General features: G+C 61.6%; 108 protein-coding genes, 1 other RNA gene and 1 riboswitch (2 of these 110 cut by a window edge). Of the genes, 73 read left to right on the plus strand and 36 right to left on the minus strand.

Annotated features, from left to right (window positions below; genetic code table 11):
• The 13 genes from VV088_RS21795 to VV088_RS21855 all read left to right on the plus strand — a co-directional run.
• Window positions 1-73, plus strand: the 3' portion of a protein-coding gene (locus VV088_RS21795) for a hypothetical protein (RefSeq protein WP_334602751.1). 89 nt of this gene lie to the left of the window's left edge; the window shows 73 of its 162 coding nt (coding positions 90-162); its start codon lies beyond the left edge, outside the window; the stop codon is at window positions 71-73.
• Window positions 74-263: 190 nt separating this feature from the next.
• Window positions 264-1151 carry a MurR/RpiR family transcriptional regulator gene (locus tag VV088_RS21800; protein ID WP_334602752.1) on the plus strand — a complete coding sequence of 296 codons (888 nt, stop codon included), beginning with the start codon at window positions 264-266 and terminating at the stop codon, window positions 1149-1151.
• Between the two features lie 191 nt (window positions 1152-1342).
• The gene (locus VV088_RS21805) at window positions 1343-2914 is read left to right on the plus strand and encodes an HAL/PAL/TAL family ammonia-lyase (RefSeq protein ID WP_334602753.1); all 1572 of its coding nucleotides are present in this window, start codon (window positions 1343-1345) and stop codon (window positions 2912-2914) included.
• Between the two features lie 43 nt (window positions 2915-2957).
• Window positions 2958-3971, plus strand: a complete 1014-nt coding sequence (locus tag VV088_RS21810) for an ornithine cyclodeaminase family protein (protein ID WP_334602754.1) — start codon at window positions 2958-2960, stop codon at window positions 3969-3971.
• A 65-nt stretch (window positions 3972-4036) separates the two neighbouring features.
• A complete protein-coding gene (locus tag VV088_RS21815; RefSeq protein ID WP_334602755.1) occupies window positions 4037-5446 on the plus strand; it encodes a sodium:solute symporter family protein in 1410 nt (469 codons plus the stop codon).
• Window positions 5447-5557: 111 nt separating this feature from the next.
• Window positions 5558-6640 (plus strand): NAD/NADP-dependent octopine/nopaline dehydrogenase family protein, encoded by a 1083-nt coding sequence (locus VV088_RS21820; RefSeq protein WP_334602756.1) that lies wholly within the window; start codon window positions 5558-5560, stop codon window positions 6638-6640.
• 92 nt (window positions 6641-6732) lie between these two features.
• A complete protein-coding gene (locus VV088_RS21825) occupies window positions 6733-7428 on the plus strand; it encodes a trimeric intracellular cation channel family protein (RefSeq protein WP_334602757.1) in 696 nt (231 codons plus the stop codon).
• The gene (locus VV088_RS21830; RefSeq protein ID WP_334602758.1) at window positions 7428-7580 is read left to right on the plus strand and encodes a hypothetical protein; all 153 of its coding nucleotides are present in this window, start codon (window positions 7428-7430) and stop codon (window positions 7578-7580) included. The genes VV088_RS21825 and VV088_RS21830 overlap by 1 nt, the downstream gene beginning before the upstream one ends.
• A gap of 766 nt (window positions 7581-8346) precedes the next feature.
• Entirely contained in the window at window positions 8347-9744 is a 1398-nt protein-coding gene (locus VV088_RS21835) for a sodium-dependent transporter (RefSeq protein ID WP_334602759.1), read from the plus strand.
• Between the two features lie 213 nt (window positions 9745-9957).
• On the plus strand, window positions 9958-11337 hold the full coding sequence (locus VV088_RS21840) for an ROK family protein (protein WP_334602760.1): 1380 nt from the start codon (window positions 9958-9960) through the stop codon (window positions 11335-11337).
• 15 nt (window positions 11338-11352) lie between these two features.
• Complete coding sequence (locus tag VV088_RS21845) at window positions 11353-12558, plus strand: AGE family epimerase/isomerase (RefSeq protein WP_334602761.1); 1206 nt, start codon at window positions 11353-11355, stop codon at window positions 12556-12558.
• Between the two features lie 24 nt (window positions 12559-12582).
• Window positions 12583-13437 (plus strand): MurR/RpiR family transcriptional regulator, encoded by an 855-nt coding sequence (locus VV088_RS21850; protein ID WP_334602762.1) that lies wholly within the window; start codon window positions 12583-12585, stop codon window positions 13435-13437.
• 9 nt (window positions 13438-13446) lie between these two features.
• Window positions 13447-14091, plus strand: coding sequence for a YesL family protein (locus VV088_RS21855; RefSeq protein ID WP_334602763.1), 645 nt, complete (start codon window positions 13447-13449; stop codon window positions 14089-14091).
• A 36-nt stretch (window positions 14092-14127) separates the two neighbouring features.
• Here the strand turns inward: VV088_RS21855 and VV088_RS21860 are convergent, their stop codons facing one another.
• Both VV088_RS21860 and VV088_RS21865 read right to left on the minus strand, forming a co-directional pair.
• Window positions 14128-14970, minus strand: a complete 843-nt coding sequence (locus VV088_RS21860; RefSeq protein ID WP_334602764.1) for a hypothetical protein — start codon at window positions 14968-14970, stop codon at window positions 14128-14130.
• 12 nt (window positions 14971-14982) lie between these two features.
• Window positions 14983-15624 (minus strand): GDSL-type esterase/lipase family protein, encoded by a 642-nt coding sequence (locus tag VV088_RS21865; protein ID WP_334602765.1) that lies wholly within the window; start codon window positions 15622-15624, stop codon window positions 14983-14985.
• 288 nt (window positions 15625-15912) lie between these two features.
• Between VV088_RS21865 and VV088_RS21870 the strand changes: the two genes are divergently transcribed.
• From VV088_RS21870 to VV088_RS21925, 12 genes are all read left to right on the plus strand, one after another.
• Window positions 15913-17283, plus strand: coding sequence for an ABC transporter substrate-binding protein (locus tag VV088_RS21870; protein WP_334602766.1), 1371 nt, complete (start codon window positions 15913-15915; stop codon window positions 17281-17283).
• A 119-nt stretch (window positions 17284-17402) separates the two neighbouring features.
• Entirely contained in the window at window positions 17403-18302 is a 900-nt protein-coding gene (locus VV088_RS21875) for a carbohydrate ABC transporter permease (RefSeq protein ID WP_334602874.1), read from the plus strand.
• Between the two features lie 12 nt (window positions 18303-18314).
• Window positions 18315-19244 carry a carbohydrate ABC transporter permease gene (locus tag VV088_RS21880; RefSeq protein WP_334602767.1) on the plus strand — a complete coding sequence of 310 codons (930 nt, stop codon included), beginning with the start codon at window positions 18315-18317 and terminating at the stop codon, window positions 19242-19244.
• Window positions 19245-19247: 3 nt separating this feature from the next.
• A complete protein-coding gene (locus tag VV088_RS21885) occupies window positions 19248-19706 on the plus strand; it encodes a YhcH/YjgK/YiaL family protein (RefSeq protein ID WP_334602768.1) in 459 nt (152 codons plus the stop codon).
• A gap of 11 nt (window positions 19707-19717) precedes the next feature.
• Window positions 19718-20626 (plus strand): dihydrodipicolinate synthase family protein, encoded by a 909-nt coding sequence (locus VV088_RS21890; RefSeq protein WP_334602769.1) that lies wholly within the window; start codon window positions 19718-19720, stop codon window positions 20624-20626.
• A 178-nt stretch (window positions 20627-20804) separates the two neighbouring features.
• Window positions 20805-21572 (plus strand): LamB/YcsF family protein, encoded by a 768-nt coding sequence (locus VV088_RS21895; RefSeq protein WP_334602770.1) that lies wholly within the window; start codon window positions 20805-20807, stop codon window positions 21570-21572.
• A 135-nt stretch (window positions 21573-21707) separates the two neighbouring features.
• The gene (locus VV088_RS21900; RefSeq protein ID WP_334602771.1) at window positions 21708-22973 is read left to right on the plus strand and encodes an NRAMP family divalent metal transporter; all 1266 of its coding nucleotides are present in this window, start codon (window positions 21708-21710) and stop codon (window positions 22971-22973) included.
• A gap of 71 nt (window positions 22974-23044) precedes the next feature.
• Complete coding sequence (gene pxpB / locus VV088_RS21905) at window positions 23045-23785, plus strand: 5-oxoprolinase subunit PxpB (protein ID WP_334602772.1); 741 nt, start codon at window positions 23045-23047, stop codon at window positions 23783-23785.
• Window positions 23782-24723, plus strand: coding sequence for a biotin-dependent carboxyltransferase family protein (locus VV088_RS21910; protein WP_334602773.1), 942 nt, complete (start codon window positions 23782-23784; stop codon window positions 24721-24723). The genes pxpB and VV088_RS21910 overlap by 4 nt, the downstream gene beginning before the upstream one ends.
• A gap of 13 nt (window positions 24724-24736) precedes the next feature.
• Window positions 24737-25558, plus strand: a complete 822-nt coding sequence (locus tag VV088_RS21915) for a putative hydro-lyase (protein ID WP_334602774.1) — start codon at window positions 24737-24739, stop codon at window positions 25556-25558.
• 199 nt (window positions 25559-25757) lie between these two features.
• Entirely contained in the window at window positions 25758-26951 is a 1194-nt protein-coding gene (locus tag VV088_RS21920; protein WP_334602775.1) for a hypothetical protein, read from the plus strand.
• Window positions 26866-27537: a hypothetical protein gene (locus VV088_RS21925; protein ID WP_334602776.1), complete on the plus strand. Its 672-nt coding sequence runs from the start codon at window positions 26866-26868 to the stop codon at window positions 27535-27537. The genes VV088_RS21920 and VV088_RS21925 overlap by 86 nt, the downstream gene beginning before the upstream one ends.
• 384 nt (window positions 27538-27921) lie before the next feature.
• Here VV088_RS21925 and VV088_RS21930 read toward each other — a convergent pair whose 3' ends face one another.
• A complete protein-coding gene (locus VV088_RS21930; protein WP_334602777.1) occupies window positions 27922-30024 on the minus strand; it encodes a PAS domain-containing protein in 2103 nt (700 codons plus the stop codon).
• A gap of 776 nt (window positions 30025-30800) precedes the next feature.
• Here VV088_RS21930 and VV088_RS21935 point away from each other — a divergent pair.
• From VV088_RS21935 to VV088_RS21955, 5 genes are all read left to right on the plus strand, one after another.
• Entirely contained in the window at window positions 30801-31025 is a 225-nt protein-coding gene (locus VV088_RS21935; RefSeq protein WP_334602778.1) for a helix-turn-helix domain-containing protein, read from the plus strand.
• Window positions 31026-31046: 21 nt separating this feature from the next.
• Window positions 31047-31427: a sporulation initiation factor Spo0A C-terminal domain-containing protein gene (locus VV088_RS21940; RefSeq protein ID WP_334602779.1), complete on the plus strand. Its 381-nt coding sequence runs from the start codon at window positions 31047-31049 to the stop codon at window positions 31425-31427.
• 618 nt (window positions 31428-32045) lie between these two features.
• On the plus strand, window positions 32046-32216 hold the full coding sequence (locus tag VV088_RS21945) for a hypothetical protein (protein ID WP_334602781.1): 171 nt from the start codon (window positions 32046-32048) through the stop codon (window positions 32214-32216).
• A gap of 103 nt (window positions 32217-32319) precedes the next feature.
• Entirely contained in the window at window positions 32320-34233 is a 1914-nt protein-coding gene (locus VV088_RS21950) for an acyl-CoA dehydrogenase family protein (RefSeq protein WP_334602782.1), read from the plus strand.
• Window positions 34234-34266: 33 nt separating this feature from the next.
• Window positions 34267-35484 (plus strand): FprA family A-type flavoprotein, encoded by a 1218-nt coding sequence (locus tag VV088_RS21955; protein WP_334602783.1) that lies wholly within the window; start codon window positions 34267-34269, stop codon window positions 35482-35484.
• A 77-nt stretch (window positions 35485-35561) separates the two neighbouring features.
• Here VV088_RS21955 and VV088_RS21960 read toward each other — a convergent pair whose 3' ends face one another.
• A complete protein-coding gene (locus VV088_RS21960) occupies window positions 35562-36392 on the minus strand; it encodes a helix-turn-helix transcriptional regulator (RefSeq protein ID WP_334602784.1) in 831 nt (276 codons plus the stop codon).
• A 359-nt stretch (window positions 36393-36751) separates the two neighbouring features.
• Here VV088_RS21960 and VV088_RS21965 point away from each other — a divergent pair, with 359 nt between their 5' ends.
• The 7 genes from VV088_RS21965 to VV088_RS21995 all read left to right on the plus strand — a co-directional run bounded on the left by VV088_RS21965 (window position 36752) and on the right by VV088_RS21995 (window position 46492).
• Window positions 36752-38134, plus strand: a complete 1383-nt coding sequence (locus VV088_RS21965) for a carbohydrate ABC transporter substrate-binding protein (protein ID WP_334602785.1) — start codon at window positions 36752-36754, stop codon at window positions 38132-38134.
• Window positions 38135-38231: 97 nt separating this feature from the next.
• A complete protein-coding gene (locus VV088_RS21970; protein ID WP_334602786.1) occupies window positions 38232-39104 on the plus strand; it encodes a carbohydrate ABC transporter permease in 873 nt (290 codons plus the stop codon).
• Between the two features lie 12 nt (window positions 39105-39116).
• A complete protein-coding gene (locus VV088_RS21975) occupies window positions 39117-40001 on the plus strand; it encodes a carbohydrate ABC transporter permease (RefSeq protein WP_334602787.1) in 885 nt (294 codons plus the stop codon).
• Window positions 40002-40010: 9 nt separating this feature from the next.
• Window positions 40011-40214 carry a DUF6903 family protein gene (locus VV088_RS21980; protein ID WP_334602788.1) on the plus strand — a complete coding sequence of 68 codons (204 nt, stop codon included), beginning with the start codon at window positions 40011-40013 and terminating at the stop codon, window positions 40212-40214.
• A gap of 12 nt (window positions 40215-40226) precedes the next feature.
• Window positions 40227-42389, plus strand: a complete 2163-nt coding sequence (gnpA, locus tag VV088_RS21985) for a 1,3-beta-galactosyl-N-acetylhexosamine phosphorylase (protein ID WP_334602789.1) — start codon at window positions 40227-40229, stop codon at window positions 42387-42389.
• Between the two features lie 186 nt (window positions 42390-42575).
• Window positions 42576-43454, plus strand: coding sequence for an MBL fold metallo-hydrolase (locus tag VV088_RS21990; protein ID WP_334602790.1), 879 nt, complete (start codon window positions 42576-42578; stop codon window positions 43452-43454).
• A 14-nt stretch (window positions 43455-43468) separates the two neighbouring features.
• Window positions 43469-46492, plus strand: coding sequence for a glycoside hydrolase family 2 TIM barrel-domain containing protein (locus tag VV088_RS21995; RefSeq protein ID WP_334602791.1), 3024 nt, complete (start codon window positions 43469-43471; stop codon window positions 46490-46492).
• Window positions 46493-46544: 52 nt separating this feature from the next.
• Here VV088_RS21995 and VV088_RS22000 read toward each other — a convergent pair whose 3' ends face one another.
• The 3 genes from VV088_RS22000 to VV088_RS22010 are packed head-to-tail and all read right to left on the minus strand — an operon-like array spanning window position 46545 to window position 50137.
• Window positions 46545-47981: a TrkH family potassium uptake protein gene (locus VV088_RS22000; RefSeq protein ID WP_334602792.1), complete on the minus strand. Its 1437-nt coding sequence runs from the start codon at window positions 47979-47981 to the stop codon at window positions 46545-46547.
• A complete protein-coding gene (gene trkA / locus VV088_RS22005; protein ID WP_334602793.1) occupies window positions 47978-49366 on the minus strand; it encodes a Trk system potassium transporter TrkA in 1389 nt (462 codons plus the stop codon). Before trkA ends, VV088_RS22000 begins: the two co-directional genes overlap by 4 nt.
• A gap of 57 nt (window positions 49367-49423) precedes the next feature.
• A complete protein-coding gene (locus VV088_RS22010) occupies window positions 49424-50137 on the minus strand; it encodes a hypothetical protein (protein ID WP_334602794.1) in 714 nt (237 codons plus the stop codon).
• A gap of 279 nt (window positions 50138-50416) precedes the next feature.
• On the opposite strand from VV088_RS22010, the gene udp reads away from it, so the two are divergent.
• Window positions 50417-51190: a uridine phosphorylase gene (gene udp, locus VV088_RS22015; protein WP_334602795.1), complete on the plus strand. Its 774-nt coding sequence runs from the start codon at window positions 50417-50419 to the stop codon at window positions 51188-51190.
• 48 nt (window positions 51191-51238) lie between these two features.
• Here the strand turns inward: udp and VV088_RS22020 are convergent, their stop codons facing one another.
• Window positions 51239-52162 (minus strand): hypothetical protein, encoded by a 924-nt coding sequence (locus tag VV088_RS22020; protein ID WP_334602796.1) that lies wholly within the window; start codon window positions 52160-52162, stop codon window positions 51239-51241.
• 194 nt (window positions 52163-52356) lie between these two features.
• Between VV088_RS22020 and VV088_RS22025 the strand changes: the two genes are divergently transcribed.
• The 13 genes from VV088_RS22025 (at window position 52357) to VV088_RS22085 (ending at window position 66183) form a co-directional block, all read left to right on the plus strand.
• Complete coding sequence (locus VV088_RS22025) at window positions 52357-53601, plus strand: adenosylhomocysteinase (RefSeq protein WP_334602797.1); 1245 nt, start codon at window positions 52357-52359, stop codon at window positions 53599-53601.
• A 1-nt stretch (window position 53602) separates the two neighbouring features.
• Window positions 53603-54106 (plus strand): GreA/GreB family elongation factor, encoded by a 504-nt coding sequence (locus VV088_RS22030; RefSeq protein ID WP_334602798.1) that lies wholly within the window; start codon window positions 53603-53605, stop codon window positions 54104-54106.
• A 199-nt stretch (window positions 54107-54305) separates the two neighbouring features.
• Window positions 54306-55211: a 3-hydroxyacyl-CoA dehydrogenase family protein gene (locus tag VV088_RS22035; protein ID WP_334602799.1), complete on the plus strand. Its 906-nt coding sequence runs from the start codon at window positions 54306-54308 to the stop codon at window positions 55209-55211.
• Between the two features lie 180 nt (window positions 55212-55391).
• The gene (gene galE, locus VV088_RS22040; RefSeq protein WP_334602800.1) at window positions 55392-56411 is read left to right on the plus strand and encodes a UDP-glucose 4-epimerase GalE; all 1020 of its coding nucleotides are present in this window, start codon (window positions 55392-55394) and stop codon (window positions 56409-56411) included.
• Window positions 56412-56426: 15 nt separating this feature from the next.
• Window positions 56427-57350 carry a nucleotidyltransferase family protein gene (locus tag VV088_RS22045; protein ID WP_334602801.1) on the plus strand — a complete coding sequence of 308 codons (924 nt, stop codon included), beginning with the start codon at window positions 56427-56429 and terminating at the stop codon, window positions 57348-57350.
• Complete coding sequence (locus VV088_RS22050) at window positions 57350-58465, plus strand: phosphotransferase enzyme family protein (RefSeq protein WP_334602802.1); 1116 nt, start codon at window positions 57350-57352, stop codon at window positions 58463-58465. Before VV088_RS22045 ends, VV088_RS22050 begins: the two co-directional genes overlap by 1 nt.
• Window positions 58466-58482: 17 nt before the next feature.
• A complete protein-coding gene (locus VV088_RS22055) occupies window positions 58483-59322 on the plus strand; it encodes a PocR ligand-binding domain-containing protein (RefSeq protein ID WP_334602803.1) in 840 nt (279 codons plus the stop codon).
• Window positions 59323-59522: 200 nt separating this feature from the next.
• The gene (locus VV088_RS22060) at window positions 59523-60806 is read left to right on the plus strand and encodes an ABC transporter substrate-binding protein (protein ID WP_334602804.1); all 1284 of its coding nucleotides are present in this window, start codon (window positions 59523-59525) and stop codon (window positions 60804-60806) included.
• A 146-nt stretch (window positions 60807-60952) separates the two neighbouring features.
• A complete protein-coding gene (locus tag VV088_RS22065; protein ID WP_334602805.1) occupies window positions 60953-61915 on the plus strand; it encodes a carbohydrate ABC transporter permease in 963 nt (320 codons plus the stop codon).
• Window positions 61912-62772, plus strand: coding sequence for a carbohydrate ABC transporter permease (locus tag VV088_RS22070; RefSeq protein ID WP_334602806.1), 861 nt, complete (start codon window positions 61912-61914; stop codon window positions 62770-62772). Before VV088_RS22065 ends, VV088_RS22070 begins: the two co-directional genes overlap by 4 nt.
• Before the next feature lie 66 nt (window positions 62773-62838).
• The gene (gene nagB, locus VV088_RS22075) at window positions 62839-63585 is read left to right on the plus strand and encodes a glucosamine-6-phosphate deaminase (protein ID WP_334602807.1); all 747 of its coding nucleotides are present in this window, start codon (window positions 62839-62841) and stop codon (window positions 63583-63585) included.
• Window positions 63582-64709 carry an N-acetylglucosamine-6-phosphate deacetylase gene (gene nagA, locus VV088_RS22080; protein ID WP_334602808.1) on the plus strand — a complete coding sequence of 376 codons (1128 nt, stop codon included), beginning with the start codon at window positions 63582-63584 and terminating at the stop codon, window positions 64707-64709. The genes nagB and nagA overlap by 4 nt, the downstream gene beginning before the upstream one ends.
• 283 nt (window positions 64710-64992) lie before the next feature.
• Window positions 64993-66183 carry an ABC transporter ATP-binding protein gene (locus tag VV088_RS22085; protein ID WP_334602875.1) on the plus strand — a complete coding sequence of 397 codons (1191 nt, stop codon included), beginning with the start codon at window positions 64993-64995 and terminating at the stop codon, window positions 66181-66183.
• 93 nt (window positions 66184-66276) lie between these two features.
• Here the strand turns inward: VV088_RS22085 and VV088_RS22090 are convergent, their stop codons facing one another.
• From VV088_RS22090 to VV088_RS22110, 5 genes are all read right to left on the minus strand, one after another.
• Complete coding sequence (locus VV088_RS22090; protein WP_334602809.1) at window positions 66277-68280, minus strand: extracellular solute-binding protein; 2004 nt, start codon at window positions 68278-68280, stop codon at window positions 66277-66279.
• Complete coding sequence (locus tag VV088_RS22095) at window positions 68277-69113, minus strand: ABC transporter permease (protein WP_334602810.1); 837 nt, start codon at window positions 69111-69113, stop codon at window positions 68277-68279. The genes VV088_RS22090 and VV088_RS22095 overlap by 4 nt, the downstream gene beginning before the upstream one ends.
• Window positions 69103-70272, minus strand: a complete 1170-nt coding sequence (locus VV088_RS22100; RefSeq protein WP_334602811.1) for an ABC transporter ATP-binding protein — start codon at window positions 70270-70272, stop codon at window positions 69103-69105. Before VV088_RS22100 ends, VV088_RS22095 begins: the two co-directional genes overlap by 11 nt.
• A gap of 269 nt (window positions 70273-70541) precedes the next feature.
• Window positions 70542-71417: an aldose 1-epimerase family protein gene (locus tag VV088_RS22105; protein WP_334602812.1), complete on the minus strand. Its 876-nt coding sequence runs from the start codon at window positions 71415-71417 to the stop codon at window positions 70542-70544.
• A gap of 16 nt (window positions 71418-71433) precedes the next feature.
• Complete coding sequence (locus VV088_RS22110; protein WP_334602813.1) at window positions 71434-72765, minus strand: sodium-dependent transporter; 1332 nt, start codon at window positions 72763-72765, stop codon at window positions 71434-71436.
• A gap of 197 nt (window positions 72766-72962) precedes the next feature.
• Window positions 72963-73061: riboswitch (SAM riboswitch) on the plus strand.
• Between the two features lie 76 nt (window positions 73062-73137).
• Between VV088_RS22110 and metK the strand changes: the two genes are divergently transcribed.
• Together metK and deoC are read left to right on the plus strand one after the other, a co-directional pair.
• On the plus strand, window positions 73138-74322 hold the full coding sequence (gene metK, locus VV088_RS22115; protein ID WP_334602814.1) for a methionine adenosyltransferase: 1185 nt from the start codon (window positions 73138-73140) through the stop codon (window positions 74320-74322).
• Between the two features lie 159 nt (window positions 74323-74481).
• On the plus strand, window positions 74482-75126 hold the full coding sequence (gene deoC / locus VV088_RS22120; protein ID WP_334602815.1) for a deoxyribose-phosphate aldolase: 645 nt from the start codon (window positions 74482-74484) through the stop codon (window positions 75124-75126).
• A gap of 58 nt (window positions 75127-75184) precedes the next feature.
• Here deoC and VV088_RS22125 read toward each other — a convergent pair whose 3' ends face one another.
• The 3 genes from VV088_RS22125 to VV088_RS22135 form a co-directional block, all read right to left on the minus strand.
• Window positions 75185-76702, minus strand: coding sequence for a peptidylprolyl isomerase (locus VV088_RS22125; protein ID WP_334602816.1), 1518 nt, complete (start codon window positions 76700-76702; stop codon window positions 75185-75187).
• 181 nt (window positions 76703-76883) lie between these two features.
• Window positions 76884-77084, minus strand: a non-coding RNA gene (gene ssrS / locus VV088_RS22130) — 6S RNA.
• Window positions 77085-77128: 44 nt separating this feature from the next.
• Window positions 77129-77446, minus strand: a complete 318-nt coding sequence (locus tag VV088_RS22135; protein ID WP_334602817.1) for a DUF1292 domain-containing protein — start codon at window positions 77444-77446, stop codon at window positions 77129-77131.
• Window positions 77447-77716: 270 nt separating this feature from the next.
• Between VV088_RS22135 and VV088_RS22140 the strand changes: the two genes are divergently transcribed.
• The 6 genes from VV088_RS22140 (at window position 77717) to VV088_RS22165 (ending at window position 85320) form a co-directional block, all read left to right on the plus strand.
• Window positions 77717-80410, plus strand: a complete 2694-nt coding sequence (locus tag VV088_RS22140; RefSeq protein ID WP_334602818.1) for a transglycosylase domain-containing protein — start codon at window positions 77717-77719, stop codon at window positions 80408-80410.
• 224 nt (window positions 80411-80634) lie between these two features.
• Window positions 80635-81075, plus strand: coding sequence for an ACT domain-containing protein (locus VV088_RS22145; protein ID WP_334602819.1), 441 nt, complete (start codon window positions 80635-80637; stop codon window positions 81073-81075).
• 140 nt (window positions 81076-81215) lie between these two features.
• Window positions 81216-82427, plus strand: a complete 1212-nt coding sequence (locus VV088_RS22150; protein ID WP_334602820.1) for a homoserine dehydrogenase — start codon at window positions 81216-81218, stop codon at window positions 82425-82427.
• Between the two features lie 85 nt (window positions 82428-82512).
• Window positions 82513-83736: an aspartate kinase gene (locus tag VV088_RS22155; protein ID WP_334602821.1), complete on the plus strand. Its 1224-nt coding sequence runs from the start codon at window positions 82513-82515 to the stop codon at window positions 83734-83736.
• A gap of 187 nt (window positions 83737-83923) precedes the next feature.
• Window positions 83924-84703 carry a TatD family hydrolase gene (locus VV088_RS22160; protein WP_334602822.1) on the plus strand — a complete coding sequence of 260 codons (780 nt, stop codon included), beginning with the start codon at window positions 83924-83926 and terminating at the stop codon, window positions 84701-84703.
• Window positions 84700-85320, plus strand: a complete 621-nt coding sequence (locus VV088_RS22165; RefSeq protein WP_334602823.1) for a TatD family nuclease-associated radical SAM protein — start codon at window positions 84700-84702, stop codon at window positions 85318-85320. The genes VV088_RS22160 and VV088_RS22165 overlap by 4 nt, the downstream gene beginning before the upstream one ends.
• A gap of 32 nt (window positions 85321-85352) precedes the next feature.
• Here VV088_RS22165 and VV088_RS22170 read toward each other — a convergent pair whose 3' ends face one another.
• From VV088_RS22170 to VV088_RS22200, 7 genes are all read right to left on the minus strand, one after another.
• Entirely contained in the window at window positions 85353-86144 is a 792-nt protein-coding gene (locus VV088_RS22170; protein ID WP_334602824.1) for a peptidoglycan recognition protein family protein, read from the minus strand.
• Between the two features lie 48 nt (window positions 86145-86192).
• Window positions 86193-87404, minus strand: coding sequence for an ion transporter (locus tag VV088_RS22175; protein WP_334602825.1), 1212 nt, complete (start codon window positions 87402-87404; stop codon window positions 86193-86195).
• A gap of 106 nt (window positions 87405-87510) precedes the next feature.
• Window positions 87511-88224 carry an ABC transporter ATP-binding protein gene (locus tag VV088_RS22180; RefSeq protein ID WP_334602826.1) on the minus strand — a complete coding sequence of 238 codons (714 nt, stop codon included), beginning with the start codon at window positions 88222-88224 and terminating at the stop codon, window positions 87511-87513.
• Window positions 88217-89059, minus strand: coding sequence for an ABC transporter ATP-binding protein (locus tag VV088_RS22185; protein ID WP_334602827.1), 843 nt, complete (start codon window positions 89057-89059; stop codon window positions 88217-88219). The genes VV088_RS22180 and VV088_RS22185 overlap by 8 nt, the downstream gene beginning before the upstream one ends.
• Window positions 89056-90261 (minus strand): branched-chain amino acid ABC transporter permease, encoded by a 1206-nt coding sequence (locus VV088_RS22190; protein WP_334602828.1) that lies wholly within the window; start codon window positions 90259-90261, stop codon window positions 89056-89058. The genes VV088_RS22185 and VV088_RS22190 overlap by 4 nt, the downstream gene beginning before the upstream one ends.
• A gap of 14 nt (window positions 90262-90275) precedes the next feature.
• Window positions 90276-91151, minus strand: coding sequence for a branched-chain amino acid ABC transporter permease (locus tag VV088_RS22195; protein ID WP_334602829.1), 876 nt, complete (start codon window positions 91149-91151; stop codon window positions 90276-90278).
• A 162-nt stretch (window positions 91152-91313) separates the two neighbouring features.
• On the minus strand, window positions 91314-92522 hold the full coding sequence (locus tag VV088_RS22200; RefSeq protein ID WP_334602830.1) for an ABC transporter substrate-binding protein: 1209 nt from the start codon (window positions 92520-92522) through the stop codon (window positions 91314-91316).
• A gap of 572 nt (window positions 92523-93094) precedes the next feature.
• Between VV088_RS22200 and VV088_RS22205 the strand changes: the two genes are divergently transcribed.
• The 11 genes from VV088_RS22205 to VV088_RS22255 all read left to right on the plus strand — a co-directional run bounded on the left by VV088_RS22205 (window position 93095) and on the right by VV088_RS22255 (window position 101407).
• A complete protein-coding gene (locus tag VV088_RS22205; protein ID WP_334602831.1) occupies window positions 93095-93250 on the plus strand; it encodes a hypothetical protein in 156 nt (51 codons plus the stop codon).
• A complete protein-coding gene (locus VV088_RS22210) occupies window positions 93247-93672 on the plus strand; it encodes a DUF3887 domain-containing protein (RefSeq protein ID WP_334602832.1) in 426 nt (141 codons plus the stop codon). Before VV088_RS22205 ends, VV088_RS22210 begins: the two co-directional genes overlap by 4 nt.
• Window positions 93673-93685: 13 nt before the next feature.
• Window positions 93686-94096, plus strand: coding sequence for a hypothetical protein (locus tag VV088_RS22215; RefSeq protein ID WP_334602833.1), 411 nt, complete (start codon window positions 93686-93688; stop codon window positions 94094-94096).
• Window positions 94097-94127: 31 nt separating this feature from the next.
• Window positions 94128-96812 carry an alanine--tRNA ligase gene (gene alaS, locus VV088_RS22220; protein WP_334602834.1) on the plus strand — a complete coding sequence of 895 codons (2685 nt, stop codon included), beginning with the start codon at window positions 94128-94130 and terminating at the stop codon, window positions 96810-96812.
• Window positions 96813-96815: 3 nt separating this feature from the next.
• Window positions 96816-97355 (plus strand): hypothetical protein, encoded by a 540-nt coding sequence (locus tag VV088_RS22225; protein ID WP_334602835.1) that lies wholly within the window; start codon window positions 96816-96818, stop codon window positions 97353-97355.
• A 12-nt stretch (window positions 97356-97367) separates the two neighbouring features.
• Window positions 97368-97892, plus strand: a complete 525-nt coding sequence (locus tag VV088_RS22230) for a CbrC family protein (RefSeq protein ID WP_334602836.1) — start codon at window positions 97368-97370, stop codon at window positions 97890-97892.
• 16 nt (window positions 97893-97908) lie between these two features.
• The gene (locus VV088_RS22235) at window positions 97909-98082 is read left to right on the plus strand and encodes a DUF4250 domain-containing protein (RefSeq protein ID WP_334602837.1); all 174 of its coding nucleotides are present in this window, start codon (window positions 97909-97911) and stop codon (window positions 98080-98082) included.
• A 117-nt stretch (window positions 98083-98199) separates the two neighbouring features.
• Window positions 98200-98691: an RNA polymerase sigma factor gene (locus VV088_RS22240; RefSeq protein WP_334602838.1), complete on the plus strand. Its 492-nt coding sequence runs from the start codon at window positions 98200-98202 to the stop codon at window positions 98689-98691.
• Complete coding sequence (locus VV088_RS22245; RefSeq protein WP_334602839.1) at window positions 98678-99766, plus strand: hypothetical protein; 1089 nt, start codon at window positions 98678-98680, stop codon at window positions 99764-99766. Before VV088_RS22240 ends, VV088_RS22245 begins: the two co-directional genes overlap by 14 nt.
• A gap of 362 nt (window positions 99767-100128) precedes the next feature.
• Window positions 100129-100467: a histidine triad nucleotide-binding protein gene (locus tag VV088_RS22250; RefSeq protein WP_334602840.1), complete on the plus strand. Its 339-nt coding sequence runs from the start codon at window positions 100129-100131 to the stop codon at window positions 100465-100467.
• A gap of 7 nt (window positions 100468-100474) precedes the next feature.
• Window positions 100475-101407 carry a LysR family transcriptional regulator gene (locus VV088_RS22255; RefSeq protein ID WP_334602842.1) on the plus strand — a complete coding sequence of 311 codons (933 nt, stop codon included), beginning with the start codon at window positions 100475-100477 and terminating at the stop codon, window positions 101405-101407.
• 28 nt (window positions 101408-101435) lie between these two features.
• Here the strand turns inward: VV088_RS22255 and VV088_RS22260 are convergent, their stop codons facing one another.
• On the minus strand, window positions 101436-101801 hold the full coding sequence (locus VV088_RS22260) for a hypothetical protein (protein WP_334602843.1): 366 nt from the start codon (window positions 101799-101801) through the stop codon (window positions 101436-101438).
• Window positions 101798-102505 carry a helix-turn-helix domain-containing protein gene (locus tag VV088_RS22265; RefSeq protein WP_334602844.1) on the minus strand — a complete coding sequence of 236 codons (708 nt, stop codon included), beginning with the start codon at window positions 102503-102505 and terminating at the stop codon, window positions 101798-101800. The genes VV088_RS22260 and VV088_RS22265 overlap by 4 nt, the downstream gene beginning before the upstream one ends.
• A gap of 393 nt (window positions 102506-102898) precedes the next feature.
• On the opposite strand from VV088_RS22265, the gene cysE reads away from it, so the two are divergent.
• Complete coding sequence (gene cysE, locus VV088_RS22270; protein ID WP_334602845.1) at window positions 102899-103576, plus strand: serine O-acetyltransferase; 678 nt, start codon at window positions 102899-102901, stop codon at window positions 103574-103576.
• Here cysE and VV088_RS22275 read toward each other — a convergent pair whose 3' ends face one another.
• Entirely contained in the window at window positions 103577-103834 is a 258-nt protein-coding gene (locus tag VV088_RS22275) for a hypothetical protein (protein ID WP_334602846.1), read from the minus strand.
• 91 nt (window positions 103835-103925) lie between these two features.
• On the opposite strand from VV088_RS22275, the gene VV088_RS22280 reads away from it, so the two are divergent.
• Together VV088_RS22280 and cysS are read left to right on the plus strand one after the other, a co-directional pair.
• Window positions 103926-104135 (plus strand): helix-turn-helix domain-containing protein, encoded by a 210-nt coding sequence (locus VV088_RS22280; RefSeq protein ID WP_334602847.1) that lies wholly within the window; start codon window positions 103926-103928, stop codon window positions 104133-104135.
• 18 nt (window positions 104136-104153) lie between these two features.
• The gene (gene cysS, locus VV088_RS22285) at window positions 104154-105602 is read left to right on the plus strand and encodes a cysteine--tRNA ligase (RefSeq protein WP_334602848.1); all 1449 of its coding nucleotides are present in this window, start codon (window positions 104154-104156) and stop codon (window positions 105600-105602) included.
• 627 nt (window positions 105603-106229) lie between these two features.
• Here the strand turns inward: cysS and VV088_RS22290 are convergent.
• The 10 genes from VV088_RS22290 to VV088_RS22335 all read right to left on the minus strand — a co-directional run.
• Window positions 106230-106505, minus strand: coding sequence for a hypothetical protein (locus VV088_RS22290; protein ID WP_334602849.1), 276 nt, complete (start codon window positions 106503-106505; stop codon window positions 106230-106232).
• Window positions 106506-106598: 93 nt separating this feature from the next.
• On the minus strand, window positions 106599-107618 hold the full coding sequence (locus VV088_RS22295) for a dipeptidase (protein ID WP_334602850.1): 1020 nt from the start codon (window positions 107616-107618) through the stop codon (window positions 106599-106601).
• A 43-nt stretch (window positions 107619-107661) separates the two neighbouring features.
• A complete protein-coding gene (locus VV088_RS22300) occupies window positions 107662-109812 on the minus strand; it encodes a Tex family protein (protein ID WP_334602851.1) in 2151 nt (716 codons plus the stop codon).
• 191 nt (window positions 109813-110003) lie between these two features.
• Complete coding sequence (locus tag VV088_RS22305) at window positions 110004-111059, minus strand: IS30 family transposase (RefSeq protein WP_334600432.1); 1056 nt, start codon at window positions 111057-111059, stop codon at window positions 110004-110006.
• A 59-nt stretch (window positions 111060-111118) separates the two neighbouring features.
• A complete protein-coding gene (locus VV088_RS22310) occupies window positions 111119-111331 on the minus strand; it encodes a helix-turn-helix domain-containing protein (RefSeq protein ID WP_304965975.1) in 213 nt (70 codons plus the stop codon).
• Between the two features lie 105 nt (window positions 111332-111436).
• On the minus strand, window positions 111437-111679 hold the full coding sequence (locus VV088_RS22315; RefSeq protein ID WP_304965974.1) for a helix-turn-helix domain-containing protein: 243 nt from the start codon (window positions 111677-111679) through the stop codon (window positions 111437-111439).
• Window positions 111680-111834: 155 nt separating this feature from the next.
• Complete coding sequence (locus VV088_RS22320; RefSeq protein WP_334600433.1) at window positions 111835-113193, minus strand: phage tail tip lysozyme; 1359 nt, start codon at window positions 113191-113193, stop codon at window positions 111835-111837.
• A complete protein-coding gene (locus VV088_RS22325; protein ID WP_334600435.1) occupies window positions 113190-113639 on the minus strand; it encodes a phage holin family protein in 450 nt (149 codons plus the stop codon). The genes VV088_RS22320 and VV088_RS22325 overlap by 4 nt, the downstream gene beginning before the upstream one ends.
• A gap of 19 nt (window positions 113640-113658) precedes the next feature.
• The gene (locus tag VV088_RS22330; protein WP_334600436.1) at window positions 113659-114492 is read right to left on the minus strand and encodes a Rho termination factor N-terminal domain-containing protein; all 834 of its coding nucleotides are present in this window, start codon (window positions 114490-114492) and stop codon (window positions 113659-113661) included.
• On the minus strand, window positions 114468-115077 hold the 3' portion of the coding sequence (locus VV088_RS22335) for an RNA-directed DNA polymerase (RefSeq protein WP_334600437.1). Its footprint extends 455 nt past the window's final position; only the last 610 of its 1065 coding nucleotides appear in the window; the start codon falls outside the window, past its right edge; its stop codon occupies window positions 114468-114470. The genes VV088_RS22330 and VV088_RS22335 overlap by 25 nt, the downstream gene beginning before the upstream one ends.

The raw sequence follows: 115077 nt of genomic DNA on the forward strand, positions 1-115077 counted from the left end.
GGCCACCAACGCCCAGGACCCCATGGCCGATCCGCTGGAGATGCGGATGAAGCGGGAGGGGCACGACATGTAGCCAGCCCGGAGGGCCGGCCCGGCGGCAGTCTGCGGCTGGGCCGGCCCTTTTGAGCACGCTTGGCAGAGAGAATCTGGAGGCCCCGTTGGAAACAATCCGTTGAACCGAAGGTTTGAGTCGATTTATCCTTGACAGACTTCAAAATTTTGGATAAGCTTAAAAAAACGACTCAATTGGAGGATTCAGCTGGATGAAGAATTATCTACCTATGAACTATGATGCCGCAGATATGGAAGTTCTGCGGGCTAAAATGCGGACAGCAGCGTCCACAACTCCCAGCTTTGAGCAGCTGGCTTACTACATTGACCAAAATCTCTCTCAAATTGTGTTTATGACTGCCAACGAGGTGGCGGCAGAGGTGGGGATCAGTCAGGGAAGCGTTTCCAGATTCTGCACCGCGCTGGGGTTTCGTGGGTACAGCGACTTTCAGCATACCCTGCGCTCCTTTGTGCGAAAGGAGCCTGCAGCGGCACAGACCAGCGAGTATCTGTCCAAGGTGGAGAATATTGATGAGATCATTCACGGCGCTCAGAAGGGGCTTGACCGTTTGAAGCAGGTGTTTGCCAATCCGGCCTATTTAGTGATGCTGGAGCAGTTGTCTGCCATCGATCGAATCATCCTGATCAGCTCCCGCGTGTCCGGTACATTACTGCCCTATTTTTCGTATCAGTTGAAGCGGATCGGGAAGGATGTCAGCATTGTGGCGGAAAGCGACCTGAGCTGGGAGGGAATGGAGGCTGGGACCTTTCGGAATGCAGCCTTTTTCACCATCATGTTTCCGCAGTATTCCCACAGCCTGATCTTTAAGCTGGAGCGGCTGAAGGACAAGGAAATCCCAGTGATGGGGATCACGGACAGCAGTCTCTCCCCCTTGGCTACCTTGGCGGAGCCGGTGCTCTGTCTGCCGCTGGTCAGCAATGTGCCCTTTGGAGCCTACAGTGCTCCAGTCCTGTTTTTGAGCATCTTGACCCAGGACCTGGCGGCCAGAAGCGAAGACAGCCGCAATTTTATGAGCAGGCTGGACGTTGTGGAGGAGGACTCCTACGTTTTTCACCGCTGCTATCGAACCCACCTATGATCCGATTTCTTCCAGATATGAACGCGGAGCCAACAGGCTCCGTGTTCTTTTTTTGTTCAAGACAGAGAATTCTGAACCAATTCACTTTTTGATATTGACACGATCATCAATTCATGCTATAAAAATAATGATGATATCATCAATCGTAAATCAGGATTAATGACAAAAATATTTTTGGAAGGGAGAGCACCATGGATTTGATACACGCATCCTGTGATCCGCGCAAGATAAAAACAGTTGTGATGGATGAGGACGACTTTACCATCGAAGAGGTGGTCGCCGTCGCACGGTACCATGCTGCAGTGGAATTTTCCCCCGCATTTATTGAGCGGGTCAACAGGTCCCGGGCCATTATTGACCGCTTTGTGGAGGAGGACCGCCCTGTTTACGGCGTGACCACGGGCTTTGGCGACAACGTGACCAAACGGGTCACCCCCGAGGACGCGGCCATGCTGCAGTTGAATATCACCCGCTCCCATGCCGTGTCTGTGGGGGAGCCGCTGAAGGAGGAACAGGTGCGGGCCATTCAGATTGCCCAGATCAACAACAGCGGAAGAGGGGTTTCTGGCGTATCCATTCAACTGCTGGAGCAGATCCGGGACCTGCTGAACCACAACGTTACGCCCTTTGTACCCGGCGAGGGGGTGGTGGGGGCTCTGGCTACAGAGGGACAGACCACCCTTCCCCTCATTGGGGAGGGCATGGCCTATTATCAGGGCCAGCTGATGAGCGGCGCGGAGGCCCTAAAGGCGGCGGGCCTGAAGCCCTATACCCTCAAATCCAAGGAGGGTCTCTCCCTGCTGAATGGCACACCGGGCGCTACCGGCCTGGCCTGTCTGGCTACCTACGACGCGATGGAGGCGGCGAAGGCCTCGGAGATCATGGCCGCCTTCTCCTATGAGACCAACAAGGGAAATATCAAGCACCTGGACCCTAGGCTGCACAGTGTAAAAAGCCACTCTGAGCAGCAGGAGAGCGCCGAAAACATTCTGCGTTTGCTGGCGGGCAGCGAGATCGCGGAAAAGTATGAGGGTTACCGCATGCAGGACGCCTATTCCCTCCGCTGTGTGGCACAGATGATGGGCGGGACCAAGCGGGCGGTCAAGGAGGCCTATATCTCGGTAACCGAGGAGCTGAACTCCTGCTCCGACAATCCGGTGATCTATCCCACAGGGGACGGCGACGGAACAGCTCTGATGGGTGGAAACTTTGACCGGGCCTATCTCTGCATCCACATGGACGCCCTGTGTATCGCCATGACCCACCTTGGCAAGCTGGTGGAGCGCCGCACCGACCGGTTGACCAATCGCCATTTCAGCGACTATCCCCCTTTCCTGGTGAAAAATCCCGGTTTGAACAGCGGCTTTATGATCACTCAATACACCTCTGCCGGCCTGGTGGCCGAAATGAAGGTTCTGTCGCATCCGGTATCGGTGGATTCGATCCCCACCTCGGCCAATCAGGAGGACCCTGTTTCCTTCGGCTTTTATGCCAGCCGCAAGGCCTGCCAGGTGGCCAAAAAGCTGGAGTATCTAAACGCGATTGAGCTGATGACTCAGGTCCAGGCTATGGACTTTATGGAGGAGGGGGAGCTGAAGCACTCCCCGGTGATCCAGGCGGTATACGATCTGGTCCGTAGCAAGGTCCCCACAGTGGACAAGGACCGCCATTTCTACCCCGATATCATGGAGATCTGCGCGCTGCTGACCTCCGGCGAGGTAAAAGCCTGTGCCGAGAAGCTGGTGGGAGAATTAAAGTTTTAAAGCGCCGCCGGATTTGATGGAACAAGGTGCAGAAGGAGAACCTATGAAATCAGGACAAATTCGTGTATTAAATGAACAGGACGTGCTCACTCTGCTGGATATGCCCACTGTGCTGAAGGATGTGGAAACTGCGCTGAAGGAGCATGCCCAGGGCAGCTGCGTCAATCCCATGAAGCTTCATCTCTCTCTCCGGCCCGAGATTGAGGGGTATATGAACTCCATGCCCGCCTATCTGAAGGAGCATGAGGTGATGGGTGCCAAGCTGGTCAGCGTCTATAAGCATAACGTGAATCAGTTTGGACTGCCCGTGACAATGGGCACCATTGTATTGCAGCGACCCCAGTCGGGACTGCCTTTCGCGGTGGTTGCCGGTACCCGCCTGACGTCGCTGCGCACTGGTGCGGCGGCTGGGATTGGAGCCAAGTATCTGGCTAAGGAGGGGACACATGTGGCCCTGCAGATCGGTGCAGGGGCTCAGGGATATATGGGGTCCAGAGCGATCCTGACCGCCGTCCCGGCGGTGGATCAGCTCCGGGTGGCCGATCCGAATGGGGAGACCCTGCAGGAATTCGCGGCCTCCATCCGTGCAGAATTTCCCCATGTGACGGTGACCCCGTTCACCGATTACCGGGGAGCCATCCCTGGGGCGGAGATCATCTGCGCCTCCACCACTGCTCCGATGCCGTTGCTCCGGGGACAGACCCTGGATAAGGGGACGACCGTGCTGATGATCGCGGAGCTGGCGGACAACGGAGACCTGAAGGGATACGACCGCTGTGTGTTGGATTTTCCGGAGTGTTTTTGCGATCGAATCAACGACGATTTGGACCGGTGGTCCAAGCGGACAGGGCTGCCCTATGAGCCAATTGAGGAGTCGGTCTGCAGCGCGTCGCTGGGAGAGGTGATCGCCGGCCTGAAGCCGGGGCGCCAAAGCCAGGATGACATCATTGCCGCCGGCTTTGTGGGCATGGGCATTGAGGATGTGATGGTGGCGAAAACCGCCTTTGACCGCGCGGAACGGAGCGATTCCGGGGTTGTGCTGGACTTCTTCTGTTAAGCGCCCTGGAACAGGCTGCAATTGGAGCGAATGAACTAGAAACTATATTATCAGGAGGCGTTTTTATGGGAAAAACTACGATTATCATGTTAAGTACCGGGTTGATCCTTGGGCTGACGTTGCTCATTACCAATCTGCTGCAGAAGCGGAAGCGGACAAGCATGTCGGATTGGGAAGTTGCTGACCGTGACCTCCCCTATTACGTCGTCATTGGCACTCAGCTGGCCACCGCAATGGGCGGCGGCGTGCTGGTGGGCCATGTAGGAAACGCCTATAATTTTGGCCTGTCTATTTTGTGTTACGGCCTGTTTAGCTCCTCCACCCTGCTGTTTATCGCCTTTATCGCCAAATGGCTGCGGCGGAACAACTTTTCTACGGTTCCCGACGTGGTGCAGTCCTTCCGGGGACGCAACAAGGCAATCAGCATCATTGCCGCAATCATGTCCGCTGTGATCCCCTTTGGCTGGTGCATTTCCAATCTGAGCGCCTTCGCCAAGCTCTATACCCAGATGACCGGGATTCCTGTCAATGTGCTGATCATCGTCCTGGCGGTCGTTGCCATCCTGTTCGTCATGCCTGCCGGGCTGAAGACGGTGGCATGGACTGATTTCATCTTTGCCATTGCCATTACAGTGGGCGGCGTGTTTGTTACTTTGAAGGCGCTCAATATGGCCGGCGGTTTCTCCCAGGTCACTGCTGCTGTTCCGGAGGAGATCATTTCCTTCCCCAAGGGACTGATGGCGGCCGGCGGCTTTACCATCCTCAGCTGGTTCCTGTCTCTGGTCCCAGGCGGGATCACCAACCAGATGTACATGCAGCGGGTGTTTGCCATCCGGGATGAAAAGAGGCTGACCCCCACCCTGCTGATCTCCGTTGTCCTGGTGTTCCTAACTGACGTCTGGGCCTTCTTTATGGGCACTTCCATCCGGGCAATCAACCCCAACATGGCCGGCGAGCTGGCGACTGGCTGGTTCCTGGATCAGCTGCCCATCTGGTTCCTGGTTGTCTTTGCAGGTATGATCACCTGTACCATCCTGTCTACCATCTCCTCCGGCATTCAGAGCACGGTCGTCAACATCACCCGCGACTGCTACGGCGTGATCAATCCCGAGGCCGCGAAGGATGATGCGGGAATGCTGAAGGTCTCCCGGATGCTGACGGTGATCCTGCTGCTGTTTGCTGCAGTCAGCGCAATGTATATCCCCAGCGTGCTGAATACCCTTGTCTATTCGTACTCCTATTCTGCCGCTGCTATGCTGATGCCTGTTTATGGCGCTTATATCTTCCGCAAAAAGGAGTTCTGCACCAACGAGGGCATCCTGGCCTCGATGGTGGGCGGGATTGTGGTCTGCATCATCTTCCAGGTGATCGGGACATCCATCCCCTTTGTGGCCTATGGATTGGCGGCCTCCATTGTCCTCTTCTTTGCGGTAGGGTTTGCCACGCGCAAGCCGGTGCCCGACCACGTGAATTAAGCGTTTCCCTCTTTTCCTCTTCTTTGGTTCGGGATGGGGCAATTGGCTTGCTCCATCCCGAACCGGTTGGCCGGAGAGGAGAGACTGCATTGAGAAAAGGAGCGATATACGATGAGCAGAAAACGCTGGGCTGTTCTTGGCGCCGGGAACGGCGGCCAGGCATTTGCCGCCTATCTCGCCCTGCAGGGGCTTGATATTACCATTTTTGACGTCTTTTCGGAGACAGCTGCCCGATTGAACGAGCAGGGCGGCATATACATAGAGGGCCGTAGCAAGGTGACCGGCTTCGGCAGGATTTTGTTTGCCAGCTGTGACATCGAAAAGACCATTGAGGGCGCGGAGGTTATCCTGATCGTTCTTCCCTCCATGTATCACAAATCCATCGCGGAACAGATAGCTCCCTTCCTGAAGAGTGGTCAGATTGTGATTGGAAATCCCATCACTCCAATGGGCAGCATGGAATTTTCCAACGCCCTGAAGGCGGCTGGCTGTCAGGCGGACATCGTGCTTGCGGGAACGGACACCCTTTTGTTTGCCTGCCGCCTGCAGGAGCCCGGCCGTGTCCTGGTCAGCGGGCAGAAGCACGATATCACCATGGCGGCCTATCCCGCCACAGGCAACGACGCGCTGGCGCAGGCCGTCCGGGATGTTCTGCCGGAGTACCGCCTGGTTCCGGACCTGCTCCAGGTCACCTTCGATAACCTGAACTTCGAGTTTCATCCTGGTCCCACCCTGCTCTATACCGCCATGATCGAGCATGAGACGCTTCAATTTGAGTATTACCATGACTTCGTTCCAAGCCAGATTCGGCTGATTATGGCCATTGACCAGGAACGTCTTGCGCTGTGCGAGCGGTATGGGGTGGAGGCCCGGGATGTTGCCACCACCTTCCGGGATGAGTATGGATATGAGGGCGACCTCTATCAAATGGTCAAGCACGCAGACTGCTACAATGGCATCATGGGGCCAAAGACTATGAACAACCGGTTTTTGATGGAGGATATCCCTTATTCCCTCCGTGCGATTCAGTCGCTGGCGCAGATTGCGCACATTGCCACGCCGGCGATTGATACGGTGGTCAATTTGGCCTACATTCTGCTGGGGGAACAGCTGGACGAGGGGCGGACGCTGCAAAGCCTTGGCCTGTCGGCGCACACGACTGTGGAGGATGTGATCCGCATGTGCCGGGGATAACAGCTGATACGTTCTGCAGAATGGGCAGGAAGCCGGTGATTCCTGCTCATTCCGCAGTCCAAAACGCAGGTTAATGCATAGGGGATGGGGTTATGTCAGTCATTTTTGCGGCTGCAGAGCTGATTGGTACTGTGGCATTTGCGGTTTCCGGTGCGCTGACCGCCATTCAGAAGCGGATGGATATACTGGGAGTGGTCGTTTTAAGTATTGTGACGGCCATGGGCGGCGGTGCGCTCTGCGATGTTCTGATGGGCTGTACGCCGCCCCGTATGTTCTACCGCTGGCAGTACATCCTGAGCGCCGCGGGAGCGGCGGCGGCGCTGTTCCTGTTCTTCAAATATCAGCGTCGTGGCTCCCAGTGCCTCAGGGTGTATATCCAGCCAGTCTTCGTGTTCTGTGACGCCCTTGGACTGGGGATTTTTTCCGTTACCGGCACTGATATGGGGATCGCCTCCGGCTATGGAGAACATCTGGTTTTATGCGTCTGTTTGGGGACTCTGACCGGGGTGGGCGGCGGCATTTTGCGAGACATCATGTGCGCAGATATTCCAGCCATTCTGTGCAGGAATATCTATGCGGCCGCCGCTCTGCTGGGAAGCAGCATTTTTTATCTGCTGGTCTGTGTGGGAGCCAGCCGCACTGGCGCCGGGTGCGCTGCGGTGTTTTGCACCGTGGCGCTGCGGCTGCTGGCCTGGCACTGCCATTGGAATCTGCCCAGGGCGGCAAAGGACCAGCCTTCCTCGCCAGAGCAGAGGAAGGAAGAGACTGCAGTTGGGAGGGAAACTTGATGGCCTACCGGATTGAGGGGGTAAAATGTCCATTCTGTGGTGAGATTACGCCGCTGGACGCCGTCGTCGATGAACACAATACCCTGGTCGTGACGCCGTCCCAATGGAATTGCGTCCACTGCGGAAAACCGCTCCCCATCCTGTGGGGCTGACAGAACGCACATGTTACAGGGCAACCCAATTTATCCTGAAAAGGGTAAAAACATTTATCCTCACTTCCTTAAAGCTGGACAAAAGTTATTTCTTCTGAAAACAAAAAAGTCCTTCCATAAGTTGTCGATAAGCTCATGGAAGGACTAATTTGTACCATTTATTTTGATGTTGATTGATATTTATTTTAAGCTGGTACATTGATGGAACTTATGAGGTAAGGATATATCAGTTTGCCCTTTGGAGAATAAATGAGGTTGTCCCTTGACACCGGCGGCAGTCTGCGGCTGGGCCGGCCGTTATTTACACATTCTTCATAGAAAGTTCCAACTCTGGTGAAGATTGACGGGGGAGGGTGTGGTATCCTGTGAGCAGATCAAGGGATTGATCTGATTTCCTCCCGGGATGGCAGCCGCCGTCCCACGGTCCAGCCGGACGCGCGAACCGCTGGACATATTTTCCCAACCTCCCGGCGCGAGGCAAGCGCCCCTTCACTGCCGCCCTGTGGGCGTCCGCTCCGGCGCGGCAGACCAAAGATCCCCGTCTCGGACGGTTCACATATCATAAAAAACGCCCGCCGGAGCTGCTCCGGCGGGCGTTTTACTGGAGAATGGTTGGTCAAAATGGGGAGCGGACCGGCCGGAACGGGGACAACCCTGGCAATTTTGCAATAATTTCCACGGTCGGAGTATTTCTTTGTTGTATCAAGGGGGATTTTCCTTTATAATAAAGCTTCAATCTGGGATTACAGAGGGAGTATCGATCAACATGGAACACAAGAACGTGCGAAGCAGCTTTTCCACCTCCGTCGGCTTTATCATGGCGGCGGCGGGCAGCGCCGTGGGACTGGGCAACATCTGGCGCTTTCCCTATCTGGCCGCCAAGGACGGCGGCGGGGTGTTTATCCTGTGCTACATCGTTCTGGCCCTGACCTTTGGCTTTGCCCTGCTCACCACCGAGATCGCCATCGGCCGGAAGACCGCCCAGAGCCCCCTGACGGCCTACGGCAGGCTCCACAAGAACTGGGGCTTTCTGGGGGCGCTGGCCTGCCTGGTGCCCACCCTGATCCTGCCTTACTACTGCTCCATCGGCGGCTGGGTGTTCAAATACCTGTTCCTGTTCTGCACCGGGAACGGCTTCTCCGCCGCGGAGGACGGGTACTTCACCGGCTACATCACCGAGGTGGGGCAGCCCATTTTCTGGATGCTGCTGTTCTTTGCGGCCACCGCCTTTGTGGTGTACAGCGGCGTGAACAAGGGGATCGAGAAGTACAACCGGATCCTGATGCCGGTGCTCGTTGCGCTGGTGGTGGGTATCGCCTGCTTCTCTCTGACGCTGGCCAACACCGGCGAGGACGGCGTGACCCGCACCGGCCTGCAGGGGCTGGCGGTCTATCTGGTGCCCGACTTCTCCGGAATGACCTTCTCCCGCTTTCTGACCATCATCATGGACGCCATGGGGCAGATGTTCTTCTCGATCAGCGTGTCCATGGGGATTATGGTGGCCTACGGCTCCTACGCTACCAAGGAGACCAACCTGATGCGCTCCATCAACCAGATCGAGATCTTCGACACGGTGGTGGCCCTGCTGGCGGGGATGATGATCATCCCCGCGGTGTACACCTTCATGGGGGCGGAGGGGATGTCCGCCGGGCCGGGGCTGATGTTCGTCTCCCTGCCCAGAGTCTTCGCCGCTATGGGGGGCGCGGGCCACCTCATCGGAGCGGCCTTCTTCCTGATGACCGCCTTTGCGGCGGTGACCTCCGCCGTGTCGGTGATGGAGGCCATCACCTCCAGCCTGATGGACGCCTTCCACGTCTCCCGGAGAAGGGCGGCCACCTTTGTCTCGGCCTACGCCATGGCGGGCGGGATCATCGTCTGCCTGGGCTACAACCTGCTCTACTTTGAGGCGGCGCTGCCCAACGGGACGGTGGGCCAGATCCTGGACCTGCTGGACTACGCCAGCAACAACTGCATCATGCCCCTGATCGCCCTGCTGACCTGCGTGCTCATCGGCTGGGTGGTGAAACCCCAGGTCATCATCGACGAGGTGACCCAGGGCCGCTACGCCTTCCCCCGCAAAAGGCTGTACGTGGTGATGATCAAGGCAGTGGCTCCGGTACTGCTGTTTATCCTGCTGCTGCAGTCGGTGGGGGTGTTCGCCTGACGCCCTTGGCCGGAGCCTCTTGGAGGCTCCGGCCGGTATGTCCTCCCGAACGCCTGAATTTTCTTCCGCACATTTATAAAAAACGTACGTATTTGACCCGGATTCTCCAGGCAGGGATTGCACGTTGCACAAATCTGTGATACAATCTTATGCTGCAAGGCCGCAGCGATCACCTCCCTACTATAAATTCGACCGGATCAAAGGAGAATCATTATGAATCGATTTGGCATCCACGTGGAGCTGAAGCATGTCCCAGCTCTGGACCCGGAGTTTATTCCCCTGATGCGCTTTAACCGCGCCTTCCTGGCGGAGGCGAGCAAGCCGGTGGGCATCGCTGTGGAGCGGGCCGACGGCCAGATGGCTGCCTGTCACACCTTTATCCACGGCACCCCCGAGATGGCAGAGGCCGACCACTACTATATCGAGCGAATCGTGAAGACCATCCTGTGGATGAAGGGCGGCTTCAAGGTGTATGTCAGCGGCGACGAGGGGGTGTGCGACTACCTGAAGTCGGTCTACTGCGCCAAGGGCCGGCAGGAGTTCGACTGGGACTACATGGCCAGCGTCTTCGAGCACCCCTTCGAGGTGGTGCTGGTGGACCAGATCCCCGCCGCCAAGGACGCCCCCAAGGCCATCGGCGGCCATCTGGGGGGCTGCCGCATCGGCTTCGACGCCGGCGGCTCCGACCGGAAGGTGTCCGCCGTCATCGATGGGGAGACCGTCTACTCCGAGGAGGTGGTCTGGTTCCCGAAAATCAACTCCGACCCCGACTACCACTACGACGGCATCGTGGCCGCCCTCAAGTCCGCCGCCGGGCACATGCCCCGGGTGGACGCGGTGGGGGTGTCCTCCGCCGGAGTGTTTATCAACAACCGGACCATGAACGCCTCCCTGTTTCTGCAGGTCCCCAAGGAGATTTACGACGAAAAGGTGAAGGATATCTATATCCGCGCCATCCGCGACACCTTTGGCGACGTGCCCTACTGCGTCATCAACGACGGGGACGTCTCCGCCCTGGCCGGGTCCATGAGCCTGAACGACAACAGCGTGCTGGGCATCGCCATGGGCACCAGCGAGGCGGTGGGCTACGTGGACGAGGAGGGCCGCATCACCGGCTGGCTCAACGAGCTGGCCTTCGTCCCCGTGGACGCCAACCCCGACGCCATGCGGGACGAGTGGTCCGGCGACATCGGCTGCGGCGTGAAGTATTTCTCCCAGGACGGCGTCATCAAGCTGGCCCCCCGGGCGGGCATCCAGCTGGACGAGAACGCCTCCCCCGCCGAGAAGCTGAAGGCCGTCCAGGCCCTGATGGCCCAGGACGACCCCCGGGCCGCTCAGGTCTATGAGTCCATCGGCGTCTACCTGGGGCACACCCTGGCCTATTACCACGAGCTCTACGGCTGCCGCCACGTGCTGCTGCTGGGCCGGGTGATGAGCGGCAAGGGGGGCGACCTGATCCTGGACACCGCCAAAAAGGTGCTGGCCGACGAGTACCCCGAGGTGCTGGAACGCATGGTCCCGGAGCTGCCCGACGAGAAATTCCGCCGGGTGGGCCAGTCCATGGCGGCGGCCAGCCTGCCGGAAATCAAATAAGAAAAGAGGGACACCATGGACCGTCAAACATTGCGGGACACCCAGTCCTGGATCAAGGAGGAGCTGGACCGCTCCGCCCGCTTCTGGCTGGAGCACGGCATGGACAAGGAGCACGGCGGGGTGTACACCTGCCTGGACCGGAAGGGTGAGATCTACTCCACCGACAAGAGCGTGTGGATGCAGGGCCGGTGCGGCTGGATCTTCGCCTTTCTGTGCCACAGCTACGGCGTGAAGCAGGAGTGGCTGGACGCGTCGAAGAGCTGCCTGGACTTTATGGAGGCCCACTGCTTCAACCACGCCTGCGGCGACCGGATGTACTTCACCGTCACCGCCGGGGGCGAGCCTCTGCGCCAGCGGCGGTACTACTTCTCCGAAGCCTTCTGCGCCATCGCCAACGCGGAGTATTACGGCGTCACCGGGGACAAGGCCCGGCTGGACCGGGCCCGCCAGTGCTACGACCTGTACTGGGACCTGAGCCAGGGCCGGCCCGACCCGGTGGGCCTGGGCCCCAAGACCATTCCGGAGACCCGGTCCGGCCGGGCCTTCGGCACCCCTATGATCATCCTCAACGTCACCGGCGTGATGCTGCGCACCGACCCGGAGCGGAGGGCCCTCTATGAGGAGCGGGCCCAGCAGTGCGTGGACGACATATTTCAGTACCATGTGAAGCCCGAGCTGAAGTGTACCCTGGAAAACGTGGACGTGGACGGAACCCCCCGGCTGTACTACACCGAGGGGCGCACCGTCAACCCCGGCCACGACATCGAGGGGGTGTGGTTCCTGCTGGAGCACGCCCGGCGCACCGGGGATCAGCAGCTGGTCAGGAAGGCGGCCCAGATGTTCGACTGGGCCATCGAAGCCGGCTGGGACAAGGAGTACGGCGGGCTGCTCTACTTCACCGACTGCCTGGGCAAGCCTCCGGAGGCCTACGAGCACGACATGAAGCTGTGGTGGCCCCACAACGAGATCCTCATCGCCTCCATGATGCTCTACCGGGACACCGGAGAGGAGAAATATCTGGACTGGTTTTACAAGACGGTGGACTACTGCAAAGCCCACTTCGCTGATCCGGAGTACGGCGAGTGGTACGGCTACCTCCGCCGGGACGGCCAGCCCACCATGCCCTCCACCAAGGGGAGCACCTTCAAGGGCCCCTTCCACATGCCCCGGAGCATGATCCTGGTGGACGGCATGATCGACGAGATTTTGGCGCGGCCCTGAGCGGGCCCTGACTGGAGGTGCGATGTGGAGAAAAACATCCTGGCCCAGATGCTGCAGGAGTATGACAGCTTTACCCGGTCGGAGCGGAAGATCGTGGACTATGTGCTGGAACACCAGAAGGAGACCCAGTACATCAGCATCACCGACCTGAGCGCGGAGTGTGAGGTGGCGGTGTCCACGGTGTCCCTGTTCTGCCGGAAGCTGAAGCTGGCCGGTTTCAACGACTTCAAGCTGGAGCTGGCCCGGGCGGCCCTGTCCGCCGGGGACAGCAAAGACCGGCTGTCGGGGGAGATCCTTCCGGAGGACACCCCCGGCCTGGTTATGGGCAAGGTGCTCCACACGGTGCAGGAGGAGCTGAACAACGCCTACCACATGCTGGCGGAGAAGGCGGTCACCCGTGCGGTGGACCTGCTGCGGGGGGCGGGCCAGGTGCTCTGCCTGGGCCAGGGCAACCACTCGGTGGTGGCCCTGGCGGCCTGGGCCCAGTTCTCCACCACCTCCCCCAAGTTCAAGACCATCCAGGACTCCCATATGCAGACGGTGGCGCTGTCCACCCTGGGCCGGGAGGATGTGGTCCTCTACTTCTCCTACTCCGGGGCCACCCACGAGGTGCTGGAGGCGGCGGAGGTGATCTGCAGCCGGGGCGCCAGGCTGATCCTGGTGACCCGCTACCTCAACTCCCCGGCCAGCGCCTACGCCGACACGGTCCTGCTGTGCGGACCCAACGAGCAGCCCTTCCAGTTCGGCTCCTCGGCGGCCCTCATCGCCCAGCTGTATGTGGTGGAGGTGCTGCTCAGCGAGTTTGTCCGCCGGGACCCGGAGCAGGCGGAGCGCAACCGCCAGTCGGTGGGCAAGGCGCTGACCCAGAAATGCGTGTGAGGTGGGGCTGTGGGCGAGTTTTTTAACCCGGAAAAGGGAATATGGGCCTGGCTGAGCACTCTGGTGGACGTGGTGGGGCTGTCGGTGCTGTGGATCGCCCTGTGTCTGCCGGTGGTGACCATCGGCCCGGCCACGGCGGCGCTGTATTACGCCATGGTCCGGTACGTCCGGCGGCGGGAGAGCGGCGCATTCGGGGGGTATCTGCGCTCCTTCCGGGCCAATTTCGCCGTGGGACTGAGGGCGACGCTGACCGTCATCCCCCTGTTTCTGCTGCTGCTGGGGGGCTACCGGATCGTCTGCTGGTACGGGACCCGTCTGGGGGGGATGGCTTACATCCTGTATGTGGCCTACTACTTCGCCCTGGTCCTCCCGGCGGGGGTGGTGTGCTGGCTGTTCCCCCTGCTGGGACGGTTTGAGTACGGGGTGCGGGACCTGTTCCGCACCGCCTTTCAGCTGACCGCCGCCCATCTGCCCAGCACGGTGATCCTGGTGCTGCTGACCGGCCAGAGCGCGGTTTTCTGCCTGAACCGGTGGTGGCCGGTGGTGTTTCTGCCCTCGGTGGGGATGCTGCTGGCCTCCCTGTTCACCGAACGGATCTTTTGCAAGTATTCTCCGGAGCTGGCCGCAGAGGAGCGGGAGGAGCCGGAGGAATAAAAAAACAAGTCTGCCGCTGGCAGACTTGTTTTTTTGTCAGACGCCGCCGCCCACGATGAACAGCGCGCCGTTCAGCTCCTTGAAGACGGAGGGGTCGCCGGGGGTGAAGGCGATGGTGTCCATATTCTGGTACAGCTCCCGCCCGGTGATCTGGAAGATGGACATGAGGTACAGCTTTTCGTGGAGCTCCGGCCAGGGGGACTTGGCCCCCAGAAACCACAGCTCCAGAAAGCCGAACTGCTTCAGCCCCCAGGTGCCCGTCAGGGGCTGGTCCCCCTTCTGGCCGCTGCGGATGGCGATCCACAGAGGGGCGGGGAAATACTCCGGGTCCTCCCAGTTCCGCTCCAGGATGGCGGCGTGCTGAAGGTAGAGGCGGCGGCTGATCAGCAGCTCGGCCTCCGCCAGGAAGAGGCCCGCCGCCCCGTCCAGCTCCAGCAGAGTCCCGGCCAGCCGGGTGAACAGGCGGCAGATGCTCCGCTTCTCCGCCAGCGAGGTCCCGCCGCCCTGCTGGGCCAGCACCAGGAAGCACTTGTGGGCCAGCAGCTCCTGCCGCTCCTCGGGGGTAAACAGCCCCTCCGGGAGGGAGGCGAGGTCATAGACCTGGGGCGGGTGGGGCATTGCCAGATAGCTGCAGAAGAAGTCCACCCCATCCAGCCGGACCGTCACAGCGGGGGCGTTGGGGGCGCTGGGGTCGGAGGCGGCCAGCGCCTGGGGGCCGAACCGCTCCGCCACCGCCTGGGACACGGCGTCCAGGCCGATGTCCCTCCCCAGCAGGATGACCGCCTTGGTGTCCGCCTCCGGGGCGAGGCCGGGGACGGCCCCCTCCGGCTGCCGGGGGGCGGGTTCCGGCTTGCGCCTGAACCGGTCAAAGAGTCCCAAACCAATCCCTCCTTACGCCAGCAGGCCGGGGACGGCCTGGGCCAGCAGCTGGGCCAGCTGGGCGTGGCCCCTCCGGGTCAGGTGCATGTGGTCGATCTGGTTGAACTCGCACTGGGCGGCGTCGATGAAATGGGCCCCCACCAGTTCGGCAGTTTTCCGGTAGTATGGGGACAGCTCCCGGGCCTTCACGTCGCAGCCCCGGCCCATGGCGGGGTCGCTCATCTCCGGGTGGATGGGGGGCGGGCAGACGATGAGAATGTTGGGGGCGCGGCCGCCCCAGCAGTCCACGCTCTGGGCCTTGCGCACCAGCCGCTCCATGCCGATGGCGATGCAGGCGGCGTTGACCCCCAGCCGCTCCTTGGTGTCGTTGGTGCCCAGCATGATGATGAGCAGGTCGATGACCTCGTGGCTCTTCAGCAGGGAGTAGAGGACAGTGAGGGCGTCCATGGTCTCGTGGAGGGGGTCGGGGAAGACGGTGGTCCGGCCGGACAGGCCCTCTTCGGTGACCAGGACCTCCTCTCCCAGGGCCTTCTGGAGCAGGCAGGTCCACCGCTCCTCCTCGTTGAAGCGGATGCCGCCGTCGGCGCAGTCGGAGGGGTCGGCGCAGTAGCCGTGGGTATTGGAATCGCCCAGGCAGAGGATGTGTTTTTTCATGGTCCGTCGCGTCCTTTCGATGTTTGAGTGGCGGGGGGAAGGAGTGTGATCCTCTCTTAAGAGTAACAGGAATTTCTTGTTTGTCAAGGCAAAAGAGCGTGATTTTTTTCTATTTTCCTAAGCGAAGTGCACAAAAATCGAAATTATTTTTGTGCGATCCACTAAAATTCCCGTATTTTAAAAAATTATTTCGATTTCGATTGACAGACCGCTCTCGCTCTTGTATAATTTACACATTGACCCCGGCCTTGCAACTCATTTTTTTGTGAAATTGAAGGAGGAACTGCAATGAAAATGAAGAAACTTGCCGCAGCTGTTCTGGCCATGGCCATGGCCCTGTCTCTGGCCGCCTGCGGCGGCCAGAACAGCACGTCGAGCACCCCGTCCGGCAGCGGAAGCGGCAGCCAGGCCCCTGCCCAGAGCACCCCCGCCCCCTCCGGCGCCGCCACCGAGATCACTGCCTGGATTTACCCCGTGGGCGGCTGGCAGACGGAGAGCAACGTCAAGCCCCTGATCGACCAGTTTACCGCCGATACCGGCATCAAGGTCAACCTGGAGTGGCTGGCCTACGCCGACGGTGACGACAAGGTGAACACCGCCATCTCCGCCAAGAACGCCCCCGACCTGATCATGGAGGGTCCCGAGCGTCTGGTGGCCAACTGGGGCGCCAACGGCTACATGGTGGACCTGTCCGACATGATCGACGACACCGACCGCAACGAGATCAACGCCGCCGCTCTGGCCGCCTGCACCAGCCCCGACGGCAAGATCTATCAGTACCCCATGTTCATCACCGCCCACTGCATGGCGGTTAACCTGGACGCCTTTAAGGCGGCCGGCGCCGACCAGTATCTGAACCTGGACACCCACACCTGGACCACCGACGGCTTCATCAAGGCAGTAGAGGCCCTCTACGCCAAGAAGAACGACACCGTGGCCGCAGTTTACTGCAAGGGCCAGGGCGGCGACCAGGGTACCCGGGCGCTGGTCAACAACCTGTACGGCGGCACCTTCACCAACGCGGAACACACCCAGTACACCTGGGACGACCCCAACAACATCAAGGCTCTGGAGCAGCTGAAGAGCATGAAGGGCATCGCCTTTGACGCCTCCCTGGAGGGCGGCGACGAGCTGAAGCTGATGTATCAGGAGATTCTGGACATGGCCTTCTGCTGGAACATCGCCCAGCAGCTGGACCCCGCCGCCGCCGGCGGCGAGCCTGGCAAGACCATCAACGGCCAGGAGATCGTGTGCATGAACTTCCCCTCCCCTGACGGCACTCCCGTTCTCCAGGGCGGCATCTGGGGCCTGGGCATCTTCAACAACGGCGATCAGGCCAAGATCGACGCGGCCAAGGAGTTTGTCAAGTACATGTGCGACTCGGAGCACACCGGCGAGGCGGCCAAGATCTCCAACTTCTTCTCCGCCCGCACCTCTGCTGAGGGCACCGATCTGACCAACATCTTTGCCGACAATGCCATCATGACCGACTACAACAAGGTGATCCTCCCCAACCTGGGCGACTACTATCAGATTACCACCGGCTGGGCCGGCGCCCGCACTGAGTGGTGGGAGATGCTCCAGAAGGTGGGCAAGGGCGACGATATCGCCGCCTCTGTAGCCGAACACGTGGCCAACGCCAACGCTGCCGCAGGCTGAGTCCCTGTCATATCAGAACTCAAAGAGATAAGGGTTTGTGCGCCCCTCTCCCGTGAAGGGCGGGAGAGGGGCGCTTATTTGGTTGTAAAGGAGTGTTGAGCTTGGCAAAGCAACCCACTATGAGCCGGGCGCTGCAGCGCCGGGAGAACATTGCCGGCTATCTGTTCATGCTGCCCAGCCTGATCTTCTTCCTTGGCTTTGTGGTCATCCCCATGATCATCTGCATCCTCCTCAGCCTGACCGACGCCAATATGCACACCGAGGGCATGTTCGGCAATTTCATCGGTCTGGGCAACTTTGTCCGCCTGTGGGCTGACAAGGACTTCCTGGCCGCGCTGAAGAACACCTTTGTCATCGTGATCGTCAGCGTGCCTGCGGTGTGCGCCTTCTCTCTGTGGGTGTCCTCCGCCATCTACCGGATGAAGGGCCCCATCCTGTCCGCCTTCCGGTGCATCTTCTACCTGCCGGTGGTCACCGGCTCGGTGGCGGTCACCGTGGTGTGGGCTTGGATGTATCACAACTACTACGGCGTGTTCAACTACATCCTGGGTCCCCAGGGCCTGGGCCTGATCGAGGGCCGGATCAACTGGCTGGGGGACGAGCGGTTCGCCCTGGGCTGTATCATCCTGATCCTGTTCACCACCTCGGTGGGCCAGCCCATCGTCCTGTATGTCTCTGCCCTGGGCAACGTGGACCAGACCCTCATCGAGGCCGCTGAGGTGGACGGAGCCACCGAGTTCCAGGTGTTCTGGAAGGTGAAGTGGGCCCAGATGCTGCCCACCACCCTGTACATCCTGGTCATCACCACCATCAACTCCTTCCAGTGCTTCGCTCTGATCCAGCTGCTGACCAAGGGCGGCGCGGGCACCGACACTGTAATGTACCGCATCTACTGGACCGCCTTCAAGCTCACCGAGCAGGCGGGTCACTTCGGCTACGCCAACGCCATGGGCGTGGTGCTGGCCATCTTCATTGGTCTGCTGTCCGCCGTCCAGTTCAAGCTGGCGAAAGAGAAATAAGGGGGTGCTGGTATGAAAATTCAAAGCGGCCGCAGCCGGGCCTATCGGATTGCGTCCCTCATTATCCTGGTCATTTTGGCCTTTCTGTTCACCTTCCCGCTGTACTGGATCATCACCGGCGCGTTCAAGCCCAGTGCGGACATCAACTCTGTCGAGCCGGTCTGGTGGCCCAGCGAGTGGGTGACCAACAACTTCAAGGCGCTGTTTGACAAGCGCAGCGCCCCCCTGTGGGAGATCTTCATGCCCTTCGGCAGCTTCACCAACGCGGAGAAGAAGCGGGTGGTCCTGTTCGCCGGTCCCACCACCCCCGCCGCCTTCCGGTGGCTGATCAACGCGGTGTTTATGGCGGTGGCCGCCATGATCATCACCTGCTGCACCGCCGCCATGGCGGGCTACGCCCTGGCCAAAAAGCGGTTCAACGGCCGGGCCCTGCTGTTCTCCCTCATTGTGTGCGCCATGGCCCTGCCCAAGCAGGTCCTCCTGATCCCCCTGCTCCAGGAGATGTCCAAGCTGCGGCTGTACGGCAGCCTGTGGGCGGTCATCTTCCCCACCGTAGGCTGGCCCTTCGGCGTGTTCCTGATGAAGCAGTTCTCGGAGGGCATTCCCGGAGAGATTCTGGAGGCCGCCCGCATCGATGGCGCCAGCGAGCTGAAGACCTTCTCCACCGTGGTCATGCCCATGATCAAGCCGGGCATCGGCGCGCTGGCCATCTTCACCTTCATCAACTGCTGGAACGACTACTTCATGCAGCTGGTCATGCTGGACGCCAACAACGTGTACACCATCTCCATGGGTATCTCCACCCTCCAGGCGGAGACCTCCACCGATACGGGACTGCTGATGGCGGGCGCGGCCATGGCCTCGGTGCCCATCATCATCGTGTTCCTGATCTTCCAGAAATATTTCACCCAGGGGATTGCCATGGGTGCGGTAAAGGGGTAAGCTATGATTTATGCCGGAAATACCGATGCCCGGACCTACCGGGGCATCCACCCCAACCTGGATCTGGCCCTGGAGCACATCACACCGGAGTTTTTGGCCCAGGTGGGCGGAGAGCCCACCGAGCTGAAGGGCCGGGACGTGTATGTGACCCGCTTCACCTACGAGACGGTCCCGGAAACGGAGAGCTTTTTCGAGGCCCACAAAAAGTACCTGGACATCCACATCATGACCGATGGCTCCGAGGGGGTGGAGCTGGCCCCGCCGGGGGAGCTGGAGGAGTTCGACCGGGTGGAGGCCAACGACTTCTACGCCTACCGGGGTCCGGCCCGCTTCAGGCTGGCCCTGTCCCCGGGGAGCTTCCTGGTGGTCTTCCCCAACGACGCCCACCGCATCAAAATGCAGCTGGACGCCCCCAGAACGGTGACCAAGGTGGTGTTCAAGGTACGGATTATTGACGATTAAGGAGTGATGTTATGAAGGATCTTTCCAAATATCAGGGGATTTTCCCCGCTTTCTACGCCTGCTATGACAAGGAGGGCAGGGTGGACGGCGCAGCCGTCCGGGCGCTGGCCAAGTACCTGCTGGACAAGGGGGTCAAGGGCCTGTACGTGGGCGGCTCCTCCGGGGAGTGCATCTACCAGAGCACGGCCGAGCGGAAGGAGACCCTGGAGCAGGTTATGGCCGAGGTGGGAGGCAAGCTGACCATCATCGCCCATGTGGCCTGCAACAACACCGCAGACAGCCGGGAGCTGGCCGCCCACGCCGAGAGCCTGGGGGTGGACGCCATCGCCGCCATCCCGCCCATCTACTTCCACCTGCCCCCCAAGGGCATCGCCAAGTACTGGAACGACATCTCCGCCGCCGCCCCCAACACCGATTTCATCATCTACAACATCCCCCAGCTGGCGGGGGTGGCCCTCACCGTGCCCCTGCTCCAGGAGATGCTGAACAATCCCCGGGTGATCGGGGTGAAGAACTCCTCCATGCCCGTCCAGGACATCCAGATGTGGCGGGATGAGGGCGCGGTGGTCTTCAACGGCCCGGACGAGCAGCTGCTGTCCGGTCTGGCCGCCGGGGCCATCGGCGGCATCGGCGGGACCTACGCCGCCATGCCCGAGCTGTATTTGGAGATCCTCCGCTGCTTCCAGGCCGGAGAGCTGGAGAAGGGGCGGGAGGTCCAGAACGAGTGCTGCCGTATCATCTACAAGATGTGCTCCGCCCAGGGGAACATGTACGCGGTGATCAAGGAGGTCATCCGCCTCCAGGGCGGCCCCGACGTGGGGAGCGTCCGCGCCCCCCTGCTGGAGCTGGAGGAGAGCGACCGGGCGGTTACCGCAGAGGTCCACAAGCTGATCCAGGCCGCCATCGCCAAATACTGCTGACCCGCATCGATGCGTCCAGACGGACCGTCCTCTCCGGGCGGTCCGTCTTTTGTGGGTTCCTGACAAGTTTCTGTTGCGTTAAAACGAAAAATATGGTAATATAGATGCATGCGATCCAGATTGCGCACAGCATAGCAGGAGAGAGTTCCCAAGTTAAGTTAAGAAGGAGGAATCCCCTATGTACAAAGTAGATCTGAACAGCGACCTGGGTGAGAGCTTCGGCGCCTATACTATCGGTATGGACGAGGCGGTCATCGCCCATGTCTCCTCCGCCAACGTGGCCTGCGGCTATCACGCCGGCGACCCGCTGGTGATGGACAAGACGGTTGCCGCCTGCAAGGCCGCCGGTGTGGCTGTGGGCGCGCACCCCGGCTTCCCCGATCTGATGGGCTTCGGCCGCCGGAACATGGTCTGTTCCCCCAAGGAGGCCAAGGCCTACATCCAGTATCAGATGGGCGCGCTCCTGGCCTTCACCGCCGCTCACGGCGTGAAGCTCCAGCACGTCAAGCCCCACGGGGCCCTGTACAACATGGCCGGTAAGGACATGGACCTGGCTCTGGCCATCGCTGAGGGCATCGCCAGCGTGGACAAGGACGTGATCCTGCTGGGTCTGGCGGGCAGCAAGATGCTGGAGGCCGGCAAGCAGGTGGGCCTGAAGACCGCCAGCGAGGTCTTCGCCGACCGGGCCTATCAGGCGGACGGCTCCCTGGTGCCCCGCTCCAAGCCCGGCGCGGTGATCCACGACAAGGACGAGGCCATCGCCCGCACCATCCGCATGGTCACTGAGGGCAAGGTCACCGCCGTCACCGGCGAGGAGGTCTCCATCGACGCCCACTCCATCTGCGTCCACGGCGACAACCCCTCCGCGGTGGAGTTCGTCAAGAACATCCGGGCCCGCCTGGAGGCCGAGGGGGTCACTATCGCCCCCATTGCTGACATTGTGTGATTTTTTAGAAGGTTTTTGGTTGGAAAAGGAAAGAGAAAACAGTCTCCTTTGACAAAGGAGACGTCATTTGCAAGGCAAATGACAGCGGTTCGTTTTGCAAGAGAGAGGAAAACTGACTATTTTGGAGGTACTTAAATGAGTAATAATCTCGCAAACAGCGGCGCAAAGCCCAGCCGTTCTGTACTGTTCGGCGCGGCCTTCCTGATGGCTACATCTGCCATCGGCCCCGGCTTCCTGACCCAAACTTCCACCTTCACCGCCCAGCACGGCGCGGCCCTGGCTCTGGTTATCGTGCTGGTCATTCTGATGGATATCACCGCCCAGATGAACATCTGGTCTGTGGTCTCCGTATCCGGCATGCGGGCTCAGGATGTGGCCAACAAGCTGCTGCCCGGACTGGGCGTGGTCATCGCCATTCTGGTGGCAATCGGCGGCCTGGCCTTCAACGTGGGCAATGTGGGCGGCGTGGCCCTGGGCTTCAACGCCATGCTGGGCCTGGACCAGAAGATCGGTGCGATTATCGCCGGCTGTCTGGGCATCATTATCTTTGTGAACAAGAACGCCAAGACCATCATGGACAAGGTGGCCACCGTGCTGGCCGCCGTCATCCTCCTCACCGTGCTGGTGGTGGCCGTCAAGTCCCAGCCCCCCATGGGCGAGGTCGTCAAGGGCCTGGGCAGCTTTGACAAGCTGCTGAATACCGAGACCGGCATGTTCACCGCCCTGACCACCATCTTAGGCGGCTCCTGCGGCGGCTACATCGCCTTCTCCGGCGCTCACCGCCTGCTGGACGCCGGTATCTCCGGCCCCGAGAACGTAGGCCATGTCCGCCGCAGTGTGGTTCAGGGGTGCGGCACCTCCGGCCTGGTGCGTATCCTGCTGTTCCTGGCCGTGCTGGGCACCTGCACCGTGGGCACCACCTGGGTGGCCGAGAACGCTCAGATCATTACCGACGCCGCCAAGGGCGGCAACCCCGCCGCCGAGGCCTTCCGTCTGGCTGCCGGCGACCTGGGCTACCGGCTGTTCGGCCTGTGCCTGTTCTCCGCGGGCGTCTCTTCCGTGGTGGGCGCGGCCTTCACCTCCGTCTCCTTCCTGAAGACCCTCCACCCCATGATTGCCAAGTATGAGCGCCAGTGCGTCATCGGCTTTATCGCTTTCTCCACTCTGATGATGGTCATCGTGGGCAACGCCGCCCAGCTGCTCATCGTCGCCGGCGCTTTCAACGGACTGATTCTGCCCATCACCCTGGGCGTCATGCTCATCGCCAGCCGCAGCAAGCGGATTGTGGGCGAGAACTACAACCACCCCATATGGATGATTATCCCGGGCATTGTTGTGGTGGCCATTGCCCTCTACTCCGGCGTACAGTCCGTTCCCAACATTGTGAATCTCTTCAAATAAATAAAAACTCCCCTTCAGGGCAGGGCCAGGTCTTCCCGGGCCTGCCCTGAATATGCGAAAGGAGATTTTCTATGGCAGACGTCAGATTTCTGCTGACGGGCGATACCTCGGTGTGCGTGGAGTTCGGCAACGAGATCAGCGAGCCCATCAACGCCCAGATCCGGGCCTTCAACATCGCCCTGAGCAAAAGCGACATCCCCGGCATCGTGGAGACGGTGCCCACCTACCGCTCCCTCATGGTCCACTACAACCCGGAGGTCATCCGCTGCGCCCCCCTGATGGACAAGCTGAAGTGCCTGCTGGGCCAGCTGGACAAGGTAAAAATCCCCCCCAGCGAGGTGCTGGAGATCCCCGTTCTCTACGGCGGGGAGGAGATGGGCCCCGACCTGAAGTTCGTGGCCGAGCACAACGGCAAGACGGTGGAGGAGGTCATCAAAATCCACACCTCCACCGAGTACCTCATCTATATGCTGGGCTTCACCCCCGGCTTCACCTACCTGGGCGGCATGAGCGACGAAATCGCCACCCCCCGGCTGAAGACCCCCCGGGTGAAAATTCCCGCCGGTTCGGTGGGCATCGCCGGGTCCCAGACCGGGGTGTACCCCATCGACTCCCCGGGCGGCTGGCAGCTCATCGGCCGCACCCCCGTGCGGATGTACGATGCCGGCCGGGCCACCCCCATCCTGCCCCAGGCGGGCCAATACATCAAGTTCTATGCCATCGACCAGGCGGAGTTTGACAAAATCGCCGCCCAGGAGGCGGCAGAGGGCTATCAGGTCAAACGTCACCCCAGGAAGGAGGGCGGAGCATGAGTATCACCGTATTAAACCCCGGCCTGCTCACCACCGTCCAGGACCAGGGCCGCGTGGGCTATCAGCAGTTCGGCGTGTCGGTGTCCGGGGTGATGGACCCCCGGTCCGCCGCCCTGGCCAACATCCTGGCGGGCAACGACCAGGGAGAGGCGGTGCTGGAGTGTACCATGATGGGTCCCCAGCTCCAGTTTGACAAGGCCAACGTCATCGCCATCACCGGCGGCGACCTGGGTCCCACCCTGGACGGCAAAGCCGTTCCCAACTACCAGGCGGTGGCCGTCCGGGCGGGACAGGTGCTGAAGTTCACCGCCCCCAAGACGGGCTGCCGGGCCTTTATCGCCTTCGCCGGAGGGCTGGACATCCCCGTCACCATGGGCAGCCGGTCCACCTATATGAAGGCCAAGATCGGCGGCCATCAGGGCCGGAAGCTGGAGAAGGGGGATGTCATCGGCTTCCGGGCTCCGGCGGAGACCCTGAAGCGCATGGAGGACCGGGTCCTCAAGCCCGAGTTCGCCCCCAGGCCGGTGTACACCCTCCGGGTGGTGCTGGGTCCCCAGGACGACGCCTTCACCGATGACGGCCTGCACACCTTCCTCAGCGAGACCTATACCGTTACCCCCGAGTTTGACCGCATGGGCTGCCGCCTGGACGGCCCCGCCATCGCCCACAAGGACGGCGGCGACATTATCTCCGACGGCATCGCCTTCGGAGCCATTCAGGTGCCCTCGGCGGGCACGCCCATCATCATGCTGGCCGACCGTCAGACCACCGGCGGCTACACCAAGATTGCCAACGTGATCACCGCCGACTTCCGCATCCTGGCCCAGCTGAAGACCGGGGACAAGGTGCAGTTTGTGGAGACGCCGGTGGAGTACGCCCAGAGCCTGCTGCTGGCCCAGCGCTCCGCCCTGAAGGCGCTGAGCAAAATCAACAACTGAGGAGGTACGTCAAATGGCGTTTGATATCACCCCTTATATTGACATGAAGCCGTCTCAGGTCCGCCAGCTCATCCGGGAGGGGACCATCGACTTTCCCACCGCCGGTATGTGCCGGGGCTACGCCCAGGCCAATCTGGTCATCCTGCCCCCGGAGTATGCCGCCGACTTTGAGGAGTACGCCAAGAAAAATCCCTTCCCCTGTCCCATTCTGGAGATCATCAAGGGCACCCCGGAGACCCACGACATGGGGGAGGGGGGCAACATCTGCTCCGACATCCCCCGGTACCGGGTGTATGAGAACGGCGTGTTCACCAAGGAGCTCACCGACGCCTCGGAATACTGGAAGGAGGGCTATGTGGGCTTCCTCATCGGCTGCTCCTTCTCCTTTGAGGAGGCCCTGATGCGGGAGGGCATCGAGGTGCGCCACATCGCCCAGGGCCGCAATGTGCCCATGTACAAGACCAACATCCAGACGGTGAAGGCCGGCCCCTTTGAGGGCCCCATGGTGTGCTCCATGCGGCCCATGACCCCGGAGAACGCCAAAAAGGCCTACGAGATCACGGTAAAAATGCCCAACGTCCACGGCGCGCCCGTCCACATGGGGGACGCCGCCGGGGTGGGCGTGGCCGACGTGATGAAGCCCGACTACGGCGAGGCGGTGGACGTCTACCCCGGCGAGATCCCCGTGTTCTGGCCCTGCGGAGTGACGCCCCAGGCCGCCGTGGAGAACGCCAAGCCCCCCATCGTCATCACCCACGCCCCCGGCCACATGTTCATCACCGATATCCTGAACACCCAGCTCAACGACTATCTGGAGGCGAAGAAGCACGCCTGACCGGAACAGGCTCCCGTCCAGCGGACGGGAGCCTGTTTGCGTCCCAACGGATTGTGCAAAGAAACGGGAAATCGCTTGAATCAAGGGGGAATGCATGGTATAATGTCCCAAACAGGAGGGACTGGCATGGAACAAAAAGACAGACAGCGAATCGTCTCAGTGCTGACGGCACAGATCGAACCAACCGGCAGCATGCGCTTTGGAAAGATCCGTCAGGTGTTTCGGGAGGAGGGCATCGACCCGGCGGTGTTCGGGGGACCAGCTGTCCCCCGACGAGGCGGAGCTGAAGCAGCAGACCGCCCCGCTGCAGCGGATTGTGCTGAATTTTGTCCTGATCCCCATGAGCCTGCCGCTGCTCCGGCAGTTCCAGAGGCTGTGCGGCAGCGAGCTGCGGATGGTGGCGCTGCGCAGCCTGTGCGTCCGGCGGATCGGGCGCTATCTGCTGGGGGAGACGGGCGGCGTGCTGGATGACAGCGCCGCCCGGACTTCCCGGCTGGCGGTGCCGCTGGAGCGGGAGACCCCCAAGGGACAGCGCATCTACTGCGTACTCGCCGCCAATACCCGGAAGGACGTCCCCGTCCCCTGGTACATGGACGGCCTGTGCTACCCCGGTCAGGAGGACGAGAAGGGGTACGGCCGGTGGCTGTGCCAGACCTTTGGCCTGCCCAACGAAGAGACCGAGCAGGGCCGCCCCTCCGCCCCCTTTCCCCCCGACGGAGCGGACCTCCTGGAGCGGGCCGCCCAGGGGAGCTGTTCGCTGGGGGAGGTCCTGACCGGCTTTGAGGCTCCGGACCTGTTGGACAGCGCGGTGATGCTGGGCCAGACCGAGACGGTGCGGGCTCTGATAGACACGCCGGGAGAGGCGGAGCGGCTGGGCCTGACGGCTGCGGAGCTGGAGGCGGCCCTGGAGACGATGAGCGAGCCGGAGGGCAGCGTCACCCTCTGCTCCGCCGGAAGGCGGCTGTGGCGGGCGCTGGGCGGACGCCGGGGCCAGGCGGAGCGGTGCTTCCTCACCGCGCTGCTGCTGGGCGATCCGGCGGCGGTGAGCGGCCTGCTGGACGTATACCGGGGCGAGGGGCGCATTCAGGAGGTGCTGGTGCTCTTCGACCGCTGGCGGGACGCCATGGACGGGCGCATCTGGAGAGGGTGTATGGACTGCCTGCTCCCCACCGGCGTGGTGGACGTGGGCTGGGCGGTGGGGGAGGATGTGCTCTATTTCCTCTCCCCCCCCCCAGGTCATCGCCAGGCTGAAGAAGCTGGGGGAGGAGACCGCTCCGCCCCAGACGGTCCGCCTGCTGGAGGAGGCCATGCCCCTTCTGCTCCGGCTGGAGCGCGCCCTGGTGGAGGGCGAACACCTGGACCAGCTGTTCAGCCTGCAGCTGAGCCTCTTTGAACCCATCCTGCGGGTCTGCAGAGAGGAGGAGGTGCGCCGCTTTGTCACAGTGGACGGCGCGCTGGCCGGACCGGAGCTGTCCCGCCTGCAGGCGCGGGCCGCAGAGGGGGGCTGTACCGCCCTGGCGGTCTACTGCGGCAGCGTGCTGGGGCTGGGGACCCAGACCATCCAGGCCCAGGCCCAGACCTGCTTCCGCACCCTGATGGACCAGACGGCGCGGGGGAACGCCCAGGAGCGGCAGGAGGCGGTGCGGCTGATTCAGCTGCTCTTCCGGGAGGAGTATGAGTCCAACCAGGCGGAGCTGTTCCCCATCCGCCTGCAGGCGATCTTAAAGACCCTGCCCAGCCAGGAGGGGACGGCGGGGCTGACCAATATGCTGACCCCCACCCTGTCCAGGGCGGCGCTGGAGGCCATGCTCCGCACCCCTTACGCAGACGACCAGGAGGTGGTCCTGCCGCCCCATCACCCGCCGGGAGCGGTACGTGGGCCGGGAGGACGCCTTTCAGAGTCTGGACAGTATGGTGTGCAGCTGCGTCAATACGGTGGTGCTGGGGGCGGAGGGCTTTGGCAAGAGCAATCTGCTTAGCCGCTTCTTCAACCGGGAGTACTGCCGGCGGATGGCCCGGCAGGAGCAGATCCTGATCAAGCGGCTGGCCTACGAGGCGGGGCTGGAGACCCAGCAGGTCTACACCTTCTTTGCCGACGCCGTCCGGGACGCCGCCCAGGTGCTGCTGGAGATCGGAGAGGAGGGGGGCCTGGCAGTCCATCCAGCAGGCCGCCGACCTCTACAGGACCCCCGCCCGGCCTTGCGGGGGTTCCGGCGGCCGGCGGGAAGGGAATTCTGGGTGCAGGCGGCCGAGGGTAAAACGGACCAGAACCGCGCCTTCTTGGCCGCCAGGCCGCTGGAGTCCGTTTGCGCGGAGCAAAAAACGCCGAGTCCTGAGCGGTTCGAAGCTCAGGACTCGGTTTGTTATGTCTGGGAATGGCCCAGAATCTCCTGGAGGGTGGCAAACAGCTTGCCCACATCAATGGGCTTGCCCAGGTGGCCGTTCATGCCGGCGGAGAGGACCCGCTGGCGGTCCTCCTCGAAGGCGTTGGCGGTCATGGCCACGATGGGCATCCGGGCCAGCCTGGGATCGGTCAGAGCCCGGATCGCCTTGGTGGCCTCAATGCCGTCCATGACTGGCATCTGGATGTCCATGAGGACCAGGTCGTAGGGGCTGTCCGCAGAGTGCTGGACCATGTCCACCGCCTCGGCCCCGTTGGAGGCTGCCGCTACGATGCAGCCGGCCTCCTCCAGAATGGTCATGGCGATCTCCTGATTCAGCTCGTTGTCCTCCACCAGCAGGAGACGCCAGCCGGTACACGGCTGGATGGCGGGGGCCTCCGTCCGCTCCTGGGCGCCGGGGGGCTCGCTGAGGCGGAAGGGGAAGCTGCAGGTGAAGGTGCTGCCCTGGCCCAGCTGGCTCTCCACGGCGATCTGGCCGTTCATCAGGTTGACCAGGTTCTGGGTGATGGACATGCCCAGGCCGGTGCCCTGGATGCCGCTGACCGTGGAGGTCCGCTCCCGCTCGAAGGGTTTGAAAATGTGGTCCAGGAACTCCGGAGCCATGCCGATGCCGGTGTCTCGGATGCGGAATTCGTAGATGGGAACGTCCGGGCTGTCCCCGGGGCGCTCGGTGACGCGGACCGAGATGTCTCCGCCGGAGGGGGTGAACTTCAGCGCGTTGCTCAGGATGTTCAGCAGCACTTGGTTCAGCCGCAGCTGGTCGCAGACCACGTAGGGGTGGAGCAGGGCGCTGTCGTCCAGGCGGAGGTGCAGTCCCTTGCTCTCCACATCGGCGTGGATGATGGACTGGAGGTCCCGCAGGACCTGGGACAGGCTGCAGGGGGCGGCGTCGATGGCCAGCTTGCCGCTTTCGATGCGGCTCATGTCCAGCACGTCGTTGATCAGGCTGAGGAGGTGGCTGGAGGAGGCCCGGATCTTGTCCAGATAATCCCGCACCAGCTCCTGGTCGTCCAGGTGGGTGGCGGCCAGATTGGTAAAGCCGATGATGGCGTTCATGGGGGTGCGGATGTCGTGGGACATGTTGTTCAAAAACATGGTCTTGGCCTGGGAGGCCCGCTGAGCCCGTTCCAGGGCCTCCTCCAGCAGCTTGTGCTGCTCGGTGAGCTTTTCGTCGGTCTCCTTGCGATGGGTGATGTCTACAAACATGCCCACGTAGGTGATGGGGGTGCCGTCCGCCCGCCGGGAGAGCTTGCCGGTGGCCCGGAACCAGCGGTAGCCCCGGTCCTTGGTGAGGAGGCGGTACTCCACGTCGTAGAGGGTCTTTCCGGTGTAGTCGTCGATGGTGGCGTAATACTGCTTCAGCACCCGGTCGCGGTCGTCGGGGTGGAGCAGGTCGGACCAGGAGGAGAGCACGTTGGGGAAATCCTCCTCGTCCCGGTAGCCGATCATGGCGCGGAAATCCTGGCTCCAGAAGACGCTGACCATCTGGCCCTGCTGGTCGAAGTCCATCGTCCACATGCCGGAGCTGAGGATCTCGTGGACCAGCTTCAGGGCGGTGGTCTCGTGCTCCAGAGCCTCCAGGGCCGCCAGCCGCTCCTGAGCCAGCTGAGCTATGTGGGTGTTGTCAATGGCTTTGAAGTGCTTTTCGGTGGCGTCCTTGACAAAGACATAGAAGAGGCTGCCGTATTGCTCGGAGTGGACAAAGTGGCCGTAGTCCTCGATCCACCGGACTGCGCCGTCCTTTCGGATGATGCGGTATTCCACGTAGTCCAGCTCGCTGCCGTGGGCGTATACCTGCTGCTGGATGCTCTGCTCCGTATTCTCCTGGTCCTCCGGGTGCACCAGTCCGGGGAAGGTGTAGCCGGTGTAAGCCTGGAACTCCTCCAGGGTCTCGCAGCCGTATATATGGATCAGGGCCTGATTGGCATAGATCAGACGCTGGTCCCCTCCGGCATGATAGATAAAGAAGCCGCCGGGCATCCCCGCTGTGATCTGTTCAATGATGGGAAACGTCTGCTCACTGAACAGCAGAGAATGGGAGTCTGTCCGCTTGCGCCTCTGCATTGTACTCACCTGCCCCTTCCGCTGTATCGTCATACAGGTAAATTTTATCATGTTCCGGCGGTCTGTCAAGTCAAAGATGCATTCCGCTCTGGGCATTTTGCGGGGCGGGGCGAAAAAATAGATCGTGAATATTGACAAGAAAAAGAGTTCAGGCTATAATCCTTTTGCTGCGATAACCGGTCCTGATTCGGCGGCTTCGGAGGCGGGAACACCCCTTTCAGCCGCCCTGCCAAAGGGCGCAGGACAAGAAAAGCAACTTCTATGTTCAAGTCTTTCATCACGTTGATACATTTGGATAAAGGGGATGCGCTGTTATGAAGCGAACGATCACAGATCTGGACGGTACCTCCAACTCCTTCCGGCGGCTCTGACACGCCTGAATACCAGCAGGGGGGGCGAGACCTTGTTCCAGCGGCTGAAGCATGTGGTGACCCGCTTTGACCGTATTCTTGAACAGCTGGAACGGATGCTCCAGGAGATATTGTCCGTTTTATCATCTTCAATTGATCCGGGCCGCCGCTGAGGAGGATGGGCCGGAGGTCTTGCATTTGGAAATTCCTGTTAAATCATCCCGAAGTTTTTGAGGAAGCTCTTGCGGTACAAGGACTTTCCAGGAAAAGCTTCGGGATATTTTTTAAAAAAAACCGGCATATCATGCACACTGAATGAAGTGTTGCTTCTACAAACGAGCAAAAATCGACAAAATTTGATATAACGGAAATTTTTTTCCTGGTAATTTTGTCCCACCCCTTCTATGCTTTTGGAAGGGGGTGAACATGATGACCACCGCGCTCTTGGACCATGAGAAATTCATGAAGGCAATGGAGATGGCGGGCTTTACTCAGGAAGAGTTTGCAGAAGAAATCGGCATCACCGACAGACATGTGCGCAATTTAAAGGAAAAAGATACCAACATCTCTGTCTCCCTGCTTTACCGGATCAGTCAGGTTTTCCATATTCCAATGGAAAGCCTCTTAATAGTAAGAGAAGTGGACGAATAGGAATCGTGGGAGGGGATCGAGATGGGAACAGAAGCGATCATGGAAGAGGATCTGCAGAGGAACACCAACCATTTGCTGCACCGGCTGGGCCTGACAGCGAACTACAGAGGATACTTCTATGTTTCTTATGGGATCATGCTGTGCGCCAAGGAGCAGGAGCGGCTGCTGCTGGTGACCAAGCGCCTGTATCCAGAGGTGGCAAAGCGGTACGGCACCAACTGGAAGGCGGTGGAGCGGAGCATTCGCACCGCAAGCGGGGTGATCTGGCGGGGGAACCGCCTGCTGCTGGAGGAGATCGCCGGCAGGCGGCTGGACGGCATCCCCCGGGCGGCCCAGCTGCTGGCAATCCTGGCGGCGGAGGTCCGGGGAAAGGACCCTCAGCCGGAGCGTCCGGCGGAATGACGGCCCCTTCGGGACCACACTTACATCCTGGGCGGCGTGACCGGCCAGGGTGTATGATCCCAGCCGGCCCCAGGCGTTCGGTCATACGCCGGGCAGGACCCTGTGGCGCACAGACCGGATCTTCCACGGCCAAACCATGACCGGCATTGCCTGCGGATGTGCGTTTCCCGGAAGAGCGCTGGGGCGTCTGTGTCTGGATACGATGGAGGAATTCTGTACCTGATGCGCTCTTCAAGTGAGGCTCTGCAGCCCGCTGTCCCCCGCGCAAACTTCAAACGGGTCATTATGGAAGCTTCAGCATAAAAACCGTCCCTGCAAGGCACGCCTTGCGGGGACGGTTTTCTGCGCGTTTTGGTCACAGCGGCTGGGCTAAGCGCTCTCGATACCTCTTCTGTACCCAAATTCGCTCGCCGTTTATTGCGCCCGGATCGCTCAAGATTTGCACTTGATTCTCTTTTACCCCCAGCTGGACCGGCAAGGCACTGTGTGTGGATATTTACCTTTCTTAAAAGTGATATACCGTGGGTGTGATTTGTCAATCTATTCAGTGCGATCATATACAGGCCAAAGATGGACGCTCCTACCAGCCTGTTGATTTTTGGCGAAAGAGCGGCTATCATGGAGCCGTTTCGGACTGTAGGAGGTGGTCTGCTCTCCCCCCTGTACCGCGATCCCGAACGCATTGCCGGCCCTGACGGCTTCGAGATGCGCCCCCTGCTCAACCCTGTGGTGGACCTGCAAAAGCGTAAAGATCGAAGCGGCCTCCATTTGTCAAAACGCCGAAAATGAAAAAAATATTTCTGACCGGATTGACAAATTGAGCAGATGCAGTATAATGGACTAAAATGGTACTACATCAAAGAATATCGAACATAGAGGAGGAAATATCTGTATGCTGTATCAAACCACACAGGAGCATGAGGAGCTGCGGGCAAAGGTCAGGGAATTTGCCGAGGCTGAGGTGAAACCCATTGCCTTCATGCTGGACCAGAACAACCAGTTCCCCACCGAGGTGGTCCAAAAGATGGGTGAGCTGGGCATCATGGGCCTGCCCTACGACAAAAAGTACGGCGGCGCGGGGGCGGACGCCCTGAGCTACGCCATCGCCGTGGAGGAGCTGGCCCGGGTGGACGGCGGCGTGGGCGTGATTCTGTCCGCCCACACCTCACTGGGCACCTACCCCATCTACGCCTTCGGCAATGAGGAGCAGAAGAAAAAGTATCTGCCCGATCTGTGCTCCGGCAAAAAGGTGGGGGCCTTCGGCCTGACCGAGCCCAATGCCGGCTCCGACGCCGGCGGCACCGAGACCACCGCCGAGGACATGGGGGACCACTACCTCCTCAACGGCGAGAAAATCTTTATCACCAACGGCGGCCAGGCCGACACCTATGTGGTCTTCGCCGTCACCACCCCCGGCATCGGTACCCGGGGCATCTCCGCCCTCATCGTGGAAAAGGGCTGGGAGGGCTTTACCTTTGAAGAACACTACGACAAAATGGGCATCCGTTCCTCCGCCACCTGCCAGCTGAACTTCAACAACGTGAAGGTCCCCAAGGAGAACCTGCTGGGCAAGGAGGGCCAGGGCTTCAAGATCGCCATGGCCACCCTGGACGGCGGCCGTATCGGCATCGCGGCTCAGGCGCTGGGCATCGCCCAGGGGGCCTATGAGGCCGCCGTGGAGTACTCCAAGGAGCGGGTTCAGTTCGGCAAGCCCATCTGCCAGCAGCAGAACGTGGCCTTCAAGATTGCCGACATGGCCACCAAGCTGCGTTGCGCCCGGTTCCTGGTCTACTCCGCCGCCGAGCTGAAGCAGGCCCACGTCCCCTACGGCATGGAGTCCGCCATGGCCAAGCAGTACGCCTCCGACATCGCCCTGGAGGTCACCAACGACGCCCTCCAGATTTTCGGCGGCTGCGGCTACATCAAGGGCATGGAGGTGGAGCGGTTCTACCGGGACGCCAAGATCACCACCATCTACGAGGGCACCAACGAAATTCAGCGGGTGGTCATTGCCTCCCACATCCTGGGCAAGGCGGCCAAGGAGGCCCCCTCCGCCGCCGCAGCTGGTCCTCGCGGGCCCGAGACGGGCGCCCGGAAGCGGCTGATCCTCAAGGACGGCACCGCCCAGGAGAAGGTGGAGACCCTGGTGGCCAACCTGAAAAAGGACGGCCACGACTTCACCGTGGGCATCCCCATGGACACCCCCATCACCCAGGCCGAGCGGGTGGTCTCCGCTGGACAGGGCATTGGAGCCAAGGAGAACATGAAGCTCATTGAGGACCTGGCCAAAGCCGCCGGCGCGGCGGTAGGCTCCAGCCGTCCCGTGGCCGAGACGCTGAAATATGTACCCATCAACCGCTATGTGGGCATGTCAGGCCAGAAGTTCAAGGGGAATTTGTACATCGCCTGCGGCATCTCTGGGGCCATCCAGCATTTGAAGGGCATCAAGGATGCCTCCTGCATTGTGGCCATCAACACCAACCCCAACGCCAAAATCTTCAAGAACTGTGACTACGGCATTGTGGGCGACGTGATGGAAATTCTGCCCCTGCTCACCGCCGCTCTGGACACCGGCGAGAAGCTGCCCGCCCCGCCCATGACCAAGATGAAGCGCATGGCCCCCAAGAAGGTCTATCAGCCCCGGAAGCTGTATGTCTGCAACGGCTGCGGCCACGAGTACGACCCCATGCAGGGCGACCCGGAGAACGAGGTCAAGCCCGGCACCGCCTTCAAGGACCTGCCCGAGGGCTGGACCTGCCCCCACTGCGGCGAGGCTGTGGACGCGTTCATCGAGATTGAGGCGTAACATATCACAACAAAACATTAAGGAGGAAACCTTATGTATAATTACCGCATGGTCACCGACGACCTGTACTGGGTAGGCGCGGACGAGCACCGGCTGGCCCTGTTTGAGAACATCCACCCCCTGTACCACGGCGTATCCTACAACGCCTACGTCCTGCTGGATGAGAAGACCGTCCTCTTTGACACCGCCGACTGGGCGGTGGGCCGGCAGTTCATCGCCAACGTGAAGGCGGTGCTGGACGGCCGTCCTCTGGACTACCTGGTCATCAACCACGTGGAGCCCGACCACGCCGCCTCCATCGAGGAGATCCTCCTGCGCTGGCCCGACGTGAAGATCATCACCACCCCCAAGGCGGTCACCCTGCTCAACCAGTTCGGCTTCGGCCTGGACCCCAGCGCCATTCAGGAGGTGGCCGAGGGGGACACCAAGTGCTTCGGCAAGCACACCGTGGCCTTTGTCTACGCCCCCATGGTCCACTGGCCCGAGGCCATGGTCACCTTCGACACCACCAACGGGGTGCTCTTCTCCGCCGACGCCTTCGGCTCCTTCCGCTCTCTGGACGGCAAGCTCTTTGCCGACGAGTTCGACTTCGACCGGGAGTGGATTGACGACGCCCGCCGGTACTACACCAACATCGTGGGCAAGTACGGTCCTCAGGTGGTGGCCCTGCTGAACAAGGCGGCCAGCATCGTGGGGCTGGAGAACATCAAGTACCTGTGCCCCCTCCACGGTCCGGTGTGGCGCAAGGACCTGGGCTACATCATCGACAAATACACCCATTGGGCCACCTACGAGCCGGAGGAGAAGGGCGTCATGATCGTCTACGCCTCCATGTACGGCAACACCGAGGCCGCCGCTGAGGTTCTGGCCGCCAAGCTCACCGCCCGGGGGGTGACCAACACCCGGCTGTATGACGTGTCCTCCACCCACGTCAGCTACCTGATCTCCGACCTGTTCAAGTACAGCCATCTGGTGCTGGCCTCGGTCACCTACAACCTGGGCATCTTCCCGCCCATGCACAACTTCCTCATGGACATGAAGGCCCTCAACCTGCAGAAGCGCACGGTGGCCATCATGGGCAGCGGCTCCTGGGCGCCCCGCTCCGGCGCGCTGATGAAGGAGGAGATTGAGTCCCTGAAGAACATGACCGTCCTGGATGAGGAGATGACCGTCACCTCCTCCCTCAAGGCGGACAACGAATCGGAGATCGACGCCCTGGCCGACGCCATTGCCGCCTCTGTGCTGGGCTGATCCCGCAAGCTGGGTCCAGACCGCAAAACACCCGCCGCAGTTCTCTGCGGCGGGTGTTTCAGTCTGTTTTCGGGTCCTCAGGACCGGTGCTGGCGGCGGTACTCAATGGGACTGATCCCCTCCACCCGGCGGAAGCACTGGGAGAAGTAGCTGGGGGAGGAGAAGCCCAGCATCTGGGCGATGAGGGACAGGGTGTGGTCGGTTTCCCGGAGGAGGAAGCGGCTCTCCTCCACCCGGCGGGAGATCAGGTAGCTGATGGGGGAGGCGCCGAATTCCCGGCGGAAGGCGTGGGCCAGGTAATATTTGTTGACGTGGGCCAGCCGGGCCAGCTGGTCCAGGCTCAGATCCTCCTTAAAGTGGTTGTCGATGTACCGCCGCACCAGACTGCACTCCCGGCTGCCCCGGGGATCGGGGGACTCCTCCGCCAGGGACAGGTCCTCCTGCCGCTCCATCAGGATCAGCACCACGCCCAGCAGATGGCCGCACAGCTCCTCCCAGCCGGGACGGCCCTCCCTGGCCTCCTTCAGCATCAGGTCCAGGCAGTTGAGCAGCTCCCGCCAGCCGCTGTGGAGGTGGAGCATGGTGCAGCCGTCTGCGGCGCTGACAGCCTCCAGCCCCTCCACCCCCAGGACGATGTACTCCAAAGGGCTGTCCATCTGGCTCAGCTCCGTGTGGAGCACGTTGGCGTTCACCACCACCAGATCGTGGATCGCGACGGGGAATTCCTCGTACTGGGTGCGGAACCGGCCGTGGCCGTCGGTGATAAAGAACAGCTCGGCACAGCCGTGGGTATGGAGGTTGGAGTTCCACTCCTCGGAATACTGGGTTTTCGAGATGTAGCTCAGCCGCGGGACCCCCCGGCTGGAGGCCGGCGCGGTCCGGGAAAAGGTGTATTGACGGCTGCTCAAGAAGATCCCTCCCATCCTGCGCAATTTTACGAAACTGGGTAAAATACAAACCTTGGAGCCTATTATACCTCCAGCGCAACATTTGTGCAACTCCCAAGGAGCGATCCTCATTTTTGGCGGCGGTTTGGGATGTATTTCGAACAGGCTCCCCGCCGCTGCCGGGAGAAATTATCGATCTTTCCGAAAGAGAGGGGGGCGGAGGGGAGAAAACTGTGCAAATTCCAAAAAGAGCAATATATCTAAAAAGTTGCGCAAGAATCGGGCTGTTCTCCGGCGGGGAGCGCATATATACTAAAAGGCGTAAGGCCCGGGATTCCGGCCAAATGTGCAGTTCCATCAATTTGAGGAGGTTTGAAACGATGAAAAAGATGCTTAGCTTGCTCCTTGCATCCGCCATGTCCCTGTCCCTGCTGGCCGGCTGCGGCGGCGCCCCCGCCCCTGCCCAGTCCAGCACCCCGCCCGCCCAGTCCGGCTCCAGCCAGGACAGCTCTGAGCCCGCCGCCCCCGCCGGCCCCATCAAGGTGGCCGCCCTGTCCTCCGGCTACATTGACGCCTACCCCGATATGTGGAAGGAGGTCTGCGAGGCTTTCACCGCCGAGACCGGCATCGAGGTCACCCTCACCCTGGAGAAGAACCTGGAGGACGTGATCGGTCCCTCCATGCAGGGCGGCGACTACCCCGACGTGGTGCTGCTGGCCACCGGCCGTGAGAAGGGCCTGACCGAGCAGTTCATCAAGGATAAGCTCATCACCGACATCACCGACGTGCTGTCCATGAACATCCCCGGCGAGAGCGCCACCGTGAGCAGCAAGCTGATTCCCGGCTTTGTGGGCACCAACGCCACCAATCCCTACGGCGACGGCAAGACCTACCTGGCCCCCATGTTCTACTCCCCCTGCGGCCTGTTCTACAACGCCAACCTGTTCAATGAGAAGGGCTGGACCGTCCCCACCACCTGGGACGAGATGTGGGAGCTGGGCGACAAGGCCAAGGCCGAGGGCATCGACCTGTTTACTTACCCCACCACCGGCTACTTTGATGCCTTCTTCTACGCCCTGATGTACTCCGTGGGCGGCCAGGACTTCTTCAACCAGGCCACCTCCTACGCCGAGGGCGTGTGGGATACCGCCGAGGGCCAGCAGTGCTTTGACATCGTGGCCAAGCTGGCCGAGTACACCGCCAAGGTGACCCCCGCCCAGGCCAACGAGAGCGACTTCAGCCAGAACCAGCAGCTGATCCTGGACAACAAGGCCCTGTTCATGCCCAACGGCACCTGGATCGTGGGCGAGATGGCCGACGCCCCCCGTGAGGACGGCGACGCCTTCCAGTGGGGCATGACCGCCCTGCCCGCCGCCAAGGACGTCGGCGCCAGCTACGCCTTCCTGGAGCAGATCTGGATTCCCTCCGGCGCGCAGAACGTGGACGCCGCCAAGCAGTTCGTCGCCTATATGTACAGCGATGAGGCCGCCGGCATCTTCCTGAAGGGCGGCGCGGTCCAGCCCATCAACGGCATCGTTGACAAGCTGGAGGGCGACAACGGGATGTTCTACTCCATCTACGACAACGGTGCCAACGCCGTGGTAGGCATCTTCTCCTCCTACGCCTCCGTGGCCGGTCTGGGCACCGTGCGCGAGGTCTTCTTCGATCCCATCAACGGCCTGGTCAGCGGCAACGTGACCAAGGACGAGTGGATCGCCGGCATCAAGTCCGCCAGCGACCAGATGCGGGAGAACCTGGTGTAATAACGATCGCAAGTCTGGATCAATAGTCTGTCATGCAGGCGGCGGTGAGCGGGATCTGCTCACCGCCGCCGCTGATTTGAGAGAAAGGAGCGATTCCATGCACAGCAAAGGCCGCAGCCGGTTCATCGTTTTGTGTGTCGCCCCGGCAGTCATCCTGTTTTTCCTCTTTATGGTACTGCCCACCGTCAACGTCTTCCGCATGTCCCTCTTTGAGCGGGGGGCCTACTCCCCCACCGAGACCTTTGTGGGGGTGAACAACTTCAAGGTCCTGTTCAAGGACGCCAAGTTTATCGCCTCCATGCAGAACACCATCCTGCTCATCGTCACCGTGACCATCATCACCTTCTTCTTCGCCATCGTCTTTGCCGCCATCCTGACCCGGGAGAAGATCAAGGGCCAGAATTTCTTCCGCATCGTCTTCTACATCCCCAACATCCTGTCCGTCGTGGTCATCGCCGGTATCTTCTCCGCCGTCTACAAGCCGGAGAACGGTATGCTGAACAGCATCTTCTCCCTGTTCGCCGGGCGGGAGGTCATGGTGCTGTGGAAGGACCAGCCTATGGTCATCGTCAGCATCATCATCGCCATGGTGTGGCAGGCCATTGGCTACTACATGGTCATGTACATGGCCTCCATGGCCGCCGTCCCCGCAGACCTGTACGAGAGCGCCGGGCTGGACGGCGCGGGCCGGGTGAAGCAGTTCTTCCAGCTCACCCTGCCCCTGATCTGGACCAACATCCGCACCACGCTGACCTTCTTCATCATCTCCACCATCAACATGGCCTTCCTGTTTGTGAAAGCCATGGTGGCCAAGGGCTCCTCCGACGTGGCCCTCAGCTTCATGTACAACCAGAAGGACGCCGGCCTCTACGGCTATTCCATGGCCGCCGGCGTGGTAATCTTCCTGTTCTCCTTCCTGCTGTCCGCCCTGGTGAATAAGGTGACGGCGCGGGATGTGCTGGAAATGTAAGGGGGCGCTGGTATGACAACGAAAAAGACCTCCGGAGACCGGCTGTATCAGGTCTTCATCTACGTTGTGCTGGCCATGCTGGCCATCGTGATCATTGTGCCGGTGGCCTGGGTGTTCCTGGCCTCGGTGAAGCAGAACAGCGAGTTCTACGGCAACCCCTGGACCCTCCCCGCCTCCTTCTACTGGCAGAACTTTGTGGACGCCTGGAACGCCGCCAGCATGGGCAGCTATATGCTCAACTCGGCGCTCGTCACGGCGCTGTCCCTGGCCATCCTGCTGGTGGTGGCCCTGCCGGCGGCCTACTGTCTGTCCCGCTTCCGGTTCCGGGGGGGACGGTTCCTCAACGTCTGCTTTATGGCCGGGCTGTTCATCAATGTGAACTACATCGTGGTGCCCATCTTCCTGATGATGCGGGACTGGGACAGCTGGATGAACTACTTCTTCGGAAAAACCATTTTTTTGAATAATCTGTTCATGCTGGCCATTGTCTATGCCGCCACCGCCCTGCCCTTCACCGTCTACCTGCTGTCGGGCTACTTCGCCACCCTCCCCCACGACTTTGAGGAGGCCGCCTACATCGACGGCGCGGGCTACGGTCAGGCCATGATCCGGGTGATCTTCCCCATGGCCCAGCCCTCCATCATCACCATCATCCTGTTCAACTTCCTGTCCTTCTGGAACGAGTACATCATCTCCATGACCCTGATGAGCAGCTCCACCGGACAGAAGACCCTCCCCGTGGGCCTGCTGAACCTGATGCAGGGCCAGCAGTCCAAGGCGGAGTTCGGCATCATGTACGCCGGTCTGGTCCTGGTGATGCTGCCCACCCTGATCCTCTACATGTGCGTGCAGAAGAAGCTGACCCAGGGCATGACCGTGGGCGGACTGAAAGGTTAAGGTGACACCATGAAATTCTGGAAAGAACATACCAGTCTGCGGGTGACGCTGATCGCCCTGTTCTTCTTCCTGGGGCTGGGCCTGGTCATCTATGGCTGGACCCTGACGGGCAAACTGTCCGGCCTGGGGCTGATGATTGTGGGCGTGATCCTGCTGCTGGCCGCCCTGATGATCTACAACAAACCCTTCGAAACGGAAAAACGCAAGCTGTAAAGGGAGGCATACATGAGCGATACATACAAAACCGGCCGGGTGACCATCCCTACCGATGTGGACGTGGTCCCCGAAACGCTGGAGCTGCTGAAGCGCTGGGGGGCGGACGCCATCCGGGACTGCGACGGCACCGACTACCCCGAGGAGCTGAAGGGGGTGGACGCCAAGGTCTACTCCACCTACTACACCACCCGGAAGGACAACGCCTGGGCCAAGGCCAATCCGGACGAGGTCCAGCAGTGCTATATCATGACCGGCTTCCACACTGCCAGCGGCGGTCCTCTGTCCATCCCCCTGATGAAGGGGGTCAGCGCCGAGCTGATGGAGGTCAACGACCGGGACGACATCAAACGCTGGTGGGAGGTGGTGGACCGCACCACCGGCCGGCCCCTGGCCCCCGAGGCGTGGCGGTATGAGGACGGCTGCGTGACCATCGGCAGCCCCGAGGACTTTCACGATTACACCGTCAGCTTTCTGGCCTACCTGATCTGGGACCCGGTCCACATGTACAACGCCGTCACCAACGGCTGGACCAATTTTGAGCACCAGATCACCTTTGACGTCCGCCAGCCCAAGACCAAAGCCTTCACCATGGAGCGGCTGCGGAAGTTCATCGCTGACCACCCCTATGTGAACGTGATCCGGTACACCACCTTCTTCCACCAGTTCACCCTGGTCTTTGACGAGCTGAAGCGGGAGAAGTATGTGGACTGGTACGGCTATTCCGCCTCCGTCTCCCCCTATATCCTGGAGCAGTTCGAGCGGGAGGTGGGCTACCCCTTCCGGCCCGAGTACATCATCGACCAGGGGTACTACAACAACCAGTACCGGGTCCCCTCCAAGGAATTTAAGGATTTTATGGCCTTCCAGCGCCGGGAGGTGGCCGCCCTGGCCAAGGAGATGGTGGACATCACCCACGAGCTGGGCAAGGAGGCCATGATGTTCCTGGGGGACCACTGGATCGGCACCGAGCCCTATCTGGACGAGTTCAAGTCCATCGGCCTGGACGCCGTGGTGGGCAGCGTGGGCAACGGCTCCACCCTGCGGCTCATCTCCGACATCCCGGGGGTGAAGTACACCGAGGGGCGGTTCCTGCCCTACTTTTTCCCTGACACCTTCCACGAGGGGGGGGACCCCGTCCGGGAGGCCAAGGAGAACTGGGTCACCGCCCGCCGGGCCATTTTGAGAAAGCCCATCGACCGCATCGGCTACGGCGGCTACCTGAAGCTGGCCTGCCAGTTCCCCGAGTTCATCGACTATGTGGAATCGGTCTGCAATGAGTTCCGGGAGCTGTACGGCAGCATCAAGGGGGCCACCCCGTACTGCGTGAAGACGGTGGCCGTCCTCAACTCCTGGGGCAGGGCCCGGTCCTGGGGCTGTCACATGGTCCACCACGCCCTGTATCAGAAGCAGAACTATTCCTATGCTGGAGTCATCGAGGCCCTGTCCGGAGCCCCCTTCCACGTGCGGTTCCTCAGCTTTGACGACCTTAAGGCCGGCCCGTCCATCCTGGACGGGGTGGACGTCCTCCTCAACGTGGGGGACGGCGACACCGCCCACACCGGCGGGGCAATTTGGGAGGACCCAAACGTCTCCGCCGCAGTGAAGCGGTTTGTCTGGAACGGCGGCGGCCTCATTGGCGTTGGGGAGCCCTCGGGCCACCAGTACCAGGGCCGCTATCTCCAGCTTGGGTCTGTGCTGGGGGTGGAGAAGGAGACCGGTTTTACCCTCAACTACGACAAGTACAACTGGGAGGAGCACCGGGACCACTTTATCCTGGCCGACTGCCAGGGAGAGGTGGACTTCGGAGAGGGCAAAAAGAGCATCTACGCCCTGGAGGGGGCCCAGGTGCTGGTCCAGCGGGACAAGGAGGTCCAGCTGGCGGTGAACGAGTACGGCAAGGGCCGGGCGGTGTACATCTCCGGCCTGCCTTACTCCTTTGAAAACAGCCGCCTGCTCCATCGGGCGGTGCTGTGGTCCACCCGCAGCGAGGGGGAGCTGCATGTGTGGCTGTCCACCAACTGCAATGTGGACGTCCATGCCTATGTGGACAGCGGAAAATTCTGCGTGGTCAACAACACCTACGAGCCCCAGTCCACCACGGTCTGCCGGGGGGACGGCTCCAGCTTCCCCCTGGATCTGGCCGCCAATGAGATCCGGTGGTATGAGTTTTGAGGGAGGTCCCTGCCAGACCCCGTGCCATGACAAACAAGCCCTGCTTTTTGATGGGATCAAAGGGCAGGGCTTCTTTTGCCCTGGGGAGGAGAGCGGCCTTCCGGCGGCTCCTCTCCGGCTGGACATCCGGTCCGCTTCATGGTACACTACAGAGAAGCGGCAGGACCATAGACGGGAGGTTTTTTGATGTACGAATTGATTCAGGTCTCCGGGCGGAGCTGCTACATCCAGAGCCCGGCCAAGATCGGGCTGGTGAAGCTGGAGGGGCAGGACGTCTGTCTGATCGACAGCGGAAACGACAAGGACGCCGGGCGCAAGGTCCGGCAGCTGCTGGACGCCAACGGGTGGCGGCTCACGGCGATCTACAACACCCATTCCAACGCCGACCACATCGGCGGCAACAAGTATCTGCAGGGGCAGACCGGCTGCAGGATCTACACGCCGGGGATCGAGCGCGCCTTTACCTGCCGCCCGATTTTGGAGCCCTCCTTTTTGTACGGCGGCTATCCCTGTCGGGAGCTGCGGCACAAGTTTCTCATGGCCCAGGAGAGCGATGCGCTGGAGCTGACGCCGGAGTGCCTGCCCGAGGGCTTTTCGGTGCTCCCCCTGCCGGGGCACTTCTTTGACATGGTGGGCTTCCGGACGCCGGATGATGTGGTCTATCTGGCGGACTGCCTGACCAGCCGGGAGACCTTGGACAAGTATCAGATCAGTTTCCTTTATGACGCCGCCGCCTATCTGGATACGCTGGAGAAGGTGAAGCGCCTCCAGGCCAAATGGTTTGTTCCGGCCCATGCGGAGGCGTTGGAGGATATATCGGAGCTGGCCCAGTACAACATCGACAAGGTGTTGGAAACGGCGGACCGGATTGTGGAAGCCTGCCGGGAACCCCGCAGCTTTGAGGCGGTCCTGCAGAAGCTGTTTACCGACTGCGGGCTGACGATGAATTTTGAGCAGTACGTCCTGGTGGGGAGCACGGTCCGGTCCTATCTGGCCTGGCTGAAGGACTCCGGCAGGCTGGACGCTCAGTTCGAACAAAATATGCTGCTCTGGCGGCAGGTATAGAGGAGGGACAGCCTATGATCGTGCCCAGACATTACGAAAACTTGCGCGTTCTGCATGAGAACACCATGCCGCCCCGGTCCTACTTTATCCCGGCCCCGCCGGGACAGGAGGTCCTCCCGAGGGAGCGGGAGCGGTCCGGCCGGCTGCAGCTGCTCAGCGGCCGCTGGCGGTTTCGGTATTTCGAGAGCATCTACGGCCTGACCGAACCCTTCTTCCGCTGGAACGGGGAGGCCAGCGGCTTTCAGGAGGTGACGGTGCCGGGGATGTGGCAGAGCTATGGCTGTGACGCCCACCAGTACACCAACATCCGGTACCCCTTTCCCTTCGACCCGCCCTGGGTGCCCCAGGACAATCCCTGCGGGGCCTATTTGCTGGACTTCCTCTACGAAGAGGACCCGGACGCGCCTGCGGCCTTCCTGAACTTTGAGGGGGTGGACTCCTGCTTCTATGTGTGGCTCAACGGGGACTATGTGGGCTACAGCCAGGTGTCCCACTCCACCGCGGAGTTTGACGTGACCCGGTACCTGCGCGCCGGGCGCAACACCCTGGCCGTGCTGGTGCTGAAGTGGTGCGACGGCAGCTACCTGGAGGACCAGGACAAGTTCCGCATGAGCGGCATGTTCCGGGATGTCTATCTGCTCAAGCGCCCCCGGGAGGGTATTTTTGACTACTTTGTCCGCACGGAGCTGGGGGAGGGGACCGCAGCGGTCAGCATTCAGCTGGAGTATTTCAGCAAAGCAGTCCCCGTCACAGCGGTCCTGCTGGCCCCGGACGGCCAGGTTCTGGCCAAGGGGCCGGCGGAGCGGAACGGCCAGATCCGGCTGGAGGTAAACGATCCGGCGCTGTGGAGTCCGGAACACCCCGATCTGTATACGCTGCGGCTGGAGACCGAGGGGGAGACCATCACCGACCGGGTGGGATTTCGGGAGATCCACGCTGCGGACAGTGTGGTGTACGTCAACGGCGCGGCCATCAAGTTCCGGGGGGTCAACCGCCACGACTCCCATCCGGAGAAGGGCTTTGCGGTCTCCCTGGAGGATATGGAGCGGGACCTGGTGCTGATGAAGCGGCACAACTTCAACGCCATCCGCACCAGCCACTACCCCAACGACCCCCGGTTCTGCCAGCTGTGTGATGAGTACGGCTTTTTTGTGGTGGCCGAGGCGGATGTGGAGGCCCACGGTCCCTGGATGCTCTACTACCAGGACGGCAGCGACCAGACCAGGGGGGACCGGTGGAACGAGAGGATTGCCGACCACCCGGACTTTGTGGAACCCATCTGTGACCGGGTGCGCCGGTGCGTGCAGCGGGACAAAAACCGGCCCTGTGTTGTGATCTGGTCCATGGGCAACGAGAGCGCCTACGGCCGGGCCTTTGAGGAGGCGCTCCGGTGGACGAAGGAGTTTGACCCCAGCCGCCTGACCCACTATGAGAGCGCCCTGTACCACGGGGACAAGCGGCGCTATGACTTCTCCAATCTGGATCTGTACAGCCGCATGTACCCCTCCCTGGCGGAGATGACGGCCTATCTGGAGGCGGGGCCGGACAAGCCCCTTCTCCTGTGCGAGTATTGCCATGCGATGGGCAATGGTCCCGGAGACCTGGAGGACTACGCCCAGCTGTTCCGCAGGCACCGGGAGCTGTGCGGCGGCTTTGTGTGGGAGTGGTGCGACCACGGGGTCAGCCGGGGCCCGGCCCCCAATGGGAAGGCCATGTACTGGTATGGCGGCGACCACGGCGAGGCAGTCCACGACGGGAATTTCTGCATGGACGGCCTGGTGTTTCCGGACCGCACCCCTCACCCCGGCCTGCTGGAGTACCAGAACGTCCACCGTCCGGCCCGCGCCCGGCTGGGGGAGGACGGGGCGGTCCGGCTGACCAATGAGCTGGACTTCACCGATCTCAAGGAGGCCATCACCATCCAGTATGAGGTCCGGCAGGACGGCCGGGTGACCGAGTCGGGACTGGCGGACTGCCCCTCCATCCCGCCCCACCAGGAGGGGAGGCTGTCCCTGAAGTGGAGCGGCCCGGTCCGGGGGCAGGGGTACCTGCGGCTGATCTACCGGCAGCGGACGGACGCCCCCGGCGTTCCGGCGGGCTGCATGCTGGGCTTTGACGAGCTGCTCCTGAGCGGCGACATCAACCAGACCGTGCTCCGCCTGATGGACAATCCGGTCCTCTCCAGCGGGAGCGTGGAGGTCATAGAGGATGACGCCGCCCTGGTGCTGGAGGGGGAGGGCTTCCGTTACCGCTGTGACCGGCGCACCGGGCTGTTTTCCGGCCTGAGCCGGGGCGGCAGGGAGCTGCTGGACCGGCCTATGGAGGTCAACCTCTGGCGGGCCCCCACGGACAACGACCAGTACCTCAAGCTGGAGTGGCAGAAGGCCCGCTATGACTGGGCCTCCGCCCAGGCCCGGGAGACGGTCTGGGAACCCCTGGAGGGGGGCGTCCTGATCCGCAGCCGGATGTCGGTGGGCGCGCCCTCCGTGCAGCGGGTCCTGACGGTGGAGACGGTGTGGGTGGTCTGGGCAAACGGGACGGTCGACATGGACATGTACGTGCGGCGGGAGCCGGAGTTCCCCATGCTCCCCCGGTTTGGCCTGCGGCTGTTCCTGAAGGAGGCCATGGACCAGGTGGAATACTGCGGCATGGGCCCCTGGGAGAGCTACCGGGACAAGCACCGGGCCTCCTGGCACGGCCTGTTCCAGAGCCCGGTGGCCCAGCTCCACCAGGACTACCTCCGTCCCCAGGAGAACGGCAGCCACTTTGACTGCGGCTATGTGACCGTGCAGGGGGGCGGCCTGAAGCTGACCGCGGTGTCCGAGACGGCCTTTTCCTTCAACGCCTCCCTCTATACGCAGGAGGAGCTGACCCAAAAGGCGCACAACTACGAGCTGGAGCCCTCGGGCAGCACGGTGCTGTGTCTGGACTATGCCCAGAACGGCATCGGCTCCAACAGCTGCGGCCCGAAGCTTCTGCCCCAGTACCGTCTGGACCGGAAAGAATTCCGCTTCCGGCTCCGGCTGATCTGCGGCTGACGCAAAAAAACGAGCCTCCCCCAGGGAGGCTCGTTTTTGGTTTGTCCCAGTCTTAAACCTTCCTCCAGGTGGAGGGGCTGAGCAGCACCAGGATGGGGAAGATCTCCAGACGTCCGATGATCATGCACAGCGACATGACCCCCTTAGACAGGGTGGAGAAGGCGGCGAAGTTGCCGCTTGGGCCGATGGCCTCCAGGCCGGGACCCACGTTGCTGACGCAGGTGAGGGCGGCGCTGAAGGAGACGGCAAAGGAGCAGCCGTCCAGGGAGATGATGAGGGCGGCGGCGAAGATGGTGGTGACGTAAGCGCCCAGGAAGACCAGCAGAGTGTGGAGGGTGGCCTCGCTCACCAGCTTGCCGTCCAGCTTGACCACCTCGACGGAGCAGGGGTGGGTGATGCGGTGGATTTCCCGGCGAATCCCCCGGAGCAGGAGCAGAACCCGGGAACACTTCATCCCGCCGCCGGTGGACCCGGCGCTGGCTCCGCAGAACATGAGCAGAATGATGATCACCTGAGAAAACTGGGGCCACAGCACGAAGTCCGCCGTGCCGAAGCCGGTGGTGGAAATGATGGCGGCCACCTGGAAGGCGGCGTAGCGCAGGCTGTCACCAATGTGATCGTACACGCTCAGGTTGAAAAGGGTGATGATTGCGGTCGCCCCCACCACGACGGACAGGAAGAAGCGCAGCTCGTCGCTGGCCAGGGCCTCCCGCCATTTTCTGGTGAGCAGCAGAAAGTAGACCGCAAAGTTGATGGAAAACAGCAGCATGAAGATGGTGATGATCACGTCGATGGCCACGCTGTCGTAGGCCCCCACGCTGGCGTTCCGGTTGGAAAAGCCGCCGGTGCCCGCAGTGGAGAAGGCGTGGATCAGGGAGTCGTACAGGGGCATGCCCGCGATCTTCAGGCAGACCACCTCCAGGGCGGTGAGGGCGAAATACATGGAGTAGAGAATCTTGGAGGTCTGGGACTGCTTGGGCACCAGCTTGGAGAACACCGGTCCGGGCGTCTCCGCCTGGGTGAGGTAGTGGGAGCGGATGCCCAGCTTGGGGAGGATGGCGGTGGCCAGCACCAGCACGCCCATGCCGCCCAGCCAGTGGGTGAAGGCGCGCCAGAACAGGATGCCCTTGGGCAGGGACTCGATCTCGGGCAGGATGGTGGAGCCGGTGGTGGTGAAGCCGGAGCAGGACTCAAAGATGGCGTCCATGGGGGTGGCGAACCAGCCGGAGAAGAGGAAGGGCAGCGCACCCACCAGTCCGGTGAAGATCCAGATGAGTCCCACCGCCACAAAGCCCTCCCGGGTGAAGAAGGTGTGCCGGGCGGGGAGGGCGGACAGGCCGAAGCCGGCCGCGGCCACCAGCGCGATGGCCAGCAGGAAGGGGAGGGGGTCCTCCCGGTACAGCAGGGTCACCACCAGCGGGACGGCCAGGGCGGCGGCCTCCAGCAGCAGCACCCGTCCTACCAGCTTCAAGACAAGCTTTATGTTCATGCTCCGGCCCCTCCCGTGATGGACTCGGAGCGGTAGATGTCGTTCAGGTCCAGCACGCCGCCTCCCCGGGCGATGATGATGACCCGGTCCCCCTCCTGCAGGAAGGAGGAGCCCTCGGGAATGATGATGTTGTTCTTCCGGACGATGACGGCCAGCAGCACGCCGGGGCGAAGCTTCAGCTCCTTCAGCGGGACGCCCAGGTAACGGGTAGCCGGTCCTACGGTGAACTCCATTGCCTCCGCGCCGCCGTCCGCGATGCGGTGGAGGGAGTTCATCACGCTGCCCTGGGAGTTCTGCAGGCCGCGCACCACGTGGACGATGTTGGAGGCGGTGACAAATTTGGGGGAGATGACGCTGTCCAGGCCCAGCGAGCGGACGATGCCGGCATAGTTCTGCCGGTTGCACTTGGTGATGACCTTTTTGATCCCCTGCTGCATGGCATACAGGGAGATGATCAGGTTGTCCTCATCCCGGTCGGTGAGGGCCACGAAGGCGTCGCTGGCGGAGAGGTTCTCCGATTCCAGCAGCTCGGAGTCGGTGCCGTCCCCGCAGATGACGGTGACCCGGGGGAACTGCTCGCTGATCAGGCGGCATCGCTCCTCGCTGCGCTCGATGATTTTCAGGCGGATGCCCATCCGGTCCAGGGTGCTGGCCAGGTACATGGACACCTTGCCGCCCCCGATCAGAAACACCTGCTTCACCTTGGGAGCGTAGCGGCCCAGCTGCCGGAAGAACTGGTCCAGACTGTCCGGACGGCCCACCATGTACAGCTTGTCCCCCGCCTTGGGGACAAAGGAGCCGTTGGGGATGGAGACGTCCCCCCCCCGGTCCACGGCGCAGAACAGCAGCGACAGCTTTTTCACCTGGGCGGGCAGGGCGTAGAGGGGGGAGTCGATGAGAAAATCCCCCTCCTGCAGGCGGAAGCCCATCAGCTCCACCTTGCCCCGGCAGAAGGTCTCGATGTTGGCGGCGGAGGGGAAGCGGAGCAGGCGGGAGATCTCCACAGCGGTGGAGTTCTCCGGGTTGATGGCCATGTCGATCTTTAGGTTGCGGCGCAGCTCGGCCAGGTTGGCGGTATACTCGGGATTGCGGATTCGGGCGATGGTGTATTTGGCGCCCAGGTCCTTGGCGGTGAGGCAGCACACCATGTTGACCTCGTCGGCGTTGGTGGCGGCCACCAGCAGGTCGGCCTTGTCCACCACCGCCTCCCGCAGGGCGGCGGCGGATACGCCGTTGCCCCGGACCGTCATGATATCCAGCTGGTCGCCGGCCCGGCGCAGAGCCTCCTCGTCGTTGTCCACCACGGTGACGTTATGCTCCTCCTTCACCAGCTGTTCCGCCAGGGAGAAGCCCACTTTTCCACTGCCTACAATGACAATATCCATAGGTTGAACGGTCCTTTCCGATTTCAAATCAAAAAAGCGGCGGCGCTGCTTTTTTGATCAGATTGTCCACTCTCCGTGGACGATGCCGACCAGATACCAGAGGTCTCCCTCCGCCTGAAAGACCAGCTTGAGCGAGGACCAGTCCAGGCCGTCGTTCACCGGGTCGGCGGAGGGGTAGCTGAAGTCTACAAAGCGGCAGCCGTCATAGACCTCAGTGAGGTTTTCCAGGGCGTTGCCGCCGGTCATGATACGGTCCACCCCGATCTCCGGGACCTGGGTGTAGTCCCGGTCGTAGACGTACCGCTCAAAGTATTGGAGGATGGTCATCTGAATGGGGTCGCCCCGGCCGTCCTCAAAGCCCCAGGTGTACACGCTTTGATTTTGCGCCAGGTTCTTGATCTGGTCGGCGGTGAAGTTCAGGTCGCTGTCCGGGTCCACGGTGGAGTAGGGGGTGAAGGTCACCCCGCGGCTGGGGTGGACGTAGGCGGCCAGCGTGGTCCAGTTCTGCTGCTGAATGGCGCGGCAGACGGCGCAGGCGGAGCCCAGCAGGGGGAAGTTGTCCTCCAGGTCCAGGGTGTCTGTGCTGACGGAGGAGCTGGCAGAGCCGCTGGTCTCCGGCTGGGAGACGCCGGGCGGAGGCGTGAAGTTATTGGGCGTGCTGTTGAGCACAGCGGGCGTGTCGCCGCCGCTCAGATTAATGGGCAGCAGAACGCCCACCAGCAGCCCGATGACCAGGGACAGGATACAGGGAAAGATCAAAAAACGTTTCAAGGTTGGGGCCTCCTTCAGGGGATCAACAGGCGATCAGGCGATCCTTGTACCCCTACATTATAGGCCGAAATGCGGCAAGATGCAAGAAGAACAAAGGCCCGGAAAAATCAACGGAAGAATTTTGTGCATTTTGCCGAAACCTGTTGGCCGCTTTGGAGAACGGCAGGAGAAATTATAATATATGCGCCGGAAAAGGTCAAGCTGAAACACAGGGGGCCTTGAAAGAGGGGGGCTTTTATGGTAAAATAACACAGAATTATGATCGGGGAGGCGGTCCATATGAATGAACAGGCACGGGAGAAACAGTTTCATATTCAATGCGCCCAGGGGGAGGTGGGGGGATACTGTATCCTCCCGGGAGACCCGGGCCGGTGTGAGGCCATCGCCAGACGCTTCGACAGTCCGGTCCACGTCCAGACCAACCGGGAGTACGTCACCTGGACCGGGACCCTCCTGGGGGAGCCGGTGAGCGTGGTGTCCACCGGCATCGGCGGCCCCTCCGCCGCCATTGCTATGGAGGAGCTGGCCAATTTAGGCGTCCACACCTTTGTCCGGGTGGGGACCTGCGGAGGGATTGATCTGTCCGTCCAGAGCGGCGACGTGGTGGTGGCCACCGGAGCGGTCCGCATGGAGGGGACCAGCCGGGAGTACGCCCCCATTGAGTGGCCCGCCGTCCCCGATTTCGGGGTGGCCTCGGCCCTGGTGGAGGCGTGCAGGACCCTGGGCTGCTCTTGGCACGCCGGGGTGGTCCAGTGTAAGGACTCCTTCTACGGCCAGCACTCCCCCTCCCGGATGCCGGTGAGCTATGAACTGGAGCAGAAGTGGGAGGCGTGGAAGCGCCTGGGGGTGCTGGCCTCCGAGATGGAGTCCGCCGCCCTGTTCACCGTGGCGGCAGCCCGGAAGGTGCGGTGCGGCTCGGTGTTCCACGTCATCTGGAACCAGGAGCGGGAGGCCGCCGGCCTGGACCAGAAGGAGAGCCACGACACCGAGGCCGCCATCACCGTTGGGGTGGAGGCGCTGAACATTTTGATCAAACAGGACCGAAGGAAGTAAACGCGGTTCGTGCAAGGAAAAAGCCTCCCTCTCTGAGGGAGGCTTTTTTTACTGCACGTGGCTGTGGTTGTTGATGTGATTGGCGCAGTAGCAGTAGTAGCCGTTGCACTTGGAGCAGTAGCGGAACTCCATGTTGGGGTCGTCCTGGTCGGTGACGCCGCAGACGGCGCACTTATGGAGATATCCCCGCCGCTCCCGCAGCTCCTTTTGGGCCTTTTTGAAGTTGATGGTCTGGGCGGAGGTCCGGTGCCTGACCTGAGCGCGCTTGTAGCCCAGCGTGTTGATCAGGTCCTCCCAGAAGAAGATCAGGTAGTTGAGGATGGCCACGATGGGCATCAGGGCCCACAGCCACTGGCCGGACATCAGCGGGGAGACGATGGCGTAGCCAAAAAAGACCAGGTCAATGAGGGCCAGCCACTTCACCTTCAGCGGGATGATGCCGTACAGGTTGACCTGCATGTCGGGGTACAGGGTGGCGAAGGAGAAGAACAGGGACATGTTTACGTAGTACATGTTGGCGGTTTCTACATAGTAGCCCAGCAGCGCCCCCGTGGCCCGGAAGGGGAAGGACAGGTAGAGGATCATGCCCGCCGCGATGTTGAACAGAACGCCCAGGCCGTAGAACACGGTAAAGCGGGTGGACCCCCATTGGCGCTCCAGGGAGGTGCCGATCCAGTAGTAGAAAAAGGTCATGAGGGCGAACAGGAAGGTGCGCCCGAATATGGTCTGGGAGAGCATGGACTCCCCGCCCACCGGCAGGGGAGCGAAGACAAATGTAATCAGCCGCCAGATCTGTCCGCGCAGGATCAGCTCGGGGTAGAAGCTGACAAACTGGGAGAGCATCCCCTGGGTGACCATGTCGCCCACAAAGACGATCACGTTGCCCACCGCAATATACTTGATCAGATCCGGGATGCCCAGATTGGGGTGCTTGCTGCAAAATTCGGAAATCCAGCGAGAAAGCGTTTTCAAGGCAAAATCCTCCTCCGGTTCAATTCGTAACCTTCATTGTACCCGTTTTTGCCGGGAAAGTCTACAGCTAAAGTGTGAACAAATTGTGGCGGCTCCCTGGAAAATGCCTCTTTCCCTCGCCTGAAAAATGTGCTAAGATAGGGCTGACACCGAATTCCCCATACAAATGGGAGCACCAAACAGGGAGGAATACCATGAGCATCGTCAAAGATATGTCTCTGGCCCCGTCGGGCCATCAGAAGATCCAGTGGGTGCGGGACTTTATGCCCGCCCTGTCCGGCATTGAGGAGCGGTTCCGCCGGGAGAAGCCCTTCGCCGGGCTGACCATCGCCGTATCCGTCCACCTGGAGGCCAAGACCGCCAATCTGGGGCTGGTCCTCCGGGAGGGGGGCGCGGAGGTCCATCTCACCGGCTGCAACCCCCTGTCCACCCAGGACGACGTGGCCGCCGCGGTGGCTGACTCCGGGGTGGCCACCTACGGGGTCCACGGGGTGAGCATGGAGGAGTATGAGAACCTCCTTGTCGAGACCCTGAAGTGCCGCCCCCACCTGATTGTGGACGACGGCGGCGACCTGATCAATCTGCTGGGGGGCAAGTGCGCCCAGTACGGCGACCGCCTGATCGGCGGCTGCGAGGAGACCACCACCGGCATCCACCGCCTCTACGCACGCCAGCGGGAGGGCATTCTGCCCTGTCCCATGATGGCCGTCAACGACGCCAAGGCCAAGCACTACTACGACAACAAGTACGGCACCGGCCAGTCCACCTGGGACGCCATCATGCACACCACCAACCTGATCGTGGCGGGCAAGACCGTGGTTGTCGCGGGCTACGGCTGGTGCGGCAAGGGCATCGCCATGCGGGCCAAGGGCATGGGAGCCAATGTGGTGGTCACCGAGGTGGACCCCTTCAAGGCCCTGGACGCCACCATGGAGAACTTCCGGGTGATGTCCATGGACGAGGCCGCCAAGATTGGCGACATCTTCGTCACCGCCACCGGCTGCAAGGACGTGATCGTGGAGCGGCACTTCAAGATGATGAAGAACAACGCCGTGCTGTGCAACTCGGGCCACTTCGACTGCGAGGTGGACGTGGCCGCCCTGCGGGCCATGGCGGCCGAGACCTTCCCCCGCCGCCAGAATATCGAGGGCTTCCGCCTGCCCGACGGCCGGGTGCTCAACGTGCTGGCCGAGGGCCGTCTGGTCAACCTGGCCGGGGGCAACGGCCACCCGGCGGAGATCATGGACATGTCCTTCGCCGTCCAGGCCCTGTCCCTGGAGTGGCTGGCCAAGCACCGGGAGGGACTGGAAAAGAAGATCTACCTCGTCCCCGACGAGATCGACGACCAGATCGCCCGGGTGAAGCTGGCCGCTATGGGGTTGTCCATCGACGCCCTTACCCAGGAGCAGAAGGCATATCTGGCGGGGTGGGAAGGGTAACATGCACAACGAACTGACCAGAACCGACATCAAAAAGATGCAGGAGGAGCTGGACTACCGGCGCATCACCCTCCGTCCCCAGCTGCTGGAGGAGGTCAAGGTGGCCCGGGGCTTCGGTGACCTGAGCGAGAACTTTGAGTACAAGGCGGCCAAGCAGGAGAAAAACAAAAACGAGAGCCGCATCCGCTATCTGGAAAACATGATCCGGACCGCCAAGGTCATTGACGGCCGCTCCGCTGCCGGCGAAGTGGGCCTGTATGACAAGGTGACCATCTGGCTGGAGGAGGACCAGGAGGAGGAGACCTGGCAGGTGGTGACCACCGTCCGGCAGGACGTGCTCAACGGCCTGATCAGCAAGGAGAGTCCCATGGGTTCCGCCCTGCTGGGAAAGAAGGTGGGGGAGCGGTTTTACGTCCAGGTCAACAAGGAATACGGCTACTACGCGGTGGTCCGCTCCATCGAAAAAGGGCAGGATGACGGCTCCGCCGGGTTGAACAGCTTCTGACCTTTTTGAGGGAATTGCAAGAAAAAACGTGGCGATGAGCCTTCCGTCTCCACGTTTTCTCCAAATGGCAAGATTTGCAGATTTTAGGCTCATTTATGCGGAGACCTGCGTCCGTTGATATGCTATGATAGGCCCAGTTGAACCCCGCAGCTGGAAGGGCGGGACAAAAAGAAACAGGAATGAAAAGGAGTATGCAAATATGGCGATTCAGAATATTTTTGTCGTAGGCGCCGGTCTGATGGGCAGCGGCATCGCTCAGAATGCGGTCACCAGCGGTTACAGCGTTACCCTCAACGATCAGCGGCAGGAGGCCCTGGACCGGGCCAGGGCCAACATCGAAAAGGCCCTGAACCGGGAGGTGGAGAAGGGCCGCATGTCCGCGGAGGACCGGGACGCCGCTCTGGCCCGCCTGGTCTTTGACGCCACCCTGGAGGGCGCGAAGAACGCCGACCTGGTGATCGAGGCCATCATCGAGAACCTGCAGGCCAAGCAGGCGGTCTTCGCCTCCCTAGAGAACATCTGCCCTGCTCACACCATCTTCGCCTCCAACACCTCCTCCATCTCCCTCACCGCCCTGGCCGCCGCCACCAAGCGGCCCTCCCAGGTCGTGGGCATGCACTTTTTCTCCCCCGTGCCCCGGATGAAGCTGTGCGAGGTCATCTTCGGCCTGCTCACCACCCAGGAGGTGCTGGCCGCCGTGAAGGAGGTGGGCGAGAAGATGGGCAAGACCCTGATCCAGGCCGACGACAAGCCCGGATTCATCGTCAACCGCGCCCTGCTGCCCATGCTCAACGAGGCCTGCGTTATCGTGGGCTCCTACATCGGCTCGGTGGAGGAGATGGACAACGGCATGAAGCTGGGCTGCAACCACCCCATGGGTCCCCTGGAGCTGGCCGACATGATCGGCCTGGACATCCTCCTGGACGTGATGACCACCATGGAGAAGGAGATCGGCTCCAAGTACGCCCCCTCCCTGCTGCTGCGCAAGCTGGTGGTGTCCGGCTTCCTGGGCCGGAAGAGCGGCGCCGGCTTCTATACCTACGAAAACGGCAAGAAGATGGGCGTCAACCCTGTCCTCACCCACTTCCAGAGCCTGGCACGATAAACTGCACAGACCGGGACCGCCCCAGGGCGGCCCCGGTTTTTCTTTGCTGTAAATAAATTCAAGCGAACGGACGATTTTCCAGATTATTAGTGAAATCGTCTATTTTAATTTTGTGGTCCAGGCGCTACAATAGGGATACCAGACAATCTGCATCACTATTTATATAAAGGAGCGGTTTTTATGTCCATTCTTGTCTGCGGCGGCGCGGGCTATATCGGCAGCCATACCTGCGTGGAGCTGATCAGCTCGGGCTATGACATTATCGTGGCCGATAACCTGTACAACGCCAGCGAGGAGGCCCTCCGCCGGGTGGAGAAGATCACCGGGAAGCAGGTCCCCTTCATCAAGGCCGAGCTGTGCAGCGAGACTGAGGTGGAGGCCCTCTTCGCCCAGCACCCCGGCATCGACGCGGTGATCCACTTCGCCGGGCTGAAGGCCGTGGGCGAGAGCGTGTCCAAGCCTCTGGAGTATTACTCCAACAACCTGATCAGCACCCTCTACCTGCTGCAGGCCATGCGCCGCCACGGGGTGAAGAACTTCGTCTTCTCCTCCTCCGCCACGGTGTACGGCGACCCCGCCTCCGTCCCCATCCGGGAGGACTTTCCCACCGGCGGCACCACCAACCCCTACGGCACCTCCAAGCTGTTCCAGGAAAAGATGCTCATGGACATCTGCGCCGCCAGCCCTGAGCTGAACGTGGCCCTGCTGCGGTACTTCAACCCCATCGGCGCCCATGAGTCCGGCCTCATCGGTGAGGACCCCAACGGCATCCCCAACAATCTGGTCCCCTATATCGCCAAGGTGGCGGTGGGCCAGCTGGAGAAGGTCCACGTCTACGGAAACGACTACAACACCCCCGACGGCACCGGCGTGCGGGACTATATCCATGTGGTGGACCTGGCCAAGGGCCACGTGGCCGCCCTGAAGAAGCTGGACTCCGGCTGCGGCCTGTTCGTGTGCAACCTGGGCACCGGCAAGGGCTACTCCGTGCTGGACGTGCTCCACGCCTACGAGAAGGCCTGCGGCCACGCCCTGCCCTATGTCATCGAGGCCCGCCGCCCCGGCGACATCGCCGCCTGCTACGCCGACCCCGCCAAGGCCCGGGACGAGCTGGGCTGGGAGGCCCAGCTGGGCATTGAGGAGATGTGCGCTTCCTCCTGGAAGTGGCAGTCCTCCAATCCCAACGGTTATAAAGGTTAAGGAGGAAGCAGAACTGTGAACAAGCCTGTTTTGGTCATCATGGCCGCCGGCATGGGCAGCCGGTATGGCGGCCTGAAGCAGCTGGACCCGGTGGGAAACCACGGCCAGCTCATCATCGACTACTCCATCTTTGACGCCCGCCGTGCGGGGTTTGAGACGGTGGTATTTGTCATCAAGCCGGAGATCGAGGCCGATTTCAAGGCCGCCATCGGAGACCGGATTTCCCGGGTCATGGACGTGAAGTACGCCTATCAGCTGAAGGAGGACCTGCCCGAGGGGTACACCGTCCCCGCCGGGCGGACCAAGCCCTGGGGCACCGCCCACGCCGCCCTGGCCGCCCGGAAGCTGGTGGACGGTCCCTTCGCCGTCATCAACGCCGACGACTACTACGGCCCCGAGGCGTTTCGGGAGATCTACGAGTACCTCGCCGCCCACCCCGACGGGGACCTCTATGAGTACGTCATGGTGGGCTACCTGGTAAAAAACACCGTCACCGAAAACGGCACCGTGGCCCGGGGGGTGTGCGAGGAGACGGAGGACCACTGCCTCGCCCAGGTGGTGGAGCGCACCAAGATCGAGAAGGGCCCGCCCCCCCGCTTCACTGAGGACGACGGGGCCACCTGGACCCAGCTGGACGAAAACGCCATTGTGTCCATGAACATGTGGGGCTTCAACCGCAGCTTTTTGGACGAGGCGCTGGCCCGGTTCCCCGCCTTTCTGGACCAGACCCTGGCGGAGAACCCGGAGAAGGGGGAGTATTTCCTGCCCACGGTGGTCAGCCAGCTCATCAACGAGGGCAAGGCCCGGGTGAAGGTGCTGCGCAGCGCCGACAAGTGGTACGGGGTCACCTACCGGGAGGACAAGCCCACGGTGGTGGCCGCCATCGCGGAAAAGACCGCGTCCGGGCTCTACCCCGACCAGCTGTGGGAGGTGAAGTGATGGTCCCGGCAGAACAGACCCTTTCGGAGGTGCTGGACGCCTTTGACTTCGGCGCGCCTGTGGTGGGAGCCATCCGCTACGGCCACGGACATATCAACGACACCTTTGTGGTCCATACCCAGCCCGAGAACTGCTGCTGCCGCCGGTTTATCCTCCAGCGGATGAGCGCCGCCGCCTTCAAGCGGCCCGACCAGCTGATGGAGAACATCATCGGCGTCACCGAGTACCTGGGCCGGCAGGTCGCCGGGCGCGGCGGCGACCGGAGCCGGGAGGCCATGGAGGTTCTCCGGCCCAAAAACGGCCAGCCCTACTACACCGACAGCCAGGGGGGCGCCTGGCGGCTGTACCCCTTTGTGGAGCACACCGTCTGCTACCAGACGGCGGACACCCCGGAGCTCTTCGCCGCCTCCGGCCGGGCCTTTGGCCGGTTCCAGCAGCTGCTCCGGGACTACCCCGCCCAGACGCTCCATGAGACCATCCCCAACTTCCACAACACCGAGGACCGGCTGAACAAATTCAAGGCCGCCGTGGAGGCCGATCAGCTGGGCCGGGCGGCGGGCTGCCAGCCCGAGATCGACTTCGTCCTGGCCCGTCAGGCCGACTGCTCCGTGGCTCTGGACGCCATGCGGGCGGGCAAGCTGCCCCTTCGGGTCACCCACAACGACACCAAGCTGAACAACGTCCTCATGGACGAGGAATCCGGCGAGGGGGTGTGCATCATCGACCTGGACACCGTCATGCCCGGCCTGGTGCTCTACGACTTCGGCGACTCCATCCGCTTCGGGGCCAACCACTCCGCCGAGGACGAGACCGACCTGTCCAAGGTCAACCTGGACCTGGATCTGTTCGCCGCCTACACCGCCGCCTTCCTGGAGGGCGCCGGGGGCTCCCTCACCGGCGAGGAGATCGCCTGCCTGCCCTGGGGGGCCAAGCTGATGACCCTGGAGTGCGGGATGCGCTTCCTCACCGACTACCTGGAGGGGGACGTCTACTTCCACATCGCCCGGGAGACCCACAATCTGGACCGCTGCCGCACCCAGTTCAAGCTGGTGGCCGATATGGAGGCCCACTGGTCTGAGCTGGAGCGCATCGTCAACCAGTACCGCAGCAAATAAGCAAGGAGGAAACCAGGTTGGACATTCTGTTTGACGAGGAGCAGCTGCTTCAGCTGGTCACCAACCTCTACGTCCTCACCGGGCTGACCGCCAACATCCTCGACCCCCAGGGACGGGACATCCACCTGTTCAAGGACCACCCGCCCTTCTGCCGGGCGGTCAACGACCTGCCGGAGGGCCATCAGCGGTGTGTGGACTGCGACATGTGGAAGGTGCGCAACTATACCGCGGAGAAGGGCTTTCAGCTCTACCGCTGCCACGCCGGCATCTGCGAGGCGGTCATGCCCCTCTACGACAAAAAAAATCCGCTGGCCTACCTGATCTTCGGCTGCTACCTGGACGACTCCCCCATCGAGGCCCAGTGGGAGCGCACCCGTCCGCTGATGGCCTGGTGGCCCCAGGGGCCGGACGCGCTGAAGGACGCTTTTTTTCAGTTCCGCCAGTATTCCTCCCAGGAGATCCAGGCTTACGCGGAGACGTTGGAGGCCCTGTCCGCCTACATCCGCCTGAAGGGCATGATCCTCACCACTGAACAGACCGACGCCCAGCGGCTGGAGCTGTTTCTGGACCAGCACTATATGGATAAGCTGTCCCTGGCCTCCATCTCCAAGCAGCTGCATATCGGCCGCACCAAGCTGTGCGCCCTGGCCAAGGAGCTGTCCGGCGGGCAGACGCTGTCCTACCTTATCGCCCACCGGCGCATCAACGCCGCCAAGCGCCTGCTCCTCCAGAGCAACATGCCCATCTCCGCCGTGGCGGAACAGGTGGGCATCAGTGACTACAACTATTTTTCCAAGGTTTTCCGCTCCATGACCGGCACCACCCCCAGCGCCTTCCGGAAGAAGGTGCGGGGCTGAAGTGGGGCTTGCGGAGCGGCTCCGGGACAAAAATCGTACGACCTTTCATTGGTTTGTACGATTTTTCTATAAATTGTACTTTACACACTATGATTCACACAATGAACAAGTATAATTAAATTCAATCAGATGTATTTGTGGATTATTTCTATACGTCTGACCGGTTCATAGGGAAAAATCAACAAAGAAGGAGAATGAAAATGAAGAAGATCCTTGCGACTGTTCTTGCCAGCGCCATGGCGCTGGCACTGGCCGCCTGCGGCGGAGGCGGCACCAGCACGCCCAGCACCTCCGGCTCCGGCTCCGGCGCCCCCGCCCCCTCCACTGGCGGCGACAAGACCGCCATCAGCGCCATTGTGGCTGAGTACGGCCAGAACACCAAGCAGTGGTGGGCCGACTTCCAGAACGAGTTCAACGCCAGCCATGACGACATCGACCTGACCGTGGAGGTCGTCTCCTGGAACGACATCTCCACCGTGGTCACCACCCGCATCACCGGCAACGCCGCCCCCGACATCCTGAACATCGACCTGTTCGCCGCCTATCAGGACGAGGGCCTGCTCCTCCCCGCCAAGGACTATGTCTCTGACGAGACCTACGCCAAGCTGTACCCCGCCTTCCTGGACCAGTCCGTGGTGGACGGCACCGTGTGGGCCATCCCTGATCTGGCCTCCGCCCGCGCCATGTACTACAACAAGGACATCCTGGACGCCGCCGGCGTGGAAGTGCCCACCACCTGGGACGAGCTGAAGGCCGCCTGCGAGAAGATCAAGGCTTATGACCCCAACATCTACCCCTGGGGCATCGACATGACCACCGATGAGGGCCAGGCCGCTGCCGCTTACTACATCTGGAACAACGGCGGTGACTTCACCGACGCCGATGGCAATTGGACTCTGAACAGCGACAAGAACGTGGAGGCCATTGAGTTCGCCATCGACCTGGTCAATTCCGGCCTGACCAACACCGACCCCGCCAACGAGACCCGCTACAACCTGCAGGACCTGTTCGGCGCCGGCCAGCTGGCCATGATGATCGGCCCCAACTCCATCCCCACCTATGTGGCTGACGGCGGCTACACCGTGAACTACGGCTTCGCGGCCATTCCCACCAACGGCGGCAACGCCTCGGTCTCCGCCGGCGTTATGGACCGCTTCATGGTCTTCGATAACGGCTACACCGACGAGGAGCTGGCCGCCATCACCGAGTTCTTCGACTACTTCTACGACGACGCCCGCTACTCCGCATGGGTGCTGATGGAAGGCTTCCTGCCTGCCACCTCCGCCGGCGGCGAGATCGTGGCCAAGGAGGACCCCTCCATGGCTCCCTGGGTGGACATCGTGGGTTCCTGTAAGTTCTACCCCGTGGCCAAGGCCGAGTGGGACGACGTGAAGACCGGCATCATCCACGTGGAGCAGGAGGCTCTGCTGGGCGGCAACGTCAAGGAGCTGCTGGACGGTCTGCAGGCTGAGATCGCCGGCTGATCTCCCCCTATAGCCAAGCAAACGACCGTGGGGCCGGGCCAAAACGGCCCGGCCCCCATCCTCTTCCAGCCGTTTTCCAAGGGCGATGCGCCCGCCGCCCTTGGAAAGCGGCCGGAAGACGCTCAATGATTTAAGGAGGTGTCTTCGTGAATACCAAAACCCCGGCAGCTCCCCCGGTCCAGAAGGCGGCAAAAGCGGCCGAACCCCGTCTGCCCAACCCCGGGAGCAAAAAGCTCTTCCGCACCATCGAGCCCTATATCTGGATCGCCCCCAGCGTCATTCTGATGGCCGTCTTCATCCTGGCCCCCATCCTCTCCGTGTTCCAGCGGTCCCTGAACAAGGTGAGCCGGACGGGCCAGCTCCGGGGCTTCAACAACTTTGAAAACTTCACCAAAGTCCTGAAAAGCCCCACCTTCACCCTGGTGCTGAAAAACACCATCGTCTGGACCATCGCCGTGGTGGTGATCTCCACCGTGCTGGGCTTCATCCTGGCCCTGATCCTGAACAATGAGTTCAAGGGGCGCAAGGTCGCCCGTGCGATCGTGGTCTTCCCCTGGGCCACCACCCTGGTCATTCAGGCCAGCGCCTGGAATTTTATCATCAATACCGACTACGGCACCCTGAACACCCTGCTGATGAAGCTGCACCTCATCAGCGCGCCGGTGAACTGGACCCCCGACCCGGCAGCCTACTTCGCCTGGGAGATTGCCTGCGGCATCTTTGTCACCATCCCCTTTGTCTGCTTCTGCGTCCTGTCCGGGCTGCAGAGCATCGACGTCTCCTACTACGAGGCCGCCACTGTGGACGGGGCCGGCTACTTCCAAAAGCTGTTCAGCATCACCCTGCCCCTGGTCAAGTCCTCCCTGACGGTATCCACCGTGCTGAATATCATTTACGTCTTCAACTCCTTCCCCATCATCTGGACCATGACCAAGGGCGACCCGGCCAGCCGGACCGACACCCTGGTCACCTACCTCTATAAGCTGGCCTTCTACAACTCCAAGCCGGGCGAGGCCGCCGCCGTGTCGGTGATCGGCTTCATCATCCTGTTGATGTGCGCCAGCGTGTACATGATCTACACCCTGCGGAAAGGAGATGGCGACCTATGACAAAAAAGCCGGTTTCCATGAAGAAAACGATCCTGCGCCTGCTGCTCTACTTCGTGGTGCTGGACGTGTGCGTCATCACCCTGTACCCCTATTTCGCCATGCTGTGCACCGCCCTGAAGGGCCGGTCTGAGATCTTTGCCAGCATCGCCCTGGGCCAGTCCACCATCCTGCCCGTCACCACCCTCTGGTCCAACTTCATCGACATTTGGAGCCGGGCCCCCATGGCCAAGTACCTGACCAACTCCATCCTCATCGCCAGCGGCTCCACCGTGATCGCCATGCTGTGCGGCATCCCCGCCGCCTACGCCCTGGCCCGGATGAAGTTCAAGGGACAGACCGCCTTTCTGGGCTTTGTCATCGTCTCCCAGATGTTCGCCCCGGTGGTGCTGCTGGTGGGCATCTATCAGGTCATGGTGAAGCTGGGCCTGACCGACAGCATCCTGGGCCTGATCTTCATCAACGCCGCCTTTAACCAGGCCTTCACCATCTGGCTGCTGCGGGGCACCTTTATGGGCATCTCGGCGGATATGGAGCAGGCCGCCACCATCGACGGCTGCAACCGGGTTCAGTCCATGATGAAGGTGCTCCTCCCGGTGGCCGCCCCCGGCATTGTCACCACCCTGATCTTCATCTTTATCAACGCCTGGAACGAATACACTGTGGCCCTGTGCCTCATTCAAACCGATACCCTCAAGCCCCTTACCGTGGGCATCAACACCTTCAACGGCTACAATATCATCGAGTGGCAGTACCTCTTTGCCGCCTCCATCTTCGCCATCATCCCAGTGGTCATCCTCTTCATGTGCATCGAGAAGAACCTGGTCAGCGGCCTGGCCTCCGGCGGCGTGAAGGGCTGACAATTTCGGCACAATCATGTCTTGCAAAACCACGTCAGCTATATTAAAATAAAGGAGTAATGTATCATGAGAATGTTCTGTGAAAAAGACTACGAGGCCATGAGCCGCCGCGCCGCCCAGGTGATTGCCGCGGAGATTACTCACAACCCCGCCTGCGTGCTGGGTCTGGCTACCGGCTCCACCCCCGAGGGCGCTTACCGCTATCTGGTGGACTGGTATCAGCAGGGACTCATCAGCTTTCAGGACGTCCTGTCCGTCAACCTGGACGAGTACAAGGGCCTGGAGCCCAGCCACGACCAGAGCTACCGTTACTTCATGCAGAGCAACCTGTTCGACCATGTGGACATCGTTCCGGAGAACACCCGGGTGCCCGACGGCCTGGCCGCCGATCCCGACGCGGAGTGTGCCCGGTACGACGCCTATATCCGCTCCCTGGGCTACGCCTCTCTTCAGCTGCTGGGCATTGGCCGCAACGGCCACATCGGCTTTAACGAGCCCGGCGACTGCTTTGTCAAGGAGACCCACGTAGTGGACCTGACCGAGAGCACCATCGACGCCAATGCCCGCTTCTTCGCCAGCCGGGACGACGTGCCCAAGCAGGCTCTGAGCATGGGCATTGGGGCCATCATGGGGGCCAAGAAGGTTCTGCTCTGCGCCAGCGGTGAGGAGAAGGCGGAGGCCATCTACAACTCCGTCTGCGGGCCCATCACCCCCAAGTGTCCCGGTTCTATCCTCCAGCTCCACCCCAACGTGGTCCTGGTGGGAGATGAGGCCGCCCTCAGCAAGCTGATTGCCGCCGGGGTGGTCAAATGAGGATCACCGGTGGTCAGGTCTTCGACCTGGAACAGGGCTTTGTCCAGCGGGACGTCTGCACCAACGGTCTCTTGATCACGGAGGCCAGCGGGGACGATACCGTCCTGGACGCCTCCAGGTGCTATGTCATCCCCGGGCTGGTGGACGTCCACTTCCACGGCTGCGTGGGGGAGGATTTTTCCGACGCCACCCCGGATGGCCTGCAGAAAATCGCTGATTTTGAGCTGTCCCAGGGGGTCGCCTATCTCTGCCCCACCGGCATGACCCTCCCCGAGGACCAGTTGACGGCCATCTGCAGGACCACCGCCGCCCACCGGAGCAAAAACTCCGGCGGAGCCGAGGTGGTGGGCGCCCATCTGGAGGGCCCCTTCCTCTGCATGGCCAAGAAGGGGGCGCAGAACGGCGACTACCTCCACGATCCCGACCCTGCCATGCTCAAGCGCCTGCAGGAGGCGGCGGAGGGCTGCGTCAAGCTGGTCACCCTGGCTCCGGAGCAGCCCGGGTCCATCGAGTTTATCCGGGCGGCGGCGGAGCTGGGCATCCACGTCTCCGTGGGCCACACCGTCGCCGGCTATGAGACGGCCAAGGCCGCCTTTGAGGCGGGGGCTGATCACGCCACCCACCTGTACAACGCCATGCCCCCCCTGGCCCATCGGGACCCCGGCGTCATTGGCGCGGCCTGGGAGGTCCCCTCCGTCAAGGCCGAGCTGATCTGCGACGGTATCCATATCCACCCTGCGGTGGTGCGCCTCACCTTCGGCCTGTTCGGGAAGGAGCGGATGATCATCATTTCCGATTCCCTCCGGGCCACCGGGATGCCCGACGGCGAGTACCCCTTCGGCGGACAGATGATCGAGGTCCACGGCAACCGGGCCACCATTCTGGGCCACCCGGAGACTTTGGCCGGATCGGTCACCAGCCTGATGGGCTGTCTCCGCCAGGCGGTTTCCTTCGGCATCCCCATGGCGGACGCCGTCCGGGCCTGCACCTACAACCCCGCCCAGTCCATCGGCATTGATGGCCGGGCCGGTACCCTGGACGTGGGGAAGGAGGCCAGCATTGTGCTGCTGGACCAGGAAGACCTGTCCATTCAAGCGATTATTTTCAAGGGACAGGCGGTATAAATCTGTTGGAATGGGCGGGTCCGCCCGCCTTTCCAAATATAATCCAAGGGCCGGGCTGCTACTCCATCTCGGACCCGGACCGCTGGCCAGAGGGCTGTCCAGGCAGCCTTAAGGGCGGACGGTCAAGATCCTAAATAGCTCCCGGCACCAAAACAAAAGGAGGAAAACATCCGCTGCGGCTTGCGGTGCAGCAGTGTGGAGACCTGCTGCAAAGTCCCTGAAGACTATGCTGCTCCAGGGCGAGGTGGAGGAGGCGGAGGCCGCTCCATCAAAGCCGAATGTTATGGCAACTCTGAACCTGAAGAACATCCAGAAGATCTACCCCCACAGCAACGACCAGAAGAAGGCCAAGAAGAAGAAGGGTGAGCCCGAGAAGAAGACCAACCTGCAGGTGACCGATCAGGGCGTGATCGCCGTCCAGTCCTTCAACCTGGACATCAAGGACAAGGAATTCATCGTGCTGGTCGGCCCCTCTGGCTGCGGCAAGTCCACCACCCTGCGCATGGTGGCCGGCCTGGAAGAGATCTCCGGCGGTGAGCTGTACATCGACGGCAAGCTTGTCAACGATGTGGAGCCCAAGAACCGGGACATCGCCATGGTGTTCCAGAGCTACGCTCTGTATCCCCACATGACGGTGTATGAGAACATGGCCTTCCCCCTGAAGCTGCGCAAGATGGACAAGGACGAGATCGACCGCCGGGTGAAGGAGGCCGCCGAGATCCTGGACATCACCCAGTATCTGGACCGCAAGCCCAAGGCTCTGTCCGGCGGCCAGCGCCAGCGTGTGGCCATCGGCCGCGCCATCGTCCGCGAGCCCAAGGTGCTGCTCATGGACGAGCCGCTGTCCAACCTGGACGCCAAGCTGCGCAACCAGATGCGCGCCGAGATCATCAAGCTGCGCCAGAAGATCAACACCACCTTCATCTACGTCACCCACGACCAGACCGAGGCTATGACCCTGGGCGACCGCATCGTCATCATGAAGGACGGCTTCATCCAGCAGATCGGCACCCCCCAGGAGGTCTTTGACCACCCCGCCAATCTGTTCGTGTCCGGCTTCATCGGCATGCCTCAGATGAACTACTTCAACGCCAAGCTGGTCAACGAGGGCGGCAAGTACGCCGTGGTCGTGGAGAACTGCAAGGTGGTCCTCTCGGACGAGAAGCAGAAGAACCTGGCGGCTCACAAGGTGCAGCCCCAGGACATCACCCTGGGCGTCCGTCCCAGCCACATGGTGCTGGCCAAGCAGCCCGGCAACACTCTGTCTGCCACCATCGACGTGTCCGAGCTGATGGGCAGCGAGATCCACTTCCACGCCAATGCCAACGGCAAGGACGTGGTGGTCATCGTGCCCACCATGAACGCTGAGGGCGAGCGCATCGACTCCTACCACGCCGGCGACAAGCTGAACCTGACCTTCAGCGGCAACGTCTGCCACATCTTCGACAAGGACGGCAAGAATCTGGAGTTCTAATCCTTCCTCCCGCGAACAAAACCGGCCCCGCCTTTGATGGAAAGGCGGGGCCGGTTTATGTGATCGTTCCCGGGGAGCGTTCCCCGCATCAGGTCAGTCCACACCCAGCTGGGTCCACAGGGTGTTGTACAGATTGAGGGTGGCGGCGGGCAGATTGTGATAGGGCTCACAGCGCGCCAAAACCTCGTCCGGGGCCACCATGATCTCGTAGATCTCAGGGTCCAGCTCCTCTTCATACAGCTCCTCGTAGTAGGCGGGGTACCGCTCCAGGGCCTCCCGGTTGGGGGAGGCGTAGCCGATGTAGTCCATATTGGCCAGGCTGGAGTCGGTGGAGGCGATGAAGTCCATCCACATATGGCCCTCCCTCCGGTGGGGGGCGTCCTGAATCATCAGCATGGAGTCCACAAACCAGTTGGAGCCCTCCTTGGGGATGACAAAGGCGAGATCCTCGTTGTTTTCCAGCATGGAGATATAGTCGCCGGCATAGTAGGTGGCGATGGCGGCATTATTGCCCTCCATCTTCTGAAATACCTCATCGGACACCCGCCCCTGGAACACCTTCCGCCGGCTGGCGTCGGCCACCAGCTCATACGCCTCTCTGATCTGGGCCTCATCGGTGGTGTTCACCGAATAGCCCAGATAGAACAGTGCCTCAGCCAGAGCGTCCCGGGAGTTGTTGATGAGCAGCACGTCCCCGGCGTACTTGTTGTCGTACAGGGCGCTCCAGCTGTCGATCTCCTCCTCCACCATGGCGGTGTTGTAGATGATCCCCAGGGTGCCCCAGGTGTAGGGGACGGTGTACTCGCTGGCGGGGTCAAAGTCCAGATGCAGGAAGCGCTCATCCATCAGGGAAAAGTTGGGGATCAGACTGTAGTCCAGCTTTTCCACCATGCCCTCCTGGATGAAGCGGCCCGCCATATAGTCGGAGCAGACCACCACGTCGTAGTCCGCGCCGCCGCTTTTCAGCAGGGAGTACAGAGCCTCGTTGCTCTCGGCGGTCTGGTAGTTGACCCGGATGCCGGTGGTCTCCTCAAATTGGTCAATCAGGCTCTCGTCGATATACTCCCCCATGCTGCATACGTTGACCACCGGACGGGAACCGGTCTCATGGGCCAGCGCCGTCACGATGAAGACAAAGGCGCAGGCCAGCGCCGCCGCCGTCCCCCGGCGAACCCACCGGAAGCGGGGCTCCGCCGCTTTCTGGCCCAGCCGCTCCAGGGCGGAGGGCTTCCGGGCCGCGCCCAGGCGGTCCCTGGCCTCGGCCCGGACCTCCTTCAGATTGGACAGCACCAGCAGTACCAGCACCGACAGGAACAGCAGGGTGGAAATGGCGTTGATCTCCGGGGTGACCCGCTTCTTGGTCATGCCGTAGATGGTCATGGCCAGGGTGGAGTTGGCCGACCCGGCGGTGAAGTAGGAGATGATAAAGTCGTCGATGGACATGGTGAAGGCGATGAGAGCCCCGGAGACAATGCCCGGCTTGATCTCGGGCAGCATCACCTTCCAGAAGGCCTGCATCCAGGTGCAGCCCAGGTCCTGGGCTGCGTCCATCAGGTTCCGGTCCATCTGCCGCAGCTTGGGAGCCACGTTCAGGATCACGTAGGGGATGTTGAAGGCCACATGGGCCAGCAGCAGCGTCCCAAAGCCCAGCACCAGCCGCTCCGGCAGCTCTACGGCATGCTGGATGCTGTTCAGCCACCGGGCAAAGGTCCCCCAGCCCTGAAAGAAGGCCACAAAGAACAGACACAGGGACACGCCGGTGACGATGTCGGCGTTGACCATAGGGATATTGCCCACGGTGAGCAGGGCCTCCCGCCGCTTGCGGCCCAGGCTGTACAGGCCGATGGCGGCGAAGGTGCCCGCCGTCGTGGCGATAGCGGTAGCCAGCAGGGAGACCAGCAGGGTGATGTACACGCTCTCCATAATGATCCGGTTCTGGAACAGACGGCTGTACCAGTGCAGAGAAAAGCCCTTCCACACGGCGCTGGAGTCCCCGGCGTTGAAGGAAAAGACGATGAGCAGCAGGATGGGCGCGTAGAGAAAGAGGAAGGTCAGGCCGATGAGCAGGCGGCTGCCTGCGCGATTGGGCCGTTTCACAGCATCATCGCCTCCTCCTCACCCTCGCCGAAGCGGTTCATGACCACCATACATACCACCACAATGACCATCATCACCATGGAGATGGCGGCCCCCAGGTGGGGGGCGTAGGCCCCGCCCAGGAACTGCAGCTCGATCAGGTCGCCCAGCATCATCTGGTTGCCGCCCCCCAGCAGGCGGGAGATGGCAAAGGTGGACACCGACGGGACAAACACCATAGTTACCCCGGACAGCACTCCGGGCAGGGACAGAGGCAGGATCACCTTCCGGAACACCCTGGCGGAGTCGGCCCCCAGGTCACGGGCGGCCTCCAGCAGGGAGCCGTCCAGCTTGACGATCACCGAGTAGATGGGCAGGATCATAAAGGGCAGGTAGTTGTACACCATGCCCAGCACCACCGCCCCCGAAGTGCCGATGATGGGGATGTACTCCACCCCCAGCAGGTCCAGCAGGCCGATCATCCGGAAGAACTGATTGATCAGACCGTTGTTCTCCAGGATGGACATCCAGGAGTAGGTCCGCAGGAGAAAATTCATCCACATGGGGAGCATGATCAGCGCCATGGCCACCCGCTGGAAGCCGGGACCCTCGTGGGCCATCCAGTAGGACAGCGGGTAACCGATGAACAGGCAGATCAGCGTGGCAATGATGGCCAGGCGGAAGGAGCGCAGGAACACCGAAGCGTAGGTCCCCATCTCGGAAAAGTTTTCCATGGTGCCCTCAAAGTCCGCCGTGGTAAAGGCGTAGACCACCATGATGAGGATGGGGATGACCACCATCAGCGCCATCCACACCACGTAGGGGACGGCAAACCAGGAGAGCTTATTCTTCATCCCCGCCCTCCTCCTCGTCCAGGGCGTAGCTGGCGTCGCTGATCTCCTCGTACTCCTCGGAGTAGGAGGAGTAGTCACCGAACATGCCGGAATACTCGCTCTTTCGCATGACATGGATGCCGTCGGGGTCGATTTTTATGCCGATGCGGCTGCCCACCGGGGACAGATCGGTGGTCTGGATGAGCCACTTGAAGCCGTAGAAGTCCACAATAATATCATACTGCATCCCCTTGAAGGTGACCGAGGTGACGGTGCCCTTCAGCTGGCCCTGGTCCTCGGGGACGATGTCCACGTCCTCGGGACGGATGACCACGTCCACCGGCTCGTCCTTCCCGAAGCCGCTGTCCAGACACTGGAAGCGGCGGTTAAAGATCTCCACCACCCCGTCGGCCCGCATGACGCCGTCGATGATGTTGGACTCACCGATGAAATCGGCCACGAAGGCGTTTTGGGGTTCGTTGTAGATGTCCTCGGGGGAGCCGATCTGCTGGATGCGGCCGGCGTCCATGACCACCACCGTATCGGACATGGCCAGAGCCTCCTCCTGGTCATGGGTGACGTAGACGAAGGTGATTTCCATCGCCTTCTGGATGCGCTTGAGCTCGTTCTGCATGTCCTTGCGCAGCTTCAGGTCCAGCGCGCCCAGGGGCTCGTCCAGCAGCAGCACCTTGGGCCGGTTCACCAGCGCCCGGGCGATGGCCACCCGCTGCTGCTGGCCGCCGGACAGCTGGGTAGTCCGGCGCTTTTCAAAGCCCCTCAGGTTGACCACCTCCAGCATCTCCATCACCCGCCGGTCGATCTCCTCCTCGGGCAGCTTCACCTTGCTCCCCTTGGCGTCCGTCTTGGGGATGCGCAGGCCAAAGGCGATGTTCTCATACACGTTCAGGTGCGGGAACAGGGCGTACTTCTGGAACACCGTGTTGATGGTCCGTTTGTGGGGCGGGACAGCATTAATCCTCACCCCGTCGAACAAAACATCTCCAGAGGTGGGCGTCTGAAAACCACCGATGATTCTGAGCGTGGTTGTCTTGCCGCACCCGCTGGGTCCGAGCAGTGTGAGGAATTCCTGATCCTGAATGCTTAAATTGATTTTGTCGAGTACCACCTCGTTGTCGAACGCCATGACGCAGTTGGCCAGGCGGATCAACTCCTTGGACATGTATCCTCCCCCATTTCTTTTGTATGTTACTTTGTCAGCTCCCTCGATTTATTCACCGGGCGGCCAGACCGTCCTGGGGGGACGGCGGTACGGTGACCGGCTTTCACGGATAGCGAGATACACTATAGCGGGTTGTGCCCAAAATGTCAATGTTTTTCAGCAAAATTTTTAGGGTTTCCCCCTGCGGAGGCGCGCTCCCGCCCCTTCGTCCCCGCTGTAGCGGAGCCAGGCCCCCTTGTCCAAGGGGATCTGGCTCCGCGCTTGTGAGGTTACTCGATGCGGAAGGCGTAGGTCAGGGACTTTTCCCTGTCGGGGGGCAGGATCACGCAGAAGGGCTTATCCTCGAATTTGCCGCTCTCGTTGTCGTAGGCGGCGCAGCCCTGCCAGGGCTCCAGGCACAGGTAGGGCGCGCCTGGGGTGGTCCAGAAGGCCACCATGGGGAACTCATGGAAGTCCAGGCAGACGCCGCGCCCGGTCTTCCGGTGGACCAGGGAGACCTTTCCGGAGCGCAGCATGGAGAAGATGATGGTGTCCATCTCCTGGAAGGGGCGGTAATCCAGGGGGATGGTCTCGCCTTCGTTCAGCATGGGCCGCCAGCCATCGTGGAGGATCAGGCCCTCGGGGCTGAGCAGATGGCTGTACGCATGTTCCGGCTCCTCAAAGAGCAGCTCGTAATCCTCAAACCGCTCCCCGCTGTGGAGGGGACAGCGGATGGCGGTGTGCCCTCCAATGCAGAAGGGCATGTGGGCGGTCCCGGTATTTTTTACGGTAAAGGTGGTGGAAAAGCCGTCGTCCAGCAGGCGGTGGGTCACCTGCAGGGAGAAGGGGAAGGGGTAGCGGGCCAGGGTCTCCTCGCTTTCCCGCAGCTCCAGGGTGACAAAATCCTCCCCCTGCTCCACCAGGGAAAACTCCGACCTCCGGGCGAAGCCGTGACGGCCCATCTCATAGGCGGTCCCATTGATGTCTACCCGGCCGTCCTTCAACGACCCCACAATAGGGAAGAGGACCGGGTTCTGCCCCGGCCAGAAGGCGGGGTCCCCCTCCCAGATATACTCCAGGCCGCCGCTGTCCCTCAGGGAGACCAGCTCCCCGCCTTTGGTCTGGGCCGTGGCCCGCAGGCCGCCCTTTTTCAGTTCAAATGTCATAACCAGTCTCCTTTCATCAGAATGCGACCTTCAAAAACAGCGCCACGCAGCACAGGATGATGGCGCAGGGGACATAGAAGAACCGTCCCACATTGTACCAGACCGGCCCGGAGGGCTTTTTCGCGCCCCGATTGATCTCCTCCATCAGCTCGTCCCGCTTCATGATCCAGAACCAGGACAGAGCGCCCAGGGTGGCCCCGATGGGGATGATGTAGATGGATACAATGTCCATCCAGGGACCCCACTTAAAGATGGGCTCCATGTTCAGGCCGATGCCCAGGCAGATGACGCACAGCAGGGCCAGCATGGCCTTCCGGTTCAGCTTGGGGAAGCGGTGGAGAAGGGATTCGCCCACCGCCTCGAACATGTTTTGCAGGGAGCTGACCCCGGCGAAGACCATGGCGGTGTACAGGATGACGGCGAACAGCCGGCCCAGGGGGATGTCCTGCAGAATCCGGGGCAGGGTGACGAAGAGGAGGGAGGGCCCGGCCCCCACGTCCAGCCCGTAGGCGAAGCAGGCGGGGATGATGACCAGGGCGGCCACCAGGGCGGCGATGGTGTCGAAGAGGGCGGTCTGCTTGGCCAGGGAGACCACGTCCTCCTCCGGGCTGAGATAGGCCCCGTAGACGATCATGCCGCTGCCTGTGATGGACAGGGAGAAGAAGGCCTGTCCCATGGCCCAGATCCACACCATGGGGTTCAGCAGGTCGGCCCACCGGGGGGTGAACATATACCTGTATCCCTCAATGGCTCCGGGGAGGAAGGCCACCCGGACGGCCAGGATCAGGAAGATGAGGAAGAACAGAGGCATCATCACCTTGTTGGTCCGCTCGATGCTCTTGGCTCCCAGCAGCAGGGTGAGCAGGGTGCCCACCACCACGATCACATGGAAGGGGACCACGGAATAGTCCGCCAGGGAGAAGCCCTCAAACCAGACGGCGGTGTCGGCGGTCATCAGCGAGCCGGTGACCGAGGCGGAAAAAGCCTTCAGCACATAGGCGATGATGACGGCGTAGCCGATGGCGATGCACATGGACCCGGCCAGGGGCAGCCAGCCCAGGGTGGCGCCGGCGGTCCCCAGCTCCCGCCTGCGGCTGGTCCAGGCCATCCGGTAGGAACCCAGGGTGCCGGTGTGGGCCCGGCGGCCCACGGCGTACTCGGCGGACAGGCCCACCGTGCCGAAGAGCAGGATGAAGAACAGGTAGGCCAGCAGAAAGGCTCCGCCGCCGTTGCTCCCCATTTTGGCGGGGAAGCCCCACACGTTGGCCATCCCCACCGCCGAGCCCACCGCTGAGAGCACAAAGCCCCAGCCGCTGGAAAAGTTCCGGTGCTGTTTTCTTGTCTCCATAAAATCTCCTTTTTCCGCGCGGCATACACCACGCCATTCTACACTCCCCTAGTATACTCGAAACGCCGCAAAAAAGCAACGAAGAAATCCGCGCCGGGGTGGTTTCCCGCTGTATAAGCTGCCGGTTGTAAAAAACAGGGGAAAACCGCTTGACAAAGGGCGCGGGCTGTTTTATAATCATCCACGACAACTGAATAGCCTTATCAAGAGCGGTGGAGGGAACGGCCCGATGAAGCCCGGCAACCTGCCTATGTGCAAGGTGCTAAATCCGGCGGTAGTGTATCGAAAGATGAGGGTGCATCCAAACTTAAACGCTCCGCCGTCCGGCGGGGCGCTTTTTCACCCCCAAACAACAGAAAGGAGCACATGATCATGGCAAAACGACTGTTTACATCCGAATCCGTCACGGAGGGGCATCCCGACAAGATCTGCGACCAGATCTCCGACGCGGTGCTGGACGCCATCTATGAGAAGGACCCCATGGCCCGGGTGGCCTGCGAGACAACGGCGACCACCGGCCTGATCCACGTGATGGGGGAGATCACCACCTCCTGCTACGTGGACATCCCCAAGGTGGCCCGTCAGGTGGTGAAGGACATCGGCTATGACCGGGCCAAGTACGGCTTCGACTGCAACACCTGCGCGGTGATCACCTCCATTGACGAGCAGTCCGGCGACATCGCCATGGGCGTGGACAAGTGCCTGGAGGCCAAGGAGGGCGCCCAGAACGACGGCCTGGACAACGGCGCCGGCGACCAGGGCATGATGTTCGGCTACGCCTGCGACGAGACGCCCGAGCGCATGCCCCTGGCCATCTCCCTGGCCCAGAAGCTGGCCATGCAGCTGACCAAGGTCCGCAAGGAGGGCCAGGTGGATTACCTCCGGCCCGACGGCAAGAGCCAGGTCACCGTGGAGTATGACGAGAACAACAAGCCCGTCCGGGTGGACGCGGTGGTGGTCTCCACCCAGCACGGCCCCGAGGCGGAGCTGGACCAGATCCGGAAGGACATGATCGAGCTGGTCATCAAGCCCATCATCCCCGCCCATCTGCTGGATGATGACACCAAGATCTACGTCAACCCCACCGGCCGGTTCGTCATCGGCGGCCCCCAGGGGGATTCCGGCCTCACCGGGCGGAAGATCATCGTGGACACCTACGGCGGCTCCGCCCCCCACGGCGGCGGCGCGTTCTCGGGTAAGGACCCCACCAAGGTGGACCGCTCCGCCGCCTACGCCGCCCGCTGGGTGGCCAAGAACGTGGTGGCCGCCGGGCTGGCTTCCCGCTGCCAGGTGCAGCTGGCCTACGCCATCGGCGTGGCCCGGCCGGTGTCCGTCCGGGTGGATACCTTCGGCACCGGTACCGTCTCCGACGCCAGGCTGGAGGAGGCGGTGGACAAGGTCTTCGACCTGCGCCCCGCCGCCATTATCCGGGACCTGGACCTGCGCAGGCCCATCTACCGGCAGCTGGCCGCCTACGGCCACTTCGGCCGGGAGGACCTGGGCGTGGCCTGGGAGAAGACTGACCGGGTGGACGCGTTGAAGGACGCCCTGCAATAAGATCTGACAGGCTGTCGAAAAGACCAAAAGGCACTTTTTGACAGCCTGATTTTTTATCTTTTTTTGTCTGGACAATGGCGGTGGAGGGGAGTAAAATAGTACCGCTTAAGCAACTTGAACAAAAAAAGCCGGTCATCCGGCAGGGAAAGGAATGAAAATATGGATCAGAATGAAATACTGCGGCGGGTGGACCACACCGTCCTCGCCCCCACCGCTGTCTGGGAGCAGGTGAAGCAGGCCTGCGATGACGGCAAGCGTCTGGGAGTGGCCAGCGTGTGCATTCCGCCCCGTTACGTCAAAAAGGCCAACGACTACGTGGGGAACACCCTGAAGATCTGTACCGTCGTGGGCTTTCCCAACGGCTATTCCACCCCCGAGGTGAAGGTCTTCGAGACCGAGGACGCCATCCGGGACGGGGCGGACGAGATCGACATGGTCATCAACCAGGGCCTGGCCAAGGAGGGCGACTGGGAGGGCCTGCTGGCCGAGATCCGGGCGGTGAAGGCGTCCTGCCAGGGCCGTATCCTGAAGGTCATCATCGAGGCGTGCAGCTTTACCAAGGAGGAAAAGATCTCCCTGTGCCGGGTGGTGTCCATGTCCGGGGCGGACTTCATCAAAACCTCCACCGGCTTCGCCTCCGGCGGGGCCGCCGTGGAGGACGTGAAGCTCCTGCGGGAGCACGTCAGCCCCGACGTGCGGGTGAAGGCCGCCGGCGGCATCCGCACCTTCGAGCAGGCCCAGGCCATGCTGGAGGCCGGAGCGGACCGCATCGGCGCCAGCGCCCTGGTATCGCTGGTTAAATAAAGAAGCAAGGACAGAAAAAGCTCCTCCATCCAAGCGGGATGGAGGAGCTTTTTTGTGGTTATGCGCTGACGAAGTTCATGCCCGTGCCCCGGGTGATGGTCCAGCCCTCCGAGGCGGCGCCGGCCAGGTCCTCATAGTCCTGGTTCTGCAGGGCGGCGGCGGTGTTCTGCTTCCAGATGGGGTCATTGGTGGAGACGTAGTACATGATGTGCCAGCCGTATTCCGACTTGACCAGCTCCACGTCCCCCTCCTTGCGGGCGGGGTCGATGGCCCAGGAGCGGAAGCTCTCCACATAGCTGGAGCTGGCGGTGATGTTGGAGATCAGGCCGCCGCTGCTGGCGGAGCCGCTGTCGTCGCTGTTCTCGGTGACCAGGGCGGTGAAGGACTCCTCCGTCGCCTCCCCGGCCTTCCACTGGGCCAGCAGCTCCTGGGCCTTCTGCTCGGCCTGGTCATACTCCTCCTGAGAGGGCTGGGAGGTGGTGGTGGGCTCCCCAGCCTGCACCAGCAGATGGCGCACGTTGTGGGTCTCCTCCTGATCCAGGCTGCGGTCCTCAAAGCGGACCACGTAGTAGTAATAAGTGGTGTCCGTGCCCTCCTCGATGAGGGTGACATCGCCCGCCTTCCGCTCGCTGTCGAAGAGCCAGTCGCCGTAGGCGAAGTAGGCCAGGTTGGCGTAGGTAGACCGGCTGCCGTCGGAGGAGCCGTAGAGGGTGTCGGCGTACTCTTCAGCCAGACTGGCCGGGTCGCTGCCGGAGTTCAGCTTGGCCTGGACCTCCTCGGCCAGCGCCTTCTGACCGGCCTTCAGCTCCTCCAGCTCGGCGGCCTGCTCCTCATCGGTGCGCTGGATGGCCGCGCCGGTTTCATCGGTGGTGGGCAGGGTGCAGCGGAAGGTGATCTGGGAGTAGGTGATGGTGTCCAGCTGGTCAGCGTGCTCCTGGTAGTAGGTCTGGAAGTCGGCGTCGGAGTGCTGGATGGCCTCGATCTTGGACACGGCGTAGTCGCTGGCCAGGTACTCCATGTTGATGAGGGAGACCAGCCGGTCATAGGTCATGTAGGGACCGAAGCTGGCCTGGATATAGGCGTCCCGGCTGGAGTAGCCGTAGCCGATCCAGGCGGTCTCCAGCTGGGCCAGGGCGGAGTTGAGGCCGGCCTGGGTGTCCTCGGTGAGGGTGTAGCCCTCGGCTTTGGCCTGCTGGGCCAGGGCGGTGTTCCGGGTCAGCTGCTGGACGGCCTGATCCATCAGGTAGTCGTACCAGGTCTGGCCGGTGGCCTCGTCGTAGACCTGCTTCTTCACGGAGGTGTTGGAGTCGAAGCGGTAATACTGGGCGTTTTCGGAGTACATGCTGTTGTAGTAATACTGCAGGTCGGCGGCGGTGTATTTGGTGCCGTTGACGTCCAGAGCGGTCATGCTGCGCTGGAGGACGCCGCTGCGCCAGAACATGGCGGCAATGGCGGCCACCACCACCAAAACGGCTACTACGGTATAGACAGTCATGGAGCGGCGGTCCTTCTGCTCCTCCTGGCGGCGTTTTTCGTCCCGGTCAGCCCTGGTCTGGGCCTTTTTCTCTGCACTCACAGTTGGTTCAGTCCTCTCATTTTCAGTAGTATAGCGGGAAGGCCCCTTGGGCATTTCCGAGACATTATACTAAAAACCGCCCCTGATTGCAATAGGAGGGGCGGATTTTTACACATTGTTTATAAATAGAAAGGACCGCGGCGAGAGGCCGCGGTCAAATTGCTGGGATCACTATGGCTTTTTATACCCCGCTCTGGCCGTGTGGACCCGATTAAAACCTGCACGTGATGGCAGGTGGGTCGCCTCCACGACGTTTATCTGCTTCCAACGTCCAGCTGACCTCATAAGGGGGCCGGGAGGCCTGCAAGCCGCGTCGTGAGGTGGGCGTCCCGTTTCAGAAATGTGGGTTTAAAAGGGCCCATCACGCACCGAGCAGGAATATAAGGTACCCAAAAAGGATCAGGAAAGGCTCTCTGGGGGAGGCGGTCAGCCCTCCTCCTCCTCGTCCTGGAAAAAGCGTTCCATGAACAGCTCGTAGACCTCGTCCAGCTCCTCGTCAGAGTCCAGGGTGGACAGCAGCTCCTCGCCGTCCTCCTGGATGGCCTTCATGATGACCAGGCCGTACTCCTCGTCATCGGCGTCCACGTCCTGGGGTTGGCCGGTGGCCTCGTCCTCCTCCACGGCGGGGAACATGGCGTAGTAGGTGATCCCCTTGTGCTCCAGGGTGTCCACCAGCTCCAGCTCAAAGTCGTTTCCGTCCTCGTCGGTGACGGTGATAAAGTCGGGGCCAAAGTTGTCTTCCATAGCAGCTGCGCCCTCCTGTTTGTTTGTGCCTTTATTTTACCCCGGACGCGGAAAAAATGCAATAGGGGAGAGCAGGTAAATTTTAAGAAACTTTGAAGATTGCGCCCTTCTGCGGATTATGGGTGGACAAGAATGAAAAATCTGGTATAATACTTATGCTGGACCTACTGCAGGCCCGGCCCGGTTAAGCAAACATCCGGACGGAGGCTGTCCGTCCCAAGAAGCCGGAGGGGGAGGGAGCACGCTCCCGGCCGGCTGGAGGTATTTATCGTGTCTGATTACAATGAACACTCCTCGCTGTACGAGAACAGCGACTATCCGTCCCGCCGCCAGGCGCCGTCCCGCCGTTCCTCCGGCGGGGCCCGTCAGGCGCCCACCCCGCCCAAGAAGCGCCGCCGCAGAAAGAAGGGCGGCATCACCGCCGGCCGGGTGATCGGCTGGTTCTTCAAGCTGGTGGGCACCCTGATCCTCATCGGCCTGTGCACCGGCGCGCTCATCGCCTGCTTCGCCTCGGTGTATATCAACGAGGTGATCGTCCCCATCGCCGACGTGAGCCCGGACGACTTCTCCTGGAACGAGGACAGCATCATGTACTACCAGGACAAGACCACCGGGCAGTATGTGGAGATGACCAAGCTGAACAACATCACCAGCTCGGTGTGGGTGGACTACGACGAGATTCCCGAGGACCTGATCAACGCCGCCGTGGCCATTGAGGACAAGCGGTTCTGGACCCACCCCGGGGTGGACTGGCGGCGGACGGCTTATGCAGTATATTCTATGTTTACCGGCAAAGAAATTTCCGGCGGCTCCACCATCACCCAGCAGCTGCTGAAAAACACCACCCAGTACAACGAGACCACCGTCAAGCGGAAGATTACCGAGATCATCCGCGCCCTCCGCTTCACCCAGAACAACTCCAAGGAAGATACCCTGATGTACTACCTGAACGTTATCCCTCTGGGCAGCAAGTACAAGGGGGTGGGTTCCGCCGCCCTGGGCTACTTCGGAAAGCCGGTGTCCGAGCTGACCCTGGCCGAGTGCGCCAGCCTGATCGGCATCACCAACAACCCCTCCAAGTACGGACCCTACTCCTTCAGCCGCTCCCAGGGCTTCAACACCGACGAAATCTGGAGCGCCCGGCAGTGGAACAAGTACCGGCAGGAGGTCATCCTCAACCAGATGCTGGAGCAGCACTATATCACCCGGGAGGAGTATGACGAGGCCGTGGCCCAGGAGCTGGTCTTCGTCAAGGAGCAGGGTGGAAGCAATGACGAGCTGTACTCCTGGTATGAGGAGACCGTCATTTCGGACGTCAAGGAGATCATGGCGGAGCAATACGGCTGGTCCTCCACCATCACCGAGCAGGCCATGCAGCGGGGCGGCCTGCGCATCTACACCTGCTACGACCCCGCCGCCCAGGCCATTGTGGACGAAATCTACACCAACCGGGACAATCTGGACTACACCTCCAAGGACGGCCAGCAGATGCAGTCCACCATCGCCGTCATCGAGAATGATACGGGCAACCTGGTGGCCATCGCCGGTCAGTTCGGGGAGAAGACGGTCCCCTTCGGCAGCAACTACGCCAACGATGGCCACCGCCAGCCCGGCTCCTCCTTCAAGCCCCTGGCGGTCTACTCCCCGGCCCTGGAGTTTAACCTGCTCAACCCCTACTCCGTGCTGGACGACTACCCCTATCAGGTGATGGGGGGCAAGGCCTGGCCCCTGAACTCGGGCACCACCACCTACCGGGGCCACCTGACCATGCGGGAGGCCCTGATGCGCTCGCTGAACACGGTGGCGGTGCGGATCATGCTGGACTACGTCACCCCCGAGGAGAGCTTCAAGTTTGTCCAGGACCGCTACCACATCGACCTGGAGGAGGGGCGCATGGTCAAGGGGGAGTGGAAGACTGACATGACCTCCTCCCTGGCTATGGGCGGCCTTACCGACGGCACCAACGTCCGGGATATGGCGGAGGCCTACTCCGTCTTCCCCAACAACGGCGTGTATCAGGGCTCCCGCACCGTGCTGAGGATCACCCAGCTGGTGGACGGCCAGGAGGTCCTCCTGGTGGACAACGAGCTGGAGCAGGAGGAGGTCATCAAGCAGACCACCGCCTGGTATATGAACGACATGATGCAGCACGTGTTCGACGCCGCCGGCACCGCCTACGGCCTGGGCATCAAGGGCCAGCACGCCGCCGGCAAGACGGGCACCACCAGCGAGAACTTTGACCGCTGGTTCGCCGGTTACACCCCCTACTACACCGCCGTGGTCTGGGTGGGCTATGAGAACCCCTACAAGATGAGCCTGGCGGGCAAAAACCCCGCCGCCGTGCTGTGGAACAAGGTGATGGTCCCCCTCCACGAGGGGCTGGAGGACCGGACCTACGACGATCCCGGCGGACGGCGCACCATCAACTACTGCATGGACAGCGGCTATCTGGCCACCGAATACTGCTCCATGGACCCCCGGGGCAGCCGGGTGGCCTCGGGCAGCATTTTCCCGGAGAGCTTCCCCGAGGGAGTGCCCTGTCCCTACCACACCGCCGAGTCGGTGCTCACCATCTGCGTGGACTGCCCCGTCCTCAAGGACGACGGCTCCCAGACCGGCCTGTACTACCAGGCTGGGGAGTTCTGCCCGGAGGAGAGCAAGCGGGAGATCTGCCTGCCCAACTTTGGCCGGGAGCAGGTGGGCGCCGCCGTGGCCAACGACGCCATCTGGGACTACGCCGCCGCCTCGGGCTACGGTGGCTGCACCGTCCACACCAGCGCGCCTGTGGAGGACCCCATCGATCCCGCCGTCGACCCCAACAATCCATTCTTTCCCAACGTCCCCATCCCTGGCGGGACTGCGACTGAGCCGGGCGGTACGACGGACCCCAGCACAGTGACCCAGCCCGATCCACCGGACGTTCCCATCAACCCGCTGCCCCCTTCGGAGAATATGGCCGGATAGGAGGAGCGCCTGTTTCAGCGCCGCGGACAGCCGTCCGCGGCGCTGTTGTCTGCGGAGGCTGTGGAAAGTGACAAAAGAAGGCCGTTTTTTCCGGGAAAAGTTCCACAATAAAAATGGCGATTTGGTGTTGCGGGCGGGGAGCGGATATGATAAAATGGACCACGCTTCAGAAACAAATGACCGCGCAACATGGACAACATCCCCGCGCAGACTGGAGGAAGCTGATGAGCGAGCCAGCAAAGTATTTTATCGTAGAGGCCCGGGCCATGCCGGAGATCTTCCGGAAGGTGGCCGAGGCCAAGCGCCTGCTGGAGACAGGAGAGGAGAAGACCGTCAATGCCGCCGCCCAGGCGGTGGAGATCAGCCGCAGCGCCTTTTATAAGTACAAGGACGCGGTGCGGCCCTTCAACGACATGCTCCACGGCCGCATCGTCACCTTTCAGGTGCTGCTGAAGGACGAACCGGGGGCGCTGTCCGGGGCGCTGAACGTGCTGGCGGGCACCGGGGTGAATATCCTCACCATCAACCAGAGCATCCCGGTGAACGGCTGCGCCGTGGTCACCATGACGGCGGAGACCTCCGCCCTGCGGGACTCCCTGGAGGACGTGCTGGACCATCTGTCGGCCGGGCCAGGGGTCATCAAGTGCGAGATTCTGGCGGGGTAGCATAAAAGCCTCCTTTGGAAGCGGAGGCGTCATCCGTTTCGCGGATGACGGAGGGAGTTCCCCGGCCGAACCCCAGCTGTCTCTTGGCCCCCACCGCCCTGGGGGGAAACGAACAACATTTAGGATAAGGAGAAAAAAGAATGGTTAACGTAGCGATTTTGGGCTTTGGCACCGTGGGGTCCGGCGTGGCCGAGGTGCTCACTACCAACGGCGGGCTCATCGACCACCGGGTGGACGACCTGGTGCGGCTGAAATATATTGTGGACGTGCGGGACTTTCCGGACAGCCCCTACAAGGACCTGTTTGTAAAGGACTTCGCCGTTCTGGAGAACGATCCGGAGCTGGACATCGTGGTGGAGACCATTGGAGGGGCCACCATCGCTCTGGACTTCACCACCCGGGCGCTGAAGGCGGGCAAGAGCGTGGTCACCTCCAACAAGGAGCTGGTGGCCACCCACGGCTATGAGCTGCTCCAGCTGGCCCGGGAGCACGGGTGCAGCTACCTGTTCGAAGCCAGCGTGGGCGGAGGCATCCCCATCCTGCGGCCCCTGACCTCCTGTCTGGCTGCCAACGAGCTGGAGCAGGTCACCGGTATCCTCAACGGCACCACCAACTATATCCTCACCCGCATGATCAAGGCGGGCCTCACCTTCGATCAGGCCCTGGCCGAGGCCCAGGCCAACGGCTACGCCGAAAAGGACCCCACCGCCGACGTGGACGGCCACGACGCCTGCCGGAAGATCTGCATCCTGGCCGCTCTGGCCTTCGGACGGCACGTCTACCCCGATCAGGTGCCCACCCAGGGCATCCGGGGGGTCGCCCTGGAGGACGTGGCCTACGCCGACTCGGTGGGCTGTAAGATCAAGCTGCTGGGCCGGGCCATCCGCCAGCCCGAGGGGAAGGTGTGCGCCTTTGTGGCCCCCCATCTGGTGCCGGGGGAAAATCCCCTGTCCGGTGTGGAGGACGTGTTCAACGCCATCGCCGTCACCGGCAACGCCATCGGTGATGTGATGTTCTACGGCCGGGGGGCGGGCAAGCTGCCCACCGCCTCTGCCGTGGTGGCCGACGTGATCGACATCGCCAAGGACCTGAAGAGGGACCGGCACAACGGCTGGGAGGAGGGCGCCCCCGATCTGGTGGTGTCCACAGACGGGCTGAGGTCCGCCTGGTACGTCCGGGTGCAGGCTTCGGTGGAGCAGGCCCGCAGCCGCTGCGGCGACATCCAGCTGCTGGCCCGCAGCGGAGCGCCCGCCGGTGAGGCAGCCTTCCTCACCGCGCCCATGACCGAGCCCGAAATCCGGGAGAAGCTGGCCGGACTGGATGCGGGTTCCCTGTTCCGGGTGCTGGCCTGAGGCGGTCCAGCCGCATAGGATGGTGGGGAGCTGCGGCTCTCCGGTCCTCATGATCAACTTGAACCTTTAGGGGGAAGCACATAATATGGCATTGATTGTACAAAAATTCGGCGGAAGCTCGGTGGCCGACGCCGATAAGATCCGCAATGTGGCCCGGATCGTCACCGAGACCTACCGCATGGGCCACAGTGTGGTGGTGGTCCTGTCCGCCCAGGGGGACACCACCGACGACCTGATCGAGAAGGCCCGGGAAATCCACCCCGGCGCCTCCAAGCGGGAAATGGATATGCTGCTGGCCACCGGCGAGCAGATCTCCATCTCCCTGTGCGCCATGGCCATCGAGCGCATGGGCTACCAGGCCATCTCCCTCACCGGCTGGCAGGCGGGGATGCTCACCGACTCGGCCTACTCCAACGCCCGCATCAAGCGGGTGCGCACCGAGCGCATCCAGAAGGAGCTGGACAAGAAGAAGATCGTGCTGGTGGCCGGCTTCCAGGGCATCAACAAGTACGACGATATCACCACTCTGGGCCGGGGCGGGTCCGACACCTCCGCCGTGGCCCTGGCCACCGCCCTCCACGCCGACCTGTGCCAGATCTACACCGACGTGGACGGCGTGTATACCGCCGATCCCCGGGTCGTCACAGGGGCCCGGAAGATCGATGAGATCACCTACGACGAGATGCTGGAGCTGGCCAGTCTGGGGGCCCAGGTGCTCCACAACCGGTCTGTGGAGATGGCCAAGCGGTACAACGTCAATCTGGAGGTGCTGTCCAGCTTCAGCGGAAAGCCCGGTACGAAAGTGAAGGAGGTCGTCAAGACTATGGAAAAAACGCATGTCAGCGGGGTGGCCAAGGACAAAAATGTGGCCCGCATCGCTCTGGTGGAGCTGGAGGATCAGCCCGGCATCGCCTTTAAGATCTTTTCTCTGCTGGCCAAGAAGAACATCAATGTGGACATCATCCTCCAGTCCATTGGCCGGGACAGCAGCAAGGACATCAGCTTTACCGTGGCCCGGAGCGACGCCCAGGCGGCCAGGGAGCTGATGGAGGAGAACCGGGATATCATCGGGTTCAAATCGGTGGAGGTCAACGAGCAGGTGGCCAAGGTGTCCATCGTGGGCGCCGGCATGGCCAACAACGCCGGCGTGGCCTGCAAGATGTTCGAGGCGCTGTTCTCCGCCGGCATCAACATCAACATGATTTCCACCAGCGAGATCAAGGTGTCCGTCCTGGTGGACGAGCGGGATACCGAGCGGGCTGTCCAGGCCATCCACGACCGCTTCTTCAGCGAGTTCGGCAACGCATAAACGAACAAGAGGGACGGCAAAACACCGTCCCTCTTGATTTTTCCTAATTGCGGGAGTATACTTGTCGCTAAGCAGGAAAGCGGCATTTGCTCAAGCGGTAAGCTTGTTGGAGATTGACCGCTCTCTTGCCCGCCATTATAAACAAGCCCGCCGGCGCTCTGTCAGGCCGGACCAGGAGGAACTGCTTATGCGACTGTTTGATACCCACGCCCATTACGACTCCGGGGCCTTCCGCGCCGACCGGCTGGAGGTGCTGGCCTCCATGCCCGGGCGGGGGGTGGAGTTGATCCTCAACCCCGGCTGTGAGCTGGAGAGCTCCAAAACGGCGGTGGAGCTGGCGGAGCGGTTTTCCCATGTCTACGCCGCCGTCGGGGTCCACCCCTCCGACTGCGGCCCCTGGGAGGACAGCTGGCTGGATACGCTCCGCGCCCTGGCCGTCCATCCCAAGGTGCGGGCCGTCGGGGAGATCGGCCTGGACTACTACTGGAAGGAAAACCCGCCCCGCGATTTCCAGCAGAAGGTGTTCCACGCCCAGCTGGAGCTGGCGGAGGAGCTGGGTCTGCCCGTGATCGTCCACGACCGGGAGGCCCACCGGGACTGCCTGGAGGTGGTTAAGGCCCACCCCAACGTCACCGGGGTGTACCACTGCTACTCCGGCAGCCTGGAGGACGCCAAGACCCTGGAGAAGCTGGGCTGGATGCTGTCCTTCACCGGGGTGGTCACCTATAAGAACGCCCGGAAGGCTCTGGAGGTTATCGACTGGCTGCCCATGGACCGGATCATGATCGAGACCGACTCCCCCTACCTGACTCCGGAGCCCTTCCGGGGCCAGCGCAACGACTCGGGCAAGGTGTACCGGGTGGCAGAGACCATCGCCCAGGTGAAGGGGATCACGCCGGAGGAGGCCGCAGAGCGGACCTGGGAAAACGGAGTCCGATTTTTTGGAATTGAGGAGAAGCTGCTATGACTATTACCTATGAATATGAGGATGCGCTGTACGTCAACCTGACCAACAAGTGTAATTGCGCCTGCGAGTTCTGCCTGCGCCAGGGCAAGGCCCAGGGGTCCATCTACACCGAGGACTCCCTGTGGCTGGAGCGGGAGCCCACCCGCCAGGAGGCTCTGGACAGCTTCCTCAGCCGGGACGTGTGCTCCTACCGGGAGATTGTCTTCTGCGGCTACGGCGAGCCTACCTACCGCTTGGACGACCTGCTGTGGCTGGTGGACCGGCTGAAGGAGAAGTTCGGGGACAAGCTGCCCCCGGTGCGCATCAATACCAACGGCCATGCCAATCTGATCAACGGCCGGGACGTGTGTCCGGAGCTGAAGGGACGGATCGATACCCTGTCCATCTCCCTGAACAACGACAACGCCGCCGACTATGCGGCCCTGTGCCACCCCGTCCAGGGGGAGGCGGCCTACCAGGCCATGCTGGACTTTGCCAAGGAGTCCGCCGCCTTCGTCCCCAACGTGGTGATGACCATCGTGGACAAGGACAAGACGGCGGAGGAGATCGAGCACTGCAAACAAATTGCCGCCAGTCTGGGCGTGAAGCTGCGCATCCGAAGCTTTATTGACTCTTAAAAAGACCGCCGCCCAGCCGGGCGGCGGTTTTCTTATGCCTTTTGGAGCTGGTAGAGCATCTGCACGGTCTCCTCCCGGGTGGTGAAGGCGCGGTATCGGTAGCTGCCATCTCCGTCCCCGGCCACGATACCCTGCTCCTGGGCCCACTCCCGGGCGGGAGCGGACCAGCTGCTGGCCTCCAGCTGAGCCCGCTGGGCCAGCCAGTTCTCCATCAGCTCGTTGAAACGTTCCTGTGTCATGCCGTCCTCCTCGCTGTCCCCGTCCTTGACCGCCTGGGCCACGTCCTGGCGAAACTGGTCCATGGTCACCCCGTGCTTGGGCCACCACTGCAGCACATCGCCGTGGTTGCTGGCCACGCCCAGATCATAGCCCTCCGCGTGGCAGATGACGACGCCGGGGGCCAGCGGGTCCAGACTGAACTGCCTGCACAGCATGGCGGTCAGTTGGACGGCGTTTTGGTAGAGATCGTCGAAATAGGGCTGGTTGGCCTCTGCATCGTAGCCAACCATAGCGCCGCCCTGGTAGGTGTGTCCCGCCGGCTCACAGCACTCAAAGGAGATATGGGTGTTGTTGGCGCTGCGGCCGCTGGCGCCCGTTCCGGCGTGCCAGCCCCGCATGGTCCAGGGCAGGGTCTGGATGATCTGCTCCCGGCCAACGAAGGCGTGGACGCATTTGGCCACATCGGGCTGGTTCCAGCGGGTGACAAAGACCTGGGGATCGGGCTGGGCCACCCCGGTGGAGTGGACCATGATCCCCTGGGGGACGATGGTCCGCCCAGCCTGATAGCAGTCGTTTTCGGTGAGGAATTGTTGTTCGAGTTCCATATAGAAAGCGCCTCCTCCCTCCAGCTTATGCGGGGGGGAGGCGCTTTGCTATATCTCGATGGTGCTGGCGTCCCGGATGTGGCTCTGGGAGTAGAGGATGATGCTGTCCCCTTCCTTGAGCATCAGGTCGCCGTTGGGGATGAGGAGGCTGCCCTTCCGCCGCACCATGACGATGATGGTCTGCCGGGAGATGTCCAGGTCCCGGATGCGCTGGCCGTTCCAGGGGTTCTGGCTGCGCAGCACCATCTCCTTCAGGTCGATGTGCCGGTCGTTCCCCAGGGACCTGGCCCCCAGCACCAGAGTGTCGTCAGGGAACAGCTCCACATCCCCCCGGGGGACGATGATCTGCCGCTCCCGCTGGATGGCGGCCACGATGATGCCGGCCGGCAGGCCAAGGGACTGGATGGTCTGCCCCGCCCAGGGGTCCCGCTTGGACAGGGTCACTTTGATGAAGTCGATATCGGTCTCGTTGGCGTACTCGCTGAGCCGCTTGATGCGGGAATACTGGTCCACAAAGCCGGCGGAGATGATGCCGGTGGGGATGGCCACCATGCCCACCCCCAAAAAGGCGATGCAGATGCCAAAGAGCTTGCCCATGGTGGTGATGGGGTAGATGTCCCCGTAGCCCACGGTGAGCAGGGTGGACATGGACCACCAGATGCCGGAGAAGGCGTTGGTGAACACATCGGGCTGGGCCTCGTGCTCCAGGCTGTACATGCACAGGCTGGAGGCCAGCATGAGGATCAGGATGATAAAGACGGAGGACAGCAGCTGCTGCCGCTTGCTGGCGACGACCTGGGTGATAACGTTGAGGGAGTCGTAGTAGGCGTTGATGCGGAACAGGCGGAAAATGCGGACCACCCGGAACATGCGGAAGGCCACCGCCCCCGCCGGAAAAAACACCGGCAGGTAGTAGGGGAGGAAGGAGAACAGGTCCACCAGCCCGCTGAAGGACAGGGCGTATTTCAGCGCCGCCCTGGGCTCGGACAGCTTGCGGTAGAGGGCCGGGGCCGTCCACAGGCGCAGGCAGTAGTCCACCGTGAAAAAGGCCACGGTGATGCTCTCCACCGAGAGCAGGAGCGGGCCGTACTGTCCCTGCAGCTCCTCAAAGGTGTACAGGATGCTGGCAGTCAGGTTGATGAAAATGGCCAGAGCGTTGACCAGGTCGTACAGGCGGCTGGGCCAGTCCTGATCGTAGCCCACCTCAATGATCTCGCTGACCCGCGTCCGCCGGGCCATCCAGGTGTTTTTGTCCGCCATAGCAGCCTCCCAAGGTTTAAAGTTCCATACGGTCTATTATAAGCGCATGCGTTGGGAATTGCAATCCAAAAACGGGAGCTCCGTCTCCGAAGCTCCCGCAGGGGGATCACTGCTTGTGCTTGCCCAGGTAGGCCTCCTTGACCTTGTCGTTGGCCAGCAGCTCCGCGCCGGTGCCGGACAGGGTGATGCTGCCCGTCTCCAGCACGTAGGCCAGTCCGGCGATCTTCAGCGCCATGTTGGCGTTCTGCTCGATCAGCAGGATGGTGACGCCCTGGCGGTTGATCTCGGTGATGATGGAAAAGATGTCCTGGACCACCAGGGGGGCCAGCCCCAGGGAGGGCTCGTCCAGCATCATCAGCTTGGGACGGGACATGAGGGCCCGGCCCACGGCCAGCATCTGCTGCTCGCCGCCGGACAGGGTGCCGGCCAGCTGCCAGCTGCGCTCCTTCAGGCGGGGGAACAGCTCGTAGACCCACTGGATGTCCTTCTCAATCTCCGCCTTGTCCTTGCGCAGGTAGGCGCCAATCTTCAGGTTTTCCAGCACGCTCATGTCGGGAAAGACCCGCCGCCCCTCGGGACTCATGGCGATTCCGGCGTTGATGATCCGGTCGATGGGCCGGCCCAGCAGCTCCTCGCCGTTCCACTGGACGGAGCCGGATTGGGCCTTGACCAGTCCGGTGATGGTGCGCAGGGTGGTGGATTTGCCCGCGCCGTTGGCCCCGATCAGGGTGACGATCTGGCCGTCAGGCACCTCCATCGAAATGCCCCGGAGGGCCTGGATGCCGCCGTAGGCCACGTGGAGACGTTCAATTTTAAGCATCCTCGGCCACCCCCAGATATGCGTCGATGACGTGCTTGTTGTTTTGAATCTCATCCGGCGTGCCCTGGGCGATGAGCCGGCCGAAATCCAGGACGTAAATGCGGTCGGAGATGTCCATAACCAGGTCCATGTGGTGCTCGATGAGGAAGACGGTCAGGTGGAAGCTGTCCCGAATCTCCCCGATGAAGGCGGTGAGCTCGTTGGTCTCCTGGGGGTTCATGCCGGCGGCGGGCTCGTCCAGCAGGAGGAGCTTGGGATCGGTGGCCAGCGCCCGGGCGATCTCCAGGCGGCGCTGCTTGCCATAGGGCAGGGAGGCGGCCGTCTCATCCTTCACGTCGTACAGGCCCACGGTGTTCAGCAGCTCTGCGGTCCGCTCCCGCTGGGCCTGCTCCTCCCGGCGGTTCAGGCGGAAGGAGGCGGCCAGAAAGTTGGTATGGGTGCGGCAGTGCATGGCGATGAGCACGTTGTCAAACACCGACTGGGACTTCCAAAGCCGGATGTTCTGGAAGGTGCGGGCCATGCCCAGCTTGGTGATCTTGTCGGGCGTGGGGGCCAGGACGTGGGTGTACGCCCCGGCGTGCTCCCCCTTGTAGATCTTTTCCATCTTGCCCTGGGGGTGATTTTCCACGATCTTCTCCCCCTGGAACCAGACCGCCCCGTTGGTGGGCTGGTACACGCCGGTGATCACGTTGAAGGCGGTGGTCTTTCCGGCACCGTTGGGGCCGATCAGGGCGACAATCTCCCCCTCGTTGACCTCCAGGTTCAGGTTGTCTACGGCCACCACGCCGCCGAACTGCATGGTGGCGTTTTCCACTTTCAGGATGCTGCGGCTCATTTTGCGGCCTCCTTCCTGACGCGCCTGCGGAACAGATCAGGCAGCTCCTTGTCCCCCATGATGCCCTTGCGGAAAAACAGCACCACGATCATGATCACAACGGAGAAGACCACCATCCGGAAGCCGGCCCGGAGGAAGGGGAGCTTCATGCCGTTGTTCAGCACCACCTCGCTGTCCAGGAAGCGCAGCCACCACTCGGAGCAGGCCACGTACAGGAAGGTGGCCATCACGCTGCCCGAGATGGAGCCGATGCCGCCGATGACCACGATGAGGAGGATCTCATAGGTCATGGTGGTGGTGTACACCTTGGCCTGGGCGTTGGTGACGAACATGGCGAACATGGCCCCGCTCACCCCGGCGAAGAAGGCGGAGGTGCAGAAGGAGAGCATCTTGTGTTTGGCCAGGTTGATGCCCATGGCCTCAGCGGCGGTCTCGTCCTCCCGGATGGCCTTGAAGGCCCGGCCGTAGGTGGAGTTGATGAGCAGGCAGATGGCGGCGATGCAGATCATGGACACCAGGAAGGGGAAGAAGGTGGACAGCCGCAGGATTACCGTCCCATCCGCGCCGGTGATGTTGAAGCTGGAGAACGTGGGGAAGCTCTTGATCATGTTGGCCCCGTTGGTGACAGGTCCCAGGGCCTGCCACTGGAACACCGCCTTGATGATCTCGGCAAAGCCCAGGGTGGCGATGGCCAGGTAGTCGCTTTTCAGGCGAAGTACCGGCAGGCCGATGAAGTAGGCGAAGACAGCTGCCACACATCCGGCCAGGACCATGGCGACGACCACGCCCAGCCCCATGCTGACCGCTCCGCCCACTCCCTCTGTGCCGAAGATCGAGCCAAACAGGTCCTGGAAGGAGAATTGGATGGCGGAGCCGCCGTAGAGGTAGTAGACCGCGCCCCGGTCTGCGATGGGGACGGAGAGGATGGCGTAGGTGTAGGCCCCCAGCAGCATAAAGCCCGCCTGCCCCAGGGAGAACAGGCCGGTAAAGCCGTTGAGCAGGTTCATGGACACCGCTGCCAGGGAGTAGACCGCTCCCTTTTTCAGCACGGCGAAGAGCTGGCTGGTGGGCTTCAGCAGGTTGGGAACGCTGTTGGCGGGCAGGAACACGCTGGCGTTTTCCAGCAGGACGATCACCGCCAGCAGGGCCGCGCAGGCGATCAGAGCGGCGGCGGCGCCCCGCTTGTTCTTCGATTGTATCATATAGACCGCCTCCCTTACACTTTATCGGTGACCTTTTCACCGAACAGGCCGGTGGGCTTCAGCACCAGGATGAGGATCAGCAGAGCAAAGGTGCCGGCGTCAGAAAAGACGGTGAACTCGGTGCTCTTGATGATGTTTTCGCAGATTCCGATGATGAAGGCCCCCACCACCGCACCGGGGATGGAGCCGATGCCGCCCACCACCGCCGCCACAAAGGCCCGCAGGCCGGGCAGAGCTCCGGCGGTGGGGGTGATGGCCTGGAAGTTGGTGAAGTAGAGCATGGAGCCCACTGCCGCCAGGGCGGAGCCGATGATAAAGGTGACAGAGATGATGGTGTTGATTCGGATGCCCATGAGCTGAGCGGTCTCAAAGTCCTTGGCCACCGCGCGCATGGCCATGCCCACCTTGGTGTGGTTGATGAGCTGAGTCAGGGCGATCACCAGGACCAGCACCAGAAAAGGGGTGAGGATGGTCACCCACTTGGTGGAGGTGCCGGCGATCTTCACTGTGTCAGACAGGAAGGGGATGGTGGGGTAGGTCATGGGCTGGCCGCCGGTGATGTAGGTGGCGGTGTTCTGGATCAGGTAGCTGACGCCGATGGCGGAGATCATCACCGACATCCGCGGGGCGGAGCGCAGGGGCTTGTAGGCCACGCGCTCAATGCAGAAGCCCAGGGCCACCGTGAGGATCAGCACCAGGGGCAGAGACAGATACAGCGGCAGGCTGGCCGACAGATAGATGCCCAGCAGGCCCGCCACCATGAACACGTCGCCGTGGGCAAAGTTGATCAGGCGCAGGATGCCGTATACCATCGTGTAGCCGATGGCGATGAGCGCGTACTGCCCGCCCACGGAGATCCCGGAGATGAGTACGGAAATGGCAAATTCCAAAGCGGGGTCCTCCCTTGCAGAATTTTGGTTGCTGGTTCCCATGGGATGCTGGGCTGTCTTGAAAGGAGCCGGGCCCGGTCCCTTTCAAGGCAGCCCATCCAGGCTTCCCCGGCGGAGCGGGGCGCTCCGCCGGGGAAGCTGCGGGTGTTTGCTTGTTGTGGATCAGCTGGCCTTCTGGACGGTTTCCAGTTCCCAGGCGTTGGTGTTGGTGGAGTGCTTGATATAGGCGGTGTCGCGGACGGCGTCGCCGGTGGAGTCGAAGGCGATGTCGCCGGACACGCCGGTGTAGGTCACGCTGCCCAGGGCGGCCTTGATGGCGGCGGGGTCGGCGGAGCCGGCGGCCTTGATGGCCTCCAGGGCCACGTAGTAGGCGTCGTAGCCCATGGCGGTGACGGCGGCGATGGTGTCGTTGCCGCCGTTGGCGTCCTTGGCGGAGGCGTTGTTGTTGATATAGTCCTTGATGCCCTGGTCAAACTCAGGGGCGCCGCCCTCCTGGTAGAAGGTGGAGACGTACAGCTGGATATCGGTGCCGTTGGCGGCCTCCAGAACCATGTTGTCGTCCAGCGTGTCGGAGCCCAGGAAGGGGGCGGTGATGCCCAGAGACTGGGCCTGGGTGATGATCTGGGTGGCGTAGGCGATGGACACGGGGGTAAAGATGACGTCGGCACCCTCGGCCTTGGCCTGATTCAGGTAGGTGTTGAAGTCAGAGTTATTGGTGGGGAAGGAGGCGGTGATGACCTTGCCGCCGTTGGCCTCGAAGATCTGCTTGAAGAAGGCGATCAGGCCCTGGTCATATTCGTTGCCGGTCTCGCCCAGGCAGTAAGCGGTCTTGGCGCTGAACTTGTCCATGGCGAAGTTGGCCAGCACCTGGGCCTGGAAGTTGTCCAGGAAGCAGATGCGGAAGTAGTGGTCGTTGCCGGCGGTGACGTTGGGATTGGTGCAGGTGACGCCCATGGCGGCGATGCCGGCGTCCTTAAAGGTGTCGCTGGCGGCCATGGACACGCCGGAGCCGTAGGAGCCCAGAACGATGGCCACATTCTGCGCCACCAGGTCGGCGGCGGCGGAAGGGGCCTTGTCGGTGGTGGAGCCGTTGTCAGAGGGGACCAGCTGAACGGTGTAGGTCTCGCCGCCGATGTCCACGGTGGGGGTCTCGGCGTTGGCGAACTGCATGCCCAGCATCTCCTTCTTGCCGCCGGAGGCGGAGTCGCCGGAGAGGGGCTCAAACACGCCGATCTTGATGACCTTGTCCCCGCCGGCAGCGGGGGCGCTGGAACTGCTGGGGCTGCTGGTGGTGCTGCTGGTGCCGCCTCCGCAGGCGGCCAGGCTCAGGGCCATTGCCATGGACAGAGCCAGAGACAGAAACTTTTTCATTTTATTCCTCCTAAACTCAACAAGGACCTTCCGGCCCGTGGTAATGAGGCAATTTTACGGGATTTTCTCCAACTTTTCAAGGCAAATAATTCACAGAAAGTTTCTTCCATCCCTCCGGTCCGGGAAGGAAGGTTTTGACAGATTTTCGTTCGGTGTCCGTATTTCGCGGACGGCGCACGGGTTCTCCCGATTTTTTGCGGTCAGATGTCCGTGTTGCAAGGACAAATGTCTTAGTCATTTTGCCATGCCCGCGTCCAAAACAGGGGCGGCAGGGAAGAAAAATGTTCCAAGCGGTTGACAAGCGGGAAAAATATGATACAATATAACCCGCAAAATGCGATGAAGGAGCCAAGCCTGTACCGGCGGTCCAAAGCGAGAGGGGACGGTGAGAGCCCTCGGCCCGGTCCGGACATGCACGCCACTCCCCAGCGGCCCGGGACGACCGGGACGGCCCGTCCCCGTTACCGGACGGCTTGAGATGCTCCGCACTTGGAGATAATCAGGGTGGTACCGTGGAATTTTCCGCCCCTGACATATGGTCAGGGGCGGTTTTTTGCGAAAAGGAGGTTTTTATGAAACAATATGTGGTGGATGCACTGGGGGCGCTGTGCCAGGCGCCGCCCCGGGGCGGCGCCCTCTGCTGCCGCCTGGAGGGGGAGCGGGTGAAGCTGGCGGGAAAGGCTGTGCTGTACGCCCAGTCCGAGCTGATGCTGGAGGGTGTGCAATGAAAAAACGGTTGTGTTTGCTGGCCCTTCCCCTGGCGCTGCTGCTCCTGCTGGCGGGCTGCAAGGTCTCCGGCAACCCCCTGCCGGAGGGGATGGAGGAGGAGACCGTTCTGGAACAGGGCCGTGAGGTTGTTGCAATGCTGAACGGAGGGGAGTGGCAGGAGGTATACAGCCTCCTCCGGGCGGACGCCCAGGAGACCTCCGGCCCGGAATCCATCCAAAGCTATATGGAGGAGCGGCTGGACAAGGCCGGGGCCTACAAGTTGGAGACCGAGGCTATGGCCACCGGGCAGAAGATTAAGGATACCGGCGAGGAATACGGCACGGCGGTGTTCTACTGCAAGCACGAGAAGAAGAATCTCATGTACCGCGTGGCCTACAGCACCGACATGGAGCTGATGGGTATCCAGGTCACAGTACGGTAGAAAGGAAGCGCTGATGAAAAACTTTCAAAATTACACCCCGGAAAAGTATCATGCTCCTGACATTGAGGAGGTGGAACCGGGGATTTATCTGGCCCCCAACCCCTATAAAGAGATCAACGGAAAAGATAAGATTTATGTCACGTCCCTGACCTTTGAAATGGAGCCGGACAGCTATGGTGAGGAGGGCGGCTGCCCCCAGGATATCACCCAGGTCCCCTTTGAAGATATTCTGGACCGCTTTCTTGTCAGTGTCACCGATTTTTATGACGATCTGAATCAGGCCAGCCAAGTGACCTGCTATCAGGAATTTGGATCTGACGAGATGGAAGCGATCAGGAAGCTGCGTACTCTGATCGGCAAACGTTTTTATGCCGTTCCCTTCGAGCGGGACGGCAAGGAGTATTACAACGCCGTGATAGAGTAACAAAACAATATAAATTTTGGAGGTAATTCCCATGAAAGAACCCAAACCTTACGGCCTGAACGAGCTGCGGGAGATGTTCCTGAAATTTTTCGAGAGCAAGGGCCATCTCCGTCTGCCCAGCTTCTCCCTGATCCCTCAGAACGACGCCTCCCTGCTGCTGATCAACAGCGGCATGGCCCCCATGAAGCCCTGGTTCACCGGGGAGGAGGAGCCCCCCCGCCGCCGGGTATGCACCTGTCAGAAGTGCATCCGCACCGGCGACATTGAGAACATCGGCAAGACCGCCCGCCACGGCACCTACTTCGAGATGCTGGGCAACTTCTCCTTCGGGGACTATTTTAAAAAGGAAGCCATCCCCTACGCCTGGGAGTTCCTCACCAGCCCCGAGTGGGTGGGCCTGGACCCGGAGCGGCTGTACCCCTCGGTCTTCGCCGGCAACGAGACCACCCCCGCCGACGACGAGGCCTTCCACATCTGGCATGAGGTCATCGGGATTCCGGAGGACCGTATCTTCAAGTTTGGCAAGGCGGACAACTTCTGGGAGCACGGCTCCGGTCCCTGCGGCCCCTGCTCCGAAATTTACTACGACCGGGGGGAACAGTGGGGCTGCGGCAAGCCGGGGTGCACCGTGGGCTGTGACTGCGACCGCTATATCGAGGTCTGGAACGTGGTGTTCTCCCAGTTCGACAACGACGGCGAGGGCCACTACGAGGAGCTGAAGCAGAAAAACATCGACACCGGCATGGGCCTGGAGCGGCTGGCCTGCGTCTGCCAGGGGGTGGCCTCCCTCTTCGACGTGGACACCGTGATGAACATCACCAACAAGGTGAGCGAGATCACCCGGGCCCACTACGGCGAGAGCCACGAGAAGGATGTGTCCCTCCGGGTGATTACCGACCACATCCGCTCGGCCACCTTTATGATCTGCGACGGCGTCCTCCCCTCCAACGAGGGCCGGGGCTACGTCCTGCGCCGCCTGCTCCGCCGGGCCGCCCGCCACGGCAAGCTGCTGGGGGTGAACGAGCCCTTCCTCTTCAACGTGGTGGAGACCGTCATCCATGAGAATGAGGGACACTACCCAGAGCTGCGGGAGCGGCGGGACTATATCACCAAGGTCATCCGGGTGGAGGAGGAGAACTTCGCCAAGACCATCGACGGCGGCCTGAAAATTTTCTCTGACATGCTCAAGGGCCACCAGGAGAAGCAGGAAAAAACTTTCTCCGGGGCGGACGCCTTCAAGCTGTACGACACCTACGGCTTCCCCGTTGACCTGACCCTGGAGATGGTGGAGGAGCAGGGCATGACCCTGGATGAGGCGGAGTTCCACAAGCAGATGGACGAGCAGCGCCAGCGGGCCCGGAAGGCCCGGGAGGCCCTGGGCGACCTGGGCTGGGCCGGGGTGGAGTTTGGAAAGGAAGTCCCCGCCACCGAGTTTGTGGGCTACACCGAGAACGCGGTCATGGACGCCAAGGTGGTGGCCATTGTGGCCGAGGGCCAGCAGGTGGACGAGATCGTCTCCGGTGTGGAGGCTATCGTGGTGCTGGACAGGACCCCCTTCTACGCCGAGATGGGCGGCCAGGTGGCCGACCGCGGCCAGATCGCCCGCAGCGGTGAACACGGCCTGCTCTTTGAGGTCACCGACGTGCAGAAGAACAAGGGCGGCAAGTATATGCACTACGGCAAAATGACCGAGGGTACGCTGAAAGTGGGGGACATCGTCCGGGCCCACATCGACACCCAGCGCCGTCAGGCCGTCATGCGGGCCCACTCCGCCACCCATCTGCTGGACGCCGCCCTGCGGAGCGTGCTGGGGGACCACGTCCACCAGTCCGGCTCTCTGGTGGAGCCTGACCGCCTGCGCTTCGACTTCACCCACTTCAACGCCATGACCCCCGAGGAGCTGGGCCAGGTGAGCGCCATTGTCAACGATATGGTGCTTATGGGCAGCGACGTTACCACCGAGGTGCTTCCCATTGAGGAGGCCAAGAAGAAGGGCGCCATAGCCCTGTTCGGCGAGAAGTACGGCGACACCGTCCGGGTGGTCTCCATGGGCGACGGCTTCTCTGTGGAGTTCTGCGGCGGTACCCACCTGGACAACACCGCCAAGGTGGGCGTATTCCACATCTCCAGCGAATTCTCAGTGGCTTCCGGTGTGCGCCGCATCGAAGCTACCACCGGCCGGGCTTCCTTGGAACTGATGAACCGCAACCAGGAGCTGCTCTTCCAGGCCGCCGCCGCCCTGAAGGCCAAGCCCGGCGAGCTGCGGGAGAAGGCGGAAGCCGCAATGGCAGAAGCGAAGGCCCTCCGGCAGTTGGTGGAGAAGTACAAGGCCAAGGAGGCCGCCGGCGAGACCGACCGCATCCTCTTCGGCGCCCACGAGCTGGGCGGGCTGAAGGTGCTCACCTCCGTGGTCCCCGAGGCCGACGCCCAGCGCCTGCGCCAGATGGGGGATATCCTCAAGGACCGGGAACCCAACGTGGTGGCCGTGCTGGCCGCGGTCAGCGGGGAGAAGATCACCTTCCTGTGCGTCTGCGGCAAGGAGGCGGTGAAGAAGGGCATCAAGGCCGGGGACATCATCAAGCAGGTGTCCGCCATCGCCGGCGGCTCCGGCGGCGGCAAGCCCGACTCCGCCATGGGCGGCGGCAAGGACCCCCTCATGGTGGACAACGCCCTGGCCATGGTGGACAACGTGGTGTCCATGAAGCTGGGACTGTGAGCCATGACACGAGACGATTTCAAACGTTTCCAGGGGCTGGACATTGATTTTTCCGCCATTGGCCTGGAGTGGGGCGGCCAGTTCTGCGATTCCTTCTGTACTCCTATAGATGCGGAGCCGGTGGGGGCCATCGGCTGTGACGGGGTCCACTTCATTCTCCTGCCCGGGGACGAGCGGGTGTTCTGCGTGGACCCGGCCATGGGGGAGGAGGGAAAGTTTGTCCTTCCTGTGGCCGGGGACTTCCGAGAATGTCTCTCCTTTGTCGTCTTCTGCCGGGACGCCAACCCCCTCTCCCAAATCTGGTGGATGGACGAGGCGAGGTTTCGTCAGCTGCTCCGGGAAGATGCTGAACAAACTTGGCCCGGCTGTGAGGAGTATTTCACCCGAAAGAATGCTGCCCTGTCTGCCATCGCCCGGGCGTTTGACCTGGTCCCCGCCGACCCCTTTGAGACAGTAAAGGCCCTCCAGGCCGGGTTTGACCCGTCGGTGCTGAAGTTCTCCGATGAGTACTATGACGTGCTGGGCCTGGAGCGGCCCCGCTAAGGAGAGTTTCCTATGAACAACAACATTCCTGTGTTCAAATACCACCCCGACCCCTTCGCCACCGGCGTGTTCCGGGAGTTGGAGGAGCCGGCCGCCTGTCCCTGCTGCGGGAAGGAAACCGATGTCGTCTACGAAGGCCCCTTCTACTGTGTGGACGAGGTGGAACACCTGTGCCCCGGCTGCATCGCCAGCGGAGCGGCGGCGGAGAAGTACGACGGGGAGTTTCAGGACAGCGCGTCCACCGACGAGGTGGACGACCCCGCCAGGCTGGACGAGCTGGTCCACCGGACCCCGGGCTACTGCGGCTGGCAGCAGGAGTATTGGCGGGCCCACTGCGGCGACTTCTGCGCCTACCTGGGAACAGTCGGTTACCCCGAGCTGGAGCGGATGGGTCTGGTGGACGAGGTCCGGGAGACGCTGCTGGACGACTGGTTTGAGGAGATTTTCACCGACGTGACCAAGGACGGCAGCATGGTGGGCTATCTGTTCCGCTGCCTCCACTGCGGCAGGCACCTGCTGCACATCGACTGCGATTAGAGAAGGAGGACGTTTTATGCTTCCCCAGGACCCCATGATTCTGCTCAGCTATGTCAACACCAAGCTGCGGGACGAGTACGCCAGCCTGGACGAACTGTGCGCTGCCCTGGACGCGGACCGGGAGGAGCTGGTCCGTAAGCTGGAGGGCGTGAACTACACCTACAGCCCGAAGCGGAACCAATTTATTTAACCAAAGACCGGCTGGTTCAGCGACCAGCCGGTTTTGTAAATTTTTTTTGGGAAAGCTCAACAATTTCCCTTCCTCAATCGTGTATCAGACGGAAGAACGGAAAGGAGGCGGGTTCGGATGGGCGCGTATACCCGGGAGGAGATCGAAACCATTTACCGGCGGAACTTCAAGCTGGCGTATCAAATCTGCCTGGTGCTGATGAAGAGCGTGCCCGACGCCGAGGACGCCGCCCAGACCGTCTTTCGCAGGGTGATGGAGCGGGATACGCCCTTTCGTGATCCGGAGCACGAGAAGGCGTGGCTCATCGTCACCGCCCGGAACGAATGCCGGGACCAGCTCAAGCACTGGTGGCGCAGGTGCCGGGAGGACGCTTCCGCCCTGGACGCCCTGACCTGGGAGGAGCCCGAGGACGGTCTGGTCTGGGACCAGGTGGCCGCTCTGCCGGACAAGCACCGGCTGGTGCTCTACCTCCACTACTACCAGGGCTACACCACCGGCGAGATCGCCAACATGCTGGGGGACAACCCCTCCACGGTGCGCTCCCGGCTGGTCCAGGCCCGGAAAAAGCTGAAATTGCGATTGGAGGCGGAAGGCTATGGAACCACGTGACTTAAACCGTATGTTTGACGCCCTTGCTCCCACGGCGGACCAGGAACAGGCCGTGCTGGACCGCCTTCTCCAGACGGAAAGGAAGGGCAGACCTATGAAGAAACTGAAAAAATTGACCGTTGTCGGCGTCGCCGCCGCGCTGATGGTTATTTCCTGCGCCGCCGCTGTGGTGACGGGACTGGATCAGCGGCTGATCGACTACTTCGGCGCGAGGCCGGAACAGGCGGAGCTGCTGGCCTTCGGCGCGGTGCCGGTGGACGTGACGGTGAAGGACAACGGAGCCACGCTCCATGTGACTCAGGTGCTGATGGACCGGTACTATATTATGTTTCTGGCTGACTTCACTGCCCCGGAGGGGACGGTGCTGGACGGGGATCGTTATTTTTTCGACACTTCGGAGGGATTTAAGGATAAACTTTTGGATCGGTCAGGGGAACCCATTGAGATAGAGGGAGGCTGGAGCTTTGGCCCGGAAGTGCTGGACGACGGCGACCCGATGGACAACCACCTGTCCCTGCTGTTCCGGCTGACGCTGGACGAAGGAGTCCAGCCGGATTGGGAAATCGGTGGGATATCCATGTATAACGGCGATTTGATGCGACATGGGGAAAACCCCTGGGATATTATCACGGTATGGTCCGGCGATTGGTCCTGCGAAGTCCCCTTCACCTGGCAGGACATAGGCCGGAGTATCCAGCCCAATCAGGTCATCGGACAGCTGGATGGTAGGGATATTACCCTGACGGATATCTATCTGTCCCCTTTGACCCTGAGAATCCGCTACCAGCGGTACCCGCTGGGTGTTTACCCGCCGCATACAAGAACCCAGCCGATAGATTACCGGTGGAACCACGTGCTGGAGAGCGACAATATAACCCTGACCACCAGAGAAGGCAGAACGGTTGACCTGATAGTAGAGGGATATGCAGGAACATCGAACTTCTGGGATCATAGAGACATCTATCATTTGGCTGAGATTACCGCCCTGGAGGACCTGGAGGGTGGCACCCTCAACATCCGCATCGAGGGCGGGAGCGTGGACATCCCCCTGGATGGCCTGGCCCCAGTGGAATAAAGCAAATTCCCTCTTGCATATACTAGGGAACGGTGGTATAATAAACACTGCCAGAAGTCGAGCAGAATCAAGGCAGACACGCAAAAGAAAACCCGGAGGCTGCCACCTCCGGGTTTTCATTGTGCTTATGGGTTCTTGCGGCGCCGGCTAAGCCACTTGCTCACATAATTGCCAATTATGCTCGCTCCTACCGACACCAAAAAATCGAGCAGAATGTTCAAAGCATTCACCCCCTTCCCGGGGAAGAACCCACAGCGATTATACCAGTTTTCGACACAATCCGCAAGCGGCCCAATAATTTTCTTGCAATCCTGGGAAAATGGGGTAAAATGGTTTTACCGACAAACAAAGGAGGTTTTCCCATGTCCGACTGTTTATTCTGTAAAATCATTGCCGGGGAGATCCCGTCCAGCAAAGTCTATGAGGACGAGAAGTGCCTGGCCTTCTACGACATCGACCCCCAGGCCCCCACCCACTTTCTGGTGATCCCCAAAACCCACATCGGCTCGGTGGCCGAGGTGAATGAGGACAACGCCGCCATCGTGGCCCACATCTTCACGGTGATTGCCCAGCAGGCCAAGAAGCTGGGGCTGGACAGCTACCGGGTGGTGTCCAACATCGGGGACCAGGCGGGGCAGACGGTGCCCCATCTCCACTTCCACGTGCTGTCCGGCCGGGACATGACCTGGCCTCCGGGCTGAGCGGGCCATGTTCGTCAAAAACCCGGACTACTTCCTCACCATCGTCAAGGAGCGGAGCATCTCCCGGGCGGCGGAGCGGCTGTATCTCTCCCAGCCCTACCTGAGCCAGTACCTGGCCAAGCTGGAGGGCAGCCTGGGGGTGGTCCTGCTGGACCGCTCCCGCTCTCCGTTGCGGCTCACCCCCGCAGGGGAGCTGTTCCACGCCTACCTGGAGCGCCAGAGCTTTCTGGACCGGCAGCTGGTCAGCGACCTGCGGGACCTCCAGAATAAAAAGCGGCCCCTGCTCCACATCGGGGTGTCCCCCTGGCGGGGGTCTACGCTGCTGCCCGACATCCTGCCCCTGTTTGAGGAGCAGTACCCCGACGTGCAGGTGGTCCTCCACGAGGCCCCGGTGCCCGAGCTGGGGGAGCTGGCGGCGGCCAATGTCATCGACTTCTGCATCATGCAGACCCCCGGCGATCTGGACGAGCTGACCTATGAGCCGGTGATGCAGGAGCGGATCTTTCTGGCCGGCCACCGGGAGCACCCCCTCCTCCAGGGGCTGGACAGCAGCTATGACGATCCCAAGCCCTTCCCGGACCTGCGGCTGCTGGAGCATGAGCGGGTGGTGATGCTCCCCCCGGACTGGCGGCTGTCCAAGCTGCTGTACAACACCTTTTCGGTCCACAGCGTGGAGCCCCAGAACATTTTGATCACCACCAACACTACCACCGCCATCAACCTGGCGGCGGAGAAGATGGGCTTTGCCTTTTTGCAGGAGAGCGGCGTCTCCCGCACCCCCTATCTGGACCGGCTGGCCTGCTTCACCGTGGGCGAGCCGCCGTTGACCTGTCCGTTGGCGGTGGTCTACAAGAAGAACGGCTTTCTGTCCCCCGCCGCCCGGACCTTCATCGACCTGGTCAAGGAATTTTACAGCCGCTACGACCGGGTGAGCGAATAAAAGGTCCCCCTTTGTGAGGGGCCTTTTTCTACGTAATACGGAACCCTTTCCGTCCAGCCAGCCAGAGCAGGCCCCCGGCCTGATAGGCGGCGAAGTCCCACCAATCGAAGACGGCCCCCGCCTTCCACAGCGGAGCGGCCGCCTCCCAAACCAGGCCGCAGGCCAGCAGCAGGGGGACGGTCTGCCTCCAGGAGCGCACCGGCGGCAGGCGGCCCAGACGGAGGAGCAGGTCGGTCCAGGCCGCGATGGCCGCCCCGGCGAAGAGGTCGTTGGCGTAGCAGGTCAGAAACCACCCCGCCGGTCCGCCCACCGTCTGGGACAGCCACAGGCGGTTCAGCAGATAAAATCCGCCCGCCGCCAGCAGGACGGACAGGTCGAACCGCTTGCCTCTCACAGGATGGACAGCAGGAAGATGCCGCCCACCACCCCCAGGACCACGGCCAGCACCACCATCCCGAAGGACAGCGGCTCCCGGGGCGGCTGGGGCAGGGTGGAGGGGTCAATGCCGGGATAGGTCTTCAGCACCTGGAGGTCCTCCTCCTCGCAGTCCTGAAAGAAGGTGAACAGGCCGGGGTTATACAGCTTGTCCCAAAGGGTCTTGACCTGCTGGGTCGAAAGCCCCCGGGCCAGAACGATAGGGGCGGAGTCAATCAGTGTCTGGGTATCGTCCCAGGTGAGGGGCTTGTACAGGGGGGAGCCTTTGGAAAAGATCCCGGTGTTGGACAGCCGGATCAGGTCCTCCCTGGCGGAGAAGTCCCCGCTTTTCAGAAACAGGGTATAGCCCTCCGACGGCTTTTTCTCCTCCCGCAGGCTGCGCCCGCAGTTGGGACAGAACTGGTCCAGCCCGCTGACGATGGCCTGACAGCCGGGGCACCGGGCGGGGGCGGCAGTCTGGGCGGATTCCTCCCCCAGCAGCAGCCAGTCGGAGGACACCCCCAGCAGCCGGCACATCTGGGCCACATAGGCCACGTCCGGGTTGGTCTGGTCCGACTCCCACTTGCTCACCGCCTGGCGGGATACCTCCAGCTTATCCCCCAGCTGCTCCTGGGACAGCCCGGCCTGCTTCCGGGCCAGAGCGATGCGTTCTCCTAATGACATATCCGTTCCCTCCTTTTCTGCCCCCAGCATACCAAAAAACCGCCGCGTTGACAAGAAAAGAAAGCTGGAACCTTGTCAACCTGGGGTTGACAGCGGGATTTTTCTCAAATTCCCTTGACACAAAACCGCCAAAATGTTAATATACTATACTATCAGCGCAAGGAACGGAAAAGTAGCGTCTTATCCGGTCAGCAGAGAGGGCCCCTCACCGGCTGAAAGGGGGCCTGGAGCGGAGAGACGTGAAGTGCGTCCGGGAGCGCGGCGGGTAATGCCGTCCGGCCTGGCCCCGATAGCGGCCAAATGAGTGAAACTAAGAGTGGAACCGCGAGAACATCGCCTCTTATGCCCATACGGGCGTAGGAGGTTTTTTGTTTCCGCCCGAGGGGGGTAACCATGTTCAAAGCTCTCAACGAGACGCTGGAGGCCTACCAGCGCCGGGACCCGGCGGCCCGGTCCAAGCTGGAAATTTTTCTGCTGTATCAGGGGGTCCACGCCACCCTGTATCACCGGCTGGCCCACTGGCTGTACTGTCACAAATGGAAATTCCTTGCCCGCTGGGTGTCCCAGTGGTCCCGGTTCTGGACGGGCATCGAAATCCACCCTGGGGCCAAAATCGGCCGCCGGTTCGTCATCGACCACGGCATGGGCATCGTCATCGGCGAGACCGCCGAGGTGGGGGACGACGTGCTCATCTACCACGGGGTCACCCTGGGGGGCACCGGCAAGGACCAGGGCAAGCGCCACCCCACCATCGGCAACAACGTGCTGATCTCCTGCGGGGCCAAGGTGCTGGGGCCCTTCAAGGTGGGGGACAACGCCCGCATCGCCGCCAACGCCGTGGTCCTCTCCGAGGTCCCGGAGGACGCCACCGCCGTGGGCATCCCCGCCCAGATCGTCCGCATCGCAGGCCGCTCCACCCACTACGCCGACGACGTGGACCAGACCAGTGTCAATAACCCCACCCTGGAGAAGCTGGCCGCCCTCAACGCCCGGCTGGAGCTGGTGGAAAAGCTGCTGGATGAGAAGTATTTGGAGCAAAAAGAGGGGAGGGAACCCAAACGCGCACCCTAACTATAACCGCCCCAGCTCCAGGCCGATGGAGATGCCCGCAAGAAGGACAGCCCGTTCCTGGTTGAGGCTGACCGTCAGCTGTTCTGTTTTCAGCGCATCCATCCACTGCGCCGCTTCCGGACTCAGGGCCTCCAGACGGCCGGTCAGCTGATCTGCCTTGTGATAGGCGGCCCGTGTCTGGGCGGCGGTGTCCTTCTGAAAACAGGGGACCAGGTTTTCAGCGGCATAAAGAGCAAGAACATCGATCAAGGTTTTCATTTGCTATCCTCCTAATAAAACGTACTATAGTACGATACCCTGCTTATATAATAAACGTATTTTGATACGTTGTCAAGGGGAGAATGATAAAATGTCTGTTTTTTCGGAGCGTCTCGTTTCCCTGAGAAAAAGCAAAGGCGTTTCCCAGGCTTTTGCTGCGAAAGAGATTCGAATTTCCCCGCGTGCCTACCAAAAATATGAATACGAAGAATCGGAGCCAACCCTTTCGGTCGCGGCCAGGATTGCCGATTTTTATGGCGTCTCGCTGGATTATCTGGCGGGACGGTCAGAAGAAAAATAAAAAATGGAGGAAAAAGCCATGCAATTATACAACAGTGCCACCCACAAGAAGGAAGAATTTACCACCCACACCCCCGGCCATGTGGAGATGTACACCTGCGGGCCCACGGTATACCATTTCGCCCACATCGGCAACCTGCGGTCCTACATCATGGAGGACGTGCTGGAAAAGTTTCTGCGCTACGACGGCTACGACGTAAACCGGGTGATGAACATCACCGACGTGGGCCACCTCAGCTCCGACGCGGACACCGGCGAGGACAAGATGCTGAAGGGGGCCAAGCGGGAACACAAGACCGTGATGGAGATCGCCCAGTACTACACCGACGCCTTCTTCGACGACTGCCGCAAGCTGAACATCAAGACCCCCGACGTGGTCCAGCCCGCCACCGGGCTCATCGACGAGTTCATCAAGCTGGTGGAGGGCCTGCTGGACAAGGGCTTCGCCTACGTGGCGGGGGGCAACGTGTACTTTGACACCTCCAAGCTGGAGCGGTACTATATTTTCAACGCCCACGATGAGGAGGACCTGGCGGTGGGCGTCCGGGAGGGCGTGGAGGAGGACACCAACAAGCGCAGCAAGAACGACTTTGTCCTCTGGTTCACCAAGTCCAAGTTCGAGGACCAGGCCCTGAAGTGGGACTCCCCCTGGGGGGTGGGCTACCCCGGCTGGCACATCGAGTGCTCCGGCATCTCTCTGAAATACAACGGCGAGTACCTGGACCTCCACTGCGGCGGCATCGACAACGCCTTCCCCCACCATACCAACGAGATCGCCCAGTCGGAGAGCTATATCGGCCACCCCTGGTGCAAGCAGTGGTTCCACGTCCACCATCTGAACACCGCCAACGAGGGGAAAATGTCCAAGTCCAAGGGAGAATTTTTGACCGTCTCCCTGCTGGAGGAAAAGGGCTACGACCCCCTGGTCTACCGCTTCTTCTGCCTCCAGAGCCACTACCGCAAGGGGCTGGTCTTCTCCTGGGAGAACCTGGACAACGCCGCGGCGGCCTTCCAGAAGCTCATCGCCAAAATCGCCGCCCAGGACCCGGCGGACGGCCCGGTGGACGAGGCCGTGGCGGCGGAGTACAAGGACAGGTTCCGCAAGCAGGTGGGCAACGACCTGAACACCGCCCTGGCCGTCACCGCCCTGTACGACGCCCTCAAGGCCAAAACCAACGGCGCCACCCGGCTGGCCATCCTGGACAGCTTCGACCAGGTGCTGTCCCTGTCCCTGCTGGACAAGGCCGCCGCCGTCCGGGAGGAGCAGAAAAAGCAGAAAACCGCCTCCCAGGGGGGCTATGCCATCACCGGCGAGGGCGACCCCGCGGTGGACGCCCTGGTCCTCCAGCGGTACGAGGCCAAGAAGGCCAAGAACTTTGCCGAGGCCGACCGCATCCGGGATGAGCTTAAGGCCCAGGGCATCGAGGTCACCGATCTGCCCGGCGGAGCGAGCTGGAAACGAGTATAAACAGAACCCCCACTCCTTGTATAAGAGTGGGGTGTTTTTATGGATCATTTGAAAATCAGTCTGTATTGATCAATTCCTGGCACATTTTTGAGGAAAGCTTCTATAACTGCCTTTGCTTCCTCGTTTGCCTCATCAAGAATCCCTTGTCCAATAGCGGTTTTTTCCATTTCGATTTTTTCAGAGCTTATAAATCTATTATAATCATAGTAAGCCTTACTACGGCCTACATTAAAGTATGTGTAATGTTTGCGTGGAGGGGGACCAGCAACGCCAGGGGACGCTTCCGTCCTCTGGGTGCCGGGGAAAAATAAAAACACTGCATAGTGCAAGCCTACACAGTGTGAGAATCATATTCCACCATACATAAAGGGCAGCGGGAATAAATACGGCAAAGGCACCCTTGCAAACAAGGATGGAATGTCGTATAATATCCCATGCGGATACGGTCTGGAGGCCGTTGTATAGGTGGTAATCGCACCTGTGCAGGCTTGCGGGTGCGCCAACACCCGTAAGCCGCCGCATTTTTGTTTTCCTGTCGATTATAACACGAACTTTGCGCTAATGCAAGACAGCATTGCTGTGCCAAAGGAAAAAACAGGCTGGAAGGGGTGACCTTCCAGCCTGTTTTTATCGGTTCATAAAAAACCAGACCGCCGCCGCCGCGGCCAGGGCGAGGAGGAGCCAGGGGATGACGCTGTGCTTTTTCTCCTCCTGGGGGGCGCGGTTGACGTAGAAGCTCATGTCTTCCTTCCTGGCCTCGGCCTGCTTTTGGGAGGCGGTCTCCGTCTGCCGTTCCAGGTCCTGGATCAGCCGGAGGTGGGGGTCCAGCGTAGCGCCGCAGTGGGTGCAGAAGGTGCGTGAGTCCTCGTTGGCGCGGAGGCATTCGGGGCATCGTCTTGACATGGGTGATACTCCTTTTATGTACAGCCAAAGGGCCGGTGGTGTGATTCCCCAGCATTATATCAGAAGTGCCCGCCCTCTGCAAGCTGAGCCGGTTCAAAAAAGCTGGGCTTTGAAAAAATTCAGCGCGTTTTTCCAGAGGATGCCGTCTGCCTGCTTGGGAGAAAGCCCCCGGTCCAGAAGGTACTGGTACAGCCCGGCGAAGGCCGCAGGGCAGTCCAGGCCGGGAGGGACGTCGGTGCCGTCGGCGTCGGAGCCCAGGGCCAGACAGTGCTCCGCGCCCAGCTCCAGGAAGTGTTCCGCGTGCCGCCACAGGTCGTCCAGCACGGCAGGACGCTCCCCGGAGCGCAAAAAATTCTGGCTGTAGTTCAATCCGATGAGACAGCCCCGGCGGACCATCTCGACGATCTGTTCATCGGTGAGGTTGCGCTTGTGGCCGCACACAGACCGGGCGTTGGAGTGGCTGGCCGCGAAAGGCTTTGTGGACACGGAAAGGAAGCCGTCCAAGCCGTGGTCGTTCAGGTGGGACACGTCCGCCAGAATTCCGGCCCGCTCCAGCTCCCGGACGGCCTCCTTCCCGAACTCGGACAGGCCGTGGCCGGTCGCGTTTCCGGAGCCCAGCTCGTTCTCCCCGTTCCAGGTGAGGGTCATCATCCGCACGCCGTCCCGGGCCAGGACTTCGATCCGCTCCAGCCGCCCGGCCAGGGCGGAGCCGTTCTCCACCGTGAGGATGGCCGCCGTCTTTCCTGCGGCCCAGGCGGCCTCAATGTCTGCGGCGGTGCGGCAGGGACGGACTCTTTCGGAGAGCGCCTCCATCTGCCGGTCAAAGCTGCGCTGGTGGAGTGCATAGTAGGCTGCGGACTCCTCCGGGGACAGTTCGTCCGGGATGAAGATGGCGCAGCACTGGCACCAGCGGACCTCTTCCGGGATGGCGGACAGGGAGAAGTGCCGTCCCGGCAGGTCCAGAGTGTTGACGGCTCGGACCCGCTCCGCAAAGACGGAGACGGTCTGTTCCCGCCGCGCCGGGTCCTGGAGGGCGGCCAGCAGGGGGGCGTCCTCCGGGGTCAGGGCGGTGAGGGTGTCGCAGTGCAGGTCAATCAAGGCGTAGGGAAGCATAATACCAACTCCTTTTCACAATCCTATGTGGGAGCGGAGCAGTTTACCCCGGCTTTTTCATGGTCAGAGCGATGCGCTTTTTCTTCTCGTCCACCTCGACCACCCACACGGTGATCACATCCCCCACGCTGAGCAGCTCGGAGGGGTGCTTCACCCGGCGGGGCAGTTTGGAGATGTGGACCAGCCCGTCCTGGTGGACGCCGATGTCCACAAACACGCCGAAGTCGATGACGTTCCGCACGGTGCCCTGAAGCTCCATGCCGGGCTTCAAGTCCTTGGCCTCCATCACGTCGGTGCGCAGGATGGGGGGCGGCAGCTCGTCCCGAGGGTCCCGGCCCGGCTTGGACAGCTCCTTCACAATATCGGCCAGCGTGGGCGCGCCCGCTCCGCAGGTCTCAGACAGGGCCTCGCAGCCGATGGCCTCCGCCCTGGCTTTCAGCTCCGCGATGTTCCCCGCCTGCACATCCTCCAGGGTATAGCCGCAGGCCGTGAGGAGCTTCTCCGCCGCGCCGTAGCTCTCCGGGTGGACGCCGGTGTTGTCCAGCACGGACTTGCTCTCCGGCACCCGGATGAACCCGGCGCACTGTTCGAACGCCTTCGGCCCCAGCTTGGGCACCTTGAGCAGCTGTTTCCGGGTGGTGAAGGCTCCGTTCTCCTCCCGGTACTTCACCAGATTCTTGGCGGTGGCGGCGGTGAGGCCGGACACCCGCTGGAGCAGGGAGGGGGAGGCGGTGTTGGCGTCCACCCCCACCGCGTTGACGCAGTCCTCCACCACGCCGTCCAGCGTCTCGCCCAGACGGGCCTGGGGCATGTCGTGCTGGTACTGGCCCACGCCGATGGCCTTGGGATCGATCTTCACCAGCTCGGCCAGGGGGTCCTGGAGCCGCCGGGCGATGGACACGGCGGAGCGCAGGTTCACGTCGTACTCGGGGAACTCCTCGGCGGCCAGCTTGGAGGCGGAGTAGACGCTGGCCCCCGCCTCGCTGACGATCATGTAGGACACATGGCCCCCCGCCTTCTTGATCAGCTCCACCGTCATCTGCTCGGTCTCCCGGCTGGCGGTGCCGTTGCCGATGGCGATGTGCTCCACGCCGTGCTTTTTGATGAGGGCGGCCAGCTGGCTGATGCACTCCGCCTTTTTCCGGTCGCCGTGGGTGGGGTAGACCACCGTGGTGTCCAGCACCTTGCCGGTGGGGTCCACCACCGCCACCTTGCAGCCCATGCGGTAGCCCGGGTCAAGGCCCATGGTCACCCGGCCCTTGACGGGGGGCTGCATGAGCAGGGGCTTCAAATTCAGGGCGAACATGTGGATGGCCCCTTCGTTGGCCTGGTCGGTGAGGGTGTTTCGGATCTCACGCTCCATGGAGGGCTGGATCAGCCGGTCGTAGGCGTCGTCCGCCGCCGCCCGGACGAAGTCCATGGCCGCCCGGTTGGGGACCACCATGCGCCGGACGGCGATGTGGGCGGTTTCCGGGTCCAGCTCCACCGACACCTTGAGGATATTCTCCCGCTCCCCGCGGTTGACGGCCAGCACCTGGTAGCCCTGGACCCGGCTCACCGGCTGCTTGAAGTCGTAGTACAGGCGGTAGACGGTGTCCTCCGGCTCCTTGTCCGCCGCCCTGGACACCAGCAGGCTGCGGCGCAGGTACAGCTCCCGCAGCTCCTTGCGGATGCCGGCGTCATCGGAGATCAGCTCGGCGATGATATCGTTGGCACCCTGGAGGGCGTCCTCAACGGTTTCCACCCCCTTCTCGGGGTCAATGTAGTCCCGGGCGGCCCCCTCCATGTCCACGGCGGGCCCAAAGGCGAAGGCCAGGGCGGCCAGGGGCTCCAGCCCCTTTTCCCGGGCGGCGGTGGCCCGGGTGCGCCGCTTCTGCTTGTAGGGGCGGTACAGGTCCTCCACTTCGGCCAGAGTGGCGGCGGAGCCGATGGCGGCGGCCAGCTCCTCGGTAAGCTTGCCCTGGTTCTCGATGGCGGCCTTCACCTCTCCCTTTCGGGCGTCCAGATTGCGCAGGTACTGCAGACGGTCGGCCAGCTGGCGGAGCATCTGGTCGTCCATAGAGCCGTGGAGCTCCTTGCGGTAGCGGGCGATAAAGGGGATGGTGGCCCCCTCGTCAATGAGGGTGACCACGTTCTGCACGTGCTCCTGAGTGCGGCCCAGCTCCTGGGCCAGGGTCTGAATGATCGCGTCCATAGTGCTTCTCCTTGGTAAAATAGAGTTACAGAACAGTTTACCGCAAATAGGATGAAAAGTCCAGATGGAACCGGCCCCTCTTTTGGGACCCCCTTCGTCAAAATCCATGAGGCCCCTGGAAGGAAACACCTTTGTTCCGAAAAAAGTTACGCCGTTTGTCAAGAGAAATGCGAAAAATTTTATAAATTTTTTTAGCACAATGCGGGGAGGCCAGGAAAAGCGGCGGCGAAAAGCTCCGCCGCGGTATGGAATCCGAACATTTTCCGAGGATAGTTATTGATCCATTCTGTCGTCTCCCGGAGCTTTTTCCGGGAGACCTTCTTAAAGTCCGTCCCTTTCGGGTGGCGGCGGCGGGTCATGCCGTTTTGTTTCTCATTGGAGCCCCGTTCGCTGGAGCTGTACGGATGGCAATAATAGACCGTCGTCCTCTTTTCTCCCGGGCGTAGACAAGACCGCTCCATACCCTCCACGTCCGCAAACTCGGAGCCGTTGTCAACGGTGATTGAACGGAACACAACCGGGAACAAAGCCCCGAGTTTCCGCTCCAGGCGGTCCAGGGCGGCAACGACCATTTTCGCCTCGCCCGTTTTAATTTTTATGTTTATTTGGTTCCTTGTGACGCGGCCAGTCAGGGCGAGGACCCGCTCCAGGCTCCCGTCCTTGGCGCTCTCTACTGTGTCCATTTCCCAATGCCCGACCTCCTCCCGGGCGTTGATCTCCCTGGGGCGCTCCTCTATGCTCTTACCCCTGCAATTCCGGGCGGCCCTTGGCTTTTGCTTTTCTTTCTTTTTGCCCTGGTTCCGTTTAATGGGGAGGTCTGCGCTTGAAACGCCCGGTATAATCCCCATTTCGATATAGCGGTAAAGGGTCCGGGGCGATATTTTAGTATCAAATTCCATCCCTTTAACCGCAATTTCCCCGAGGGCGGCCTCCGGGGACCGATAGCCGTCCTTTAGGACCTCTCCGAGGTAGTTTGCCAGCTTGTGGTCCTTCCCGATCTTGAGGTCCGGGCCCTTGCCGGAGAATGTGGCCTCGTATTTCTCCCGGGCGATCTCGGGTATATAGCACTCATAATCTATGAGGTCCGTCGTGCGCTGGACGCCGAGGCCCCGCTTGATCTCCCGGTAAATAGTGGAGACGTGCCGCCCGATCTCGTCGGCTATCTTTTGGGGGGTCCATCCATCCTTGAGGCGGGTTTCAATTCGTAGCCGCTCCCTCCAGGTCAAATGTTTATAATGCTTTCCCATAACGCAAGCCTCCAATATATAAAAATCCCCGCTCGACCACTGGCCGGGCGGGGTTGTGTTTATATCAGGTCCCGAGGGTGTACGCCGAGGGCGTCCGCAAGGGCGAGGGCGTTCTTTAGGGAGGTATTCTCCACTTTTGAGGTCCCGCCCTCTATCCCTTGTATTTGCCGGATACCTACGCCGGATAGCTCCGCAAGCTCGCGGAGCCCGAGCCCCCGCTCGGCCCGGAGTTTTGCGAGTTTGCTTGTGCTGGCCGTTGTTCCCTTTCTCATGCTGTCCGCCTCCCTTGTGTTTGTGCCTCTTATATTACGCTAATTTTACCACAAAGTCAAGCCCCAAAAATCCGCCGGGGGAAATTCTTCCCGCGGCGGGTGTTTCTATCCCGATCCGATCAGCCAATCCGCCGAGACGGCGAAAATTTTCGTTAAGGCGAGGAGCTCATAGTCGGTCACAAGGCGGGAGCCGCTCTCGATCCGGCTTATTACGTCCTGTTCCATAATGACGCCCTCCGTGGTCATTTTTGCCGCAAGGGCAGACTGTGACAATCTGGCCCGGAGGCGTAGCTCTCGGACGCGGTCCCCGGATATGTTCCCCTTTCCCTCAAACTGGAATTTTTTCACGGTTCCGCCTCCTTGCTATGGAAATACCCCATATTTTAATTGACTTTAACATGAAAAAGCCCCCTACTCATGGTAATATTCCATAGCTTATCAAAAGAAAAGGCGTACCAAAAGCAAAGAAAAGGGCCGGAGGCGTTACCCTCCAGCCCTTTTTTCTACTGCTTGCCCTCCCGGGCGTCGTGATATGTGGCCGCCACGACCACGGCCTTGAGCGTCTCCTTGCGGAGGTTGAGGTCCGTCTCGCATACCTCCGCCGGGGTTCCGCCGTTCACGGCTCCGGCCTCCAGGAGCGCCGCGGCGGTGGGTTTCCAGTATTCCGGGACGTCCTTCAAATCCTTATAGATCGGGTTTTCCTCGTCGAGGACCTCCCGGACGGTCTCCCGGATCAGTGCCTTTAATTCCTCTTTGCTCATGTTCTCGATCTCCTCCTCATAGTTGATATAGGGGATTTTCCCCCACTTGGTCCACTTGCGGGCGTTGTATCCGGCCTTTGTCCCGATATTGGAGACGGCGGTCACTTGGACCTTGTTCCTCCATTTCGGAGTACATTCGACCGCGAGGCCGTCCCCGATATATACCCCAATATGCCCCTTTACCCATACCGCCGCCCCGGGGACGATCCGGGAGAAATCGGTGGAGACCTCCTTACAAATTTTAATCATGCCGTCCGCCGACACGTCCGGGCAAGCCCCCGCCGCAAATGCCGCCGCGGTCGGGTAGGTTGCGCCGCCATATCTTTTGGAGACGTCCCCGCTCCAGCCCCACAAAATCCCTTTTATGAGGTTGACGCAATCAAAGCCGAATGTATCGGCGGAGGCGGCGTTGATCCGTGCCTTTTGTGCCTCGCTTGTATTGTAGGCGTGATTTTTGGTATATCTCGCCTTGTTCTCCGGCGTCATAGGGGCCCCAAAGCACCCCATGATATAAAGGGTTTTGAAATTCCCCGCCACGGTGAGGAGCTTGTCCACAAACACGCCGGAGGGCATGAGGCCGGAGGTGTCCGCCGGAGCGTATCGGTCAAAGTAGGTTTTCCCGTACCCGGCGCGGCGGGCCCGGGCGGCCTCGCCCTGGTCGGCGGGCCGCTCAAACTGGAGGAGGACGGCGTCGGAGGCGGTTCGGACGTCCTGGGCGCTTTTCAGCGTGGAGAGGACGCCCTTGTAACTCCCGGCGAGCTCCTGGAGCAAAAAACCGACCTGTGTCTCCAGGTCCCCCACGGACCGACCCGCCGCCCGGACATAGGCCAGGAGGGCCGCCTTGCGGGTCTTATAGGTCCACTGTGCGAGGCCATACCCCGCGCCGTCCCCGGCGAAATTGGTATAGGTTCCGGCGTCCACGGCGGCGGTATAGGCGGCGTCTGTGAGGCCGAGCTTTTTCTCGTGGGTGTTTTGCAAGTTCGCCGGGTTGAGGCCGCTCTCGGCGTAAAGGTTCCCCATGAGCCCCGCCGCCCCCGCGGGCGTCAAGCCCGCGGCGGTGAGGCGGCTCCAGATATAGTTTTCTCTTTCTGCCCCCGTCATTTCAGCAACTCCTCCCCCTTATTTTCCGTGGTACTTTTCAGCTTTTCAATCAATGCCACAAGGAAAGACGGGAGCGGGACGCCGATCTGCGAAATGTTCTCAAGGATCGAAATACACTCATTGAGAACGAGCCAGATTGTCACGAGGAGGCCGAAAAAGAAGAATCCGCCGAAATCGACCTCGATCTGGCCCGCCGCCGTCTGTACCACCCAATCGGCCACAATCGCCACGACGACGGCCAGGAGATAGGCGGCCTTTTTTACAATCCCCATAATTCCCACGCGGGAACAAAGCTCGCCCCGGGTCCATGCCCGGACCATGCCAGAGATATAGTCCACGACCATAACAAGGAAAAGGACCGCCACGGGGAGGGCGAGTTCCTGGAAGTATGCCGCGGCTCCGGCCACGGCGGCGGCGATCACGCCACGAAAAATATTTTCTTTCATTGTCTTTTGTTCCTCCTTCTTAAAGCTCGGCCTTTATGGCCGCCACAATATCCGCCTTGAGGGTTTTCCCGGCGAGGCTGATCCCGTGCTCCTTGGCGTATTCTTTGAGTTGGGGGATCGTCATAGCCTCCAGGTCTGCGGCCTCCGCCGCCGCGGGCGCGGGCTTGTCCGGGAGGCTCCAGGCGTCCGGGTCGTCGTCCGGGCCGAAACTCGTCTCCCGGATACACTCCCGGACGGTCCCGTCTGTCCAAACCATATACTCGCCCGCCTTATATGTATCATGGGCCCCCTGGACCTCCACAAAGGGGCGGGCGGTCTCCGGCGTGTTTCCGTGGAGGGGCCTCCAGAATGTGCGCCACGCGGTCCCCTCCGGGGAAATGTCCGGGTAAACCGCGCTGTCGTGCTCCTGGAAACACTCCCACGTCTGGCCGCCCGCGTTCCGCACGTCCCCGACCTTATAGGCGGCCCCGGGGCTCCAGTCCTCATAAAGGGCGGAGACCGCGATCCTCTGGCCGTCGTCGAGGTCCAGCCCCGGCAACGTCAGGCGGGCGATCTTTGCGGCGGCGATCGTGGCCTCCGGGCCCATGCGCTGGACGGTCGCGGCAACGGGGAGGGTGTGGTCCACCTCCACAAGGACGCTCTCCAGCTCGTACCATTCATAGAAAAAGCCTCCTTCCTGGGCCTCGTGAATCAGGGCCCCGATTATGCACTCGTAAACGCTCCTTTTGTCCTCCTGTGCTCTTGTGAAGGATACGACGGGGTCCAATACCTGGATCGCCTCGTCGGATTTAATACGGAGGTAGCGGCGGGGCCGCCCGCCGTCCCTCATTATGCCGATCGTGTATTCAAGCATAGGTTTCTCCTCCTTTTGTCCGCCTCCCGGACGGCGTTTTTCAAAACTGGCCGGATCGGGAGGACGTGCTTTTCATACTGTTTCTTTCCCGCACAATGTTTAAGCTGTCCGGCCCTGGACAGAATCCCCCGGGCCTGTTTCGGGTCTACCCGCCGCCGCGCCTCGATCCGTTTACTCGCCCGTGTGCATTGTCTTTTTAGGCGGAGGAGGTTCCGCTTGCGGATCAGGGTTAAGCCCCGTTTCATGCGATACCCCACGGCGTCGACCATGCGCTTTCGGGTATTGTAGACTTGCCAATTTTCCTTTAGGCGTAGGCCCATACGGGCGAGGTATTCCATGATCGCCCGGATCGCCTTGTGGAGCCTTTTCTTGTTCGGGCCGAAAAAAGTAAAATTATCAATATACCGCCCATATCGGCGGATACCGAGCTTTTCCCGGATATAGTGGTCCAGGGGCTCAAGTACGGCGTTAGCGAGCCATTGAGAAATATAAAAGCCTATTTTGATCCCGGCCTTGATGATCTTCCATATCAGGGCGAGAAATTCCCGGTCCTTGATTTTCCTGCAAAGGAATCTCATAACCACG

The sequence above is a fragment of the Lawsonibacter sp. JLR.KK007 genome, assembly GCF_036941135.1.
Lineage (GTDB): Bacteria > Bacillota > Clostridia > Oscillospirales > Oscillospiraceae > Lawsonibacter.

Coding starts and splice junctions, on each gene's coding strand:
- VV088_RS21800 (WP_334602752.1), top strand. CDS start 264: ATGAAGAATTATCTACCTATGAACTATGATGCCGCAGATATGGAAGTT.
- VV088_RS21805 (WP_334602753.1), top strand. CDS start 1,343: ATGGATTTGATACACGCATCCTGTGATCCGCGCAAGATAAAAACAGTT.
- VV088_RS21810 (WP_334602754.1), top strand. CDS start 2,958: ATGAAATCAGGACAAATTCGTGTATTAAATGAACAGGACGTGCTCACT.
- VV088_RS21815 (WP_334602755.1), top strand. CDS start 4,037: ATGGGAAAAACTACGATTATCATGTTAAGTACCGGGTTGATCCTTGGG.
- VV088_RS21820 (WP_334602756.1), top strand. CDS start 5,558: ATGAGCAGAAAACGCTGGGCTGTTCTTGGCGCCGGGAACGGCGGCCAG.
- VV088_RS21825 (WP_334602757.1), top strand. CDS start 6,733: ATGTCAGTCATTTTTGCGGCTGCAGAGCTGATTGGTACTGTGGCATTT.
- VV088_RS21830 (WP_334602758.1), top strand. CDS start 7,428: ATGGCCTACCGGATTGAGGGGGTAAAATGTCCATTCTGTGGTGAGATT.
- VV088_RS21835 (WP_334602759.1), top strand. CDS start 8,347: ATGGAACACAAGAACGTGCGAAGCAGCTTTTCCACCTCCGTCGGCTTT.
- VV088_RS21840 (WP_334602760.1), top strand. CDS start 9,958: ATGAATCGATTTGGCATCCACGTGGAGCTGAAGCATGTCCCAGCTCTG.
- VV088_RS21845 (WP_334602761.1), top strand. CDS start 11,353: ATGGACCGTCAAACATTGCGGGACACCCAGTCCTGGATCAAGGAGGAG.
- VV088_RS21865 (WP_334602765.1), bottom strand. CDS start 15,624: ATGAAAAAACACATCCTCTGCCTGGGCGATTCCAATACCCACGGCTAC.
- VV088_RS21870 (WP_334602766.1), top strand. CDS start 15,913: ATGAAAATGAAGAAACTTGCCGCAGCTGTTCTGGCCATGGCCATGGCC.
- VV088_RS21875 (WP_334602874.1), top strand. CDS start 17,403: ATGAGCCGGGCGCTGCAGCGCCGGGAGAACATTGCCGGCTATCTGTTC.
- VV088_RS21880 (WP_334602767.1), top strand. CDS start 18,315: ATGAAAATTCAAAGCGGCCGCAGCCGGGCCTATCGGATTGCGTCCCTC.
- VV088_RS21885 (WP_334602768.1), top strand. CDS start 19,248: ATGATTTATGCCGGAAATACCGATGCCCGGACCTACCGGGGCATCCAC.
- VV088_RS21890 (WP_334602769.1), top strand. CDS start 19,718: ATGAAGGATCTTTCCAAATATCAGGGGATTTTCCCCGCTTTCTACGCC.
- VV088_RS21895 (WP_334602770.1), top strand. CDS start 20,805: ATGTACAAAGTAGATCTGAACAGCGACCTGGGTGAGAGCTTCGGCGCC.
- VV088_RS21900 (WP_334602771.1), top strand. CDS start 21,708: ATGAGTAATAATCTCGCAAACAGCGGCGCAAAGCCCAGCCGTTCTGTA.
- pxpB (WP_334602772.1), top strand. CDS start 23,045: ATGGCAGACGTCAGATTTCTGCTGACGGGCGATACCTCGGTGTGCGTG.
- VV088_RS21910 (WP_334602773.1), top strand. CDS start 23,782: ATGAGTATCACCGTATTAAACCCCGGCCTGCTCACCACCGTCCAGGAC.
- VV088_RS21915 (WP_334602774.1), top strand. CDS start 24,737: ATGGCGTTTGATATCACCCCTTATATTGACATGAAGCCGTCTCAGGTC.
- VV088_RS21925 (WP_334602776.1), top strand. CDS start 26,866: ATGCCCCTTCTGCTCCGGCTGGAGCGCGCCCTGGTGGAGGGCGAACAC.
- VV088_RS21930 (WP_334602777.1), bottom strand. CDS start 30,024: ATGCAGAGGCGCAAGCGGACAGACTCCCATTCTCTGCTGTTCAGTGAG.
- VV088_RS21935 (WP_334602778.1), top strand. CDS start 30,801: ATGATGACCACCGCGCTCTTGGACCATGAGAAATTCATGAAGGCAATG.
- VV088_RS21940 (WP_334602779.1), top strand. CDS start 31,047: ATGGGAACAGAAGCGATCATGGAAGAGGATCTGCAGAGGAACACCAAC.
- VV088_RS21945 (WP_334602781.1), top strand. CDS start 32,046: ATGGAGCCGTTTCGGACTGTAGGAGGTGGTCTGCTCTCCCCCCTGTAC.
- VV088_RS21950 (WP_334602782.1), top strand. CDS start 32,320: ATGCTGTATCAAACCACACAGGAGCATGAGGAGCTGCGGGCAAAGGTC.
- VV088_RS21955 (WP_334602783.1), top strand. CDS start 34,267: ATGTATAATTACCGCATGGTCACCGACGACCTGTACTGGGTAGGCGCG.
- VV088_RS21965 (WP_334602785.1), top strand. CDS start 36,752: ATGAAAAAGATGCTTAGCTTGCTCCTTGCATCCGCCATGTCCCTGTCC.
- VV088_RS21970 (WP_334602786.1), top strand. CDS start 38,232: ATGCACAGCAAAGGCCGCAGCCGGTTCATCGTTTTGTGTGTCGCCCCG.
- VV088_RS21975 (WP_334602787.1), top strand. CDS start 39,117: ATGACAACGAAAAAGACCTCCGGAGACCGGCTGTATCAGGTCTTCATC.
- VV088_RS21980 (WP_334602788.1), top strand. CDS start 40,011: ATGAAATTCTGGAAAGAACATACCAGTCTGCGGGTGACGCTGATCGCC.
- gnpA (WP_334602789.1), top strand. CDS start 40,227: ATGAGCGATACATACAAAACCGGCCGGGTGACCATCCCTACCGATGTG.
- VV088_RS21990 (WP_334602790.1), top strand. CDS start 42,576: ATGTACGAATTGATTCAGGTCTCCGGGCGGAGCTGCTACATCCAGAGC.
- VV088_RS21995 (WP_334602791.1), top strand. CDS start 43,469: ATGATCGTGCCCAGACATTACGAAAACTTGCGCGTTCTGCATGAGAAC.
- VV088_RS22000 (WP_334602792.1), bottom strand. CDS start 47,981: ATGAACATAAAGCTTGTCTTGAAGCTGGTAGGACGGGTGCTGCTGCTG.
- trkA (WP_334602793.1), bottom strand. CDS start 49,366: ATGGATATTGTCATTGTAGGCAGTGGAAAAGTGGGCTTCTCCCTGGCG.
- udp (WP_334602795.1), top strand. CDS start 50,417: ATGAATGAACAGGCACGGGAGAAACAGTTTCATATTCAATGCGCCCAG.
- VV088_RS22025 (WP_334602797.1), top strand. CDS start 52,357: ATGAGCATCGTCAAAGATATGTCTCTGGCCCCGTCGGGCCATCAGAAG.
- VV088_RS22030 (WP_334602798.1), top strand. CDS start 53,603: ATGCACAACGAACTGACCAGAACCGACATCAAAAAGATGCAGGAGGAG.
- VV088_RS22035 (WP_334602799.1), top strand. CDS start 54,306: ATGGCGATTCAGAATATTTTTGTCGTAGGCGCCGGTCTGATGGGCAGC.
- galE (WP_334602800.1), top strand. CDS start 55,392: ATGTCCATTCTTGTCTGCGGCGGCGCGGGCTATATCGGCAGCCATACC.
- VV088_RS22050 (WP_334602802.1), top strand. CDS start 57,350: ATGGTCCCGGCAGAACAGACCCTTTCGGAGGTGCTGGACGCCTTTGAC.
- VV088_RS22060 (WP_334602804.1), top strand. CDS start 59,523: ATGAAGAAGATCCTTGCGACTGTTCTTGCCAGCGCCATGGCGCTGGCA.
- VV088_RS22070 (WP_334602806.1), top strand. CDS start 61,912: ATGACAAAAAAGCCGGTTTCCATGAAGAAAACGATCCTGCGCCTGCTG.
- nagB (WP_334602807.1), top strand. CDS start 62,839: ATGAGAATGTTCTGTGAAAAAGACTACGAGGCCATGAGCCGCCGCGCC.
- nagA (WP_334602808.1), top strand. CDS start 63,582: ATGAGGATCACCGGTGGTCAGGTCTTCGACCTGGAACAGGGCTTTGTC.
- VV088_RS22085 (WP_334602875.1), top strand. CDS start 64,993: ATGGCAACTCTGAACCTGAAGAACATCCAGAAGATCTACCCCCACAGC.
- VV088_RS22095 (WP_334602810.1), bottom strand. CDS start 69,113: ATGAAGAATAAGCTCTCCTGGTTTGCCGTCCCCTACGTGGTGTGGATG.
- VV088_RS22100 (WP_334602811.1), bottom strand. CDS start 70,272: ATGTCCAAGGAGTTGATCCGCCTGGCCAACTGCGTCATGGCGTTCGAC.
- VV088_RS22105 (WP_334602812.1), bottom strand. CDS start 71,417: ATGACATTTGAACTGAAAAAGGGCGGCCTGCGGGCCACGGCCCAGACC.
- VV088_RS22110 (WP_334602813.1), bottom strand. CDS start 72,765: ATGGAGACAAGAAAACAGCACCGGAACTTTTCCAGCGGCTGGGGCTTT.
- metK (WP_334602814.1), top strand. CDS start 73,138: ATGGCAAAACGACTGTTTACATCCGAATCCGTCACGGAGGGGCATCCC.
- deoC (WP_334602815.1), top strand. CDS start 74,482: ATGGATCAGAATGAAATACTGCGGCGGGTGGACCACACCGTCCTCGCC.
- VV088_RS22135 (WP_334602817.1), bottom strand. CDS start 77,446: ATGGAAGACAACTTTGGCCCCGACTTTATCACCGTCACCGACGAGGAC.
- VV088_RS22145 (WP_334602819.1), top strand. CDS start 80,635: ATGAGCGAGCCAGCAAAGTATTTTATCGTAGAGGCCCGGGCCATGCCG.
- VV088_RS22150 (WP_334602820.1), top strand. CDS start 81,216: ATGGTTAACGTAGCGATTTTGGGCTTTGGCACCGTGGGGTCCGGCGTG.
- VV088_RS22155 (WP_334602821.1), top strand. CDS start 82,513: ATGGCATTGATTGTACAAAAATTCGGCGGAAGCTCGGTGGCCGACGCC.
- VV088_RS22160 (WP_334602822.1), top strand. CDS start 83,924: ATGCGACTGTTTGATACCCACGCCCATTACGACTCCGGGGCCTTCCGC.
- VV088_RS22165 (WP_334602823.1), top strand. CDS start 84,700: ATGACTATTACCTATGAATATGAGGATGCGCTGTACGTCAACCTGACC.
- VV088_RS22170 (WP_334602824.1), bottom strand. CDS start 86,144: ATGGAACTCGAACAACAATTCCTCACCGAAAACGACTGCTATCAGGCT.
- VV088_RS22175 (WP_334602825.1), bottom strand. CDS start 87,404: ATGGCGGACAAAAACACCTGGATGGCCCGGCGGACGCGGGTCAGCGAG.
- VV088_RS22180 (WP_334602826.1), bottom strand. CDS start 88,224: ATGCTTAAAATTGAACGTCTCCACGTGGCCTACGGCGGCATCCAGGCC.
- VV088_RS22185 (WP_334602827.1), bottom strand. CDS start 89,059: ATGAGCCGCAGCATCCTGAAAGTGGAAAACGCCACCATGCAGTTCGGC.
- VV088_RS22190 (WP_334602828.1), bottom strand. CDS start 90,261: ATGATACAATCGAAGAACAAGCGGGGCGCCGCCGCCGCTCTGATCGCC.
- VV088_RS22200 (WP_334602830.1), bottom strand. CDS start 92,522: ATGAAAAAGTTTCTGTCTCTGGCTCTGTCCATGGCAATGGCCCTGAGC.
- VV088_RS22205 (WP_334602831.1), top strand. CDS start 93,095: ATGAAACAATATGTGGTGGATGCACTGGGGGCGCTGTGCCAGGCGCCG.
- VV088_RS22210 (WP_334602832.1), top strand. CDS start 93,247: ATGAAAAAACGGTTGTGTTTGCTGGCCCTTCCCCTGGCGCTGCTGCTC.
- VV088_RS22215 (WP_334602833.1), top strand. CDS start 93,686: ATGAAAAACTTTCAAAATTACACCCCGGAAAAGTATCATGCTCCTGAC.
- alaS (WP_334602834.1), top strand. CDS start 94,128: ATGAAAGAACCCAAACCTTACGGCCTGAACGAGCTGCGGGAGATGTTC.
- VV088_RS22225 (WP_334602835.1), top strand. CDS start 96,816: ATGACACGAGACGATTTCAAACGTTTCCAGGGGCTGGACATTGATTTT.
- VV088_RS22230 (WP_334602836.1), top strand. CDS start 97,368: ATGAACAACAACATTCCTGTGTTCAAATACCACCCCGACCCCTTCGCC.
- VV088_RS22235 (WP_334602837.1), top strand. CDS start 97,909: ATGCTTCCCCAGGACCCCATGATTCTGCTCAGCTATGTCAACACCAAG.
- VV088_RS22240 (WP_334602838.1), top strand. CDS start 98,200: ATGGGCGCGTATACCCGGGAGGAGATCGAAACCATTTACCGGCGGAAC.
- VV088_RS22245 (WP_334602839.1), top strand. CDS start 98,678: ATGGAACCACGTGACTTAAACCGTATGTTTGACGCCCTTGCTCCCACG.
- VV088_RS22250 (WP_334602840.1), top strand. CDS start 100,129: ATGTCCGACTGTTTATTCTGTAAAATCATTGCCGGGGAGATCCCGTCC.
- VV088_RS22255 (WP_334602842.1), top strand. CDS start 100,475: ATGTTCGTCAAAAACCCGGACTACTTCCTCACCATCGTCAAGGAGCGG.
- VV088_RS22265 (WP_334602844.1), bottom strand. CDS start 102,505: ATGTCATTAGGAGAACGCATCGCTCTGGCCCGGAAGCAGGCCGGGCTG.
- cysE (WP_334602845.1), top strand. CDS start 102,899: ATGTTCAAAGCTCTCAACGAGACGCTGGAGGCCTACCAGCGCCGGGAC.
- VV088_RS22275 (WP_334602846.1), bottom strand. CDS start 103,834: ATGAAAACCTTGATCGATGTTCTTGCTCTTTATGCCGCTGAAAACCTG.
- VV088_RS22280 (WP_334602847.1), top strand. CDS start 103,926: ATGTCTGTTTTTTCGGAGCGTCTCGTTTCCCTGAGAAAAAGCAAAGGC.
- cysS (WP_334602848.1), top strand. CDS start 104,154: ATGCAATTATACAACAGTGCCACCCACAAGAAGGAAGAATTTACCACC.
- VV088_RS22290 (WP_334602849.1), bottom strand. CDS start 106,505: ATGTCAAGACGATGCCCCGAATGCCTCCGCGCCAACGAGGACTCACGC.
- VV088_RS22295 (WP_334602850.1), bottom strand. CDS start 107,618: ATGCTTCCCTACGCCTTGATTGACCTGCACTGCGACACCCTCACCGCC.
- VV088_RS22300 (WP_334602851.1), bottom strand. CDS start 109,812: ATGGACGCGATCATTCAGACCCTGGCCCAGGAGCTGGGCCGCACTCAG.
- VV088_RS22305 (WP_334600432.1), bottom strand. CDS start 111,059: ATGGGAAAGCATTATAAACATTTGACCTGGAGGGAGCGGCTACGAATT.
- VV088_RS22310 (WP_304965975.1), bottom strand. CDS start 111,331: ATGAGAAAGGGAACAACGGCCAGCACAAGCAAACTCGCAAAACTCCGG.
- VV088_RS22320 (WP_334600433.1), bottom strand. CDS start 113,193: ATGACGGGGGCAGAAAGAGAAAACTATATCTGGAGCCGCCTCACCGCC.
- VV088_RS22325 (WP_334600435.1), bottom strand. CDS start 113,639: ATGAAAGAAAATATTTTTCGTGGCGTGATCGCCGCCGCCGTGGCCGGA.
- VV088_RS22330 (WP_334600436.1), bottom strand. CDS start 114,492: ATGCTTGAATACACGATCGGCATAATGAGGGACGGCGGGCGGCCCCGC.